Here is a 115,343-nt window from a genome sequence, read left to right as displayed (position 1 = left end):
TCACGCCCTCCAGGTCGGGAACGACCTCGCGCAACGTGTCCAGCGACAGGGCACCCTCACGCAGCAACCGGGGGCGGCCGGCGGTCAGATCGACGATCGAGGACGGCGCGGTCGAGGGGCACGTGCCGCCGTCCAGGTACACCGACACCGAGTCGCCGAGCTGGGCCTCGGCCTCGTCGACCGTGGTCGCCGCCGGATTGCCGGACCGGTTCGCGCTGCTGACCGCCATCGGTCCGGTCTCGATGAGCAACTCGATCGCGACGGGATGCAGCGGCATGCGCACCGTGACCGTGCCGCGCGTATCGCCCAGGTCCCACATCAGCGACGGCTGGTGGAACGCGACGATGGTGAGCGCACCCGGCCAGAACGCGTCGACCAGTTCCCAGCCCACCTCGGGAAAGCCGGTGACCAGCCCGTGCAGCGTGTTCGGCGAGCCGACGAGCACGGGCGAGGGCATGTTGCGGCCGCGGCCCTTGGCGTCCAACAACGCGTGCACCGCGTGCGGGGTGAACGCGTCCGCGCCGATGCCGTACAGGGTGTCCGTCGGCAGCACGACCAGGTCGCCGCGCTTGATCGCCCCGGTCGCCTCACGCAGCCCGAGCCCACGGTCCATCGCGTCGGAGCAGTCGTAGCGTCGGCTCATCGGGCACTTACCTCCTGAAGCGGTACGGGCGGTACGGGCGATACAGGCACTGCGGGCAGTACGGGCGGTGCGGACGACACAGGCGGTGCGGATGGTGCGGATGGTGCGGGTGCTGCGAGTGTGCGGGGCGCGCGGTTCACGCGCCTTCCTTGCGTGCGGTGGTGAAGCGCGGGCGATTGGTCAGGTCGCGGTGATCGGCCGCGTCCACCCAACCGGCTTCCTCGTTGAAGATCCACGGCACCGCGCCGCCCTGGGTGTCGGCGTGCTCGACCACCACCAGACCACCGGGGCGCAGCAGTCGGTAGGCGGTCTTGGACAGGATCCGGATGAAGTCGAGCCCGTCCGGCCCGGAGAACAGCGCCAGTTCGGGGTCGTGGTCGCGGGCCTCGGGCGCCATCTCGTCCCGCTCGTCCAGCGGGACGTAGGGCGGATTGCTGATCACCAGATCGACCGTGCCGTCCAGCTCCGGCAGCGCGGCGAGCGCGTCGCCCCGGTGCAGGACCACCCGTGAGCCGCTCGCGTTGCGCGCGGCGTAGCGGTACGCGTCCGGGTCCAGCTCGACCGCGTGCACGACCGAGCGCGGCACCTCCTGGGCGACGGCGAGCGCGATCGCGCCGGAGCCGGTGCACAGGTCGACCACCAGCGGTTCGGCCACGTCCATCGCGCGCAGCGCGTCTATCGCCCAGCCGACCACCACCTCGGTCTCCGGGCGAGGCACGAACACCCCCGGGCCCACCTGGAGTTCGAGGTATCGGAAGAACGCGCGCCCGGTGATGTGCTGCAACGGCTCACGGGCCTCCCGGCGCGCGATGGCCTCCCAGAACCGCGCGTCGAAGTCGCCGTCGGCGACGGTGTGCAGGGCGCCACGCTTGACGCCGTGCACGAACGCCGCGAGTTCCTCGGCATCGAAGCGCGGAGAGGGAACGCCCGCGTCGGCCAGTCGCAGGGTGGCCTGGGCCACCTCGGCGAGCAGCAGATTCATCTCGTCTCCGTTATTGGTGGGCGAGCCGGGCGGCCATGTCGGCGTCCACACACGCCTGGATGACCGGATCGAGATCGCCGTCGAGCACCTGGTCCAGGTTGTACGCCTTGTAGCCCACGCGGTGGTCGGAAATCCGGTTTTCCGCGAAGTTGTACGTCCGGATGCGCTCGGAGCGGTCCACCGTGCGGACCTGGCTGCGACGCACGTCGGAGGCCTCCTTGTCGGCCTCCTCCTGGGCCGCGGCGAGCATCCTGGCGCGCAGGATGCGCATCGCCGACTCCTTGTTCTGGAGCTGGCTCTTCTCGTTCTGGCAGGAGACCACGATTCCGGTCGGCAGGTGCGTGATGCGCACCGCGGAGTCGGTGGTGTTGACCGACTGGCCGCCGGGGCCGGACGAGCGGTACACGTCGATGCGCAGGTCATTGGCGTTGATCTCGACCTCGACGTCCTCCGCCTCGGGCAGCACCAGGACGCCGGCCGCGGAGGTGTGGATGCGGCCCTGCGACTCGGTGGCGGGCACCCGCTGGACACGGTGCACGCCGCCCTCGAACTTCAGCCGGGCGTAGACGCCCTCGCCGGGCGCGGGGTTGCCCTTGGTCTTGACCGCGACCTGGACGTCCTTGTAGCCGCCGAGATCGGACTCGTTGGATTCGAGGATCTCGGTCTTCCAGCCGGCCCGCTCGGCATAGCGCAGGTACATCCGCAGCAGGTCGCCGGCGAACAGGGCCGATTCCTCGCCGCCCTCGCCCGCCTTGACCTCCAGGATCACGTCCTTGTCGTCGGCCGGGTCGCGCGGCACGAGCAACCGGCGCAGCTTCTCCGCGCACTCCTCGCGGCGCTGCTCGGCCTCCTCCGCCTCGGCGGCGAAGTCCGGGTCCTCGGCGACCAGTTCGTGTGCGGCCCCGACGTCGTCGGCGGCACTGGACCACTGCCGGTAGGCGTCCACGATCGGCCCCAGTTCGGCGTAGCGCCGCCCGAGATTGCGCGCGCGCGTCTGGTCCGTGTGCACGGCCGGATCGGCGAGCTGTCGCTCCAGGTCGGCGTGCTCGGCGAGCAGGTCGTCCATCGCCTCGAACACTGGGGGGCTCCTCTGGGGTATGGCCGCGAACTCGGCGGGATCGGTAACGCGGTGGCGGGATCGGCGGGACGCCGGATGGGAGGACAAACGAACGGCGCCGGAGGGGCGGGACGGACCTTGGACAAGGCCCACCGCTCCTCCGGCGCCGCAGGGTCGCTACTTGTTGCCGGCCACCGGCTGCTTGCCGAAGCGCTTCTCGAAGCGCGCCACACGGCCACCCGTGTCGAGGATCTTCTGCTTGCCCGTGTAGAACGGGTGACACTGCGAACAGACCTCGACGCGGATCTGGCCGCTGGTCGCGGTGCTGTGCGTGGTGAACGTCGAGCCACAGCCACAAGTGACGGTGGTCTCCACGTACTCGGGGTGGATGTCGGGCTTCACAGGAGTCTCCTTGGGTTCGGGAGGGCGCCGGGTCGTACGCCCGAGTGGGCGTCACGTGAACCGGGGCCGACAGAGCAGTCTGCCAGGAGGGGGCGACCGGACCCAAATCAGGGTCTGTACCGCCCAACCACGACCGAGGTCGTGACATTCCCTCCCGGCCGACGCCGTGCCTTGTCGTTGCGTGTTGCGTTGTGTGTACGACCGACCCGAGGATCCGCTCCTCGGCATCGGCGTCGTCTTCCGGCCGTGCCGGTCCGGGGGCGACCCCCGGACCCCACGTCCGACCCCGACCAGTCGTTCGGCATCGGCGTCGTCTTCCGGCTGTGCTGATCCGGGGGCGACCCCCGGACCCCACGTCCGACCCCGACTAGTCGTTCGGCATCGGCGTCGTCTTCTGGATCTGCATCAGGAACTCGCCGTTGCTCTTGGTCTTCTTCATCTTGTCCAGAAGCAGCTCGATGGCCTGCTGCTGGTCGAGGGCGTGCAGCACCCGCCGCAGCTTCCAGACGACCGCCAGTTCGTCCGAGGCCATCAGGATCTCTTCCTTGCGGGTGCTGGACGCGTCCACGTCCACCGCCGGGAAGATCCGCTTGTCGGCGAGCTTGCGGTCGAGCTTGAGCTCCATGTTGCCGGTGCCCTTGAACTCCTCGAAGATCACCTCGTCCATCCGCGAGCCGGTCTCGACGAGCGCGGTGGCGAGGATGGTCAGCGAGCCGCCGTTCTCGATGTTGCGCGCCGCGCCGAAGAACTTCTTCGGCGGGTACAGCGCGGTCGAGTCGACACCACCGGACAGGATGCGGCCGGAGGCGGGCGCCGCGAGGTTGTACGCGCGGCCCAGGCGGGTGATCGAGTCGAGCAGCACGACCACGTCGTGGCCCAGCTCGACCAGGCGCTTGGCGCGCTCGATGGCCAGCTCGGCGACGATCGTGTGGTCCTCGGCGGGCCGGTCGAAGGTCGAGGAGATGACCTCGCCCTTGACCGAGCGCTGCATGTCGGTGACCTCTTCGGGGCGCTCGTCCACGAGCACGACCATCAGGTGGCACTCGGGGTTGTTCACGGTGATCGCGTTGGCGATCGCCTGGAGCACCATCGTCTTGCCCGCCTTGGGCGGCGCGACGATCAGGCCACGCTGGCCCTTGCCGATCGGCGACACGAGGTCGATGATCCGCGTGGTCAGCGCGCTGGAGTCGGTCTCCAGGCGGAGCCGGTCCTGCGGGTACAGCGGAGTCAGCTTGTTGAAGTCGGAGCGCTGCCGCGCCTGTTCCGGCTCCATGCCGTTGACCGTGTCCAGGCGCACGAGCGCGTTGAACTTCTCCCGACGCTCGCCGTCGCGCGGCTGACGCACCGCGCCGACGATGGCGTCACCCTTGCGCAGGCCGTTCTTGCGGACCTGGGCGAGCGAGACGTACACGTCGTTGGAGCCGGGCAGGTAGCCCGAGGTCCGCACGAAGGCGTAGTTGTCGAGGATGTCCAGGATGCCCGCAACGGGGACCAGGACGTCGTCGTCGGCCAGCACGGGCTCGTTGGTCTCGAAGCCCTCGCGGCCACCGCGGCGACGGTTGCGGTCGCGGTAACGGCCACGGCGCCGACGGCCGCCACCCTCGAAGTCGTCGTCCGGACCCATCGGGTCGTTGTCCTGCTGCTGCTGTTGTTGCTGCTGCTTGCCGCGCTCACCGCCGCGGTCGGCCCGCTCGGCGCGGTCGTTGCCGCGCTCGCCGCGGTCGCCGCGCTCGTTGTTGTTGCGGTCGCCGCGCTCGGCCCGCTCGCCGCGCTCCGGGCGCTCGGCGCGCTCGGTGCGCTCGCCGCCGCGCTCGTTGTTGCGCTCGCCGCGGTCGCGCCGGTTCTGGCCACGCTCGCGACGCTCGCGACGGCCTTCCCGCTCGCCGCCTTCGCGCTGCTCGCCCTGGTCGTCGCCGGTGCGCTCGGCGCGCTCGGCGCGCTCGCCGCGACGGCGCGTCGGGGCCTCGACGACCTCGGCCGCCGGCTCGCCCTGCTCGCGCCGGGTGCGGCCGTTGGTGGGCGCCTCGGCGGCTGCCTGCTCCGGAATCTCGATCTGCGGTGCCTCGACCGCGACCCGCGTCCGGGCGGCCCGGCGGGCCCGGGTGGGCGCCTCCGCGACCGGCGCCTCGGCGGGCGCCTCGGCGACCTCGGCGGGCGCCGCGCCGTTGTCCGCGGCGGCAGCGGCGGCCTTGGCCCTGGTCGCCCGGGCCGGCTTCGTGGCGGCGGCAGCGGGAGCGGCGTCCGATCCACCCTGCTTTGCCTGGATGGCCTCGATCAGCTGGCTCTTGCGCATGCGGCCGGTGCCGCTGATGCCCAGCCCGGTGGCGACCTGCTGCAGCTCCGCCAGCACCATGCCGTTGAGGCCGGTGCCCGTCGAGCGGCGGCGCCGCGTGGCGGGAGCGGGGGCGTCCGCGGTGGCAACCGCGTCACCCGAGGCGGACGCGGCCTGCGGCGTTGCGTCCATGAGTTCGGTGGTGTCGCTCACGAAGGGTCCTTCCCTGGAGCGGGCGTCGGCCTTGAGGGGGCTCGGCGACCGGTTGTGCTGTCCGTCCCGCTTCCAGTGCGGTCCGGTGCGGTGGTCCGCCGGATGGCGGGAATCGTCGAAAATGTGCCCAGTACTGCGAGGATCGGGCTCATGTATGCCTGTGGGGGCTCGTATTCCTGTAGGGGCTCGATTTCCTGTGAAGGAACAGCCCTCGGGTCCCCGGGATGAGCTCGACGCGGCGCGGTGGTTCCGCCGGTCTGTATCGGGGAGCCACGTTCGTCACGAAGGACAGGCAGGAGGGGAGACTCCCAAAGGATCGTGGCCACAGAGCACCGAACGCGCCCAACCCTATGCGGGCGGGGGATCTGGTGCGGTGATGACGCTAACACTACCGGACCCAAGAGACATTCCCCCACCCCATCGCTCCCCCGGCGCAGCCCTTTTTTTCCTGCGGTAGTGCAGTGGAGTGAACCAATCCACCACCGTCGCCGACCACTCGCCCGGCCGCACCGGGTCCGCGGTCGGGCCGGCTCCCGCCTACCGGGCGTACTGCCAACGAACGGCGAGTACGCAGGTCACGCCAGTGGCATGACGCTTGCTCCGGCCCCGTCCACGTGCAATTGCCGAACCACCCAATCGGGCCCGGCGCTGCCGATCGCCTCGTCCACGCGGTCGTGCGTGACCAGGGCGAGCACGGTCGGCCCCGCGCCGGAGACGACCGCGGCCATCCCCTGTGCGCGCAGCTTGTCGATCAATTCGGCGCTCGCGGGCATCGCGGGCGCACGGTAGGTCTGGTGCAGCCGGTCCTCGGTCGCGGCGAACAGCAGGTCCGGACGCGAGGTCAACGCGGTGACCAGCAGGCCGGCGCGCCCCGCGTTCGCCGAGGCGTCGCGATGCGTCACCTTGGCCGGCAGCAGGCCGCGGGCGACCTCGGTGGACAGCGGAACGGAGGGTACGAACACGACGGGAGATATACCCCGGTCGGGGGTCGATCGCACCGCCCGAGGGCCGTCCTCGTCGGTCCAGGCGATCGTGAAGCCGCCGAGCAGACACGCGGCGACGTTGTCCGGGTGGCCTTCGAGCTCGGTCGCCAGGGCCAGGGTGGCGTCGTCGTCGAGACGGTCCGCGCCGCCTATCGTCAGCGCCCGGGCCGCGATCACGCCGGCACAGATGGCCGCGGCGGACGAGCCCAGTCCGCGCCCGTGCGGGATGCGATTGGCGCACACGACGTCCAGGCCGGGCGGTCGGCCGCCCATCGCCTCGAACGCGGCGTAGGCCGCGCGCACGACCAGGTGGTTCTCGTCCCGGGACAGGTCGTCGGCGCCCTCACCTGCGATGTCGATCGACAAGCCCTCGTCCGCGACCCGGACGGCGACGTCGTCGTACAGTCCGAGCGCGAGTCCGAACGCGTCGAACCCGGGACCCAGGTTGGCGCTCGTGGCCGGGATGCGAACCCGGACGGGGGCGGCACGGAATGCGGGGCCGGCCATACGCGTGGACACTCCTCCTCGTGGAGTTCCGGGCACCTTCACGGGACGGTCCGAACCGGTGGCGCGTTCGGGAAATCGCGGGTGCTGCGGAACGGCAGGAACAGACGCGAGACTCGGGCGGCATGTGCCGCGGAACGAGTGCAAGGTCGCGTCCGGTGATCAGCCTACCGAAGGTGCGTTCCCTCGCGGGACACCGTAACCACCGCGTCGTGGGATTGGTACCGGAAATGGGATCGAAAGGGGGCGGAAGCCGTTGTCGACGGGGATCGTCGGCCGCCCCGGTCGGTTCCGGGCGCTTTCCACCCCGGTTGCGGGGTCTGCTTTCCCGGGTCGGGTCTGCTTTGCCCGGGCGGGGTCGCTTTCCCCTTCCCCGGCGGGATGTGGCTTTCCGGGGCGGGGCGGCTCCCCTGGGGGCGACTTTCCCTGGTCGGGACGGCTTTCCCCGGCATAGGAAGCTTTCCCCCGATGGCGGCCGACATTCCGGAGTGGGCTCGGCTTTCCCGGCCGGAGTGGCGATTTTCCCGGCGGGGCCGGCCGGCTTGCGCCCCGGGTGCCGCGACGCGGGGTTTCTTCCGGGTCGCGGCGCGGGTCGGCGGCGCGGGTCGCCCTCGGCGGGTGCCGGGAGCGGTGGTCCGAGCCGCCGACGCGTGCTGCGGGTGGTGTGCCGCGGGTCAGCCGAGGCCCAGCTGGGCGGCGGCGGCGGACGCGTCGATCGGGACGACGACCGGCTTGGGCGCGCCGGCCACCGCCCAGTCGGGGTCCTTGAGGCCGTTGCCGGTGACCGTGCAGACGATCCGCTGGCCGGGATCGACGCGACCCTGTTCGGCCGCCTGGAGCAATCCGGCCACACTCGCGGCGGACGCCGGCTCCACGAAGACGCCCTCCTGCGCGGCCAGCAGCCGATACGCCGAGAGGATCTGACGGTCGGTCACCGATTCGATGTGACCCCCCGATTCGTCCCGCGCGGCGATCGCGAAGTCCCACGAGGCGGGGTTGCCGATCCGGATCGCGGTGGCGATCGTCTGCGGCGAGAGCACCGGCGCGCCGTTGACCAGCGGCGCCGAACCGGCCGCCTGATAGCCCCACATGCGCGGCCGGCGGCCGGCCAGGCCATCGGCGGCGTACTCGTTGTAGCCCTTCCAGTACGCGGTGATGTTGCCCGCGTTGCCCACCGGAAGCACGTGGATGTCGGGCGCGTCGCCGAGCATGTCGACGATCTCGAAGGCGGCGGTCTTCTGGCCCTCGATGCGGACCGGGTTGACCGAGTTCACCAGCGCGACCGGATACTTTTCGGCCAGATCGCGGGCGAGCGTGAGGCAGTCGTCGAAGTTGCCGTCGACCTGGAGGATGCGCGCGCCGTGCACGAGCGCCTGGCCCATCTTGCCCAGCGCGATCTTGCCCTGCGGGACCAGTACGGCGCAGACCATCCCGGCGCGCACCGCATACGCGGCGGCGGAGGCCGAGGTGTTGCCGGTGGATGCGCAGATGACCGCCTGCGCGCCCTCCTCCTTGGCCTTGGAGATCGCCATCGTCATGCCGCGGTCCTTGAAGGACCCGGTCGGATTGGCGCCCTCGACCTTCAGGTGAACCTCACATCCCGTGCGCTCGGAGAGCACCTGGGCGGGGACCAACGGCGTACCACCCTCACGCAGGGTGACCACGGGTGTGTTCGCCGAGACCGGCAGACGGTCGCGGTATTCCTCGATGACCCCGCGCCACTGAGTGGTGCGGACGCCTTCCTTGAGCGCGCTCACGGTCCCTCTACTCCCCTTCGACCCGCATGATGCCGGCGATGTCACGGACGATGTCCATACCGCGCAGATCGGCGACGGTCGCCGCGAGCGCGGCGTCGGTGGCGGTATGGGTGACGATCACGAGTGTGGCATCCCCGTCCCGGCCCTGCTGACGGACCGTGTCGATGGACACGTCGTGCTGGGCGAACACCGCGGCCACCTGGGACAGCACGCCGGCCCGGTCGGCCACGTCCAGGCTGAGGTGGTAGCGGGTGCGGGCGATGCCCACCGGCTGCGGGGTCAGCTGGGCGTAGGCCGATTCACCGGGCCCGGTGGCGCCGGAGAGCTTGTTGCGGCAGACCGCGACCAGGTCGCCGAGCACCGCGCTCGCGGTCGGCGCGCCACCCGCTCCGGGGCCGTAGAACATCAGCTGCCCGGCCGCCTCGGATTCGACGAAGACCGCGTTGTACGCCTCGCGTACCGACGCCAGCGGGTGCGTACGCGGGATCATCGCCGGGTGCACGCGGGCACTGACGCTCTGCCCGTCGGCACCGCGCTCGCAGATCGCCAGCAGCTTGACCACGCAGTCCATCGCCTTGGCACTGGCCACGTCGGCGGCGCTGACCTCGGTGATGCCCTCGCGGTACACGTCGGCGGCGGTCACCCGGGTGTGGAACGCCAGACCGGCCAGGATCGCGGCCTTGGCGGCGGCGTCGAAGCCCTCGATGTCGGCGGTGGGGTCGGCCTCGGCATAGCCCAGCGCGGTCGCCTCGTCGAGCGCCTCGGCAAAGCCGGCACCGGTCGAGTCCATCCGGTCCAGGATGAAGTTGGTGGTGCCGTTGACGATGCCCAGGACCCGCTCCACCTTGTCCCCGGCGAGCGACTCGCGCAGCGGACGCAGCAGCGGGATCGCGCCGGCGACGGCGGCCTCGTAGTAGAGGTCCACGCCGTGTTTCGCGGCGGCGGCATGCAGCGTGGAGCCGTCCTCGGCCAGCAGCGCCTTGTTGGCGGAGACCACCGAGGCGCCGTGCTCCATCGCGGACAACATCAGGCCGCGGGCGGGCTCGATGCCGCCGATCACCTCGATCACCACGTCGATGTCGTCGCGTTTGACCAGTTCCACCGCGTCGGTGGTGATCAGCGCGGGGTCGATGCCCGCGCGCTCGCGCCCGGCGCGGCGTACGGCCACTCCGGCGAGCTCGATCGGGGCCCCGATTCGGGCGGCGAGGTCGGTCGCGTGCGTCGTCATGATGCGGGCCACTTCGGAGCCGACCACACCACAACCGAGCAGCGCCACCTTCAGCGGCTGCGTACGCATCATCCGACCTCACTTCTCGAAGACAAAGGTTGTCCGAGTCTGCCGTCCGGGGGATTTCCGGAGACAGGCAGTGCCGACAAGTGTCGCTCGGATCATTGGCCGAACCGGGGCCGGTCCAGGATCCGAGACGACAATTCTTGCGGCCTCACATGCGGGCAACGGGATTTTCTCCCGAGCCCGGGGGCCGCCACGCGGCGACCCCCGATCGTTCCATTGTTCTTGTTTCGTTGTTCTCGTTTTTCTGCGGTCGTCCGGACCGTGCCGGGGGTGTCCGGCCGGGGCCGGGTTTCCGGCGGGTGCCGGGTGGTACCCGGCCGGGCCTGCGCATTGCATCCTGCCGTTGTCGGCGATCCGCTGCCGCGGGGTTTGCCCAGCCGGTCGGGTTTTGCCCGGCCGATCGGGTCTTGCTCGGCCGGCCCGGTCTTGCCCGGCCGGCCCGGTCTTGCTCGGCCGGTCGGGTCTTGCTCGGCCGGTCGGGTCTTGCTCGGCCGGTCGGGTCTTGCTCGGCCGATCAGGTTTTGCTCAGCCGATGTCGAGGCGGAGCAGGTCCTCTTCGGTTTCGCGCCGCACGATGACGCGTGCGGCGCCGTCGTGGACCGCGATCACCGGCGGGCGGGTCACGTGGTTGTAGTTGCTCGCCATCGAACGGCAGTAGGCGCCGGTGGCGGGCACCGCGAGCAGGTCGCCGGGAGCCAGGTCGGCGGGCAGGTAGGCGTCCTTGACGATGATGTCGCCGGATTCGCAGTGCCGGCCCACCACGCGGGAGAGCATCGGCGCCGCGTCGCTCGCACGTGAGACGAGCGTCACGCTGTACTCGGCGTCGTAGAGCGAGGTGCGGATGTTGTCCGACATCCCGCCGTCGACGCTGACGTAGGTGCGCAGGCCCTCCAGCGGCTTGATCGTGCCCACCTCGTACAGCGTGAAGGTGCCCGGCCCGGCGATCGCGCGGCCGGGTTCGACCGACAGGCGGGGTGCCGCCAGGCCGGCGGCGGCGCACTCGCGGCGCACGATGTCCAGCAGCGAGGCGGCGATCACCGCGGGCGACTGCGGGTCGTCGGCGGAGGTGTAGGCGATGCCCAGACCGCCGCCGAGGTCGATCTCGGGCAGTTCGACGCCGTGCTCGTCGCGGACCGCGACCAGCAGGCCGACCACCCGGCGTGCGGCCACCTCGAAGCCCGCCGTGTCGAAGATCTGCGAGCCGATGTGCGAGTGCAGGCCGATCAGTTCGAGCGATTCGAGCTTGCGGATCCGACGGACCGCCTCGGCCGCCTGGCCGTCGGCCAGCGAGAAGCCGAACTTCTGGTCCTCGTGCGCGGTGGCGATGAACTCGTGGGTGTGCGCCTCGACCCCGACGGTGATCCGGACCAGCACCTTCTGGGTGACGCCGCGTCGGTCGGCCAGGAAGGCGAGCCGGCTGATCTCCTCGAACGAGTCGACCACGATCCGGCCGACGCCGACCTCCAGCGCGCGCTCCAGTTCGGCGGCGGACTTGTTGTTGCCGTGGAAGGCGATCCGGGCCGGGTCCATGCCCGCGGACAGCGCGACCGCAAGCTCGCCGGCCGTACACACGTCCAGGTTCAGCCCCTCCTCGGCGATCCAGCGCACCAGCGCGCGGCACAGGAAGGCCTTGCCCGCGTAGAACACGTCGGCGCCCTCGAACGCCTCGCGCCAGGCACGGCAGCGGGCCCGGAAGTCCGCCTCGTCGAGGATGTAGGCGGGGGTGCCGAACTCGCGGGCGAGTTCGCGTACGTCCAGGCCGGCGATGGTGACCACACCGTCGGCGCCGCGCTCGGCGCCCGCGGGCCAGATCTTCGGGTCGAGCAGGGTCAGGTCCTCGGGCGCGATCGGCGGCGCGCCGTCGGGCAGGACGTCCGCGTGGCGGGGACCGGCGGGGTGGGCGGAGCGGCTCATGTCGTGGTGCTCCCCGTGGGGTGAGGGCGTCGGTGTGGGGTGGGTCGCGTGCGGGGTGGTGGACCGCTCGCGGGGGTGGGCGCCGGCGGGGTGGCGCCCGGTGGGTGGCCGGTGGCCGGGGGTTGTCGGCTGGTGTCCTGTGGCCTGTGTCCCGGGGGCCGGAACGACCGAAGGCCGGGCATGTGCCCGGCCTTCGGCCTGTCGCCTGCGTTGTGACGGTCCGTCACATGCGCTCGGGGGCGGACACCCCGAGCAGGGCGAGGCCGTTGGCCACCACGGTTTTCGTGGCTTCGGCCAACCACATTCGGGCGTGCGTCAGGTCGGTGACCTCTTCCTCGCCCTTGGGCAGGATCTGACAGTGGTCGTAGAAGCGGTGGTACGTGCCGGCCAACTGCTCCAGGTAACGCGCGACGTGGTGCGGCTCGCGCATCTCGCCGGCCTTGGCCACCACGCGCGGGAACTCGCCGAGCATGCCGAGCAGGTCGGACTCCCACTCGGTGGACAGCAGCTCGGGCTTGAACTCGCCCTTGACGATGCCGCGTTCGGCCGCCTTGCGCTCGACGGCGGACATCCGCGCATGCGCGTACTGAACGTAGAACACGGGGTTCTCGTTCTTGTGCGACGTGAGGATGTCGATGTCCAGCGTGATGGTGGAGTCGGTGGACGAGCGCGCCAGCGAGTACCGCGCGGCGTCGACGCCGATCCACTCGACGACGTCGTCGATGGTGATGATGTTGCCCGCGCGCTTGGACATCCGGACCTCTTCGCCGGCACGCATCATCTTCACGAACTGGCCGACGATGATCTCGATGTTGCGCTCGGGGTCGTCGCCCGCACACGCCGCGATCGCCTTGAGCCGCCCGACGTAGCCGTGGTGGTCGGCGCCGAGCATGTAGACGGCGACCTCGTTGCCGCGGTCGCGCTTGTTCAGGTAGTACGCGGCATCCGAGGCGAAATAGGTCTTCTCGCCGTCGGACTTGACCAGGACCCGGTCCTTGTCGTCCCCGTAGTCCGTAGTGCGCAGCCAGATCGCGCCGTTGTCGTCGTAGACGTGGCCCTGCTCGCGCAGCCGCTCGATCGCCTTCTCCACCGCGCCGGACTCGTGCAGCGTGGTCTCGGAGAACCACACGTCGAAGTGCGCGCCGAAGTTCTCCATCGAGCGCTGGATCTCGGCGACCATCAGCTTGAGCCCGGTGGCCCGGAAGACCTTCTCCTGCTCGGCGTCGGCCAGGCTGGAGACGTCGGGGTGCTCGGCGACGATGTCGGCGGCGATGTCGTTGATGTACGCGCCGACGTAGCCGTCCTCGGGGACGGGCCGACCGTTGGCCGCCGCCATCAGCGACTTGCCGAACTTGTCGATCTGCACGCCGGCGTCGTTGATGTAGTACTCGGTGGTCACATCGGCACCGGACGCACGCAGGATCCGCCCGAGCGAGTCGCCGACGGCGGCCCACCGCACGCCGCCGATGTGGATCGGCCCGGTCGGGTTCGCCGAGACGAACTCCAGGTTGATCTTCAGCCCGTCGAACGCGTTGTTGCTGCCGTACTCGGCGCCGGCCTCGACGATGGTGCGGGCCAACTCGCCCTGGGTGGCCGTGTCGAAGGTGATGTTCAGGAAGCCCGGACCGGCGATGTCGACCTTGGCCACGCCGGGCGCCTGCGCGATCCGCGCGGCCAGCAACTCGGCGATCTCCCGCGGCGGTCGCTTGGCCGGCTTCGCGAGCTGCAACGCGATGTTCGTCGCGTAGTCCCCGTGCTCGCGGTTCTTGGGTCGCTCCACCGTCGTGCTCTCGGGCACGGCAACGGCGAGCTCGCCCGCCTCGACGGCGGCACGAACCGCGGACAACACTGACTGCGAAAGCTCTGCGGGGGTCACGGGGACAAGCGTAGGCGACCCGCCGCCCAACCCGCCCGGCGGGCGGGGTAGGTCATTCGAGTGAGACTCCCGAGGAGGGTCCGGGCAGGAGGACCCGGTGAGTCGGTCGCGGGGTGGGCCGCGGGCGCGGCGCGGGTGGGCCGCGGGCGCGGCCGCGATGTACCGGCGCGGGATCGGTCGAAGGATCAGACAGGGGTCGACCGAAGGATCACCGGCGCGGAATCGGCTGAGAGATCCGGCCCAGCCATCCGGCGCGGGGTCGGCCTAACCATCCGGCGCGGGCTCGGCCGAGGGATCCGGCGCGGGGTCGGCCGCGAGCTCGGCCGAGAGGTCCAGCGCCGAATCCGTCGAGAGATCCGGCAGGGGATCGGCCGACAACGGCTCCGGCGACAACGCACGCACGAGCCGAATGAGCTGCTCCGGATGAAACGGCTTGGTCAAATACCCGTCGACCCCGACCGCCCGCGCCCGGGAGAAGTCCTCATCCTGCGCACAGGCACTGATCATCAATATCTTCAACTCACTGGTCCGCGGATCCGCCCGCAACCGAGCAGCGGTCCCGATCCCATCCAGATGCGGCATCACCACATCAAGCGTGACCAAGTCCGGCCGCACCTCGTGCACGAGCCGCAAACACTCCTCACCATCACACGCGGTACTGACCACGAACCCCTCCAGCCGCAGATTGACCGCGATCAGCTGCCGAATCACCTCATCGTCATCCACGACAAGCACCCGCGCCGCCTCACCACCAATCCCGCCCACGCCAGTGAGGTTAGGCCCCCCACACCCACCTGGGGGCCCGATCCGCACATCTCATCCACACCTCCCCCACGCCCCCTCCCCACCCCACCCATCAACCCCTTCGCAACCCACTCCCCAGAGCTGGTAATGTTCACATCACCCGAGCCCCTGTAGCTCAGGGGATAGAGCAACGGCCTCCGGAGCCGTGTGCGCAGGTTCGAATCCTGCCAGGGGCACACAGCGTCACCAGGATCAGCAGCCACGAAGCCACGTGAGCTGCTGTTTTTGTTTTCGGCCTCTTTCCTTCCGTCGCCGTGTGTCAGATCGCACAAGTGAATGCAGGTGTATGACGGGCCCCGCGTAGCGGGGGTGTAGTGACTCGGCGGACGTTTCCGCAGGTCACAGTGCGTACTTGCCGTATGTGCGGCGTGGCTGAAGGCCCCGGAGTGGTCCGAGGCGTCCTGTCGCCCGACAGTCGTTCAGGTCTCACTACCGAGGCCGTCCGCGATACGTGGTCGATCAAGTCGCTTTGCCAGTCGACGAACTCGGCATGAATCTTGCGCAGGACATCCACCGATGTGTTTGGGCCGGTTCGGCAACGTGCGTAGCCGGCAATTCGGAAGAGTTCGGCGAGGGCTACGTACACGCGTACCGCAGGTCGGCATGCCGAGCTGCCAGGGCCTCCGCTCCACCCGTTCCGCTCACCGGTCAGGTCGGCAGCACGCGCAGCTCTCATAGCACTATTGCGCCTATTGGCTCCATCGGCTAGAGTCCTGCCATGCCCAATATCCCCCTCGATGAGGACAACTACGGCAAGATCGTCTTCGCCGCCCGAATGATGAACTGCTCGCCGACCGAGGTCGTGCGACGGCTCATCGAGGAATGGAGCCAGGGAATAACCCCCTCTGATGCGCCATCAGCACCGGTTGCACCTCCATCGTCGGGCACCACCCTGCCCGTACACGCCGTGTATCAGGGGGTGCGCGTCGAAGGCATCTTCGACCCGGGCACGCGCACTCTCAGGATTACCGCGGGTCCGGGTGCGGGGACTTCGCACAGTGCGCCAAGTGCCGCCGCCGGAGCCGTACTAAAGATCGTCAAGCCCGAGCGCAACCCCAACACCAACGGCTGGCGGTTCTGGCGACTCGATTCGAACGGGGCGGAGCTCCAAAGTATTCGTCACTCGGCGGCCCCGTAGGCCTGCCGTCACCCGTACGAACGGAAGGGGCATCTCTGATGACACCCGCCTTCGCTACTTCGTCCACATATCTACTCATCCTCAACGCTAAAAAGCCGCTCGGCTGGGTCGTGTCCCGGCAGCGCATGGCGTTCCCGACGGGGCGCGTGCGGGCCGCGCGCGCTCTTGAAACGGGCGACGAATTGTTGATCTACGCGACCAGTGGCTGCTTCCGGAACCCGAACCGTGGTGAAGGACTGGTCATGGGCCACGCAACGATCACCAGCAAGGTCGAAGCCATGGAGACCCCGGTCTCATTCGGCGATCGCACCTTCCACGAGGGCTGTTCGTTGCGCATGCACGGCCTGACGAGCTATCGCGAAGGTGTGAGACTACGCGATCTGGTCCCCAACCTCGACGTGTTCCCCAACAAGGATGCCTGGGGCGGCCGGCTGCGTCGCCCGTTCCTGGAGATGCCCCGGAAAGATGCCGACCTCATCCGGCGCGAACTCCAGCCGATGCTCAAGCCGTATCAGGTGGCTCTTCCGCTCTACTTGGCAGCTACGGCATAGGAGTTGTACTGCAACGTACCCAACCGGTACGGCCGTGCCGAGCGCAACGAACCGGGGCGCCCTCACGCAGAGGGCGCCCCGCCGGGCATTCAGGCGAAGGCCAGGGGCCCGACGGCTCGGTGTTCTCGGAGTCGAGCGCGGCCAGGTCCGACCCAGGTCCGACAACGCCCCGAGGATCCGGCCGCGTTGGCACATCGTCGGCTCAGCGGATGCCCAATGAGGCGAGGAAGCGGCTTGGCTCCGCATGCCACATGATGGCCAACGCGTCTCGGGCGCGGGTGGCCGCGACGAAAAGGAGCGAGCGGGCGCGTTGGAGTTCCCGATGGTGGCGGGATGGGTCGGTGGCGGCCCAGGCGTCGACGGACGAGCGCGGGACCAAACCCTCGGTGACGCCGGCGATGATTATCCGGCGGTATTCCAGACCCTTGAAGCGATACATCGTGCCGATGTGGACACCCTCTCGGCCTCGGGGGCCATCGCGCGTAATCTCAGTCGCGGCGATGCCCCTTTCAGCGAGACGCTGGGCGACTTCGGCGGCCATGACATTGGTCGGTACGCAGATGGCGACATCCTCGCGGGGGACATCGTCCCAGGCGCGCACCCGGTCGACGATCGCTTCGCGCTCTTGGTCCCAGGTGGTCGCTCCGTGCAACGTGGGGCGCTCGCCATGCAGGATCGAGCGGTAGCCCTCGATAGTGTCGGAACCGCCGTCGAGGTCGTCGTAGTGGGTGCCGTCCAGCAGGCCCAGCGCGGATGCGAGGATCTCCCGCGTCGTGCGGTAGCTGAGGGTCAACCGCGCGGAGCGGCCGCGGATGTTGACACCGAGACTGCCCAGGGTGACCTGGTTGTCGTAGATCCGCTGATGGGTGTCTCCGACAAGAAACATGTCATCGGGCGCGACCGGCACCATCGCGCGCAGCAGCTTCCAGTGGGCCGGGCTGAGATCTTGGGCCTCGTCGACGACAACATGTCGGTATCGGTAGCGCAGCCACGCACCGGAGCCCGATTCGGCATGGATATTCCCGGGCCCGCCGCTCATCTCACGCTGTTGTTGTCGGGAGTCGATCTTGGTCTTGCGGGCGATCTCCAGCCGAGCGGCCCGTTCCGCGACTTGGCGGTGGGTCTCCATGCCTCCTAGGTCCAGTCTCTGAGTGAAACGCTCCGCAAGCTGCCAAACCGCTGCGCGCTCCGCGCGGGTGAGGCTGCGCCCCCGGCCCGAGCGTCGTACCCGGAAATAGTCGGAGCGAGCGTTGACGGCCTGGCCCAGGATGACCTGGTTCCACTCGTCACTGAGGAATTCGGCCGACCATCGGCTGTCACCGGTTTCTGCGAGCAACTGCCGCCATTCGTCCAGGGCCTTGTTGTCGTCGATGCGCCGTTTGGCACCGCCGGGATCGGCTTCACGCACCACACGAGTCGCCAACTGATCGATATGGACGATGTCGACGCGTGCCACAGTCTGCGGGCCGCCGAGCGAGAGTAGGCGCCCTCGAAGGTCGGCGGCCAGGTTCTTGTTGAATGTGGTGAGCAGGATGGGCTTGGTGTGTCCGGGACCCAACCCGTCAACCAAGTGCTTGACGCGGTGCAGTGCCACGATCGTCTTGCCGGTCCCGGGTCCTCCGCCGACACGGGCGGGCCCGGAGTACTTGCGGCGGACGAGCTTTTCCTGTGTCGGGTGCAAAAAATTCTTCCACCGACCGAAGTCGCCTTCTTCCAGGATGCTTTGCAACGCCTCGTCATCAGTGAGGACGACGGCCTGAGTGCGATCGGCGGCCGCCTGCCAGTCGTCGGTGTCCACCCGCTCGCCGGGCATGACGGGATCGGTGACCTGGCTCATCACCTCATCGAACGACGCACCGTCGTACAGACGTAGCAACACCTCCCCGGTGTGTCGGGGGGCATATTCGACTAGACCAAGGAGTTCCTCCTCCGTCTCCAGTTTCAAGACGATCGGGATCAGCGGTTCGGCAACCCCCAACGCCGCGAGTTGTTCGGCGTCACAACCACGGAAATGCCGCAGCGGCGCCGCTGCAGGCGGATGGGTCTCATCGTCCGGCGAGGACACCTGCGTACCCGCCTTCGGGTGCGCCAACGCCCGGCGCAGCACGCTGTCCTGGACTGCCTGGAGGTCGATGTAGTCGATGCTTCCGGTGACCTGATTGATGCCGTACGCGAGCCGATCCAGACGCTCGTACACGTGGCTGCGATGCCTGACAGCCACCAACAGCCATTCGTCGGCACCGAGTTTGACCAGTAGCGCTCGATACTCTCGGTTGACCCGGGCCGACCACAGCCGGTCGTCACCCTTGAGCGGTTGCAGATGCAGGCTGCCCGAGTTCGGGTTGCGACGAAAGTCGCGCTGGAACGTGTACACCGCGCCGATGACGGCCCGGTCGAGCTTGGCGATTTCCGAGTCGGCCTTGTCGAGCAGGCGCAGCGTGGTGGTCCCGGCGGTCATCGGTGGCGCTCCTCGCCCTTGCCCGGACCCTCGTCTTTGCCCGGGTCCTCGTTCGTTCCGATCGTGCTCGTCGCTTGGTGCGCGAGCAGCGTCCGTAGCTCATCCGGGTCCCACCGTTTCGCGGTGCGGACTTGCCAGCCTGCCGCGATGTACGCGTGGTCCCGGTCCCGTGCGTCGTCGTCCGCCGTGCCGTCAGGGTACGTCCGATGCGACAGGACGACAGCGACCCGTCGGTCCGGCCAAGCCAACTCCGCAGGCCACTTGGCATCGCCGAGTTCGAACCCGGCGACTGGTGCGGGAACTCCGGACTTCGCGAGTGCCTTGGCCAGTTCCGGCAGCCCCGGATCCTCTTCCAGATACTCCAGCACCTCGTCCCAGCCAGAGTCACGGAGGCCGACCGCTTCGGCGCCACCGACCTCGGCGTCCGCGGTCGTGCCGGCCCGGCCGGGTTCGGCGTCGTCTCGTTGCCCCCGGACCTTGGAACTCAGCCAACCGATCCCGCCGCCGACCGCCAGTTCGGCGGCCTCGAACTCGGACAGCGCGCTCGCTGCGAGTTGGACCCCGTCCCCGGCTCCCTCGTTGAGGAATTGAAGCAGGTTGGTCCAGTACAACCAGGCCTGCCAACGCCGGTGGTGGGCCGGGTCGTCGCGCACCGTCACCGGGCTGTCGTCAAGCACGGTGAGCGCGGTCCACGCGGCCGCCTGCTGCCCGCTGGTCAGGTCGAGCGCGATAACCAGACGACAGCCGTTGAGGTCCGCGGTTTCCATGACCTGCACGGCGCCCCGGCCCTTTGCCAGTTTCGCGCCGGAAAGCGCTTCGGCGATCCGCTCCGCCACCGCCGGTCCCTCGGCCAGTGCCCTGCTGGTGGCGGGTACGGCAGCGAATCCCGCGAGCGCGCTCTGAGCGCGCCGCAGCCACACATGTGGGTCGGGGCTGGTCAGATAGGCAAGCAGCGTCACGATCGGGTTGGCCCAGACGTACCTGGGTAGATCGCGGCTGTCTGCCTGGTTCAGCCGGCGGTGGATGTCGAGGGCTGTCCGCTGCGCGGCGTTTTGATAGGGCAACCAGACCGGGTCGGGCGATGGCGGCCGGTCACGCTCCGTCCAGGCTTTGACATCGTCCCACGTGAGTTGGAACACCTGCCACCCTTCGGCGCGCAGCCGAGTGCGCTTGGCCGCGTCCACCGCGAGGCGATTGTGCTCGCTACTCGCGTGGTACTGATATCCGTCCAGATACACGGCTACTCGCAGCTCTGCGGCGTCCAGGCGGCGGAAGACGAGGTCGGGCCGTGTATAGCCCAGTCCCACCTGAGTCTCCACTTGCCACCGGGTCACCGTGCCGTCGGCGGCGCTGAGTCGCAATTCGATACTGCGTGCGCCATCCGGTGTCTGCGCGGTGCGAGCACTGGCGTCGATCTCCTCGCGCCCGGCCCACTCCAGCAGCCCCTTCAGGAATCGAGCCTCCAACTCACTCTCGACCTGATGGCCCAGCGCAATCTCATGGGTGGACTGGGCTCGTTCCACCTGCCAGCCTTCGCCGTCTACGCCGAGCAGCTCACCGATGATGTCGGTGGCCTGGTCACGCGAGACCAACTCGTATTCGCTGTCGGCGACATGGCGAAGGAGGCAGCGATGACAGGCGCGTCGTCCTTCGTCCACACACGGACAGCGTTCGATGATCCGCCGAGCCCGAGTGAGTACTTCGTATAGGCCGCCGGGATCGGCGAGGCGGTGCAGATAGCCGGTCCCGCCGGGAAGGGTGTCGTAGACGACCAGGAAGTGTCGACGAACCTCGGCCCCGCCTTCCGGGTCGGGCATGGACGAGGAAGTGATCTCCAGATGATCCGGGTCGCCGCCGTAGCTCTGGGCGATACCCGCCAGCAGTGCGGCTTTCAGTGAGGCGAGCCGTTCTTCCGTGTAGGCGGTGACCGCCGGAACCAGGATCCGCAGTGCCTCGGTGCACAGTTCGTGGGCCAACAGAACGTGCGTGGCCGCCTCGTGACCGACTCCGCGCACAGGGGGTTGCGAGCGGACACGACACCACGGGCGATGGTAGTTCTCGACCCTGCCCGGTTCGGAGTCCTCGGAGGGGCGCGAGCGCGGTCCGCCGTCCGGGTCGGCGAAACCGCACGCGTCGCAGACCCAGAACGGGTTGAGCCGCACTCGATGACCGGCAAAGGCTTCCTCCGCCGAACCGTCCCGGCGAGCGGCTCCGACGTTGATGTGCCGAATCATCGCGCGGCGGGTGAAGTCCCAACCGAAGGTCGCCTGTTGGTGTCGCCACGCCTCCTCGATGTCGGCGTGCGCGATATCGACGGCGGGAACCGTGGTGTAGACACGGCGCTCGCGTTCGTCCCGCTCGTCGCGCACCCGGGCGTCATCACGGTCGTCGCGGGCGAAGACGCGCCTTGGCACGTGTACACGATGCAGGCAACCTATGTCACCGATCGCGCTCTTGTGACAGCGAGGGCACCCGGAAGTGTCTTGTTCCGCGTTGTCCGTTCGGGCGTAGCCACAATCCGGACAGACTCGCCACCAGGTCCAGGAAGGCCGTTTCGCGCTGCCGAGGTCCAGTCCGGTGATCTTGTGTTTGTAGCCCTGCACGTAGTAGTGCGCACCGGGTGCGAAGTCCACCAATGCGAATCGTGCGGAACGGTCGTAGCGAAGTACCCTGCTGTGGAACGTCTTCCCACCGGCGTGGTCCTCCCGCCAGGTCAGCGTGGCCTCCAACTCGGTCGTGGAGTCGGTCAGACTGTAGTTGGGCAACAGTCCCAATTCCACGAGCGCGCCCTGTGCGGTCGTGCGACCGATGTGGCCGGCTCGGGCCGCCACCGCACCACGTTCGGCGCGCAATTCACGCTTTCGCCGGTTGTCTTCGGGGTCCCCGTCGACCAACAACGCCACGGCGTCGTCGATGGCCTTCACCCGGCCTTGCAGTTCGTTGCGACGCTCCTCCCAGACCCGCCGCGCCTTGTCGAGCGCTTCGGACAGACCCGACACGGCGTAATCGCGCAGTGCTTCCGCCGCTTCAGGGCGCACGCCTACGCCGGTGGACGCCTCGTACGGGGGAAACAGATGCAGGAACGCGTCCACATGTCGCCGACCGTGCGCCATCGCGGCCTCGGTGAAGTCGGACAGCCAGCCCGACGAGCCGAACAGGGCCGTCGCCATGCGCGGCAGGGGCAGCACGGCCGCTCCGTCCTCATCGGGCGTGGACAACTTGCCCGCCGCCGCGTTGTCGAGGAGATACGCCACGTATTGGCGTCGGAGAATCTCCACGGCGGACAGGAAACAACCCGGTGGCCGAATGTCGCCGTCGATCATCTGCCGTGGGTCCGCCAGGTAGTACCGGTCGCGTGATCCTCGATCGACCATCGTCAGCAGGTAGGCGTTACCGGTCTGCCGTCCGGCACGCCCGGCCCGTTGGATGTAGTTGGCCGGCCCCTTGGGCAAGGACGCGAGCACCACTGCGGACAGGTCGCCGATGTCGATACCCAGTTCGAGAGTCGGCGTACAGGAGAGAACCTGCGGATTGGCGTAGTGCACCCGGACACCGTCTCGGAACGCTTTCTCCACGGCCTCGCGCTGGGCACGGGTAAGCGTTCCGGTGTGCTCGGCGGTGTTGACGGTGAAGACCCCGGCGTTTCGATACATCCGCCGATAGAAGTCGGTGACATAGTCGCGTTCGCGTACCGCCCGTTCGGGCGCCGCGTCGGCGGCGTACAGGGTCCCGGTACACCGGTATCGCGGGCAGGGCGAGCCGTGCCAGTCGTCGACCCGATCGGGGGGCACGGTCTGTTGCCAGGAACAGACGGTGCACCGGACGCCTGCCTGGGCCACGTGGCCGTCATGGAGCGCGCGGACGTGGATGTGCCCCGGTTGCAGACCATAGATCCGAGTCGCGCCGTCCTTGGCGGTACGCGCGGACAGTACGCCCGTCGCCGCGAGGGCGGGCAAGAGTCGGCTCAGGAAATCGATGGCGACGTCCCGGTGCACACCAAGGCAGCGCACGGTCCAGTCCTGATACCAGCCGGAGCGGGCGGTCAGCACATCGAAATCCAGGCTGTCGCGCTTGGGGCCGCCCAGCAAGAACGCGGGCGCGGACACTCCTCGGGGGAATGCGGGCATTCCTTCCTTGCGTCCACCCCAGATCAACCATCTGCGCACCCCCGCCTGGTCCAACCAGGGGTCGAGCCATTCGTGGCGGATCGCTCCTCGGATCCGCAGCCGCTCCAGCAGGCCGCGTATGAAGGCGAGTTGCCGGTTCGAGTCAGGCACCGAACCGTCGGGCAGCGCAATCTCGCCGGGGGTGGAGCGCAGAAGGTCGGAAACGAGCACACCGACGGCCTGTTCGTCCACGATCGGCACCTCCGCGGCGATTGTCCGCGTCAGTTCCAGCGTGCGGCCCTGCCGGGAGCGCAACCCGAACTCCATGATCGTCGCAAAGGACAACCGACGGGCGATGAGCTCCCAGGTCGCTCTGGAACCCTGGCTGCGTCCGGTCAGCAGGATGTCGACGCCGCGCATCACGTGCAGATCCGGTGGAATGACGGCAGCTCGCACGGCGTGGCTGTCGACCACGTCTTCGATGAGATCGGCGGCCAAGTCGTTCAGGGCAACGCGGTTGTCCGCCGCGGCGATCCGCCTGGCCAAAAGAGCGCGCAGCGAGAACGTGTAGGCGCGGCTGGCCACATATCCGGCCCGGTGTGCGGCGTCCTGCACCGAGTCGTTGAACAGCAGCGTCTTGTTCTCGTTGAGATCGGGATCCAGTTCACCGCCGGTGAACAATTGCGTAATGGACGCCGCGGCCAACGCCGCCAGGCCGGTACCCAGATAGCGGATGGCGTTGAAGGCGCGGCAGGCCGGGCATTGGTCCCGCTCGGCGGACCGGTCATTGGCGAGGTCGGTGACCACGAACGCGGCGTCGCGAAGAGCCTTGGCGGCCGATGCGCCGGTTTCATCCCGGGCCGGCTCGAAATCCTGCTCCGGGGACAGCGGTCGCAGCCGACCCATCGCACCGTCGAGCACCATGACGGACGGCCCACCCCGCTGGCCTGGTTTCCCGAAGGCGGCCTCGCGGGCTTCCGCGACGGTGGCCGCCATCATGTTGCGCACTCGCCGCTTGTCTCGGCCCACCGAGGCGTGGCGGATCGTGCGCGCGTTCATCTCGAGCCCGACCGGGTCCGTCTCCGGGGACAGGGCCGCCCAGCCGGAACGCCCGCACTCACGGCAGAAGACGGCGGGCAGGAAGACCTGGGCCGGCGGGGGGGCGCTGTCGTCCGCAGGCGTTGCCTCCGCCGGTCGTTCGCTTTGTGCCAAGACCATGGTCGGCGCCGCGACCTCACGCAGTAGGCGCCCATCGCCGCGTACGCGCTCGTCGTCCCACATGAATTCGGCGCGAGCGGGTGTGATGCCACGCAGCACCCGGGATACGGAGCGCACCCAGTGGTGCACCTCGATCGACAGCAGAGGCCGTTTGGGATCGTCGGGATCGCGAGCGTGCGAGAGCAGCGCGATGAAGCGGGCGAGCGCCTGGGCTGCGACGCCGGGGTTCTGCTGTACGGCCAGCCCCCAGTGGTAGGCGTGGCGTGGCAGCACATCCAGGATCTCGGCGGTGGTGCGAGGTCTGCCGTCGAGGATTTCCAAAACCGCAGCGGTCAACCGGTGTCGGCGCAGTTGTCGGCCCAATTCCGCCGGGGAAAGCCCTGATCGGCCGGTGAACGCGGCAGCGAGCCCATCTACCGCGGTCTCGTCGAGCGTGGGGTCGCCCGCGCCGATCACCTCCTGCGGGCTGGGAAAGGGAAGCGAGAAGTCGACGTCTCCGGCGAACTCGGCGACGTTTTGCCGGTCTTCACGCACCACCGAGTCCGGCGGAAACGACACCCCGAAAACCTGCCCCGCCACGTCGAGCATGGCGGCGAGGCTCTCCTCCGTAGCCCCGTCGCCTGCCCCGAGGGTGGCCGAGGTCGCGATCGGGCAGATCGACCCCAGCGGCCGACCCGGCTCGGCCACGCCCGTCATCGCACCGAATCGGCGCAAGAGCATGGCCACGTCGGTGCCCTGCGCACCGTCGTAGGTGTGGAACTCGTCGAGGACCACGTACGCGACGTTCCCGTCCTGCCAGAGCGTCTGGTCTTCAGGCCGCTGCACGAGCAGGTCGAGCATCTTGTAGTTGGTCAGCAGGATGTCGGGACGCTGCCTGCGGATCGCCGCCCTGTCCGCCAGGATCTTCGGCGCGCGTTGGGTGAATTCCCGAGACGGTGTGTCACCGATATAGAGCCCGGCGGTGACCGCGGACAGGCGCGGATCGCGGTCCAGCCAATCGTTGATGCGATTGGCCTGGTCGGTGGCGAGTGCGTTCATGGGGTAGAGGAGGACGGCCTTGATTCCGGTGTGCCCGCGTTCACGGGCACGTCGGCAGTGATCGAGGATGGGGACCAGGAAGGATTCGGTCTTTCCGGATCCGGTGCCGGTGGTCACCAAGGTCGGTTCGGCGGGCCCGTCGAGCGTGCTCAGGCGCCGCCAAGCCGACTCCTGGTGCCGGTGGGGACGGAAATCCTTTGGCCACCACTGGAGATGGTGTTGCCAATCCTCCGAGGAGGCGGACCGGTAGGGCGTCCGGATGCGCAGATACGGCCCGCGAAAGATGCCGTCGTCGGGATCGGTGAGGAACGATTCCAGAGCACGCCTGGTGCCCTCGTCCGCGAGTGCGTACGTCGTCGCCAGGTACTCGCTGAGGCTGTTCTGTACCTGTTCGGCGGCCAGCGTCGGTCGCACGCGGTCCTCCTTCGATCCTTTCGGCGCGATCCGCCCACCTGCGGATCCACTCCGAGTCGGGTCGCCCCCGTAGTCGGCCACGACCTGCGGGTCACCGTATCCGGAACGAGTGGTTCACGGGTGATCAGCGGGCGCGCACACGCGTCTCCGGGAGGATCTTGTAGTCGATGTAGGCGATCCGAATCGCCGCTGTCCCCGGGAGCATGCGGAAGTGGATGCGGCCCTGGTTCTGAGCGAACCGGGCGTGTATGTCGAACAGGGTGCTGTGGCCGTCGAGATCGGTGAAGTAGCACAGGCGTTTGCGTACCTCGTGCTCCGGCGTGACCTTCGATCGCCATCGGGGGCCTTGCGGTTCGCGGGCCGGATTCCATTCGCCGACCGCCGACTGCAACTCCTCCAAGCGCTCTCGAACGTCCCGGACCCAAACGGCTCGGAGGTCACAGAGATCGTGTTCGACACGTGGCAGGAACTGCAGGTTCGGGTAGAGACCGGCCCGCTGCTCCCACATGTCGCGCCCGGTACGAACGCCCCTTTGGCAGTCCTCGCGAATCCAAACCCGATGCACATCCACGTGACGTTCCGCGGAAAGATGGCGAACTTCGACCTCATCGGTGCAGGACACGATCTGGTCGTCGGTTCCCTCGATTGCCTGTTCACGTCGCAGCCGCACGCCTGACGTGTCCCAACATTCCTTGACCGGCAAGCTGATCGCCATCGCGTCCATGAGGTGGGCTGCGGCCAGACCCCGCACGACGATGCCTTGATGTTGGTACTCGACGTCGAGGAAGTCCTCGCCCGCCGGATATAGCGAACTCGTAGGCATTCGGTTCTTGATCGCAAGCAACCGGCGCCACAGGTCCCGATTTCTGGAGTGGTTGCCGATCCACTTCCCTACCGGGTACCCCTCCGCGATCAAAAGCTCCTTCAGAGGCGCATCGGTCACCAGCGCCGTACCCGCCCGGTCCAACTTGGCCACGGCATGGGCGGCGAGGGCGAAATCCGTCATGGCCGTTTCTGCGCGCGGCTGGCCGCAAGCCGTTCCACAGGAGTGCTCGTTCACGAATAAGAGCGGCACATCTCCCCCAATATGATGATTCTCGCCTGGTTCTACTGAGCGAGAGCCGGTCAGATGAGTTGGTCGAGCGCGTTCTCCCACTCGTCGAAGAAGCCCTCCGGCCACTGGTCGAGCAGCCCGTCCGCACCGACGTTCGGGCTGATCACCTCCACTCCCAAACCGGATTCGCCGCCTCGGAAGTAGTGCAGGGCGACGTCGGTGCTATCGATAATCTGGTTCTTGACCGCAAGCCGAACCCCGTTGAGCACGTGATCGCTGTGTGTCTCGACGACGAGTTGCGCACCGTGCGCGCCTGCCGCAGCGGCCAAAAGTGCCATTTGCGTCTGGCCCTTGGGGTGCAGATGCGCTTCGGGGTTCTCCAGCAGAACCAGGCTGCCGGGTCGGGCAGTCAGGCACGCGACCACAATCGGCAGCGCGTGGGTCAGGCCGAACCCGACGTTGGTCGGACGTCGTCGCAGGGTGGAGTTGACCCCGCTGGTCCCCCCGAACGCGTAGGACAGGTTCACCGTGTCGGTGCCCTCGATGGCGATGGCACGTACGTTGACTCCAGGGCACAACTCCTGCATCCAGGCGTCGACTTGCTCGACGAGTCGATGCCCGGAGGCGTTCCGGTGACGCAAGCCCTTGGGCACCGAGTAATCGGCATGGTGGCGCAGGTAGTTCACCGCGTGCTCGCCGTGAATGCCCAAAAAGCCGCGCTTGATCGCGACCTGGTGCGAGCGTGGATAGCCCACCGCAGGCACGATGCGATCGGCGCGCAGGTACTGGAATCCCGCACGGAAGTATTCCGGGATCGACGCCGCGTCGCCGCTCGGTGCGTCGGCTCCTTCGGTGGTGCCCGGCAACTCGACGGCAGTCAGCGGCAACAGGTCCTGGTCCTGGTGGTAGGCCACGGTCCAGGAGTAGCGAAGGTGTGCGTCGACTATGGCCAGCGTGACCTGAGCCTCACCGAGGAAGTCCTCGGTCAGGACATCCTGTCCTGTGCCGAGTTCGACCAATTCGCCGTTGAGTAGAAATCCCTCCGCCGCAGCGAGTTCGGGCCTGCCGTCGGCAAGGTCAGTCGCGTGGTCCAACTGCCCTGCGGTGTAGGACTGGTGCAGGAGGGCGAGCGCCTGAAGCACACTGCTCTTGCCGGTGGAGTTCAGGCCCGTGAGCAACGTCAACGGGCGAAACGCGATCTCCGCATGTTGAAACGCCTTGAAATTGGTGAGTTCTAACTGCTCAATCACGGTCCAAAACCCCCACGAAGAGTTGTCGCATCGCCGCGAACCGTAACCGTACCTTCTTGGGGTCGCCGGTCGCGACGGAGATCGATCGTTCGAAGTCCCAGTCGTCCATCAGTGTGAAGAAGCCATCCATGACCTTGTCCGCCCGGTCCACCAACCGCTCACGCTCGACGTCCTCGAGGTCCGCCAGGTTGACCGCGATGGTCTCGAACAGCGCCTTATTGATGGGCGACTTGCGCGTCTGGTCGCGCCGACACTTGCGGAACGCATGCACGTCGAAGATCTGCTCGGCGCACACCATCGCGGCGCGGAAGTCCCTTGCCTGACGGGCCCGCTCCTGGTCACTCAAGCCGTTGACCCGATGCATGGAGTTGGCCAGGAACTGATCGAAGTCCTGCTGGCGATAGTCGTCGGGAGGAGCCAGGCGGTACGCCAGAAAGCGCAGCACCATCTCCCGATCCGCCATCCGTTCGTTGGCCACGCTGTAGCCGGTGGCCGCACCGAACGCCGGTGATTCGGCCAGGTCGGCGAGCATGGCTCGGGCCGGACCCGGGATCATGGCGTGCCGAATCTCCTGGCGAGTAAGCGGCAGACCGCCGGTGTTGATCCGGGAGAACACGTTGAACTTCACGGCTTCGGGTGTGCCGCGCTGAATGACGTGCACGACCATCTGCGCCTCCCGCAATCGGATGCGCAGTCGCCCACTCAGTTCCTCGTAGGCGAAGCCATGGAACTCATCCAGGTAGTCGAGCCCTCGTAGCTTCAATCTGGACATACCAACCAAATCCGGATCCATGAAACGGGCGATGGCGGTCAGGCGTTGAATGCCGTCGACCACCGACCACTCGTTGTTATCCTGCTCGGCCACGTAGAAGGAGGAGACCGGAATGCGCAGGAGTAGGGACTCGATCAGCCTGCTCTGCTGCACATCGGTCCAGATCCCCGCGCGTCGCTGGAAGTCCGGCGCCAGGTCGATCATGTCCTCACGCAATCGCGACAGCAGGAGATCGACAGTCGGATTGAGCGTATAGATCTTCATCGAGTCGGGGTCGAAGGGTGCGGCGGTCAGCGACTCGTCGTCGGCGAGTTGCTCGACTTCGACACCGGCCGGAACCCCGTCCGTCGACATCTCCTCGCGCAGGTCTTGCAGCCACAGATCGGGCTGCTCGACGGGCCCCGGCTGGTATCGCCGGTATCCGGTGGGCCGTTCGTGTGTGCCCCGCCGCGAAGCGCTGTCCTCTTGACTCGCCATGTCCCCTCGCCCTCGTCCTTCGTGCGTGGGCTGCGTACCCCTGCTCACGGGCAGTCACACTATCGACGAGGCGAGGTAGCCGGACGGCGACAGGCGAGGTGGTGCCGGAGCGAGGTCGCCACGGGAGCGTGACCCGATATCAGTCGCCATGCTCCGGATTCATGAGACGTCTCTCGATGTCCCGGCGCCTTTCCCGAGCCCGAACGTCGTCATAGCGGGCGAGCAGGCGCACGGCCTCGGACCAGCATCGACGAGACTGATCGGGGTCCTCCTCGCACAGGCTCATGCCGAGCCCGTCCAGGGCCAGAGCCTCGTTCCAGGCGTCTGCGATGGCCCGGTGGGCCGCTGCGGCTCGGCGATGGAAGTCGGCTGCTTCCGCTACACGATCGAGTCGCCGATACGCGTCCCCCGCGCCCTGCCAGCCGAGTGCCTCACGACTGTGGTCGCCCAATCGGCGGTGAAGGTTCGCAGACCGGTGATAGGAGACCAGCGCGTCGCCGGGCCGACCGAGAGCAACCTGCGCGTTGCCCAGGGCGAGGAGCCACCAGCCCTCCAAAACATGGCTCCGTAGGTCCAGGGCCAACTGCACCGCCTCTTGAGCAGCGCACAGTGCCTCTTCCGGCTCTCCACAATCGAGCCGAACCGCGCTGAGCAGCGATAGTGCGTTGCCGATACTGCGCTGGTCTCCGCGCCGGCGGTGTACTGGTAGAACGCGTCCGAGATCGGCGTCGGCCTCCGTCAATCGGCCTGCCTGGTAGCGCGCCAAGGCCCGGTTGGTGATGGCGACGGTCTGCCAGTGCTCCTCACCCAACTCCGCGAAGACCTCCGCGGCTCGCCCCAACCGCGCCTCGGCGAGATCGAAGTCCCTGGTCCGCAAATGCACCAAGCCGAGCGCGTTGAGGGATGTGGCCTCGCCCTCCCGGTCACGCAGTTCCTGTCGGATCGCCAGCGCGTCGGCGTGGCAGTCCAGGCCCTCCGTCAATCGATTGATCTTGGTGTATCCGAACCCGAGATCCTCCAGGAGGCTCGCCTCCGCGCGTCGATCACCGAGCCGACGGGCTGCGGCCAACCCGATCCGTCCCATGGTCAGCCAGTCCGCGGTGAGCGACGACGGGGCTTTGGCGTACCAAAGTACGGCGGGCAACTGCCATGTATGGCGGTCGAGTCCGGCCTTCTCGGCAGCCCGAACCACGGGGGCGAAGTTGGCCTGCTCACGCTCGGCCCAGTCCACGGCCTGGTCGTAGTCCGCGAATGACAACGGTGCGACGTCGGCGTCCGGCGGGTCCAACGGGATGTGGTCCTCGGTGGGCCTGAGCCAGGTCTGGGCGGCATCCGCAGTGTGCAGGTACCAGTCGAGGATGCGCCGAAGCACCGCCAAGCAAACCTCGGGGGTCTCTTCCTGCTGTGCTTGGTCGTGGGCGTAAGCACGCAACAGATCGTGGAACTCGAATCGGTCCGGCGCGGTTTGCTCCAACAGATGTGCACCGACCAGCACATCGAGCAACTGGCGCGAACGCCGAATACTCGTTCCCGAGAGCGCGGAGACCACACCGATCCCGAAATCGGGTCCCGGGTGTAGCCCCAGCAACCGAAACAAGCGAGCGGCAGCAGGCGAAAGCGCCTGGTACGACCAGGTGAACACGGCCCGCACAGCCTCCGCCTCCTCCTCGTCTCCAGTAGTCAGGGCATCCCACAACGCGGATTCGTCGCGCAGATCGGCGATCAACTCGTCCAACGGCATATGCGGACGGTCGGCCGCACGTTCGGCGGCGATCCGCAGCGCGAGCGGCAGGTACGCGCACAATCGGGCCAGCTCGGCGAGTTCGGCCGCGTCGTCGGTGCGTCGACCGGCGGTCACGCCGCGAAGCAGGGCTACGGCTTCGGGCTGGGCCAAGGTGTCGAGGGTCAGGCGGTACGCGCCGTCACGGATGGCGAGCCCGGAGAGTCGTCCGCGAGTGGTGACCAGCGTCAAACACCGGGCGGTGCCCGGCAACAACGGCCGCACCTGGGCAATGGTGGCGACGTTGTCCAAGACGACGAGCATCCTTCGCTGGGCCAGCAAAGACCGGTACAGCGCGGCGGCCGCCTCCAGGTCGGTGGGCATCACGGCGACCGGCACCCCCAGTGCAGCCAGAAAGCGCGGTAGCAGTTCCGCCGCGGTGACCGGCTCTCCCGGATCGTAGCCCCGCAAATTTGCGTACAACTGCCCGTCGGGGAAGAGCTGTTGCACATGATGAGCCCACCTGAGTACCAGCGAGGTCTTGCCCACCCCGGCGGTCCCGGCGATCACACACAAGGGAGTCGGGAAGGTTTCGTCCTCGCCGGGCAACCTCGCGTCGAGAAGCCGAATCTCTTCGAGACGGTTGACGAAATCGCGTCCATATCCCGGCAGTTGGCGCGGCATCGGTGAGCCACCACCCAATGCCTCACCACCGCGACCGTGGAAGTGGATGCCTCCACTGACCTGCCGGGCCTGCACCACATCACGTGATGACCCCGACAGCTCGGAGTGCGTCCCGCCGGAGTTCTCGACGTTGTCGGCAGGGTCGATCGCCTAGCCCCTCTTCTGCTGTGGCTCGGGTAGGTTCGCCACGCATCGATCGACGTAGGCAGCGACGCTCTCGCCGGTTTCGTAGAGCCCGGCGATGAACGACTCCCAGGTCTCCACGAGCGCGGGATCGACAAAGCGAACCGCTCCGTCCAGAACCCCTTCGTCGGTGTAAAGGACCTCGTAGAGAACTCGGCCACCCAGGGAGACGATCTCGGGCAACAGGCCGGACTCCTCCAGAGGTCCCACGTGCTCGGCGCCAACCACCCGGATCGGCATGCCACACTCGCTTTGCACCCGAAGAGCGCTCAACTCCCACCGCATGTACGGCGTCAGTGGCTCCTCGACGACGCGCACCCGATGAAAGACGCTGCCCCGTTGCCGATCCTCGCGGGCGACGCTCGACCAGTGCTCACGCCTCGCGCCGACCAAGCGCAACCACTCGCGCCGGTCGCCCCGACGAAACGCTTCCCAGCTGGGCGAGTCCTGCTCCACGAAGTGTTGCCGCCGCTCGAACTTCCAGCCGGGTCGACCGACGATCTCCTCGTCGCGCCGCCGGAAGTCGTGCCGGTAGCCAGCCGTATCGAGTCGTTCACCGCGGGCGTGTTCGAGGACAAGTGCATCGAGATCAAGCATCGGAAATATCCGGCTTCGCCGCACGGAGCGTGCTTCCGGGAATGACGACCAGTCGCTCTCCACGGGAGATCGACGCACTCGCCGGGAGACGCGACTCGTACTCCGCCGTGAGGTCGCGGCCGATTACAGCTATGTCGCCGTTGTCCAATTCCCAGATGTCCGGGCACCCGTCCTTGTCCTCGGTGGTGCCCAGTTCCTCGGCCGACTTTCCCAATCGGCGGGTGAACGACGCCGACGGATCGGCCTCCCACACACGAACCATGTGTCTGCCTCCACACGTCGGCGATCGGGCCTTCGTCGCTACCGAGCGTACGGAGGTGATCAACCCACTGCAAGGCTCCCGCGTGGCGTGGTGGTCTTCCTGTGGTCTTCGATCGACGGAAGACGGTCCGTTCGATTCCGCATGGGCGAGTTCGGCCCGCCATTGCCGAGGGTCAAGGCGGGCCGGACCGGGCACATGGGGCGACCGGACGCTTGTGAGCCGATACGGAAACTCTGCACGCGTGTCGTGTCAGCGCAGCGCCCAGGAATCACCTTCCGGACTGTCGAGCCATGCGCGTTGTTCCGCCTGGCTGATGGACAGTCCGATCCGTGCGGGCTCCGGTCGTTGGCAGCCGACCCACCATTCCCGCGCGCGCTCCACTTCGTCCCACAGAGAACGCGGGCCGGCTTGGACGATGTCCGGCGCGGTCTTCTCGCCGAACGACGCGACGGCAACCGACCGGTCTCGGGTCGAGTAGAGCCAGATCGACACCGAACCGTCCTCGCCGTGCGCTGAGTTCTGGATGCAGTCCGGTACTCGCAGGCCGACCACGAATGCCCCGTCTCCCGTGATCACCTCCTTGGCCTCGGCCGGCTCCAAGTCGCTGTCGGTCTCGCGTGCCCCCTCATCCCAACCCTTCGGGACGTATGCGGCATGTCCAGGGAAGTCGAGTCGCTGAGCACGCATCTTCATGAACGACAGTTCGACACCGAACCGACCGAAAGCCGTTCCGTCCGCGCCCACGTCAAGTGTCAGCAGTCGGTCGTGCGGCGTGTAATCCGTCCCCCAGGGCATGACGATTCGACCTCCCGGCGCGGTCTGGCCGATCCATCCGTAGGAGATCCGTCGGATGCCACAGGTGACGTGGATACCGGTGTACGGAGCACCGTCGGGCCAACCTTCGAAGCCATCCGCACAGATGACTTCGACGTTGCGGATACATGCGCTCTTCAGGTTCTCCCGCGCCGTCTCGGCCAACTTCTCATCGACTTCGACCGTGAACACGTAGCCCGAAGGGCCTACGGCTTCGGCAATTCGCGCGGCCGTGTAGCCCGTGCCGGTCCCGATGTCGAGGTAGGTACCGCCTGCGTGAGCGTCCGCCCGAAGAGCCCTGAGCATCGTTGTAACGGCCTTCGGCATGGACGCCGAAGACGATGCCACCGCACCCGGCTCCGACCCCGCGTGAGCCCCGTCGTCCCATTGCGTGACGAGTGGCACGTCCGCGGAAACGAGCGCCTCCCATCTGTCCGGGTCCGTGGACCGGTCGACGGCCAAGCCGTAGGTCTCCCACTCGAACGGCCAGATCACATCGGGAATGAAGGCCCGACGATCGACGCCGGTCACGGCTTCTTGTGCTTCGGGTCGTTCGCGGGCGGCTGCTGCCGGTCCGGGCTCGGGGCGGGAGTGGGCGGCGGGTCCTGCCGCGGCGTCTTGTCCTTGTGCTTCTGTTCGGCCATTTCGTCCTCCTTGTTGATGTCGCTGTCGGACCGGGCGTTCCGGTGGCTCGTTTTCAGGCTGCGACCCCGGCCGGCCGTCGGGGAGCCTTGGGCGCTGGGTCCATGTCGCGTGAAGCGAGGCGTTGTAGTCCCACCTGTTGCACGGCTCCCGCGCAATGCGGTGGTCTCCCCGTGACCTTCGAACGACCAGATGGGGCCGCTTCGAAGTCGTATGTCGAACCGACACGAACCTCGGCGGTTCCGTCGCGCCTGGCCAAGGGTGGGAAAGGGATGTCGAGTTCGGCCCGCACTGTGGACCCGTCGGGGCCGCTTGCGGGGATCGTCATCCGATCGGCGAGGGCCGAGACGATGGCCAGGCCGCGGCCGTCTTCGGCCTCGTCCGGGGGTGGTGTGGGGGTGGTGAGATCGGGGGGTGAGAAGGCTGGTCCGAAGGTAGGCGTGTCCCGTGGCGTGGGGCTGGGGCCGCTGTCGGTGATTTCGACACAGAGCGTTGCGGCAACCTCGCCCGGGAGTTGGCGAAGGGTCAGCAGCAGCACGAAGGAGCCCCGACCGTCCATCCCGGCGTGCATGACCGCGTTGGCGGCCAGTTCGGCGACGATCAGGGTGACGGAATCGGACAGTTCCGAGCCGTACGCGATGCCCCACGCTTCGAGTTGTTGGGTCGCGAACCGGCGAGCGAGTCGCGCACCACGCGGTGTGGCGCTGAGCCGCTGGGTGAAGACGTGGTGGGTGGACCGGAGTTGATCCTGTGGATCGGTTGACATGTCGCCCACCTTGGTGCTTCTTCTCGGGGCCGGGCCAGCTCACGAACCCGTACGCATGGTTAGCGTACGGGTACACAAAGTGGACACTACGGGCCGCCTACCGCAATTCTGAGAGGGTTTGTGGAGATCATCCGGAGCGAGCGGGCATTGCCCCGACTCGGCGGGGCGCGCGGAGGTGGCCTGGATGGTGGGGACAACGGTCTCGGGATGTGGTGGCAGCAACGGCGAGCCGGAAGGTTCGGACAGCCTCAAGGCGTTCGGTGCGGCCGTCAAGACCTTTCGAGATCGGGCAGGGTTGACGCAGGAGCAGTTGGCGCCGTTGGTCAACTACTCGGTGCCGACGGTGGCTTCGATCGAACAGGGGAGGCGGTTTCCGCGCGCGGACTTCATCGACCGGGCCGAGGAGGCACTGGACGCCTTCGGCGTGTTGCGGGCGATGGCGGGGCACTTGGCCCGACGACCGGGGCTGGCGAGCTGGTTCCGGCAGTGGGCGACGATCGAGGAGTCGGCGATCAGCCTGTGCACGTACGAATGCCGACTGGTTCCGGGGCTCTTGCAAACCGAGGAGTACGCGCGGGCCGCGTTCCACGGCAGCCTGCCACCGTTGAGCGACCAACAAATCGAACTCCAAGTCGCCGAGCGGCTTGGCCGACAACAGTTGCTGACGCAGAAGCCCAACACAGCCTTCAGCTTCATCATCGAACAGGCCGTCGTGGAGCGTTGTACAGGCGGACGAGGAGTCACCAGCGGTCTCATCACCCATCTTCTGGAAACAGGCGAACTTCGCAACGTAGAGCTGCAAGTCATGCCCCGCGAACGAGCCCGGCACGCGGGTCTGGACGGCCCACTTCAACTGGCCGAGTGCACGGACAATCGATGGCTCGGCTATGCCGAAGGTCAGCGTGGCTCGAATCTGTTCACCAACCCGAAGGACATCAGCGTTCTGATGCAACGCTATGCCATGATGCGCTCACAGGCTCTGCATGCCGATGACTCCCTGAGCCTGCTTGAGCGAATGCGAGGCGACCTATGAGCGGGCCCGAGCTTGCCTGGTTCAAGAGCAGCCACAGCGGAACAGAAGGGGATAGCTGCGTCGAAATCGCTTTCTCCTGGCGCAAGTCGAGCTATAGCGGGACAGAAGGAGACGACTGCGTCGAGGTGGGTGCCGGGCCCGGTGCCGTCCACGTCCGGGATTCCAAAGACAAGGAAAGCCCGCAGATCACGTTCGGAGCCACCATGTGGTCAACCTTCCTTCAAGGCACAAGCCGGAACTGACTCCTAGCCAGGATCGCGCCCCACAGCGACAAGCTCCGCGTGGGACGCGGCCTGCGGCGTGGTTCGCTTACGGGCCGACCGGCGGCATCCACTCCCCACGGTCGATGGCCTCCTGGAGCCGCGCGGCGAAGTGCACGTGCGCGGCCCGCATCTCCGCCTCACGGTCGGCCATGAAGAACGGCTTCTCGTAGCCCTCAGGCGGTGCTGGGCGCTCGCCCTTGTCGAAGGCCACGAACTGCTCGTAGTGCTCCTTGGTCTGACCGAAGCCGTAAGTGTTGTGATTCCCGGCAATCTTGCGACCATTGGCATCGAACCAGGTCTTGGCTTCGTAGTCACCCAACACCGGGTATCGAGACGTGTAGATGGCAACAAGCTGATCGGCGGTCATCCCGAGCCACACCGCCACGATCGCGTCCAACTCGACCAAGGCCGCACGGCGTTCCCGCTCGGTACGCAGGGGGGTGTCGTACCGCCAATCCGGCGCGAGATTCGCGCCTAGCGGCGCCAAACCTGGCCACTTGTTAGCCCACTTTTCGGATCCTACCCACAGCGAATCAAACAGCTCGGCCCATAGGGGTGCATACGCCTCGGTAAGACAGTTGAGCCGCAGGGTACGCAGGAGAAGCGGGCTTGCCAGAGGGTGGTCCGGATCGACAGCAGGCATCTTATGTGCTTCTGCGACACGCAGATGTGCACGGCCAGTGATTCGAAGCAAGTAATCTAGAGGCAATGCCGCCCAGAAACCTGCGCTGAGAGACGTGACACGATTGTCAACTAGCGCCATGGAGTTCACGGCATCGACGTGTGCTGGACCCGGCGAAATAAGTGCCGCAAACAAGCTACGCTCAGTATCAAAGGGAATCATCACGCGCCATGCGAGTCGATAGAATTCCGTATAGCGGCGAGCAGTCATCGATGCCGCCAACACCCCGGCACTATTCGCTTGAGCTTCGCTAATTGATCGCTTCGCCGACTCCTTTTGATACAGCGTGTGCGGCTCGGCAAACATCGAGCGATGCAGCCAGAGGTCTTGCATCTCGACATAGCGCTCTACAGGGCATGAATCCGCACGTCGATAGTTTACGCGCGGAATGGCATCAGCAGGAAGGGACCTAGCATCCCATGCCGACCAGTCTCGATTCGTCCGGCAAGGAATATTAGGCTGCTTATTGAACGGCGTAGCCACAGCAAAGTGTGGACCTTGCAAGATCACATCATCGAGGAGCGCAGGTTGGGTGCCGGACCACATAATTGTCCCGTCTCGCTTGGAATTCGTCTCGTTGTATCCTTGGGTGATTTTCGGGGACTGGCTTTCGAGACGATTGACTACGGCCGCCAAAGCCGCGATCGCTCCCTGCTCATCCGTCGTCACGGGATAGAGCAAGGCGGCTTGCGCGTCCCCCACTCCAGACGTCCCGGAAACCCGATTCCACTGCCGCAGCAAGGCTTCGTCGACCTGCACCAAGCGAGAACGATGTGGACGGATTTCCCACTCTCCTTGATGTTTGATACCAGGCCTGGCCCCTGTGCCGTCATGCCCAAATGAATCCGTGAGAGTGTTTGGATGAAACAGCCAACTCACATGTGTAAATTCGACAGACTTTTCACTCCCGTAGATATTGACGCCGAATTGTCGCGTACCTTCAACATCTTCAAAAATCTGTAGTCGATTCGAGAAATGTGCATGTATCCGCAGCCGCCGGTAGGCGGCCTCCCGGAGGCTCCCATCTCTCACTCCTCCGAAATGTGTGCCCGGATGAATCAAACCCACCAGACCGAAGTTTCCAAGGTTCTTCCAAGCGCGACACATGAAAGCACGATAATAGTCGGGGCGAGTTCCCGTGAGCAACGGATACACCACCGGCGAACTCAGAAATGAACTAATACCGATCGTTTTGGTCAATTCTCCGATATATTCAAGAAGATCGGCACGATTTCTGAGAGCACCCGCTTTACGGTCTGCCCAGCCTGCGGTACCGGGCTTCTCACTTAGCTTGAACCAGGGCTCTATTTCCGCCAGTACTGCTGACTCTTCCCACTCTGGTCGAACCCATGGCGGGTTCCCTACCTGAAGATCAAACCCCCCGTTCTTACTCGTAAAGATTTGCGCAAAATTCAATTCCCAGTGGAAGAATCCATGGCCGTCCTCAGCCTGAATCTCCCGCCCAGTAGACCCCGCAATGTCCTCGACCGTGTCAAGCCACGGAAAACGTGATTTCAACTGAAGCGGGCCGTCCATACCCATGGCACCCGTAAGCGAGTTCTCGTGATCCGATAGATCCGCGAGTGAGTCGAAGGTCGTCACGAGCATGTCGTCCGACACGTCCACCGTGCCGAGTGCGGCCTCAAGAAAGTCGATCCAGTCATCGAGGTCCGCCAGGGCGATCCGCTTGCGACGCTGGTCCACAATCCGAGCCTTGCGGGTGCCGGTAGACCGCTGCGGCGCGGGCCGAGATGCCTTGACCGTCGACTCCGACTCCTCACCATCGAGACCCGGGAACAGAGCGGCGGTCTCCCACCGCTGCTCATCAAGGACCAACTCGGGGAACTCCACCGGGGCCGCCGGAGCCGTTGCGACCTCCGCCTCCTCCGCCATCTCATCCAGTTCCTCCGCCTTGTCCAGCGGCCAGAACCACAGCGCGCACCACGCGTCCATGACCTTTTTCAGCCGCCAGTACGGAGTCCCAGGCGCCGTCAGGTCCGCCAGCACCTTCTCCTTACCGACGACCGACTTCGGCGGCCGAAGCCAATCCGCCCCCCACACGTCGACCTCGCGAGCGATCTCCCGCTCCGAGATCCGCAGCCGCTCGACCACCAGGTTCCACAGATACTCGGTCCGCCGCGCGACCCCCTGCAGCCGGGCGACCTGGCTCTCCCGTTGCCCTCGCTTCTTTTTGGCCGAAGGCGCCTTGTGCACCGCCTTGCGCCAATCACCCAGCCGCTTGGCCGCCTCGGGCGCAAGCGCCTTCGCCTCCTTCTCCCCCGCAACCGCGCCCCACCCGATCGCCGGCAACAAGAAGTGGTGCACCGCCCCCTCCGGCAACGCGCCGTCGCGGAACGGCAGTTCCCTCGGCCCAAGGGTGTCCTTCCCCACCAACCACCGCCCCTTGGGCAGCGCGTCCGCCTCGTACACCCGCCGCCCGGCTCCGATCAGCGAGTTCCCGCGCCGCAGGTGCAGCCCGAACCACGGCGCCTGCATCCCCGGGTGCATGGTGTTGAGCCACAGCGACACCTCGGCCAGTTCCACAGCCGTGGCGTTGAGGTCGACGCCGTAGGCGTTGTGCAGCGCGATGTACGCCTTGGCCTTCTGGAGCTCGATCGCCCGCCGCTCGGGGTCGATGCGCACCCCGCGCTCGGCCTCCCGTCGACGCAGATACTCGGCCGCGACCTGATTGACCGCCTCGTTGAGGAACGCGCCCGATCCCAGGGCCGGTTCGCAGATCGTCCACTCCAGCAGCTCGCGCGCGGGCGTGGTGGTGCCGTCCTGGTCCAGGCGGTGCTTGAGGGCCAGTTCGACCGTGACCTGAGTCAAGGACTCAGGGGTGTAGTACGACGCCGACGTTTGCCGGTCGCGTCCCGAGAGGCGGTAGACGAAGGTGCCCTTCGGATGCGGCACCCGTTCCTCACTGCCGGTGACCTCGTGGGGGCGCTTGACGAAGACCTCATCCGGATAGTCCGCGACCTTGGACGCCGGAATCATCCAGCTCCCGCCGGAGGCATCGCCGCCCTTGGCAACCTCGTACAGGTCCTCGGTGGCGATGAAGCCCGTGTAGGACATCAACCCTTCGTAGACCGCGCCGAGTTGGTTGATGCCGAGCTTGGCGTACGAGATGAAGCCGCCGCGCTCACGGCCCTTGCCTCGGGTGAGCATCAGCCGGCGCAGTACCTTGTGCAGAGTCTCGTTGCGCAGCCTGGTGTCCAGAAATCTCGGCGCGGCTTCCGGATCCTCCGAGTCGTACAACGGGTTTTCGAAACCGCGACCGATCGTCTTGATCGCGTCCGGCTCGAACAGCTTGGAACGCAGCGGCTCGAACCGTAGCCCTACGTCCGCGCTTCGGGCAGCCCGTCGAGCCCGCTCGGCCTCCCGCAGCCGTTCCGTGTGTTCGGCCGACGTGATCGTGCCGTCGGCGAACAGCCGTGCCGCCTCGGCTTCGGCCTCCGCGGCCCTGCGGTCGGCCGCGTCGGCCTCCCGATCCTCAGGCACGCTCCCGTGGGGCCGGTGGCCCCTGTCGACCATGCGAAACAGCAGGTCCAGGGACTCGTACAGGTGCACGCCGCAGCGAGATCGCTCCCCCACCATGTCGCGAACGACCAGGTCACCCATCCGTTGGAGACCGTAACCCTGCCCGTACTCGGGGTAGTCGGCGGGAAGGATACCCAGCTCGGGCCGCGACTCGGCGTAGAGCAGGAACAGCACTCGATACAGGTAACGCAGCGATTCGCGGGTGAGCTGCTTGGCGAGCGCGGCCGGGTCTTCGACGAGTTCGGGCTGCACACCCTGTTCCCGCATCCGGGTGAGCACCTCGTTGGCGATCAGTTCGACGGAGGCACGCAGGCCCTCGCGCAGCTCGGTGGAGACACCGACCGCGTGCTTGCTCGATCGGTCGACGAGGTCCGCGAGCGGTGCCGCGGCACCGTCTTCGGGCACACGCAGCGCGTCGGCACCGAACAAAGCGGCAATCGTGTCGAGTTCGCCGCCGTGTCGATCGTCCTTGCGGTCCAGCGCGGTGTCCAGGCAGACGGCGAGGTATCGCCCCTCGGCCCAGGCGAGACGGTCGGCGAGCACCATCACACCGCCTACGAGCAGCAGCACATAGCGCGGTGGTTCCTCGCTCTCGAACAGGAACCGGACGAGGGCTTTTCCGTCGATCAGTTCCTCGCCCGCGTCGAGCCGCAGGGGTCGCAACAATCGGCCCGCGCCGTCCGGATCGAGGGCTGCGTCGGGTTCGGTGGTCCAGCCGCAGCAAACAGCGACCACGCCGGCCTCGGCGTGTGCCACCTCGACGGTGTGCTCGCGTCCGGCACGGTGGACGGTGACGGTCTGTTCGTGGGCATCGGCATACCCGAGGGCCCGCAGCGTGCTCAGGTGCAGTTCGGTGACTCGCTTGGACCAGTCGCCGGAGGGCGGCGCGGCGAGTTCGGCGCCTTTGGCCTCCTGGGTTTCCCGGTCCGCTTCGGCGAAGTACGCGCGGCTGTCGAAGTACGGCCCGTGCAGGGCACGCAGGCTCTGCCTGGGAGTACGCCTGCGAGCCGGGACCGCTGCCGGGTCGTCGCCTCGGTCGGTGGCCTCGGCTATGGCGGCCTCGTGGGCACGCTTCTCCTCGGCCTCGAACGCGGCCCACCGGGCCAACAACCCGTCTTTGGCCTTGAGGTCCTTGGGCAACACGTCGGCCAGGTAGTGCGCCGAGAAGTAGTCGCCTCGGTTGACCAGGGAGTCGTAGGTCATCTCAGTCGTCCGCCTTGTCGATCACGGCCAGTACCCGGAGCAGCGGCCTGCCCGTGGTGCGCAGTTCCTTGACGAGTCTCTGCTGTTCGAGCACCGTCTCCCCGACCACTTCCGCCCCACGAACCGACATTCCGGGAAGAATCTGCTCGTGCCATCCGGCCAAACGACTCTCATAGGCCGCCAGCGGCGCACTGATCGCCTCGTCCCATTCCGCCCTGCGCTTTTCGAGTTGCTCGGCGGCGAACGCGACGGCATCCGGTACCAGTGCCTGTAGCCCGGCCAGATCGCGCGGCTCGGAGGTCCGCGCCAGATCCGGACCCACCCGGGCCTGTTCCAGCACCTCGGGCATCTCGACCAGTTCCGGTGCGGCCGGCAGGCCCTTGACGGCCATCCAGGCCACCACCGTGGGGCGGCCGCGCGCATTGGAGTACAGGCCCTGAATCAAAAAGGCCGGGCCGTCGATATGCGGAGAGGTGATCACCGGGGCTTCCTGGCGACCGAACCTGACCAGGACCTTGTCCGTCAGCCACTCGACGAACGGGTGGATGTCGGTCAAGAAGGAGACCGTCGGCCAGATCGTGGAGCTGCTGTCCCGGGCCTCGGTGAGCTTGCGGTCCGCCAAGCCCCGATCGAAGGTGAGCAGCATGCGCTCGGCGATGCCCTGTTCCTTGAGGTAGGACGGCGGCAACGCCTTGAGTCGGTGCAGCAAGTCGGGTGCCTTGAGCGGGGACAGCGACAGGTAGGCGCCCCCCACGCGGTCGTCACCTCGGCTCAATGCCAACGCGTCCTCGGCGCAGTCGTCGAAGACCTCGGCAAGCGCCGCGTCCACGAACGGCGCGGTTTCACCGCCGAACAGGCTGGGGACAACGGCCCGAAGCGGTGGGTCCTGCTGGGTACTCGTGTCGGCCCCGCCGAACAGATCGGTCAGCAGGTCCTCGGTTCCGGAGGTGTCATCCAAGAACTGCTCGACGGTCCGGCCTTCGACCAGCTCCCGCACCAGCCGACGCTCCTCCTCGTCCGGCCGATAGATTCCGGTCACCGCCTCGGCGGTGCCGTTGAGGCGGTACGCCTCCTCCTCGCGCCGGAGCAACTTCTCGGCAACGGTGCGGTCGTCCTTGGCCCCGGCCTGTCCGGAAGTGAGGATCATTGCCCGAAATTCGGGTGATCGGTGCTGTCCATATCGATCGATGCGGCCGTTGCGCTGTTCGATGCGGATGAGGGACCACGGGATGTCGTAGTGGATCAGCTGGTTGCAGTGGCGATGCAGGTTGACGCCTTCGGATGCGACGTCGGTGGTGAACAGGAGTCGAACCGGATCATCGGCCAGGCCGAACGCCTCGACGCACTTCTGCTGTTCGTCATCGCTGAGGCCGCCGTGCATGAGCCGGACGGCCCCACGGGCGGCCTTGTCCTTGCTCGTGTCCTTGGCGCCCGCATCCAACGGGAACCCGAGCCTCGGTGGAACCACGTTCGCGAGCCAGGTGATGGTGGGCACACGTTCGGAGAAGATCACCACCCGCTCCGCGCTGCCCGGGCCGACTCCGATGGCTTTCAACTGAGCCACGAGCTGGTCGAGTTTGGCCGAATCGCCGAGTGTGGTGCCGTCACCGATCCCGTCCGTGAGTTCGCGCAGCCGGAGCAGGGCCTTGTGCTCGTCGTTCCCGTTCAGGGCGGATCCCCCGCCGTTCGCCTTGCCCGGCGCGGCCTTCTCCAGCGTTTCGACGCGGCGCTTGATCGTCTGCGCGAGGGCGACATGCGAAGACAGGAACGACTTGAGCAGGTTGTAGGCGAACAGCGGATCGGCCGCGACCGACCGAGGTTCCTGATCCGCCGTACCGAACTCCGTGCTGCCGCTCGCTTGCGGAAGCCAATACGTGGTCAGCTCGGCGAAGATCGACTCCTCGACGGCCGTGGCCGAACAGTACAGGGAGTGGGTGGGGCCACGGTCCGCCCACGCGTCACCCATCTCGTTGCGGACCTCCGGGCTGACCTTGGTGCGACGGATGAACAGGTGCCCGAGATCGCGCTCCGGATCGTAGACGTCCGGATCGGCGATGGCGGCCGGGTCGAGCAGGCTGATCAGATCGGCGAACGATCGCTTGTCACCGTTGTGCGGCGTGGCGCTCGCGAGCAGCAGGGCGTCGGTGCGTGGGGCGAGGGTCTCGGCCAGGGCCCGCCGCTGGCTGCCGCGGTTGATCAAGTTGTGCGACTCGTCGATCACAACCGCGTCCCACTGAATGCGTTCGAGGTGGTGGCGGTACTGGCCGATGTTCTTGAGCGTGTCGACCGAGATGATCACGCGCTTGTAGTGCGTGAAGGGGTTGCGCCCTGCCGGGATCTCCCGCTGGACGCGCTGGATGCCCAGTGAGTCCAGCCGCACGAGCGGAATCGCGAATCGGGTCCACAATTCGTGTTGGAACTGCTCCAGGACGTGTTGCGGAGTGACCACGAGGATGCGCTCGCCGCGACCCCGTCGGATCAGCTCGGCCAGGGTCAGGCCGATCTCCAGGGTCTTGCCGAGCCCGACGACATCGGCGATCAAAACGCGCGGGCGCAGGTTGCGCATCGAAAGCGCGAGTTCGGCGGGCCGCTGCTGGTAGGGGAGGGGATCCATCAGGAAGCGGTCCGCGAGGGCGAGGCCCCGCTCGGACTGGGGCAGGGGTGTCTTGCGCAGCACCGCTTCCAGGAAGAGGCGGCTGCGCCGAAAGTACGGGGAGGAGTCGACGACCAGGTGGGTCTTGTCGGGCTCCAGCAACTCGATGTCGACGTCGATGCCGGAGAAGAAAACGGCTTCCTGATCCCGAACGAATTCCGAGACACCGATGGCCTCGATCCGGTCACCGTCGTAGGTCGTGCCGGTCGTGTTCTTGACCAACCATTCCTCGTCCCGAACCAGGATCTGCGCTCCCGGCGGGAACCGCGTCTCGTGTTGGCCTGCCACCGGTCGTACCTCCATCAAGCCGTGTTTCCCGTGCCGACTTCGGCAAAGTCTTCCGATCAAAATCGCGCGTCAGGAGCGTACGCGGCGCGCATGCGTTCGGCGATCGCCAAGGGGACCGGAAGGCGTGGACCAGACGCCCCCCAGGGCTGTTCGGCGGGATCATGGCCCGCTCGAACCGGTGCCCGACGCTCAGAGGTGACGCCGGCGTCGACGATTGCCGCCTCCGCTTGCGGACCTGTTCCCAGCTCCGACCTCCCCTGGGCGGCGGGATCCAAGAGCCCGGGCACATACTCGACCTCAGGAGGCGACGTGGTCTCCACTCCGAGATCGGGAAGCACCGGAAGGTCCGACGCCGTGCAGTCGGCGAGACGACGCTTGCCCTGCCCTGCCGTGAGTCCGTGGCCGTGCACGACGGCCACAAGCATCCTCGTGACCTCGTCGAGGGTCGGCCGCGCTGACGGGTCACGTTTCAGCATGGCCTTGATCGGATCCATCAGTTCCGAAGACAAGCCCGACAGATCGGGGGCAGTCGCAGGATCCTCGATCTTGAGCGCCGTGGCCTGCCACGTGGTTCCGGTGTACGGATAGTGCCCGGTGGCGGCGTACAGCAGGACCGCACCCAAGGCATACACGTCGGCGGCCCAATTCAACTGCTGCTCGCCACGGGCCTGCTCCGGTGGCATGCACGTGATGGAGCCGACGACGAACCCGGTGGCCGTGAACGCGCTGCGGCGCTCGGCCAGCACCGCGAGACCGAAGTCGATGACTTTGGGTCCGTACTCGGCCAACAAGATGTTCGGCGGCTTGAGGTCACGATGCAATAGCCCGGCCTCGTGAACCGTGCCGATGCCCTCGGCCAACAGCGCCCCCAGACTCGCGGACTCCGCAACTGGAAGAGGGCCGTGTCGTTCGACGTGGGTGCGCAGATCGTGTCCGTGCACATACTCGACCACCAACCACGGCTGCTCCGCATGCGCGTCGGCGGCGACAAATGCGGCGACTCCCGGCCCGTAAACGGTCTTGAGGTTGTCCACTTCATGGATGAACCGGGCCCTGGCATCTTCGTCCAAAACGGAAGGCTTGATTACTTTGACGGCCACATGCCGTCCTGCCGCCGACTCGCCGAGGTAGACCCGCCCCATGCCGCCCGCGCCGATCCTGGCCAGGAGGGTGTACCCGTCGATCGACAACGGATCCCCAGGTTGAAGCGGTTCCACCGACGTCACCCCGTCACGTCCAGTACCTCTGCGCATGACAGTCTAGGCGCGCGATGAGGTGCACCGATTCCGTTCGCACCACCGGCGCCGCAGCCGCTGCGTACCTTGGCGGGCTGGGCTCGTCACTGGGAAGAGCAGCGAGCTTGTCATGGTCCCGGTCTCGTACCGGTTCAGATGAGGCCACGTCGGGTGAGTTCGGCGGTCAGGTTTCGTTTGCGGTGGTGTTCGGTGCGGAGTTTGGTGAAGTGCTCTTGCCACTCGGGCTCGTGGCCGGTGGCTCGGGAGACGTCTCGGGCGCGGGCGAGGAGGTCGGCGGCGCGGGCGTAGGCGTCGTTGCCCATTGTTTTGATGAGGGCTGCGGCTTCTCGGACGTAGATGGCCAGGGCTTCGGTGGGGCGGGTGGTTTGGCAGGCTTCGGCGAGGCGCAGCCAGTGGTCGCGGTTGGCGCCGAAGGTTTCGGCTGCCTTCCATGCCTGGTCGAAGTGCTCGTCGGCGAGCAGGACGTCGATCAGGACTCGGGCCGCCCAAGTGCCGGTGGGCCTTTCGCCGGCTGCGGCGCGTAGTAGTCGCAGGGTCTCGGCGCGGTAGTGGTCGAGTTCGCCGATCGCCCGGGCGGCTTCGAGGACTTGGCTGTGGAGCGCGACGCTCGGCTGGTGGCGGAATTGCTCCCAGCGGATCTTCAGGGTGTCCGCGTCCCGGCCTGCGGCGCTGTAGCGCTGCGTCAGGTAGTCGGCGAGCCTGGGCTCGTTCGGGTGTTCGGTGAAGCCGCGTTCGGCCCAGTCGAGGGCCTCGGCCTCGCGGTCGGCGGCGGCGAGGACCTGGGCTATGCGGAGGTAGGCGTAGCCGTGGGTGAGGTCGTCGGCGAGTGCCTCGACCTGCGCGTCCGTGTCTTTTCGTACTTTGGCCAGGTCTTCCCGGAGATGCCGGATCAACCACCTGTGCTCGTCGTGCCTGCCGGCGCGGTCTTCCTGGATGGCGCGCAGCCTGGCGGCGTAGTGCGTGATCCCGGTTTCCCCGAGCGGCTCGGTGTAGTCCCGGATCGCCAGTTCCGGCCAATTGTGGTTCGCGAGTTGGAAGTTGATCAGCCACTCGGCCAGTTCGGCGGGGTCGGGTGAGGCGGCCGCGCACGCTTCGGCGTGCAGTTCCACCAGGGCTTCGCCCTCCTCGGTGATGCCACCGTCGGAGTCGTCGATCTCGTCGAGGGCCGTGCCGATCAGGCTCAAAGCGCGGGCGGAGAGGTCGATGACGGCGACGTGATGGGCGCCCTCGTACAGCTCCCGCAGCGTCTCGGCGATGTCGGCGACGGCCTCGGCGTAGGCGTAGGCGCCGCGCCGGTCCAGGTAGCCGTAGGTGCGGAGCGCGCGGCCCAGGTGCTCGCGGATCGACGTGATGTCCGGGCCGGCGCCGCCGTCGGTGCGGGCCGCGCGCAGGGTGAGCCGCCGGCGCAGGTCGGGGTCGCTGCGGGCCGCCTCGTCGAGGAGGTCGACGAGTTCGTGGGGATCGAGCGAGGCCAGGTAGGCGCGGAGGTCGAACGTGGTGGCCTGCGCCGCCTCGACCGGGTGAGCCGTGGCGGAGCGGAGGAAGACGAGGCCGACGGCGACGCAGTGCTTGCAGAAGTAGCCCTGTTCGCCGTACGGGCAATCGCAGTCGCCGGTGAGGCCGTCCGCTCCGTATTCGAGAACCACCGCGTAGGTGTCGTTTCCGTATACGACGGCCGTGACGTAGCCCGGATCCTCCTCGGTGAGGTTCGCGACTGCGTCGAGGTAACCCTCTCCACGGCTGTACGACTTGTCTCCGGCGGCGTCGAGGAGGTCCTGTTCGGTGAACGGTGGTGGTACCGGCATGACTTCCATCAAACCGCAAGTTCCCGAGCCGCACGTCCCGGTGCCGGAAATGCTGTTCTCCTACTTGTCGGGAGTACCGGAGAGGTGGCGCAGGGAGCTCAGGAGGCTTGCGTATTCGGGGACCTCGGCGAAGAAGGCTGCGTCGGCCGCCTCGACGTCGTGCATGGCTCGCTTCGCGAGTGTGCTGCCGGGTTCGGTGATGCGAAGGAGCTTGGCCCTGGTGTCGGTCGGGTCGGTCTCCCGGGTCAGGTAGCCCTTGGCTTCGAGGCGGCGCAGGACTTGGCTGACGGTTTTGACATCCATGCCGGCGTGCGTGGCCAGGGCGAGTTGGTTGGGGTGGGCGCCCTGGGTGTCGAGCCAGTGCAGGCTCGCCAGAAGTACGAATTGAGGGTGGGTCAGGTCGAGGGGGGTCAGGGTCGCGGCCATGGCACGTTGCCAGCGCAGGGTGGTGTGCCAGAGCAGGAAGCCGGGGCTGTCTTCAGGGCTCAGGGGCATTTCGGGCGCCGCCTTCGACGTGCGTAGGAGATGGAGAGGACGCAGGGACGACGGGGCGTAGGGACTGGAGGAATTGGCAGGAGCAGAGGGACGAGAGGAGATGGTCGAGGTAGACGCCGTCCAGGATGACCCGCGTCCGACGGCCTGCGGCCTGCGGCAGGCGTTCGTCGGCTGCTCCGGATCGATCCGGCCGATCCGGTCCGATCCGGCCCGGACCGATCCGGTGCCGGTCGGCTCGATCCGGTTCGGTTCCATTGGGTTCAGTCCGGTTTGCTTCGTACGGTCCGACCAAATCTCGCCCCGCGTAGATTATCTGTACACAGATTGTCTTCACAAGGATCATGCCCCCATGGGTGTGGGGTGGACGTCCTCTCCTCCGCAGAGGGCGCCCACCCCACGAGTCGGGAGCCGGCCGGGTCTACCCGGCGGGCCTTACAGCCCCTGCGCCGCGTATACGGCCACGCCCTCCACGTACGTCCCCAGTACTCCCGTCTCGCCGATCTCCGTCGCCGGGCCCGCGTACGGGTCGCGGTCGAGGACCACCACGTCGGCGAGCTTGCCGGGCTCGATGGTGCCCGTGTCGTGGTCGCGGTGGTTCACGTACGCCGTGCCCACCGTGTAGGCGGCCAGGGCCGCCGTGAGGTCGATGCGCTGCTCGGGGAGGAAGACGGTGTCGGACGGGTCCGCGAAGGACGGCAGTACGCGGTTGACCGCCGTGTGGATGCCCCACATCGGATCCGGTGCGCTCACCGGCCAGTCGCTGCCCGCCGCCAGCGTGGCGCCGGAGCGGAGCAGGTCACCGAACGGGTATTGCCACGCGGCGCGTTCGTCGCCCAGGAACGGGATGGTGAGTTCGTCCATCTGGGCCTCGTGGGCGGCCCACAGGGGTTGCAGGTTGGCGGTCACGCCCAGTGCGGCGAAGCGCGGTACGTCGTCGGGGTGGATCACCTGGAGATGCGCGATGTGGTGCCGGTGGTCGCCGCGGCCGTTCGTCGCGAGTGCCTGGGCGAAGCCGTTCAGCGCCTCGCGGGCGGCCCGGTCGCCGACCGCGTGCACGTGTACCTGGAAGCCGTGCGCGTCCAGCAGCGTGACGTGCTCGCGCAGCGCGATCGGGTCGACGAAGCTCAGGCCGCTGTTGCCGGTGTGGCAGCCGCAACCGTCGAAGTAGGGCTCGTTCAGGGCGGCGGTGAAGTTCTCCGCGACGCCGTCCTGCATGATCTTCACGCTGGTCGCCGCGAAGCGCCCGACCGACGAGGACGCCCGCAGGTCGAGCAGTCGTTCCAACTGCTCGGCGCCGTGGTCGCGTTCCCACCACAGCGCGCCCACGACCCGGGCGGTGAGCTGCCCCGAACGGGCCGCCGTGAGGTAGGACTCCAACGGGTCCAGCCCCGGGTGGGCCGAGCCGACCATCGCGTCCTGCCAGGACGTCACACCGACCGAGTGCATGCGCGCCTGGCCGGCGAGCAGCGCACGCAGGGCGTCCGCCGCGTCCAGGCCCGGTACGAGGTCGCCGACCAGGGCGGTCGCGCCCTCGTGCAGGGTGCCCTGCGGGGTGCCGTCGGCCTCGCGCTCGATCCGCCCGTCGGCCGGGTCCGGGGTGTCCCGGGTGACGCCGGCGAGTTCGAGGGCGCGCGTGTTGACCCACGCGCCGTGGCCGTCCGCGTTGATCAGGAACGCCGGGCGGTCCGGCACGATCGCGTCGAGTTGGTGCCGGCTCGGCGTACCACCCGCGAACGCCTCCATGCTCCAGCCGCCGCCGCTGATCCACGCCTCTTCGGACCGGTCGGCCGCGTACGTGCGGATCAGCGCGAACGTCGCCTCGGCGTCCCGCGCTTCGGAGAGGTCGCAGCGGATCAGCGTCATCCCCGCCAGGGCGGGATGGACGTGCGAGTCCTGGAAGCCGGGCACCAATGCCCGTCCGGCCAGGTCGATCACGTCGGTACGCGGGCCGATCAGGTCGCGTACGTCCGGGTCGTGCCCGACGACCACGATCCGCCCGTCACGCACGGCAACCGCCGTGGCCCGGCGACGAGCGGCGTCGATCGTGTGGACCGGCCCACCTCGGAAAACGACATCGGCAGGGGTGGACATGAGACTCCTTGCGCAGACGACGGGAAGGGAAGCAACGGGCGAAGGCGGTGGATGGGGCTGCGAACGGGAAGCGGACGACCGGCGCCAAAGGCACCCGAAGGAAGCCAAAAGGCGCCCAAGAACACCCAAGGACCAAGGACGCCCAAGAACACCCGAGGACCAAGGACGCCCGCGGAAGCCCGCGGAAGCCGACGCAGAGGTCACGGGGGCACCGAGATGCCCGGGCTCACCGCCCGCCGCCGAAGCTGTGTGGAGTATCGACGCGGGAACGTTCCCGCACAAGCACATGCGGGAACGGTTTTCCGAAGGTCACCGCTCGATGGACCGCACGTGACTGGCAACTCGGCAGCCGGCAGCATGTGGTGACATGACCACCTCACCTCGCGGCGGGGGCCGGCGTCCCGCCTCCGTGCCCCGGGTCCGACTCGTCGACGTGGCGCGCGAGGCGGGGCTGTCCAAGACCACCGTCTCGGCCGCCCTGAACGGCACCGGCCGGCTGTCCGACGCGGTCCGGCTGCACGCGCAGGAGACCGCGCGCCGACTCGGCTACCGGCCCAACGCGACCGCGCGACTGCTGCGGGCGGGGCACGCCCGGCTGATCGGATACGCGGTGCGCGAGTACGTGGACACGCCGTGGTCGTACATGGAATCGCCCTACTTCGCCCAGCTCACCAGCGCCACCGCGCAGGCCGCGCTCGCCCACGGATACGCGCTGGTCCTGCTGCCCACCCACTCGGCCAGGGACGAGTGGGCGGACCTGCCGCTGGACGCGGCCGTGGTGGCCGACCCGCTCGCGGACGACCCGTTGGTCGAGGACTTCCTGGCGGCCCGCATCCCGGTCGTCTCCGACCGGCGGCTGGAGGGCATGACCGGTGCGCACTGGGTGGACATCGACCACGTGGCCGCCGTACGCGGCGTGCTCGATCATCTGGCCGCGGGCGGCGCACGGCGGATCGGCCTGGTGGCCGCGCACTCCACCTCGCTGTTCTACGAGGAAGCCCTGACGACGTATCACGCATGGTGTCTGGAACGGGGATTCGCTCCCCTCGTGGAACTGACCGCACGTCCCGGCAACCAGGCCACCCGCGCCGTGGTCGATCACATGCTGGCGCGACCCGATCGCCCGGACGCGCTCTTCGTGCTCACCGAGGTGAGCCCGCCGCTGATCCTGGATACCGTCCGTGCCCACGGCCTGAGCGTCCCGGAGGACCTGCTGATCGTGTGCGTCAGCGACGACCCGACCGCCGCCCAGACCGACCCGCCGATCACCACCCTGAGCCTGAACCCGGCCGAAATCGCCTCCGTGGGAGTCGAGTTGCTGCTCAAAGCATTGGAATCCGGCGACCCCACCCCCACCGGCCGGCTCGTACCGACCCACCTGGAGATCCGAGGCACCTCACGCCGAAACGGCTGACCCGTCCAGACGCCCCGGACCGCGCGGAGCGACACCGACCGGCGGCGCAACACCGTCCGGCGGCGGCCCGACTCACCCCATCAGAGCCGCGAGATCGATGTCGATCGGGAAGGGCACCGCAACCTGCAACCGGGTCCGATCGATGTCGTCGAGGCGGACGGTCATCTCCTCGTCGACGCCGATGTCGACCGGTGCCTGCGCGGCCAGTGCCGATGTCGGGTTGCGCTTGACCCGGGAATGGAAGATCCGTTGCGGCGCCATCCTGAAGATCAGGGCCCCATCGATGAGTTCCACGTGACGCGGCGCCTCCGGCGGCAACCTGTCCATGTCGTCGGCGGTCCAACGGGTGCCGTTCGGCGGATGCATCCAGGCGGGTAGTGCCGACATGCTTCCTCATCTCCTCGGCGCGTTCCGCCTGTTCGACCCGTTCAGTCGGCTCTGTCCGTTCAGCCGGTTCGATCCGTTCAGTCGGCTCTGTCCGTTCAGCCTGTTCGACCCGTTCAGCCGGTTCGACCCGTTCAGCCGGTTCGACCCGTTCAGCCGGTTCGATCCGTTCAGCCGGTTCCGCACGGTACCCGCGAGGCTTTCGACTCGACGGCTGTCGAAACACCCACCCGAGATCATGATTCGATGGTTTCCGGATCATCGACCTCGCCCCACCGCGCCTGACCACCCCTCAGGCATCGTTCGTCCGACCCGGAGGAATCGCCGTGATCGAGTCGACCCCGACTCCCACCGCCGAGCCGACCGTCGTGCAGCCGGCCGTCGAACAGTCGCCCGCAGTACCACCGGCCGCCGTACAGGGGCGCAGCCCCCGCACCGGAGCGCCGGTCGGGGATCCCGTGGCCAGCAGCACCGAGGCCGATGTCGATCGCGTCGTCGCCGCCGCCCGGGCCGCCGCACCGGGGTGGGCCGGGTGTTCGGGTCCCGAGCGGGCCGAGGTGCTGGAGGCCGTCGCCGATGCGCTCGACGCCGCGCGTGCCGAGTTGGTCGCCGTCGCGGACGCGGAGACCGCGCTGGGCGAGGTGCGGCTCACCGGCGAGGTCGCCCGTACGTCCGGCCAACTGCGGATGTTCGCCGACCTGCTCCGGGACGGCGCACACGTGGGCGCGGTGCTCAGCCCGGCCGATCCGGCGCTCGGCCGGCCCGATGTGCGGCGGATGTTGCACCCGATCGGTGTGGTCGCGGTGTTCGCCGCGAGCAACTTCCCGTTCGCCTTCTCCGTCGCCGGTGGCGACACCGCGTCCGCGTGGGCGGCCGGGTGTCCGGTCGTGGTCAAGGCACACGAGGCGCATCCGGCCACGTCGCTCGCGGTGGCCCGGGTGGTGCGTACCGCGTTGACCGCCGCCGGCGCGTCCGAGGACCTGCTCGGCCTGGTCGTCGGCCGCGCCGCGGGCGGCCCGCTGGTCACCCACCCCGGGATCGCCGCCGTCGGCTTCACCGGCTCGCTCGCGGGCGGGCGGGCCCTGTTCGACCTCGCTGCCGGCCGCCCCGACCCGATCCCGTTCTTCGGCGAACTGGGCAGCGTCAACCCGGTCGTGGTACTGCCCGGCGCGGCGGCCGAACGCGCCGAGGAACTGGCCGCCGGCTACCTCGGCTCACTCACCCTCGGCACCGGCCAGTTCTGTACCAACCCGGGGCTGCTGTTCGTGCCGGAGGCCACCGAGCTCCCGGACGCCATTGCCACGCACGCCCGCACCGCGACCGGCGGCCCGATGTTGTCCGAACGCATCCGAGACGCGTACGAGGACGGCACGTCGGCGCACGCGGGACGCGAGCTCGCCCGGGGCACCGCCGCCGAGGGGGCCTGGTCGGTGGCACCGGTGGTGTGGCATGTCGACCTCGCCGAATTCGTCGCGCACGCGGCCGAGCTGACCGAGGAGACCTTCGGTCCGGCCGGCCTGGTGGTCACCTACGCCGACGAGGACGCCCTGCTCGCCGCACTCGACCGGCTCCCGGGCAGCCTCACCGGCTCGGTACACACGGTCGTGGCCGACCACCCGCTCGCCGCCCGGGTCGGCGCCGCCCTGCGTCCGCGCGTCGGCCGGCTCATCCACAACGGCTGGCCCACCGGCGTCGCGGTGTGCTGGGCGATGCATCACGGCGGCCCGTGGCCCGCCACCACCGCCCCGGGCCACACCTCGGTCGGCGGCACCGCCCTGGAACGCTGGTTGGTGCCGACCGCGTACCAGGACTGGCCGGACGCGCTGCTCCCCGCGGAACTGCGGGACGCCAACCCGCTGGGCATTCCGCGCCGCACCCAGCCGTAGGCAACCCGCGCCGCGCCCGCACCCGACCAGGCCCGAACCACACCCACAGCCGTCCCGAGCGATCCCGCGCCGCGTCCACGCCCCGCCGTAAGCAATCCGCGCCCGCATCCCACCCGAGCCAGGCCCGCACCGCGCCCACACCCACACCCGTCCCGAGCGATCCCGCGCCGCGTCCGCCCCCGCCCCGAGCGGCACCGCACCGCCCCCGCGCCCCGTCCCGGGCAGCCCCGCGCCGCCCCGCGTCCCACCCCCACCCCCGGCACAGAGCGACCCCGCCGCCCTCAACGACCCCAGGACCCCCACTCGGCCTGGCCCCCATCACACCGCCGAGCGCCCGAGATACCACCCAGCCGGTTTCCGGGAGCTCCCCGGAAGCCGCCCGCGCCCGGCCGCGCAGCGTTATGGTCAGGTCCTTCGGGGTTGTCCACAACCGTGCCGCGCACGGTCGCTCCGCGTTGTCCACAGACCGGCTTCGGGTGTCGCCGGCAGCTCTTAGACTGCTCGGATGACAGCGCTCGACGACGGTCCCCAGATCAGCGAAGCGCTGCAGGTTCTGCATCGCGTCTTCGGTTACGACTCGTTTCGCGGGAGCCAGCAGGAGATCATCGACCATGTGATCGAGGGCGGCGACGCACTCGTCCTGATGCCCACCGGCGGCGGCAAGTCGCTCTGCTACCAGATCCCCGCGCTGGTGCGAAAAGGCGTCGGCGTGGTCATCTCCCCGCTGATCGCGCTCATGCAGGACCAGGTGGACGCCCTCACCGCGCTGGGCGTGCGCGCCGGGTTCCTCAACTCGACGCAGAACCCCGACGAGCGGCGGATGGTCGAGTCGGAGTTCCTGGCCGGCGAGTTGGATCTGCTCTACCTGGCACCGGAGCGGCTGAAGGTCGACGCGACCCTGCGACTCCTGGACCGGGGCATCGTCTCGCTGTTCGCGATCGACGAGGCACACTGCGTGGCGCAGTGGGGTCACGACTTCCGGCCCGACTACCTCACCCTCTCCCAGTTGCACGAGCGCTGGCCGGACGTGCCGCGCGTCGCGCTCACCGCGACCGCGACCGAGGCCACCCACGCCGAGATCGCCTCCCGGCTGAACCTGCAACAGGCCCGGCACTTCGTGGCCAGCTTCGACCGGCCCAACATCCAGTACCGGATCGTGCACAAGGACAAGCCGCAGAAGCAGCTGCTCGACCTGCTGCGTGCCGAACACGCCGGCGACGCGGGCATCGTCTACTGCCTGTCCCGGGCCTCGGTGGAGAAGACCGCCGCGTTCCTGGTCGACAACGGCATCGACGCGCTGCCGTACCACGCGGGCCTGGACTCGCGCGTGCGCGCGGCCAACCAGTCCCGCTTCCTGCGCGAGGACGGCATGGTGATGGTCGCCACCATCGCGTTCGGGATGGGTATCGACAAGCCCGACGTGCGCTTCGTCGCGCATCTGGACCTGCCCAAGTCGGTCGAGGGTTACTACCAGGAGACCGGCCGCGCCGGGCGCGACGGGTTGCCGTCCACCGCGTGGCTCGCGTACGGGCTCCAGGACGTGGTGCAGCAGCGCAAGATGATCGACGGCTCGGAGGGGGACCAGGCCCACCGCCGCCGACTGGGCACGCACCTCGACGCGATGTTGGCGCTGTGCGAGACGGTCGAGTGTCGACGCGTACGCCTGCTCGCCTACTTCGGCCAGGAGAGCACCGCGTGCGGCAACTGCGACACGTGCCTGTCGCCGCCGGCCTCCTGGGACGGCACGATCGCGGCCCAGAAGGTGTTGTCGACCGTGTGGCGGCTCAAGCACGAGCGGCGCGGGCAGAAGTTCGGCGCGGGTCAGATCGTGGACATCCTGCTGGGCGCCAAGACGGCCAAGGTCATCCAGTTCGACCACGACACGCTCCGCGTGTTCGGGATCGGCACCGAGCTGGGTCGGACCGAATGGATGAGCGTGGTGCGGCAGTTGCTGGCCATGAAGCTGATCGCCGTAGAGCCCTCGTTCAACGCGCTCGTGCTCACCGAGGCGAGCGAGGAGGTACTCGGCCGACGACGCGAGGTGATGCTGCGCCGTGAGCCGGAGCGGCCGGCGCGCGCGGCCAAGGCCGACCGGGCCGCCAAGGCCGGCAAGGGCAAGGCCGCGCCGATCGAGCTGCCCGCGGCGGCTGCGCCGATCTTCGAGGCGTTGCGCGCGTGGCGCGCGGCGACCGCGAAGGAGCAGGGCGTGCCGGCGTACGTGATCTTCCACGACGCGACGCTGCGCGAGATCGCCACCACCGGGCCCGGCACCCTGGCCGAACTCGGCACGATCAGTGGCATCGGCGAGAACAAACTGGCCAAGTACGGCCAGTCGATCCTGGACACGCTGGCCGGCTCGACGCCCGGCGGCCCCGCCACGCCCGCGCCCGCGCAGGCGCCCGGAGCGACCCGTACCCCGGCGCCGCCCACCTCGGCACCCGCCGCCGAGCTCACCCGCGAGCCGGTGCCCGAACTCATCCGCGAACCCCTGCCGGACTACCAGCCCGATTACCAGAACGACTACGAACCCGACTTCGAACCGGAGCCGGAGTTCTACCCGGAGTTCGAGCCGGACCCGGACTACCGAGGCTGACTGTCGAGCCGCACGGGCCGGGGCACGGGACGCGGGCACAGGCCCGCCCAGGTCCCGGGCCCGGCCCGGTCCAAGTCCCAGCCCTGAATGGTCACGGCCACCGAACGCAGAAGTGACCGGCCCCGAGGAGACGATCCCCGGACCCGGCCACCCGTGCCGCCCGTCGCTCAGCCCTTGTCGGCCGAACCGCCGCCCTGCTCCGTGTCCAACTGGTCCAACTCGGCCAGGAAGCGCTCGATCACATCGCTGTCGGCCACCAGCGGGCCCACCGGCTCGCCGAGCACCTTGCCCGCCAGCTCCGTCGCGATCAGGCCCAGTTCCGCGTGCAGCGACGCGCTCGCCAGGGCGAGGTCCGCGTCCAGCCGCTCGTGGCCGGACGTGACGAGCTCGTCCTTGATCCGCTGTCCCTCCGCACGCGCCTCGGCCATCAGCCGGGCCCCCTCCTCGGCCGCCTGCTGCCGAACCAGCGCGGCTTCCTTGCGCGTCTCGTTCATCTGCGCCCGCAGCTCGGCCAGCGCCGCTTCACTCTCCGCCTGGAGGTCCGTCGCCCGGTCGAAACCGCCTTCGAGCGCGTCGTGCCGCTCGGCGATCGTGCGAGCGATGCGCGGCAACAACACCTTCGCGAACACCGCCAAGACCACCAGGAAGGTGATGAATCCAAAGATCAGTTCGGCGATATCCGGCTTGAGAGGTCCCATGGCTCGAAATCCTCGAACACACGCGAGCACAAATCAAGTTCCGATCACCCTTCGCGAGCACCCGCCGTGACCGCCGGACTCCGCTGCGCACCCCTCGACGCCCGCGCGGCCGATCCCGCGACCCGCATGCCCGCCCGGCCTGCCCGACCCTTCACGCCCGCCCGGCCGGGAATTCGAGCAACACGATCGGATCTCCCGTCGGCTGTGCGGAGCCACCCGCCGGCTCCACCGTGAGCCCGACTCCCGATGCCCGCTCGATCGCCGACGCCAGCAACGCCATACCCGGCCGAATCACCCCGATCGAACGCATGTGGCCGTTGTCGTCGTACCAGCCCTGGTACACCCGTGCGTTCGACAACGAGGGCAAACCGGTCGTCAACAGCACGGTCCGGTCCAGCGCGCGGGACACGATGACCTTCGCCGTTCCGCCCCCGGTCACCGGTGCCGACGCCTGGACCGCGTCCGGCGCGGTGATCACCGCCTCGACCCCGGCACTGCGCTCGCGCTGTGCATCCGCTGCCCGCTCGGCCCTGCGGGCGTCCTGGTACTGGTCGATCGCGACTCCGCCGAGCGCGCCGATCACGGCCAGGCACGCCGCCGCCACGAACACCGTGACCCGCCGGGTCCGGCGCCGCCCGATGCCGACGACCGGCTCCGGGGCGGGCAGTTCGGGAGGTAGCTGTCGCACCGTCGAAATGCCGTCGAGTACCCGTCGGCGCAGTTCCGCCGACGGTGTCGCGCCGACCGACGAGGCCAGCCGAGCGGCGGTCTCGCGGAACTCCCCGACCTCCTGCGTGCAGGCCGGACATACCGCCAAGTGGCTCTCGAATTCCCGCTGTTCGTCCTCGTCGAGGGCGTGCACGGAATACGCCCCCGTCAGCGTGTGCAGGTCGGCGGGGGTCATGTGCCCACTCCCAGGCAGTCGCGCAGGCGGATCAGGCCGTCCCGCAGGCGGGTCTTGATCGTGCCCAACGGCACGTCCAGGAGGCCGGCCACCTCACGGTGGGTGCAGCCCCGGTAGTAGGCCAGGGTCACCGACTGGCGCTGCAACTCGGTCAGGGTGCGCAGACAGCGCCTTACCTGCTCGCGTTCGAGCCGGGACTCGACCGCCTCGGTCACCTCGTCGTACTCGGTCGTGTGCTCGCGTGCGGCGGTGCGGTGTTCGCGGTCGGTGGCCGCTTGGGCCGAGCGCACCCGGTCGACCGCGCGCCGGTGGGCCATGGTCAGGATCCAGGCCATCGCGCTGCCCTTGTCCGGGCGGAAGCGAGCGGCGGTACGCCACACGTCGAGCAGCACCTCCTGCGCCACCTCCTCGGATTGCGCGGGATCGCGGACCACCCGACGTGCGACGCCGAGCACCGCGCCGATCACCGCGTCGTAGACGAACGCGAACGCCTCCTGGTCCCCCTTTGCCACACTCGCGAGCCGATCCTCCAGGGACGGCCCGCGCTCATCCGACGAGGCGATGTGCACGACGGTCCTCACCCGCGCTCACCGGACATCCCCGGGCCACGCACGACCGCGATACCGGAACCGGAACCGATACCGCCGTCGGCACCGCGGCCCTCGGGCCCGGGGCCGTCCGCGAACTCGTACCCGCCTCGTCGGCCGTGTCCGTACCGATCGTCCATGTCCCGCTCCCACTCGAGCCCGATCCCGCAAAGGTCACCGCGGTGCACCCGCACCGCCGACTCGTCCGAATCCGGGTTCGTCTCCGCCACCGTCACCGTCTCCGTCCGAACCGCCCCACACAGGCGTCCGACCCGTATTCGGCGCCGAACGCCGAACGGATTGGCACGAGCAGGGGACAAGTTCCGATCACCGCACCGGCGATCGAGTCGGCGCACGACCCGTTCGGGTGAACGAGCAATCCGAACCATCGTCGGCTGCGAATGGCCCGACATGAAGGGAATCGGAACTCGCCGATGGATACGGGCCGGATCGGCCGCGTTGAGCGGACTGCTGTCCGCAGGCGCGGCACTGGCCGTCGCCGAACTCGGCGCGGCGTTCGTCCGGCCCGAGGCGGGTCCCCTTCCCGCCGTCGGGGGAGCGGTCGTCGACCGCACTCCCCCTGCGGTGAAGGACTGGGCCGTCCGGGAGTTCGGCACCGACGACAAACCGATGCTGCTGGCCGGGATCCTGGTGATCCTCACCCTGATCGCACTGGGCCTGGGCATGTCGGCGCTGCGGCTGCGGCGCACCGCGACGGCGGGGGTCGGTGCGTTCGGCCTGCTCGGCGCCTTCGTGGCCCACCAGCGGCCCGGCGCCGGACTCGAGGACGTCCTGCCGTCGCTGCTCGGCGCCGCCGCCGGTGCCGGCGTGTTGTGGTGGCTGACCGGGTCGATGGCCGCGACGCACGCGGAGGCGGATCGGGCGTTCGACCGCCGAACCTTCCTGATCGGCGCCGGCGCGGTCGCCGTGGGATCCGTGCTGACCGGTACCGCCGGTCGAGTCGTCGGCAACGGGAAGCGGGCCTCGATCGCCGCCTTTCGCAACCGGATCAGGCTGCCGGTTCCCGCCGAACCGGCCCCGCCGCTCCCGGCCGGCGTCGATCTGCACCTGCCCGGACTGTCCTCGTTCGCCACCTCCAACGCCGACTTCTACCGGGTGGACACCGCCCTCGTGGTGCCGCACATCGACGTCCGGAACTGGTCGTTGCGCATCCACGGCAAGGGCGTCCGCACGCCGTTGACGTTCTCCTACGACGACCTGCTGCGCCGCCCCCTGATCGAGCGCGACCTCACCCTGACCTGCGTGTCGAACGAGGTCGGCGGCCCCTATGTCGGCACCGCGCGGTGGCTGGGTGTACGCCTGGCCGACCTGCTCCGCGAGGCGGGCGTCCGACCGCCGTCCCGGGGTGGCCCCGCCGACCAACTCGTCTCCCGATCCACCGACGGAATGACCATCGGCACACCGGTCGAGGTCGCCATGGACGGGCGCGACGCGCTGCTCGCCGTCGGCATGAACGGCGAACCGTTGCCGTTCGAACACGGCTATCCGGCCCGGATGGTGGTGCCCGGACTGTACGGCTACGTGTCCGCGTGCAAGTGGCTCACGGACCTCGAACTGACCACGTTCGCCGACTACGACGCCTACTGGGTCAAGCGCACCTGGTCGCGGGAGGCGCCGATCAAGACCCAGTCGCGGATCGACACCCCCAAGCCTTTCGCACGCCTGCGGATCGGCACGCCGGTGCCGATCGCGGGCGTCGCATGGGCCCAGCACCGGGGCGTGTCGGGCGTCGAGGTCGCCGTGGACGGCGGCCCGTGGCAACCGGCCCGCCCGGCCGACGTGCCGAGCTCTGACACCTGGCGCCAGTGGGTGTGGGAGTGGACGCCGACCACCCCCGGCACGCACCGGATCGAGGTCCGCGCCACGGACTCCACCGGTGCGGTCCAGACCGACAAGCGGGTCGGCACGGTGCCCGACGGCGCCACCGGCCGGCACTCGGTGGTGGTCACCGTCACCTGATCCGACCATCGATTTCCCTTACCGCCGAACCCTTTTCCTCGAAAGGAAGTCTCCTCGTGAAGACCGTCCGCCTGCTCCCCCGTGCCATCGCCACCATCGCCACCGTGGCCGCACTCGCGATCCCGCTTGCCGCGTGCGGCAGCGACGACAAGGACGACTCGGCCGAGAAGGGCGAGACCACCGCACCGGCGGCCGCTCCCTCCTCGGCCGCCGGCACCGTAGGACCGGCGGGCTCGGCCTCCGTGCCGTTCGGCAGCGCGTGTTCCGCCGTGCCCGCCACCGGCGCGGGCAGCTTCGCCGGCATGGCCCAGGACCCGGTCGCCACGGCCGCTTCGCACAACCCGGCACTGTCCACACTGGTGACGGCCGTCCAGGCCGCCGGTCTGGTGGACACCCTCAACACCGCGCAGAACATCACCGTGTTCGCGCCGACCAACGACGCGTTCGCGAAGATCCCGAAGGAGACTCTGGACAAGCTGCTGGCCGACAAGGCCATGCTGACCGAGGTCCTGACCTACCACGTGGTGGGTCGGCGACTCACGCCCGCCGAACTCGACAACGGCTCGTTCGAGACGCTGGCGAAGCAGCCGCTCACGACCAGGGGGTCAGCGCAGATGTACACCGTCGACAACACCTCGAAGGTGGTCTGCGGCAATGTCCCCACCGGCAACGCGACCGTGTACATCGTCGACACCGTGCTGATGCCGCCGGCTTCCTGACCGACGGCACGCCCGACCCGACCGATCCACCCGTCGGAACACCCGACCGACCCGCAGGCCTGCACCGACCGACGGACGGGTCGTGTCCCCGCGCGTGGGGACACGACCCGTCCGCGGGTGTGCCGAGCGCCGCCGGACCTCTCCCTCCCAGGCCCGCCGGTGCCGGCCGCCGTGCGCCGGTCGAGACCGCCCCCATCGGTCGGCCACGCTCGACCCGGCGCACCGAGTACGTCCCCACCCACCACGTCACCGAGGCCGGCGAACCTCACCGTCGAAGCTGAAGCCCCTGTCCAGCCCCCCGCGCCGGACAGTCGTCTTCCGCACCCGAGGCGGAGTCGCCACATGGTCGGTGCCCGTGGCGGGTGGACGTTGATATCCGGGCACGTACACCCATGCGGTCTCGTCGACCTCCTTGGCCAGCACGTGCACCTCCCCGTACGCCGAACTCTCCAGGCCGCCGCGCTCCGGGGCGACGACCGCCTCGTGCCAGGACCGGGACACGATCAGCGCGAGACACGCGCGCTCGGCCGCCGCCAGCACGTCGCGCAGCGGGTCGGCGTTGACCAGCCGACACGCCGTGTTGATCGCACTGCCCGACCAGCCCCGGGTGTCCTGCACCACGTCACCCGCGTGCAGCGACACCCGCAGCCGGATCCGTGCCTCGTCGCTCGCGTGCCGATCGTGGTTGCGCAGTCCGGCGTGCAGTCGATCGATGAACAGATCGGTCAGGTCTTCCTTGGGCACGTTCGCCGGGATCAGCAGGATCGCCCCGTCGCCGCGGTCCTCGACCGCACACGCGTCCCAGGCGATGCCCGCCGATTCGAGTGCGGAGTGCAGCAGTTCGTACAACCGCCCGCGCACCCACTCCTGCGTGACGTCCGAACGTCGGCCGAATCGCTCGACGTCGAGCACCAGGATCGACACGTATCGCGACTTGGCTCCCACGAAATCCCCCTACCGCACCGCGCGCTTGCGCGCCCTCGCTCCCTGCCCCTCAAGGAGTACTCCGGCGGCGGCCGGTTGTACGCGTCAGATGACACACAACGCGTTATCCGTCGGCCCATTCCCGCAGAGCCGGCGGATCGGGCACGACGATGCTGCCGCGCCGGGTCTGCACCAACCCCGACTCGTGCAGGACCCGCAACGCGCGGACCACGGATTCCCGGGAGATGCCGATCGCGTCACCGAGTTCCTGCTGCGTGGTGCGGATCACGTACGGCCCCTCGGCACTGCCCAGTGTGCGATCGGCCAGCGCCCGGGCCACCCGACGCCCGGTCGCCAGTGCGCCGTACTCGACGCGCCACCGGTCCGACTCGCGGATCCGCGACACCGTGCGGATCAGCACCGCGTACACCAGCGGCGCGTTCGTATTGAGCAACTCGCGAAACCGGGACAGCGGGACCAGTACGGCCACCACCGGCCCCAGGGCAACCACGGTCGCGGACCGGCCGCGCCCGTCGATACAGGCCAGTTCGCCGACCAACTCGCCGGGTCCCCGAACCGCGATGGTGACCGCCGAGCCGTCCGAGGTCGCCCGCTCGATCTTGACCTGCCCGTGCTCGATCAACACCACGTGGCGCGGGTGGTCGCCCTCCATGAACAGCGCGTCGCCCCGGTCGTAGCCCAGCCGCCGGCCGGACCTGCGCAGGACGTCCCGAAGTTGCTGGGGCAGCGCCCTGTCGTCCTCGGCCACTCCCGCTCCTCCGTCGCCCGTGCCGCCAGAGCTTAATCAGGCGAATTCCGATTCGGCAGGCGTTCGCGGATCCCGCCGACGGACCCCGCCCCCGGCCGCACGACGACCGCCAACCCGAGCGCGTGACGCTCGACCACCCGCCATCCGACCCAAACACCCCACCCGACCCACCCCCGCAGGCGTGGATCGCCCGCATCCCGGGGAGACATAGGACTCGCGCACGAAAGCCGGACACGGCGGCGCGGGAGGTCCGACGAGCCGGCCACGACACGCGGCCGGCCGCCGGCGGCGCAATCAAGTCGAACGAACGGTGGCACCATGGACGCACGGATGCTCTACGCCCAGGTCGTGCAGGACCTGACCGCAGGATCGACGAACCGGTTCGTGGACCGTGCCGAGGCCGGCCCGGTGGAGCCGGACGCGCTGCGTCGGATCGCCGGGGAGGAATACCGGATCATCCTGAGCGATCGGCGCTCGTTCGCCCTGCTCGCGTCCCGATTCCCGGATTCGGCCCAGTTGTTCCTGGCGCTGGCCAGTGGTGAGGGCCAGGCGTTGCAGTTGTTGATGCCGTACGCGGAGGCGATCGGGATGAGCGCCGCCGACCTGCTCGGCTACGCCCCGAACGCCGCCGCGCAGGGCTACCCGCATCACCTGGCCTGGCTGGCCCTGTACGGCTCGCGTGCCGAGGTCTCGCTGGCGTTGTTGGCCAACTTCGGCTTCTGGGGCGGGTATTGCGAGCGCTTCGCGCGGGCGCTGCGTACCCACCACGAGTTGACCGAGGACCAGGTCGCGTTCTTCACCTTCTTCGCGTCGTTGCCGCCGGGCTTCGAGGACGCGGCCCTGACGCTGTTGCAGACCGGGTTGGACGCGGGCGACGACCAGGAGGGCGCCAAGACCGCCGCCCGCCTGATGCAGAGCTACGAACTGGCTTTCTGGGACGCCCTCCCGACGCCGTGACGGCACGGGACGCCCTCCCGACGCCGGGACCGCACGGCACGCCTCGCGAGGCCGGGACCGCCCGGGGCGCCCGCCCGCGCCCCGCACCCGCACCCGCACCCGCACCCAAGCGCCACCCACGCCCCGGCTCCGCGACCCGTCCTACTTCGACTCGGTGAGCCCCGCCCCGGCCGCACCCTCGGAGAGCACCGCATCGACCACCGTCGAGCGCGCGGTCTCCAGCAGCGCCCGGGTGTCGGCGGGGGTGGCCGGGTCGGCCAACGCCTTGTTCACGTCCAGGATCCGAAACGGCGGGCCCGGGTGCGAGTACAGCGGGCGGAACCGCGCGTCGGTCACGCTCCACTTCCCCGCCGCATCCCGGGAGAACGTGAACAGCCCGGCGGAGCTGTAGTTTCCGCGCGGCTTGTCCGGGAAGTTGGCCAACTCGTCGCCCATGCCGTAGATCACCCAGGTGCCGTTGACCTTCTCGTAGGCCTGTGGCACGTGGTTGTGCGTGCCGATGATCAGGTCGACGTCCTTGACGCCGTTGTTCGTCGAGGCGGTCAACTCCTTTGCCAGTGCCCGCTGTTGGGCGTCCGGCTCGCGCTGCCACTCGGTGCCCCAGTGCACGCTGAGCAGGACCAGTTCGGCGCCGGCGGCGCGGGCGGCCCGGGCCTGCGCGATCATCCGGTCCTTGTCGATCACGTTGACCGACCACGGCTTGCCCTCCGGCAGCGGGATGCCGTTGGTGTCGTAGGTCCAGGACAGGTGCGCGACCTTGACGCCCTTGACGTCCAGGATCGTCGGCGCCGCCTCCTGCTCGGTGCGTGCGCTGCCCGCATGCCGCACGCCCGCCGCGTCCAGCGTGTCCAGCGTGCGCTGCAGGCCGGTGAAGCCGCCGTCGAGCGTGTGGTTGGACGCGGTCGAGCAGCCGTCGTAGCCGGTGTCCGCGAGCGTACGGGCGATCTGCGGCGGCGCGGCGAAGATCGGGTACCCGGTGAACGGCCCCTCGGGCGGGGCGTACGGCGTCTCCATGTGGCACAGCGCCAGATCGGCCTTCTGCACCAGCGGCACCACGTCCGCGAAGATCTTGTGGAAGTCGTTTCCCGAACCGCCGGAGCCGCTCGCGCCACCCGGGGCGCCGGCCGCGTCGCGCTCGGACTGGGCGATGATCGTCGGATAGGCGAGCACATCCCCCGTGGTGGTCAGGGTGAGGGTGGTCGGCCCATTCCCGGACGCCGCGGGGGCGGGTGCGGATGCGGTGGGCACCGAGGCCGCCGAATCCCCGTGCGGGGTGTCCCGGCTCCGATCCGACTCCCAGACCAGGGTGATCAGACCGGCCAGCAGGCCGATCGCCACCAGCGCGATGGCAAAACCGTATTTCTTGCGTGACGTGTCCATGGCCCCGTGTTCCCCCCACCCCGGCACCGCAGCCGAAGAGCCGCCGTTTGGCGGAACCCTCCCAGCGCACCCGGGTTCGCGGAACCCCGAACGCGCCCGGCTCGGCACCCGTCGTCGCGCGGCGCCGCCCGATCCGGGGACTCATTCGCGACTCGGCCGCCGGCCTGCGCACGGGTCACCCACGACTCACCCGTCCGGGCGGTCTCGGGCACGTTTCGGCGGCGCATGGCACGGGGGGAGCCATGCGCCGCCGGGCCGGGTCCGTGCGGCCGGCCGCACCCCGGTGGGGTGTGCGGCTAGCCGCACGCCTCCAGATACTTGTGCAGGATCAGCTTCGCCACCGAGGTGTGCGCGCCGATCGGCTCGGCCGCCGTACAGCCGGCCTGTGCCGCGACCTCCGCGATCCGGCCGGTCTCGACGTCGGGACCGAGCACGTGCGGCGCGAGTGCTATCGAGGCCGCGCCCATCTCGCGCAGCCGCTCGGCCGCGGCGAGCACCGTCTTCGGATCGCCCAGGTCGGCGGTCATCACCGGCAGCGCGAGGCGGGCGGCGAGCAGCACACCGGTCACCTCGGCCGCGGCGACGGCCTCCGGGCCACCGTCGGTGACCAGCACGATCCCCTCGGCGGCGGTGGCGACACTGAACAGGCGCGCCCGGTCGGCGCGGGCCAGGCCGGCCTCGGAGAGCCGCTCGTGCAGCACCTCGGCGAGCAGCGGGTGCGGACCGAGCACGCCGCAGCGCAGGAAATCGCCCTCCGCGCCGGCGAGCACCGCCTCGATTTGGGCCGCGGACTCGGCATGGGGACCGAGCAGAAGCGGGACGACGACCGCCGACGGCGCGCCGCGCAACACGGCGGCGAGGTCGGTCTCGCCCTCCTCTGTCACCAGCGGCCTGATGTCCAGGCCGGGCAGATCCGCGCCGGCCAGCAACGCGACCTCGCTCACCAGGGCGAGCAGGTCGGCGTTCGCGGGACCGGGCACGGCAAGAATCAACGGTTTGGCGGCCTCCGGGAGTTCATGGGAATCGGGCCGACGGTGCCGTCCGCCCTGACGGGGTTGCGGCACCCGGGTGGGCAGACCTGGAGTGCGGGCGGGCAGCGGGGACGCTGCGTCCGAGGAGGAGCTCATGGGACCGAATTTTATGGAATCCGGCCAAAGCCTTCACAGCGGGACGACAAGAGCAACAGGACTGTTACGGCCATGATCGGCGGCAGCGTCGGCAGGACGGCTCAGATCCGGGTCGCCAACTGCGGATAGTCCAGCACCAATCCCTCGTGATCCACGAGCAGATCGCTGCGGAAGTCACCGGATTCGTAGCGTACCCGAGCCCCGTCGGGCTCCACCCCCAGGTGCGTGTACGTCTGCCAGGACGGCTCCACCACCAGCTCCGGCACGGCCACGAAGGCCATCAGGAAGCGGTGCCGGCCGGCCTCCTCGTGCAGCCCGTGCCGCAGGATCGGCATCGTGTTGGTGAGCGGACACAGGCCCAGGTCGCAGTCGAGTGCGTCGGCCAGATCCGGCCGCGGCACACCGTCCACGGTCCAGCCGTCGGCGGTGCGCCGCAGATCCAGCCGCCTGGTCTCGCCCGCACCCTGCGCGACCACGCGCAACCGTGTGGTCACGTAGTCCTGGGCGGTCTCCAACTCGTAGGTGAGTCGATAGGACCGAGGCGTCGTGCCCAGGGCCTCGCCACGCGCGGAGAGCCGCGACTGCCCCAACTCGACCCACGAGGTCTCCTGCCCGCCGCTCTCGGTCACCTGCCACGTCAGTACGCGCTCATCCGTCACGTGTGCATCGGTACCCCGAATCGGCCCTCCACACCAACGCTTTTCCGGCCGCCACGCGCCCCCGCGCAATCGTTCGGGCCGGCCGGGCTCAGCCGGCCGCGGCGGCCGCGGTCGCGAACAACTCGGGCAGCGTCCCGACGAACGAGGGGGCCATCCGGGCGGCGACCACCCGCGCCTCCAGGCCCTCCCCCAGGTGTTCGCGAATGTACTCGGACATCCGCAGTCGCTGCTCCGCCGCCGACTGCGGGTCGGGCGCGTACCGCTGGATCCGGTCGTAGAGCTCCAGCGCTTCCCCGGCGGGCGTGGTGCCGGTGAACACCTTCTCCGCCAGTCCCGGGATCCTCCCCCATTCGGTGCGCAGTCGACGCACCTCTTTCGTGTAGACCGGGTCGTGCGGAAACGTTCGGTACCACCCGTCGGTCGCGGGCCACTGCCCGCGCAACATCTCGCCGTCCTCGGCCGCCTCGGCGATCGGGGTCGGGCACTGCGGGAACGCGGTCAAAAAGCGTGCGCTCGCCCCGGGCAGCGGCTCCTGCGCGTGTGCGGCCACGAGAGTGTCCCAGCCGGCCCGCGGGTCCCAGGGCGCGGCGACCCGGAAGCCCTGAGGCACGCGCGGATGCTCGGACCGAGGTGCCCGCCGGCCGAGTTCGCGCTCGTACTCGGCCCGCATCCGCGCGTGTCCCGCGTCGCCGGCCGCGAACATCGTGCGCAGCTTGGCCGCCGAGGCATCGCGCAGCGGCAGATCGGCGACCAGGAGTTCCGCCTGCGCCACACCGTGCCGATCCCACAGGGCGAGCAACGCGCCGAGCAGGACCGCCCGATGCAGCGGCACCACGAAGGGCTCGTACTGCTTGCGTTGGTAGGCGTTGTGGAACCGCGGGCGCAGCGCCTCGACGCCGCCGTGCTCCCACGTCTCGACGCACTCGGCGACGCTCACGCTCATGTGTCGCACCCGCAGCAGCGCGGCGCGCACCAACGCCGGATCGCCGGACCACACGGCGGGGCGCCGGTAGCGGGCGTTGTCCGAGCGGATCACCCGCTCGATCGTGGCCGGGTCGAGCGGGACCTCGCCCGCGGCGGCCATGATCCGGTTCCGCTCCCGGTCGCCGGCCCGAGGATTGGCGTAGACGACCGCGTTCAGCGCCGGGTCGCCCAGGTCGATCAGCGCGTCGTACCCCTCGGGACGCAGGTGCTCGGCCGCGGCCAGTGCCCGGCGCTGCGTCGGCGTCGCGCGGCGCACCGCGTCGGCGACGAGCGGCGCGGGCAGTCGGGCGCCGAAGTGCACCAGGTCGATCACGGTGCGGGGGCGCAGGTGCGGGACGAGGGCGCTCAGGTGCTCCGGGTGGGCCAGCAGGAGCAGTTGCCGCCATTCGGTGGTCACCGTGCGCGGGGGCGTCGGGATCGCCTCGGTGCCGCCCTCGCCGGCGGCGGCCGCCTCGACGAGTTCGGTCACGGTGCCCTGGTGGTCGGGCAGCAGCGTCAGCAGCCGCGACCAGGCGCGCGGGTCGGCGCCGAGCCGCGCGTCCAGCAACGCGCTCACCTCGGTGATCGGGCGCAGGTAGGAGAAACCGTCGCTCGCGCCGCAATGCCGGAGGAAGCGCAGTACGGCGACGGCGGGTCCGGCCTCGGCGAGGAGTTCGGTGGTCGCCCGGACGTTTCGGGTCCGTGCCGCGATCTTGACCAGGTCGGCGCCGGTGCCGTATCGGATCGCCGAGGTGATCAGCGCGACCGGGAGGCCGCGTGCCTCGCCCAGGTGCGGTGCGTACGAGCCGCGCACCCGGGCGAACACCTCGCCCTTGGCGTTGTCCAGCGCGGCGAGCAGCGCGAACGCGGAGCCATACTGCATGTCGGGAAGCCCTCTCGGGAGTCGGGCCCGTTCGGGCCGACGATGGGAAGTGGGGTCGGTCAGCCGCGCACGGCGGCAGCCGCGGTGTCGACCAGTTGGGCCAGGCTGCCCTCGAACTCGGGGAGCAGGCGCAGCGCGACCACGGCGAACGCCACCCGGTCCGCCGGGGTGACCCGGCGTTCGATCAACTCGCGCAGTCGGGCGTGGAGTTCGTGCGTAGCGCGGCCGTCGGGGGCGATCGTGTCGCGCAGCGCGAGCAGTTCGCAGGCCGAAGCCGCACGCGGGCCGGTCAGCAGCTCGCCGATCGGCGTCCGCCCGGCCGCCACGTCGGCGGCCGTCGCGCGTTCGGGTGCGGCGAGTCCCCGGCCCGTCCTGGGGTCGCTCCAGCCGATCGGCACGGGCCAGCGTCCGCCGGTCGGCGCCCACCCGGCCTCGCGCCGCAGTTCGGCCGGGCAGCCGTCCTGCTTGGCCAGCAGCGCCAACGCCGGGTCGGAGAACCGCTTGCGGCGGTGCGCCCGGGTGATCTCGGCCCAGTCCACGGAGGTGGTCTCCAGCATCGGCCAGCCGAACCGCGGCAGGTCGGCTCGCAGGCGCCGAACCAGTCGGCGGGTGCCGCCGGCGGCGTCGATCTCGGCACGCAGTCGAGCGATCCCGGCGGGCGAGGAGAGCAGTTCGCGATAGCGCCGCGCCTCCGACGCGGCCACGGGCACCTCGTCGAGCAGGTCGAGCGCGGCCCGGGGGCCGGCGCGATCACACAGACGCACCAGGGCGATCATGAACAGCAGGCGATAGCGCGGGGCTCGGAACGGCCGGGCTTGCGACCCGGCCGGCATCGCCACCTGGTGTCGGGCGTGCGGGCGCAGTCCCTCGATGCCCCTGTCCTGCCAGATCGCCAGGCTCTCGGCGAGCGTGATCGTCATCGTGCGCCGCTTGAGCATCGCCGCGCGCACCAGGAGCGGATCGCCGGACCACAGCGCGGGCAGCCGGGTCGGGATCGACCAGTTGTCGCACAGCCGCTCCACCAGGGTCGGGTGCAGCGGCCTCGAGGAGGCCATGATGCGGGCCCGAATCGCCTCGCCGGTATGCGGATTGAGGTAGACCAGCGCGTTCAGGGCGGGGTCGTCGAGGCCGATCAGCGCGGCGCCCACCTCGGGCAGCGCCCGCCTGGCCCGAGCCAGCGAGCGGCGCTGCGCGGGTGTCGCCCGGGCGATCGTGTCGGCGAGCACGGCGGGCGGCACCTCGACGCCGAAGCGGACCAGGTCGCGCACGATGTGCGGACGCAGCGCGGGCAACAGCCGCGCGATCGAATCCGCCGGTGCGAGCAGCGCCAACTGCCGGAACTCCGTGCGCAACTCGGCGGGTATCGACAGGATTTCGGCGGGTCCGGTCGGCCCCGAGTGGTCATCTCCCGCGCCCGCGGCCTCGATCGCCGCGTGCAGCGGCCCCTCGTGGGTCGGCAACAAAGCAAGCAGTCGGCCCCAGGCCGCGGCCGAGCCGCCGAGGTGACGATCCATCAACTCCCGGACGCCACGCGTCGCCTCGGTATACGCGCGGGGGTTCTTGGGGCCGAGTGCGCGCAGGGCGCGCAACATCCGCAGTGCGGGCCCGGTGTACAGCTCGGCGATCGCACCGCGCGGCAGGCCCAGGTTGCCCGCGATCGCGAACAGCGCGGCGGCGTCGTCCAGATGGAGCGCGGTGCGCACCACGGCGGGCGGCAGGGTCTCGGTGTCGCGCAGGGCCGCCGGCATCTCGTTCCGGATCCGTGCGAAGATCACTCCGTCGGCATCGTTCATTTCGGCCAGCAGCGCGATCATGGCGGTCTTCGACACTCGTGCACCCTCCGTGGCGTCCTCACCGGGAAGCTACGGGGTCAGGCCGACAACCACTCGGCCGAGGTGCACCCACGCACCCCACTCGCGGGTGCACCTCTCGGTCGACTCAGCCGCTCGTCGTCGCGCACTGCCCGCGGTCGGCGAAGGCCGGTCCCGAGGCCGACGGGCGGATGTCGAAGTCGAAGATCTCCGTCGGCACGTACAGCGTGGCGCACGCGTTGGGGATGTCCACCACGCCGGAGAATCGGCCCTCGATCGGCGCCGCCCCCAGGATCAGGTAGGCCTGCTCGGGCGTGTAGCCGAACCTGGTCAGGTAGGTGATCGCGTTCAGGCATGCCCGCCGATAGGCCAGGGTCGAGTCCAGGTAGCGCTGTTCGCCGTCCTCGGTGACCGAGAATCCGGTGAAGGTCAGGTACTCCGAGTACTGCGGTGCGGACCGCCCGGGCATAAAGATCGGGTTCGTGGTGACGCCGTACGTCTGCATCCCGCCCTTGAGCACGTCCACCCGCAGGTCGATGAACCCGCCCATCTCGATCGCGCCGCAGAAGGTGATCTCCCCGTCGCCCTGGCAGAAGTGCAGGTCGCCCACCGACAGCTTGGCGCCGTCCACGAACACCGGGTAGAAGATCCGCGAACCGGCGGTCAGGTTCTTGATGTCCTGGTTGCCGCCGTTCTCGCGCGGCGGCGCGGTTCGCGCGGCCTCGCGGGCGGCGGCCGCGGCCTGGGCGGCATCCATCGAGCCCAGCACCGCCGCGATCGGCTCGGGCGGCAGCGCCAGCGGCGGCACCCGGTCCGGATCGGTCGCGCGCAGCGCCCCCTCGCGGGCGTTCCACTCGGCGAGCAGCCGCGCGGACGGGGCGGTGCCCATCAGGCCGGGGTGGATCATGCCGGTCAGCTCGACCCCGGGAATGTGCCGGGAGGTGGCCCGCTGTCCGTGGAAGTCCCACACCGCCTTGTACGCACCGGGGAAGTGATCGGTGAGGAAGCCGCCGCCGTTCTCCCTCGCGAACAGGCCGGTGTAGCCCCACCCTTGGCCGGCCACCGGGCCGGTCACCGGAAAGGTGTCGTCCTGCGGACAGGCGCCGACGTCGAGGATGTCCACGATCAGCAGGTCGCCCGGCCGAGCGCCCTCCACCCCGATCGGCCCACTCAGCTGATGCACCATCGTCAGATCCGCGTCGCGCACGTCGTCGGCGCTGTCGTTGTTGCCGATCGTGCCGTCGAACCACTCGCGGCACTCGATCCGGAACTCGGCACCGGGCTTGACCACGGTCACCGGGGGTACGTCCGGGTGCCACCGGTTGTGGCCGAGCGCCTTCTGCTCCCGGAACGGGCGGGACTGGTCGACACCGAACACGACCTCGGGCATGTGACTCCTCGAAGACTGGGCGGAAGGACGGCCGTTGACGATGCGTCAGGGCCGGGGCAGACGCGCGTGTCGGGGGTCGCCCGAGCCGCGCACACCCGGTCGGGGCGGCGGCCCCGAGGTCACGGCGGGCGCGTGCGCCGAGCGCTCCTCGGCGGCGGCCGTGCGCATGCCGACGCCGCTGTTGCCGAGCCGGGGTGCGGTCCACACCCGTCGGCCGGGCGCCGCGCAGCCGGGGCATCGCTCGTCCGGGCCGGCCTCGCCGAGCGGGCGGACCAGCTCGAAGTCGCCGCAGTCGGCACATCGGTACACGTAGGTCGCCACGGCCGCTCCCTCGCCTGATCACCGGGTGTGCCTGGAAGCACAACACAGCACCGGGCAAAAGAAAACGGCCGACACGCGGGTTGGAATGACGCATGGTCAATTCACGAGCTCCGTGGTTCCATCGCGCTGTCGATCACCACCTTCGGAGGTCTCGTGAGCAAACGTGTTGCCCTCGTCGTGGGTGCGGCCGACCTCGGCGAGGCCGTCGCGCACCGGCTCGTCCGGGACGGTTGCGAACTGATCCTGTGCGATCCGCACGACCCCGACCCGGCCGCCGGCCGCATCGCCGAGGCCGAGGAACCGGCCGGTGCAGGCGTGGTGACCCTGTGTGCCCCGCTCGACGACCCGGACGACTTCCGCACCGCCCTCGGCACGACGCTGCGCGACGCCGGTCACGACGCGGTGGATGTGCTCGTGTACACCCTGGTGGCCGCCGAGGCGTTCACACCGCGTCCGCTGGCCACGCTGACCGGCGCCGAGTGGCAGCGGCTCGCCGAGGATCCGATCCGGCACGGCCTGACGGTGCTTCAGGCCGCCCACGAGGTGCTGGCGCCGCGTCGGGGCCGGTTCGTGCTGGTCGTGCCCGCGGTCGCGCTCGAAGGTGCCGCCGAGTTGGTCCCGCTGGCCACCGCCGCCGAGACGCTGCGCGCGCTGGCCAAGTCGGCGGCCCGGCGCTGGGCGGCCGACGGGATCACCGTCAACATCGTCACCCCGGACGTATTCGCCTACGGCGCCGAACACCTGCGCGGCACCGACGTGGACCGCGGCGAGGCGGTCCTGCCCGGGGCCGGCACCGTGCCGGACGTGGTGGACGCGATATCGCTGCTGCTCGCACCGGCGGCGGCCCGAATGACCGGGACCACCCTGATCGTCGACGGAGGAGCGCTGATGACGCCATGACCGAGAACGCGGCAGCGGGCACCGAAGACACCACGACCGCGCATGTCGCCCTGGTGACGGGCGCGGCCGCCGGCCTCGGCAAGGGCATCGCCCTGGCTCTGGCGGCGGCCGGTTCCACCGTCGTGGTGACCGCCCGCCGACACGCGGCCGGCGCCGAGGTGGTCGAGGAGATCACCGCGCGCGGCGGCGCCGGATGGGCGACCGAGTGCGATGTCACCTCGGCGGAGTCGGTACGCGCCGCGATCGAGGCGACCGTGGCCAGGTTCGGCCGACTGGACGCGGTGGTGCACAACGCGACCTCGCGTCGCTCCAGCGAACCGGTGGACTTCGAGCGGGCCGGACCGCGGTTGTGGCGCGAACACGCGGACGTCTCACTGACCGGCTCGTTCACGGTGGCCCACGCGGCCTACCCGCACCTGCGCGAGACCCGGGGAGCGTTGCTGCTGCTGACCTCGCCCGCCGGCATGCGGGGCAGCGCCAACCTGTCCTTCTACGCGGGCGTCAAGGGCGCCCAGCGCGGCTTCGTCAAGGCCCTGGCCCGCGAATGGGGCGCGAGCGGGGTACGGGTCAACGGACTCGCACCCCTGGCCGTCACCCCCGCGTTGGCAGCCGCCTTCGAGGCCGACCCGACCATGGAGTCCCGGATCGCGGACAAGGTCCCGATGCACCGAGTCGGCGACCCGGAAACCGACATCGGCGCCCCCGCCACGTTCTTGTGCACCGCCGGCTCCCGCTACATCACCGGCCAAACCCTGATCGTCAACGGCGGCCGCGACACCTTCCTGTAAACCGGACGACACCACGCCGGCCCGGCCCGCCGGCGCCCCCGGCCGGGCCGCCCCGGCGCCCCACCTCGTTCGGCGCGTCCTCGCCCGCACGTCACATCTGGGATCCGGCTCGATCATCTCCTGTTTACCCGGGCCCCCGATCTGTCAGTGTTGCCCCGGACGGCGTCCTTGGCCTTGCGGGGGTGGGGGAACGATGGTCGAAGCGGAGTTGTCCGGTGGGTCGGCTCACACCGCGTTGTTGCGGCGGGCGGCTCGGGTGTTGCCGGCACGGTTGCCGGAGTTGACGGATCGGCTCGTGGCGGAGCTCCAAGCGCTCGAACCCGCCTATCTGGACGGCGGCGTGCCGCCGGACGAGCTCTGGCAGAGTGCGCACGAGGCGTTGCGCGTCGGGGTGGGAGCACTCGCGGTGTGGCCCCGCGAGCTGGAGGGCAGCCGGTGGGCCTCCGGTCGGCTTGCCCGGCGGCGGGCCGAGCAAGGCGTGCCGCTGGAGGCCCTGTTGCACGCCTACCGACTCGGCGGAGTGCTCCTGTGGCAGACCCTGGTCGAGGTCGCTGCGGAGCAGGAGCCGGACGAGGTGCGGCTGTTGGTGCACGTGGCCACCGACGTGTGGAACTTCGTCGACGGGCATGCCGCGGCGATCGCCGATGCGTATCGGCGGGTCGAGGCGGAGCTGACGAATCGTCATGACGAACGGGTGCACGCCCTGTTGGACACGCTCTTGGACGGCCGGGCGCCGGCGGCCGACCTGGCCGCCGCGGCAGCGGTGCTCGACCTGCCCGAGCGGGGCCGCTATGCCGTGGTCGCGTTGCGCCATCCCCTGCCCGGCACAGGGGTGCACGACGCGCCCAGGCGGGCGGCGCCGGACGGCGTGCGGGTGGTGTGGCGGGCCCGCATGGAGGGGGAGTTCGCGGTCGTACTGCTCGGTACGGCGGGGTTGGACGAGGTTGCCGAAACGTTCGGCCCGGCGGCCGGGTCCCGGGCCGGCATCAGTGCGATCGTCGACGGGCTCGCCGCACTCGGCCGGGCGCGGCGGCTCGCCGAGATCGCCTTGCGAACGTGTACCGCCGACGGCGAATGCGCCCGACTGGACGAGCGGTTGCCCGCCGCGCTGGTCGCCTCGCAGCCCGATCTGGCGCACGATCTCGCGGCGCGCGTGCTCGGGCCGATCCTGGCGCTCGACCCGGTGGACCGCGATCTCCTGCTCGGCACGCTCGGCGCGTGGCTCGACTCCGGGGGCTCGGCGGTGCGCGCGGGCCGGCGCCTCTTCTGCCACCGCAACACCGTGCTCAACCGCTTGCGCCGCCTGGAACAACTGACCGGCCGCGAACTCGGCCTCCCCCGCGACCTCGTCGAACTCGCCCTGGCCCTGGACGCACACCGCCTGCGCACCTGATCCGCCCCGCTGCCCGCACCCGCCGCCCCGGCTCGCGCCCGAACCCCACCGACCCCTCCTGTGCCGCTGCACAGCGGCTCACGCACCGCGTTGGTCGGATGCCCCGATGTGGTCCGGGGATCTGGACTCCGGTCGCACCCCGTGCTGTGATCGCGGTCACTCCAACAGCGGGGAGGGGTGCGGTGGAATCGGGAGCGCTCCTCGTGGCGGGGCTCGAAGTCGTCTACGGGCGGTCGGTTCGGGCCCTGCGAGGTATTTCGCTCGATGTCCCGGCGAACGGCGTGGTGGCGGTCCTCGGGGCGAACGGAGCCGGCAAGAGCACGTTGCTCCGGGCCGTGTCCGGCACGCTGTCCCTGCATCGGGGCGCGGTCACCGCCGGCACGATCCACTACGGCGGCACCCGACTCGCGGGTCGCGATCCGGCCCTGATCGTCCGGGCGGGCGTGGTCCAGGTCCCGGAGGGACGGCGGGTGTTCGCCAATCTCTCGGTGGACGAGAACCTCCAGGCCGGCGCGCTGAGTACGCGTGGGCTGCGGCAGGGCAAGCACGGCACGGCGAAGGCCCGGGCCAACCGCGACCGGGTCTTCGAACTCTTCCCGGTCCTGGCCGAACGGCGTACCCAGCGGGCCGGGCTGTTGTCCGGCGGCGAACAGCAAATGCTGGCGATCGGAAGGGCGTTGATGGCCGCACCGCGGCTGCTGCTGCTCGACGAACCGTCGTTGGGCCTGGCGCCGATGATGGTGGGCCGGATCGCCGGCGTGATCCGGGAGATCGCCGCACAGGGCGTGGCCGTGCTGCTCGTCGAGCAGAACGTGACGGTCGCGCTCGACCTCGCCGACAAGGCCTATGTGCTCGACGTCGGCGAGGTGCGACTCGCCGGTTCCTCGGCCGACCTCGCGCGCACCGACGAGGTACGACGGTTGTACCTCGGCGAGGAGGAGGCGGCCGGCGCGGACGCCGCTGCCACGCCGGCCATGCCGGCCCCGCGCAAGCCGCTCCGGAGGTGGGTGGAATGACCGTCGGCCCGACCGAGACCGCCGAGGTGCGGGAGTTCGACGTACCCGAACTGACCGTACGCGCGGTCACCGTGCGCTTCGCCGGCCTGGTCGCGCTGGACGCGGTCGGCTTCACCGTCGCGCCGGGCTCGATCCACGCGGTGATCGGTCCGAACGGCGCGGGCAAGTCGACCTGCTTCAACGTACTTTCCGGTGTGTACCGAGCCGATCGCGGCACGGTGCACCTGGGCGAGCACGAACTCACCCGGCTGCCGCCGCATCGCATCGCCGCGCTCGGCCTGGCCCGTACCTTCCAGAACATCGTGCTCACCCGGGGCACGGTCGCGGACAACCTGCTGCTGGGTCGGCATGTGCTGACCACCTCCGGGTTCGCGGCCACCGCGCTGCACCTGCCCCGGGTGGTCCGCGAGCAGCGCCGGCATCGCGAACGGGCACGGGAGATCGCCGAGTTCATGCACCTCGGGCACGTCTTCGACGCTCCCGTGGGGCTGTTGCCGTACGGCATGCGCAAACGGGTCGAGATGGCCCGCGCGTTGTGCATGGAACCCAAGGTGCTGCTGCTCGACGAGCCGGTCGCCGGGATGAACGCCGAGGAACGGGCCGAGACCTCGGATGCGATCGCCTCGATCCGCGACTCGCTGGGCATCTCGATCGTGCTGGTCGAGCACGACATGGGCCTGGTGATGCGGATCGCGGACGAGGTGACGGTGCTGGACTTCGGCCGCCGGATCGCGAGCGGTGTGCCGGCCGACATCCAGCGCGACCCGGCGGTGATCCGGGCCTACCTCGGGACCGGCGAGGACTCGGACGCGGACTCCGCCGAGAACCCGGACGGCCCCGCCCGCCGGCCCGACCCGGCCGACCCGACCACAGCGCCCGCCACCGACACCACCACCCGCCCCCACCAGCCCGATCCGGCGGCCACCGACCGAGAGGTCCCGACATGACCAAGCTCGCCGAGATCATCCTCAACGGCCTTGCCCTCGGATCCGTATACGCCCTGATCGCGCTGGGCTTCGTGGTCATCTTCAAGGCGTCCGGAGTGATCAACTTCGCGCACGCGTCCCTGCTGCTGCTCGGCGGATTCACCGTCGCCAAGCTGCACGACGACCTCGGCTTCGCGCTCGCGCTGCTCGCCGCGGTGCTGGTGACGGCCGCCGTGGCGGGCCTGGTCGAGGTGTTGTTCATCCGCGGCCTGGGGCGCACCGAGGTACACACCCTGACCATCCTCACCATCGGCGTGGACATCCTGCTCACCACCGAACTCACCCGCCGCATCGGGTCCGACGTCCTGAGCCTGGGAGATCCGTGGAAGGCCGGCGTGCGGGACTGGGGCGGTGTGCACATCGCCGACGCGCGGATCGCGTGCATCGTGGTGGCGGTGCTGCTGATCGGCGCGTTCTTCGCGGCGTTCCGGTTCACCGCCTGGGGCCTGTCGATGCGCGCCGCGGCCGAGGACCGGGAGGCCGCCGCGCTGATGGGCATCCGGCTGGGCCGGATCCAGTTCACCGCGTGGTGCGTCGCGGGTGCCCTGGCCGCCGTCGCGGCGGTGTTCCTGGCCGCGTTCCCCTCCGCCGGCCTGGATCGCTCCACCGGACAGATCGCGCTCGCCGCGTTCCCGGCGGCGATCCTGGGCGGGATGGACTCGGCCGCCGGCGCGCTGCTCGGCAGCCTCGTGGTGGGGCTGACCGCGGCGCTGATGGCGGGCTACCAGAGCGACATGACCTGGCTCGGCGCCAACCTCGGCGATGTCGCCCCCTACGTCGTGATGTTGCTGGTGCTCATCTGGCGGCCGACCGGCCTGCTCGGCTCGAAGGAGCGTGCTCGTGTCTGACCGCGTGTCCTCGACGGTGCCCAGGCCCGCACAGACACCACCCGCGCGGCACGCCTCTCCCGCGCTGCCGGGAGTGCGCAGGTGGGCCGCGCCCGGGGCGGTGACGGCGGTGGTACTGGTCCTGTTGGCGCTGCCGTTCTACGTGACCGCGTTCTGGTTGCAGACCGGCCTGTTCGCGATGGCCGCCGCGATCGGCGCGATCGGGCTGAACCTGCTGTCCGGTACCACCGGCCAACTCTCGCTCGGACACGCGTTCTTCCTCGCATGCGGCGCCTACGGCTACGTGTGGTTCGCGGGCGACTCCGGCAAGGTCGGCGTGCAGCAGCTGAGCGGACCGGGCCTGCCGCCGCTGCTCGCGCTGGTGCTCGCGGTGCTGCTGACCGGCATCGTGGGCGGCCTGTTCAGCCCGATCTCCGGCCGGCTGCGCGGAATGTACCTCGGCGTGGCCACGCTGGCCCTGGTGTTCATCGGGCACCACGTCATGCTCAACGCGAAGTCGGTGACCGGCGGCTTCAACGGACGCTCGGTCACCCCGATGGAGTTCGGCGGCTTCACGCTCACCGACGGCGACCCGGACGGCCTCGAAGTGCTCGGCATCCCGTTCGGACAACTGGAGCGGCTGTGGTACTTCGCGCTGGTGCTGGTCCTGGTCGCCGCGCTGACCGCGCGCAACCTGCTGCGCGGACGTCCCGGCCGGGCGCTCGGCGCGGTGCGCGACAGCGAGATCGCCGCCTCCGTCATGGGCGTTCCGGTGGCCCGCTACCGCTCGGCGGCGTTCGTGGTGTCGTCGATGTACGCGGGTCTGGCGGGCGCGCTGATCGCGATGATCTTCAACCGCGTGGTGCCGGACTACTTCGGGCTCGCGCTGTCCATCGACTACCTCGCGATGATCGTGATCGGCGGTCTCGGCTCGGTCACCGGCGCCGTGGTGGGCGCGGTGTTCGTGACGATGTTGCCGCAGGTGCTGAGCAAGTACGCCGACACGCTGCCGCTGGTGGTGGCGCCGGGCAGCCCGGATTCCGGGGTGGGACCCGGCGAGGCCGCGCGCTATCTGTACGGCGCGGCGATCGTGCTCGTCCTGCTGTTCGCGCCCGGCGGGCTGGTGGGCCTGCTGCGCGGTCGGCCCGGCGGCACTCCCACCGGGGGCCGCACCGAACGACTCGGACGTACCAAGGGCTCCATCCGTACCGGCTCGAAGGGGTAACACAGTGAGGCTCCGGAATGGCGTGCGTGTGGGGGCGGCGCTCGCGGCGCTCGTGCTGGCCGCGACGGCGTGCAGTACCAAGGGTGACGACGACAAGAAGGACAAGCAGTCCGGTGGGGTCAAGACCGGACCCGGGATCACCGACACCACCATCACGCTCGGCGCGCTGACCGACCTGTCCGGTCCGTACGCGCCGCTGGGCAAGAGCATCGTCAACGCACAGCAGCTGTACGTGGACGAGATCAACGCGCAGGGCGGAATCTGCGGGCGCAAGCTCGCCATCACGGTGCGCGATCACGGCTACGACGTACAGAAGGCGGTGGCCGCCTACACCGAGATCAAGGGCGGCGTCGCGGGCTTCCCGCAGGTGATCGGCTCGGCCGTGGTCACCGCGTTGCAGGACAGTCTGAAACAGGATCAGATCCTGACCTTCCCGCAGGCGTGGGCCGCGACGCTGCTCAATCGGCGCGAGATCCAGATCGTCGGGACCACGTACGACATCGACATGATCAACGCGATGGACTTCCTGGGCCAGGCCGCCCAGCTCAAGTCCGGGGACAAGGTCGGGCACGTCTACTTCGAGGGCGAGTACGGCGAGAACGCCCTGGCCGGTGCGAAGTTCGCGGCCGGCAAGCTCGGCGTGCAGATCGTCGAGCAGAAGATCAAGGCGACCGACACCGATCTGACCGCGCAGATCGCCGCGATGCGCGGTGCCGGCGTCAAGGCGATCCTGATCAGCGCCGGGCCGACCCAGACCGCGACCCTGGTCGGCTTCGGTGCGGTGGCGGGCCTTCGGGTGCCGGTGCTCACCAGCGCGCCGGGCTTCCACCCCCAGGTGATGGCCAGCACCGCGGCGGGTGCGCTGGAACAACTCCTGTACGTGGTCAGTGCGGCGCCCGCGATCGGCGCCGACATGCCGGCGGTGAAGAAGCTGGCCGCGGACTACAAGGCCAAGTACCCGGACGGGACGCTCGATCAAGGGGTGATCTCCGGGTACAACTCGATGAAGATCTTCGGTGAGGACCTCAAGGCGGCGTGCGTCGACAAGGACCTGTCGCACGCCGGGATCATCGCCGCGCACCGGAAGCAGAAGCAGATGGACACCGGACTCGGCGCGCCGCAGGACTTCTCCGACCCGACCAAGCCGGCGTCCTACAAGTCGTACATCCTCAAGCCGAGCAAGACCGCACCCGGCAACCTGGTGGTGGCCAAGGACGCCTTCGAGGTGCCGTCGACGCACGAGTACAAGCTGCCTGCGGCGGGTTAGCCGCCTGGGTCGGGCGGGTCGGGGGTGATGCGCCGTCGCCGTGCGGTGGGTCGGAGGTGCCGGGGCCGCGGGCCGTCCGCCGGCCGGGCCCGAGGGCCCGGATCTTCGGGGTGCCGGCCCCGAGGGCCCGGGTCCTCGGGGTGCCGGCGCTCCGGCGGCCGGGGCCCGAGACCCGGAGCCCGGAGCCCGAGGCCCGGGGCCCCGGGTCTCGAGGCACCCGGGGCGGCCCCGGCCTCAGGGCTCGTGGGTGCCGCGGCCGAATCGGCGGCCGGAGGACGGGGCGGGTGGGATCGGGCCGGGCCGGAAGGTCAGGGTGATCCGGGCGCCCGGGTGGCCGGTGGCGTCGGCCGTCAGTGATGCGCCGGTGAGGGTGTGCAGGCGCGCGGTGCCGGTGGTGGCGTGTGCGGCGATGCTCGGGCGGGCCCGGACCGCCGCCAGCGGGCCGTCGGGGCCGGTCATCCGGCTGGTCGGGCCCCCGGGGTGGTGCAGTTTCACCACCCCGGGGCCCAGCACCAGGTATTGCAGGTCGTGCACCAGCACCCGGCACGCGACCACCGACGCGGCCGGGGTGGCGTCGTGCGCGAGGTCGCAGCGGGCCCCGTGCAGCGCGGCGGTCTCGGCGATGGTGTCGGCCAGACAGTCGGCTATCCCCCGGTCCGGCCGGTCGGTCAACCGGGCCAGCAGGTGCACGCCCAGTCGACGCAGGAACCAGTCCATGCCGTGCCCACACCCACCCACCGGCACGGTCGACGCGGCGGCCACCACCACGGCGGCCTCGGGCGTGGTGAGCGCGAACGCGCGCTCTCCGGAATCGTTTCGCGGGTCGACGACGACCACCTCGGCATGCACGAAGATCAGTGTTGAGGACGAAGGGCCGTCCGGACAGGGGTACGGCGCCGATTGGCTCGAACGTGTGGCAGGCGCACCGGCACCCCGACCCGGCGGCTCCGCCCGCCTCTCCCCGCCGGCCGGCCGATGTGCGCACCGGGGTTGCAACCGTCGTGAGCCGGCGACGAAGTCGCCCGACAGGCGGCCCCGTACGCTGACGCCCATGACCGACGTGGAGAGCCGACGCAGGATCAACGAGGCGATCAGCTCGATCCGCAGACTGATGAGCAGTCGCCGGCTGGACGCCCTGCACGTCGAGCGCTCCGGCGTGCCGCTCAGCCTGGTCGCGATCGGCGTGCTGCATCGCATCATCGACTTCGGCCCGATCCGACCGACCGAGTTGGCCGAGCGCGCCGACATCCAACCGGCCGCGCTGAGTAGGCAGATCCGGATCCTGGAGGAGGGTGGCTACACGATCCGGGTCACCGCCCCCGACGACGGCCGGGTGGCGCTGCTGGAGGCCACCGAGCACGGGCGCGAGGCCTACCGGCTGTTCGTGGCGGCCAACGACGCGATGCTGGCCCGCCAGTTGGCCGGCTGGACGGCCGCGGAACTCACCGATCTGGCCGACCGGATGCAGCGCCTGGTCGCGGATCTGCGCGGGCCGCTCGACGCGGAGTGACGGCCGGGCGGGCCGACTCGGGACGACCCGGGTCGGATCGGCCCCCTTCGTGTCGGTCCTGTTCGCGTCGGCCAGACAGCCCGGGGCGGGCGGGCCGGTGGCTCGGGGTTCCGTGGCCCGGCGCGGCGGCGGTCTCGGTCGCCCGGTGGGCCGCGCGGTGCGTCCGCCCGGGAAGATGATTGACCTTGTTAATTAACCGGGTTAACGTCCGGCCATGGCATGGGACTTCAGCACCGACCCGGACGTCGCGGCCGAACTCGACTGGATCCGCCGGCTCGTGGTCGACGAGATCGAACCGCTCGACCTGGTCCGAACCCGGATGAGCGCGGACAACTGGCGGGCCGTCACCGAGCCGCTCAAGCAGGCGGTCAAGGACCGCGGCCTGTGGGCCGCGCACCTGGATCCGGCGCTGGGCGGCGGCGGTTTCGGCCAGCTACGACTGGCCCTGATGCACGAGATCCTCGGCCGGACCCCCTCCGCACCGGCGATCTTCGGCAACCAGGCGCCGGACTCGGGCAACAGCGAACTGCTCGCGGTGGGCGCGAGCGAGGCCCAGAAGGAGCGCTGGTTGTGGCCGCTCCTGGCGGGCCGGCTGACCAGTTCGTTCTCGCTGACCGAGCCGCATACGGCCGGCTCCGACCCGACCGGCATCCGGACCCGGGCGGTGCGGGACGGCGACGACTGGGTGCTCGACGGGCACAAGTGGTTCGCCTCCAACGCACGTCGGGCGGACTTCGTCCTGGTCTTCGCGGTCACCGAACCCGAGGCCGAACCGCACCGCCGGGCCTCGATGTTCGTGGTCGAACGGGACACCCCGGGGATGCGGATCGTGCGGGACGTACACACCATGCACCACCCCTACGACGGCGCCGCGACGGCGAACCTGGGCGGCCACGCGGAGATCCGCTTCGAGGGCTGCCGAGTGCCGGGGACCCACCTGATCGGCGCCCCCGGCGATGCGTTCACGCTCGCCCAGAAGCGGCTCAACGGCGGCCGGATCCACCACACGATGCGCTGGATCGGCCAGTGCCGCCGGGCCTTCGACATGCTCTGCGAACGGGCCCTGTCCCGGCGCTCGCACGGCCGGTTGCTGGCCGAGCACCAACTCGTCCAGCAGATGGTGACCAAGTCCACGATCGAGATCGAGGCGCTGCGCCTGATGACCCTCAAGGCCGCCTGGACCTGGGACCACGAGGGCCCCAAGGCGGCCCGGCAGGCGGTCTCCGAGGTCAAGTACTGGGGTGCGCAGGTGCTGCACGACGTGGTGGACCGGGCGATCCAGGTGCACGGTGCGCTGGGTTACTCGACCGACCTGCCGCTGGAGGAGATGTACCGGCTCGCGCGCAACTTCCGGTTGTCCGACGGAGCGGACGAGGTGCACGTCGCGCAGGTCGCCAAGCTCGCGCTGCGCGGCCACACCGCGGTCGAGGGGTGGCCGAGCGAGCACATCCCGACCCGGCGCGCGGTCGCGGAGCAGCGCTACGCGACCTGGCTGGACCTGCCGTGACGGCGGGGCCGACGGCGCCGGGCCGGACGTCGTCGGGCGGGGCGACACCCGGCTCGACAACCCTGGACGCGGCGCAACTGCGCGCATTCACCGCGTGGTCGGTGGCGCACGGCGTGCTGGCGCCCGGGGTCGAGCCGCGGATCGAGCCGCTGGCGGGCGGATCGTCCAATCCCACATACCGGGTCCGGGGCGGCGGCGCCGACCTGGTGCTGCGCACGCCACCGGCGCGCGGCGGACTGCCCACCGCGCACGACATGGACCGCGAATACCGGTTCCAGGCCGCGTTGGCGGGCAGCGCGGTGCCGGTCGCACCGATGGTCGCGCTGTGTTCGGACCCGGCGGTGATCGGTACGCCGTTCTATCTGATGGCTCGGCTGGACGGGGTCGTGCATGCCCGGGCCGATGCGGTGCGGGAGTTGCCCGCGTCCACCGCCGCGGCGGCCGGGCGCGCGCTGGCTCGGACCCTGGCCGTGCTGCACGCGGTGGACCCGGGCGCGGTGGGCCTGGCCGAGTACGCCCGGCCGGAGCCGTACCCGGTACGCCAGTTGCGCCGCTGGCGGCGGCAATGGGCGGCGTCCGGCGCGGATCCGGTGCCCGCGATCGACGAGGTGCTGGCCGCCCTGTCCGCCCGGACGCCGACGGCGGGTCCGCAGCGGATCGTGCACGGCGACTACAACCTGGCGAACGTGATGTACGAACGGGCCCGTCCCGACCGGGTGCTGGCGGTGCTCGACTGGGAGATGGCCACGCTCGGGCCGCCGGAGGCGGATCTCGGCCAGTTGCTGGCGTATTGGGGGCCGGCGGGCCGGTTGTTGTTCGCCGAGCGGGGCGGGCATCTGCCGGACGCCAACCCGGGGTTGCCCACGGCACCCGAACTGGTCGCCGAATACCGCGCCGCAACCGCCGAATCGGCCACCGGGTGGGCCCTCGATCGGGCCGCCGGTCGGGCCGCCGAGCTGAGCATCCGTCACATCCCGTTCTGGGAAGCGTTCGCGGTGATCAAGCTGGCGATCGTCTGTGCGGGTGCACTGCGTCGCGGGACGAATGCGTCGGGTGCGCGTCGAGCACGGATCGTGGCCCTGGTATCCGGTTTGGCAGACATTGCCCGGGACACGCTGGAGGAGTGAGGTTCCGCCTGGAACGAACCCCGAATATCGGGGCAAATGCCTCTATGGTTGTGCGGAGAAAGGTAAAATTCTCAAGAACTTCACTCCGGATACGCATGAGTAGCCGGTTGAGGGGCCAAGATTGCAGGTGTTCGCCAGGGAGCGTGGCGAACACTTCGAGACGAGGCGGGCCCGGCCGGGGCGGGCCCGCGTCGTCCCTTCCCGGGCCGCCGGGGCGTGTGTGCGCCGCCCTCGATCGATCGGCCCGACGACCTCGCCGGCACGACTGCCGACCGCCTCCGATGTGCTCGCCCGGCGGCCGACCCCGCTCCCGACCCGGGCCCGATCAGTACGCCATGGCTCGTACCCGATCCAGGTCGTCCAGGATGCGATCCAGGTCCCCGGGGGCGGACACGTAGGCGGACACCGCGCGTTGGAACGCGCTGCGCATCGTGGTCGGCATCAGGTCGGACGCATCGAAGCGGATCTCGGGCGCACCGGCCAACTCGGCGCCCAGGGCCTGGGTCACCTCGTCCCGGTAGGCCGTCGACGACACGTTGCGATCCGGGGACAGCGCGGTGCCCGACCGGACCCAACGTTGCTGCGCCCGCGTACTGATGAGGTAATCGAGCAGGTCCCGGGCGGCCGGGGTCGCATGGAACATCGCCGCGACATCACCCGCCACCTCGCGTGGGGACGGGGTGCCGAAACCGGGGAAGGCGAACGTGTCGTAGTCGCGCCGGGTGCCGGGCGGCGTCCGGGCCGCGTAGTTGCCGGACACGAACGAGCCCTGGTGGTCGAACACACAGCCGCCGCGCGGGTCCAGCAGCTCGGCCGACTTGTCGAACCCGGTCAGCAGCGTGCCGATCGACCCGCCCGGGACGGTGTCCGGGGTGGTCGACAACTCGCCCCAGGCCTGCCACGCGGCCCGGATCTCCTTGGACTGCCAGGACAGTCGGCCACCCGTCCAGGCGTCGTAGATGTCCGAACCCGAGCGGGCCAGCACGAGATCCTCGATCCAGTCGGTGCCCGGCCAGCCGGACGTGGTGCTGGAGGCCAGTCCCATGCACCACGGGGTGATCCCGGCGGCCCGCAACTTGGCGGTGGTGGCCTGGAGTTGCGTCCACGTGGTCGGCTCCGGATCGCCTACCCGGGCAAGTTTGGCCGGGTTGAACCAAATGGTGCTCTTGAGCGCCGCCTTCAGCACGACCGCCAACTGCCGCCCGTTCACCCGGCCCGGCGCCAACCACTCCGGCGCGTATCCCGGGTGAAGCCCGTCCAGCGGCGCGAGCTTGTTCGTCTTGGCGTAGTGCAACAGGTCGCCGGGCGAACTGAGCACCGCGATCTCCGGTGGATCACCCTCGTCCACCAGACCGGCCAACACCGCCGCGACATCACGAGTGCCCTTGAAGCGCACGTCGATCCCGGTGTCCTCCTCGAACGGCGCCACCACGTCCTCGAACACCTCCTGTTCGTTGCCCTCCCAGGTGCCCAGCACATCCACCACCCGGTCCGACCCACCGGTCGAACACGCCACCGGAAGACACCCCGCGCCGACCAGGAGCAGAGCGCCGAACACAGACCTCAACCTGCCGCGCCCGGTCAGGGGTGACCTGCGCGACGGCCTGCCGGGCCTGGTCGCGGCGGACTCCCGTGTCGGCCTGCCGGATTCGGTCACCGAAGCCTCCCGTATTCGAAGCGGCGGATCAGCAGACCCGCGAGGGTCAGTACGAGCACGGCCACGCACGTCACCGGACCACCGAGGGTGAGCCCGCCGTCGTCGGCGGCCTCCGCCAGCGCCGCGTCGCCCGCCCGGCGAACCACGATCAGCGCGTCGGTCAACGCCGTCTGCGCGTCGTCGGCCGCGCCGGACATGCGATCGGAATCCCGACCGGTCAGCAGCTCGGTCCCGGGCCCGCCGTCCCGGGTGCCACCCGGCGGAGCCTGGGCCCTGACCCCCTCCGCGGCGGTACGCAGCGCGGTCACCGCGGTCAGCGCCCGAGCACCCGCCTCGCGCAGGGCCCACGAGCGGTCCTCGGCCAGGGCAGTGGCGATCAGGCCGCCGAACCGGGGATCCGCTCCGCCCCGCAGGACGTCGATCTCCGCCGCCGACGGAAGCGGGTCGACCAGATCCCGAAGCGTGAGGCCGGCCTTGACGTCGGTCGCGCGCCGGACGCCACCGGAGGCGATGTCCAGGGCCGCGGTGCCGACCACCTCGTGCACGGCGGTCCGGGCCTGCCACAGCGCGGACTGCTCGACGACCCGCCGCCCGGCGCCCTCGGCCAGCCGGTCGTGCGTGCTCTGCGCGTGCAGCACGGTCCAGGCGATCAGCGCGGCCAACGCGGCGGTGGCGAGCAACAGCGGCGGGCTGGTCCGACGGCGGAAGCGACGACGCAGATAGGCATGCGCGAACAGCACGAGCAACAGCGCCACGAACGCGGTCGCGCCGAACGGGACCGCCACGTACGTGCCCACCCACCACGTGGAGCGGGCCGCACGAATGTCCGCCAGATCCTCCCGGCGCTGCTCGTACAGGTTGGTCACGATCGAGCGCCGCAGATCGGAGGCGTAGAACACGTTGGCCAGGGACAGCGGACCGTCGCCACCGGTCTGGGCCAGGCCGACCATGATCGTGTACTCGACCATGAGCGCGTTGACGCCGGTGAGCCGGGCCCGGGCGGCGGAGTCGCCGCGGTGCAGATCGGCGGCCAGGGTGAGGAACTGGTTCGCCCGCTTGACCGCGTCCTGATAGTCCTGACCCGGTCCGGTCAACGAGAACGCGCCGGACACCAGGCTCGTGGCGGTGGCCCGATCGGCCTCGGTCAACGCGGCAGCGGCCTGATCGAGCGCGAGCACACCCGGGATCCGCCGGTCCTTCAACTCGGCCGCGGTCGCCTCGGAACGGTCGGCGATCAACACCGACAGGGTGAACACGGGAACCAGGGTCAGGACCACCAGCAACGCCAACGCCACCAACCGCCCCGGCGTGGACGAGGGCAACCGCGGCCGAGCCCTCACCCGCCGACGCACCCCCACCCCGCCGACGGACCGAGCCGACGACGCAATGGCTCCGGCCGCTCCCGCCGTACTTGCGGCCGACCGTGCTGCACTTCCGGACATCGGTGCTGTGGTGCGTGACATGGAACGGGCGCCCCCTCGTTCCGCTCGGCAACCCGGCCAGGCTAAACGCGTGACCGACCGGTTACCACACGGTGTTCTCCCTTGTGGAGACAGCCACCGACATGCTAAGTACGCAACCCTTCGGGCGACTTGGGGCAATTCGCGGCTCAGCTGCGCGACCGGGATCGCGGGGGTGGCGGTCGGGGTCACCGGAGTCGCGGGCACGGTGAAGCGGGCGCACCGGAGTCGGAGACGCCGGACGCGCCGAACCGCAGCCCAACTCGGCGACCCGAGGGAAGCCCGATTCCCCACCGCAGCCACCCACCCAACGGCGGTTCACCACACCGGGGGCCGCCGGGCCGGAGCAGGCCCCCTCGAAGCCCCTGAAACCCCAACCTCCACACCAAACGCCACGGGTGGAGCGGGTGGGCACACAACCCAAGCCACCCACCTCGCAACCACAGCCGCCGAACCCGAACCGACCGAACCCATCAGGGCCATGCGGCCACGAACATCTCAGCGGTGCCAAGCGAAGCGGGGGGCGCGCCGTTCCGTGAAGGCGGCCAGGCCCTCTCGGACGTCGGCCGAGGTGCGGGATTCGGTCTCCCATTCGGCACGCCACGTTGCGAGGCGGGCGGGTTCGGGGGTGATCGAGGGATCCGTGATCAGCAGGTCCTTCGCGGCCCGGATGGTCAACTGCGAGCGGGACGCGATCGTGTCGGCGAAGGCGTAGACCCGCGCGTCGGCCTCGGTCGGATCGAACACGTCGTCCACCAGGCCCACCCGCAACGCGTGTGCCGCGTCGATCAGTTCGGCCGAGAACAGCAGGTACTTGGCCGTCGACACACCCACCAGCGCGGCCAGCCGTGCGGTGGATCCCGCGTCGTAGACGATCCCGAGCTTGGCCGGCGTCACTCCGAACCGCGCCGTCGTGTCCGCGAAGCGCAGATCGCACGCCGCCGCCAGCTGACACCCGCCGCCCACGCACGGCCCCTGCACATACGCGATCGTCGGCTTGCCGAACGTCGCCAACGCCCGCTCCGCAGCCGAGTTCAGCGCGTGATAGGCGTCCGCCGCCTCGGCCGTCGCGTAGTGCCCCCGCAACTCGCGGATGTCCGCGCCCGCCGAGAACACGCCGCCACTACCGGTCAGCACCAACACGCTCACGGCGCGATCGGCTTCCAGCGCCGCCAGGATCCCCGGCAAGGCCCCCCACATCGCGGCGGTCAGCGCCCCACGAGCCTGCGGTCGATCGATGCGCAGCGTCGCGACCCCACCCTCGACCTCGACCACAAGACCGTCGACCCCGGTATCCATCCCGCCGCCCTCTCGCTCACCGACCCACGTCCCGGGCCACGCTACGTGCCACCCCGCCCCCGTCCGTCCCCGCACCCCTACCTCCCCGCTCCCACCCCCGCCCCCTCGTCCCCCGGATCCAGCGGCGGCCCCGCCACATCGCAGCCCATCCGTACGCACGGCTTGGCGCACTCGACCCCCGTCTCGGCGGGTGTGAGGGCCTTGGCCGAGATGCTGAACCAGGCCACCGCGGAGCCCGTGACCAGCAGCCCCGCGCAGATCCACAGCGCGCGGTCGAAGCCCGTGTCGACCACGCCCGGGTCCCGGTAGCCGTCGCCCGACAGGCCGACCAGTGCCGGGAGTCCGGCGACGGTGAGCAGGCCCGCCGCGCGGGCCGCCGCGTTGTTCACGCCGCTGGCGATGCCGGCCCGGCCGACGTCCACCGAGGCCAGCACGGTCGCCGTCAGCGGAGCGACCAGGACGGCCAGGCCCAGCCCGAAGATCAGTACACCGGGCAGCACGTCGGTCGCATAGGAGGAAGGGGAGGCGTCGGAGCCGATCCCCAGCAGCGTCAGCAGCCCGCCCGCGCACACCAGGGGGCCCGCGGTCAGTTGCAGGCGCGGGCCGATCCGCCGGGCCAGGTCGCCCGACCTGGCCGAAAGCAACAGCATGACCATGGTGATCGGAAGCAGTGCCAGGCCGGCCTGCTGCGCCGAGTAGCCCGCCACCGTCTGCAGTTCGAGCACCAGCAGCAGCATGAACGCACCCAGTGCGCCGTAGACGAACAGCGTCACGATGTTGACCGAGGTGAACAGCCGGACCCGGAAGATGTCCAGCGGCAACATCGGTTCGCGCGAGCGCTTCTCCACGAATACGAACGCCACGCCCGCCGCAACTCCGGCCGCGCCCGCGATCACGGCCGGCACGGGGCTGGTCTGCGCCTCCACCAGGCCCCAGGTCACGCCCGCGAGCGCCAGCGCGGCCAGCGCCGCGCCGCTCACGTCGAAGCGGCCCCGGGGCTGCGGGTCGAACGTCTCCGGAACGGTGCGCAGCGCGACCACGATGGTCACCGCCGCGAGCGGCAGGTTGATCAGGAAGACCCAGCGCCAACTGACCGCGTCCACGAGCCAACCGCCCAGGAACGGGCCGATCGCACTCGCCACGCCGCCCAGGCCGGACCACGTGCCCACCGCGCGGGCTCGGTCGTCGGCGTGGAACGTGGCCTGGATGATCGCCAGCGAGCCGGGGGTGAGCAGCGCGCCGCCGATGCCCTGGAGCGCCCGGGCGGCGATCAGCGTCTGCACGTTGGGGGCGATCCCGCACAGCAGCGAGGCCACCGCGAACCAGGCCACGCCGATCACGAACACCCGGCGCCGCCCGTACCGGTCCCCGAGCGCGCCACCGAGCAGGATCAGTCCGGCCAGCGTGAGGGTGTAAGCGTTGACGGTCCACTGCAATGCCGCGAGCGACGTGTCGAAGGAGCGCCCGATACTGGGCAGCGCCACGTTGACGACGGTCGAGTCGAGCATGGCCATGCCGGAGCCGAGCACGGTGGCCAGCAGCACCCACCGGCCGGCCGGGGTCTTGGCGCGAATGCCCCCGGAGGGGAAGGAGACGGGCATTCGTGCATCATGCCCGGCCGGAGCGCCTGAAATTCGATCCTGATCGTTCGGACGCACACCGAGGTTCGATCACCCACCACAGGACGAATCGACCCGGGCCGCCATTTCGCTCCCTCGCCCCCGATCCGGCAGACCCTGCCCGGCCATCCGCCCGTTCGTGGCAGCCGCCTGGGCCTAGCGGGCTATCCGCGGCGCCGGGATCGGCCGGATCAACCCCCGTTGCAGATTCCGGTCGGGTCCGGGCAGTACCGCCAGCGCGAAGATCATCAGCAGCACCGCCACCACGGCGTCCATCCAGTAGTGGTTCGCGGTCACCACGACCACCATCAGGGTTATCGCCGGATGCAGCCAGACCGCCCAACTCGCCACCCGCCGACCCGTGCCGGCCGCGTGCCACACCGAGGCGATCCCGAGTGCGACCACCACCGCCCAGCCCACGTGCAACGACGGCATCGCGGCGAACTGGTTCGCGATCTTGGCGCCCGCACCGGAGTACGGCGAGTCGCCCGCGTCCATGCCCGTGTCGGTGAAGCCCGGCATCTTCCGCGGCGGTGCCAGCGGAACCAGGATGTGGATGATCAACGCGGCGCCGGTCATCATCGCCAGGATGTTGCGGACCCACTTGTAGTGGTCGCGGTGGCGGATCCACAACCACAGCAGGAACCCGACGGTGGCCGGGAAGTGCACATAGGCGTAGTACTTGTTGCAGAAGGTCACGGCCGCGTGCGACTGCATGAACCAGTCCTGGATCGCCGCCTCGTCCGGCAGCCGCAGGTCTTTCTGCATGGTCAGCAGTTGCTTGGCGTTGGAGAACGCGGTGGAGGTCTCGCCCGAGGCCAGACCACGCCCGAGCTTGTACACCCCGAACAGCAGCGCGACCAGGACCAGCTCGCGTGCCGCGTCCTTGAAGGTGCGCATCCGGCGGGCCTTGACCGCCGCCGGATCCGACTCGGCCGTCGGCCGCCCGGCCGGCTCGCCGGCCTTCGTCACCGAAGCCGCCTGCGTGGTCGGCGACGCCTGGTCGCGCCGATCGACCTCGTGGGAGGGACCCTCCGTGACGTTGCGCCGCACCACGCCCCCATGCTGTCGGTTGAATCGGTCGTGCCGTCGGTATCGGTCGTACCGTCGACCGATGCCGTCGGATCGGTCGCCACCCGGGTCGTGGACCACTCCCCGATCGCGCATCCCGGATCACGGAGTGCGGTGTACGGCGGCAACGCTTCAGCCAGGGTAGACGGATCAGGTTAGACCGATCCTCCCCCTGAGGTACCAATCGGGGCCGGCTCGCATGGGGTACCCGAGTCCCATATCGCTCCCCCGGACGTCGTGGTCACCCGCCCCGCACACCCGCAGCCGCCGCCTCCCCCGAACCTGCCGGCCACCCCGCCCCAAGCCCTCGGCCGCCCCCGAACCCCCCGACCGCCACCTGCGCTCCGGGCAAGCTCGGCAAGTCCCCCACAAGGCCCGCCGACGATACGTAGGCTGCGGGTATGACCGACCCGACGGGGGAAAAGCGGCTCGTACTCGTGGTCGAGGACGAGCCCATGATCGCCGACGCGGTGGCGGCCCGGCTGCGGGCGGAGGGCTTCGGCGCGCTCATCGCGTCCGACGGCCCCGCGGCGCTGACCGCGGCCACGACCACCCGACCCGACCTGGTCGTCCTCGACGTGATGCTGCCCGGCCTGGACGGCCTGGAGGTGTGCCGGCGGCTTCAGGCGATGCACCCGGGCCTGCCGGTGATCATGCTGACCGCGCGCGACGACGAGACCGATCTGCTGGTCGGTCTGGCCGTGGGCGCCGACGACTACATGACCAAGCCGTTCTCGATGCGCGAGTTGGTCGCCCGGGTGCACGTGCTGTTGCGCCGGATGGAGCGGGCCGAGGCGGCCGCCCGGGCCGTCTCCCCCGAAGCCGCGCTGAACCTGGGCCGGTTGCGGATCGACCGTACCCAGCGCCGGGTCCGGCTCGGGGTGGACGAGGTGCACCTGACCCCGACCGAGTTCGACCTGCTGGTGTGCCTGGCGTCCCGCCCGCGCGCCGTGCTCTCGCGCGAGCACTTGCTCGCCGAGGTGTGGGACTGGGTCGACGCCTCCGGCACTCGTACCGTGGACAGCCACGTCAAGGCACTGCGCCGCAAACTCGGCGCCGAGTGGATCCGGACCGTGCACGGCGTGGGCTACGCGTTGGAGGCGCCATCCTGAACCTCGCCGACCCCCGCCCCGCGCGGCTGCGGCGCCTGCGGCTGAGCCGCGGCAACCTGCGGCCGCTCGATCGGCTGCGCTCGATCAAGGCCAAGCTCGGCGTGCTCGTGATCGCGTCCGTGTTCGTCTCGACGCTGCTGATCATCCTGGGGCTGCGGGCCGAGGTCCGGTTCCGGTACATGCTCGTGTTCACCTCGCTGGCGTGCCTGGCGGTCACCCTGGTGCTCGCACACGGGATGACCTCGCCGCTGCGCGAGATGACCGCCGCCGCGCAGGCGATGGCCCGCGGCGACTACTCGCGCCGGGTACGCGCCACCTCGCGCGACGAGGTGGGCCGCCTCGCCGGCGCGTTCAACCGGATGGCCGCCGACCTGGAGGCGGTGGACCGACATCGCCGCGAACTGGTCGCCAACGTCTCGCACGAACTGCGCACGCCCATCTCCGCACTGCACGCGGTGCTCGAGAATCTCGTGGACGGCGTGCAGGAACCCGATCCCGACACGCTGGAGCTGGCGCTCAATCAGACCGCGCGACTGGGTCGACTCGTGTCACAACTTCTCGACCTTTCCCGGTTGGATTCGGGGGCCGTGCCGCTCCAGGCGCGCGAGTTCGCGGTGCGCCCGTTCCTGACCGCGCTCACCGCGGAGAACGGAGCGCTGAGCAGCGACGTCAGGTTCCGGGTCGACGTGCAGCCGGCCGATCTCACCGCACTGGCCGACCCCGAACGGCTGCATCAGGTTGTTACCAATCTGGTGGCCAATGCCTGCCGACACAGCCCCTTCGGTGGCACCGTGAGTCTGCACGCACGACGCGACGAGGGCCCGGGCAGTCTGCGCCTGGAAGTTCAGGACGAAGGGCCCGGGATCCCGTACGGCGAGCGCGGTCGGGTCTTCGAGCGGTTCACCCGTGGCGGCGGAAGTTCGTCCACCGACGGGGGAACCGGACTGGGCCTCGCGATCGCCCGCTGGGCCGTGGATCTGCATGGGGGTGATATTTCCGTAGCCGAATCGAGCCATGGGTGCCGTATCCGAGTGCTCCTACCCGGTGACCCGACGTAACCGGGTGATCGGTCACTTACTGCACGGGACGATCCCGACATGACGTTCCGTGACCACCAATACGGCGGGAAGCAACAAACGCGACTAAACGGTCAACCGTTTGTGATCTACGCGACGCGGAGGCCGAGGGGCCTGCGCGACACTGGTCAAAGGGCGTAGCCTTGTTTCCCGCTGTCCACCACCCCAGGAAGCGGAAGAGGGCGGTTGCCGCCGTGTCGTCACAGTCCCCTAGCAACCCGATGGCCAGCTTCGGCCCCAACGAGTGGCTCGTCGACGAGATTTACCAGCAATATTTGCAAGATCCCAACTCGGTGGATCGTGCTTGGTGGGACTTCTTCGCCGATTACAAGCCCAGCGAGCCGTCGACGCCGTCGACGTCCGCCGGCCCAGCCACCGTGGCAAGCCCGAGCGGCCCCACACCAGTGAGCAGTACCACGAACAACTCTGGAAGCATCCCCGCGCCGAGCCCGGCGCAACCCCCCGTGACGACGGCAATGCCGTCGAGCGCAGTGGGGACGACGACTCCGGCCCCGGCCCCGAGCCACCCGATAATGACGACCGGCGTACAGGACGCGGCCCCTTCGCCGACTCCGCTCCCGGCCGACACTCCGGCTCCGGTCCAAGCCGCGCCTGCCAAGGCCGCCACACCTGCGACGCCCGCACAGGCACCCGCCGCCAAGGCACCCGCCGCGCCCGCGAAGAAGCAGCCCGCCGCATCCCCCGAGGCCGTCCAGCTCAAGGGCCCGGCGGCACGTGTCGCGATCAACATGGATTCGTCGCTCGCGATTCCCACCGCGACCAGCGTGCGGGCCGTTCCGGCCAAGCTGCTGATCGACAACCGGATCGTGATCAACAACCACCTCAAGCGCGCTCGCGGTGGCAAGGTCTCGTTCACCCACCTCATCGGCTACGCGCTCGTCCAGGCGGCCAAGTCGATGCCGTCGATGAACCACTCCTACGAGGAGCGCGAGGGCAAGCCGTTCCTGGTCAAGCCCGCGAACGTCAACCTCGGCCTCGCGATCGACCTGACGAAGGCCAACGGTGACCGCCAGCTCGTGGTGGCGGCCATCAAGAAGGCCGACGAGATGGACTTCTTCGCCTTCTGGCAGGCCTACGAGGACATCGTCCGGCGAGCCCGCTCGAACAAGCTCACGGTGGACGACTTCGCCGGAGTGACGATCTCGCTGACCAACCCGGGCGGCATCGGCACCGTGCACTCGGTGCCGCGCCTGATGCCCGGTCAGGGCACGATCGTCGGCGTGGGTGCGATGGACTACCCGGCGGAGTTCGCGGGGGCGTCCGCGGACACCCTGTCCCGTCTCGCGGTCAGCAAGACGCTCACGCTGACCAGCACGTACGACCACCGCATCATCCAGGGCGCCCAGTCGGGCGAGTTCCTGCGCCGGATGAACCAGCTGCTGCTCGGTGAAGACTGCTTCTTCGAGGAGATCTTCCGTTCGCTGCGCATCCCGTACGAGCCCGTGCGCTGGGTGCAGGACATCTCCGCGACACACGAGGACGACGTCAACAAGACGGCACGTGTGCAGGAGCTCATCCACTCCTACCGGGTCCGCGGTCACCTGATGGCCGACACCGACCCGCTGGAGTACAAGCAGCGCCGGCACCCGGACCTCGACGTGGTCGAGCACGGGCTGACGCTGTGGGACCTCGAGCGCGAGTTCGCCGTCGGCGGCTTCGCCGGCCAGGCGCTGATGACCCTGCGCGACGTGCTCGGCGTGCTGCGGGACACCTACTGCCGCACCGTCGGCATCGAGTACATGCACATCCAGGACCCGGACCAGCGCCGCTGGATCCAGGAGCGGGTCGAGGTGCCGCACGCCAAGCCGGACCGCGAGGACCAGCTGCGCATCCTGCGCCGGCTGAACGCGGCCGAGGCGTTCGAGACCTTCCTGGCCACCAAGTACGTCGGCCAGAAGCGCTTCTCGCTGGAAGGCGGCGAGACCACCATCCCGCTGCTCGACGCGATCATCTCGGCCGCGGCCGAGGACGGTCTCGACGAGGTCGCGATCGGCATGGCGCACCGCGGCCGGCTGAACGTGCTGACCAACATCGTCGGCAAGTCCTACGCGCAGGTCTTCCGCGAGTTCGAGGGCAACATCGACCCCAAGTCGATGCACGGCTCGGGCGACGTGAAGTACCACCTCGGCGCCGAGGGCACGTTCTCCTCCGAGGACGGCGCGCAGGTCAAGGTCTCCCTGGTGGCGAACCCCTCGCACCTGGAAGCGGTCGACCCGGTCCTGGAAGGCGTCGTGCGCGCCAAGCAGGACATCATCGACATGGAGGGCGCCGACTTCCCGGTGCTGCCCCTGCTGCTGCACGGCGACGCCGCGTTCGCGGGCCAGGGCGTGGTCGCCGAGACGCTCAACATGTCGCAGCTGCGCGGCTACCGCACCGGCGGCACGATCCATGTGGTGATCAACAACCAGGTGGGCTTCACCGCCTCCCCGGCCGCGTCCCGCTCGTCCATCTACGCGACCGACGTCGCGCGGATGATCGAGGCGCCGATCTTCCACGTCAACGGCGACGACCCCGAGCAGTGCGTGCGGATCGCGCAGCTCGCGTTCGAATACCGGCAGACGTTCCACAAGGACGTGGTGATCGACCTCATCTGCTACCGGCGCCGGGGTCACAACGAGGCCGACAACCCGTCCTTCACGCAGCCGCTGATGTACGACCTGATCGACAAGAAGCGCTCGGTGCGCAAGCTCTACACCGAGGCCCTGATCGGTCGTGGCGACATCACCGTCGAAGAGGCCGAGCAGGCGCTCAAGGACTACCAGGACCAGCTGGAGAAGGTCTTCTCCGAGGTCCGACAGGCCACCGCCCCGCAGGCCCCGCAGGCGACCCCGGCCGCACCCGCGGCGGACATCGCGTTCCCGCGGATCGACCCGACCGGCATCGCGCACGAGACGGTCAAGCGGATCGTCGAGTCGCAGGTCTCGCTGCCCGAGGACTTCGCCGTGCACCCGCGCCTGCAGCCGCAGTTGCAGCGCCGTGCGGCGATGGTCGAGGACGGCACGATCGACTGGGCGATGGGCGAGACGCTCGCGTTCGGCTCGCTCCTGATGGAGGGTCGCCCGGTGCGGCTCGCCGGTCAGGACAGCCGACGCGGCACCTTCGGCCAGCGGCACTCGGTCCTGGTGGACCGCACGTCCGGCGCCGAGTACACCCCGCTCGCGCACCTGTCCGACGACCAGGCCAAGTTCACCGTGTACGACTCGCTGCTCAGCGAGTTCGCCGCGATGGGCTTCGAGTACGGCTACTCGCTGGCCCGGCCGCAGTCGCTGGTGTTGTGGGAGGCGCAGTTCGGCGACTTCGCCAACGGCGCGCAGTCGATCATGGACGAGTTCATCTCCTCCGCCGAGCAGAAGTGGCACCAGCACTCCGGTGTGGTCCTGCTGCTTCCGCACGGCTACGAGGGCCAGGGCCCGGACCACTCGTCCGCACGCATCGAGCGTTACCTGCAGATGTGCGCGCAGAACAACATGACGGTGGCCGCGCCGACCCTGCCCAGCAACTACTTCCACCTGTTGCGCTGGCAGGCGCTCAACCCGCACCACAAGCCGCTGGTGGTGTTCACCCCGAAGTCGATGCTGCGCCTGAAGGCCGCCGCGTCGAAGATCGAGGAGTTCACCAGCGGGCAGTTCCGGCCGGTGATCGGGGACACCACGGTGGACCCGAGCAAGGTCAAGCGGGTGGTCATGTCCTCCGGCAAGTTCCACTACGACCTGGCCGCCGGGCGGGCCAAGTCGGGCCGCGACGACGTCGCCCTGGTGCGCGTGGAGCGGCTCTACCCGCTGCCCGTGGCCGAGCTCAAGGCCGAGCTGGAGCGGTACGGTCTGGACCGCTACGGCAAGGACCTGGAGCTGGTCTGGGCCCAGGAGGAGCCGACCAACCAGGGCGCGTGGCCGTTCATCGCGCTCAACCTGGTCGAGTACGGCCTGCCGGCCCCGCGCCGGATCGCCCGTCCGTCGTCCTCGTCGCCCGCGGTCGGTTCGGCCAAGCGGCACGAGGCCGAGCAGCAGGGTCTGGTCGAGGAAGCGATGAGCTGATCCACGGCTTTCGCCGAACCACCGACTCCGCCCCGGCCCGCGTACGATGCGCGCCGGGGCGGAGTCGCGTGCACCCGGGTGCCGCGCACCCTCACACACACCGGAGTCGGAGAGCATGTATTTCACGGACCGTGGCATCGAGGAGCTGGAGAAGCGACGCGGCGAGGAGGAGGTGTCCCTGGCCTGGCTCGCCGAACAGCTGCGCACGTTCGTGGACCTGAACCCCGAGTTCGAGACCCCGGTCGAACGGCTCGCGACCTGGCTCGCCCGGCTGGACGACGACGAGGACGACGAATAGCCGATCCCGGGCGCGGGCCGACCCCCGGCCCGCGCGGCTCTCCCGGGCCCGTGCGGCGGGGCCGGGCGCGGTTCAGGCGTCGCCGGAGCGTCGCAGTGTGCGGGTGTGCCACAGAGCCCAGCAGAGGCCGTACAGCACCAGCCCGACCGCCAGGCCGCGGCCGAATCCGGTCGCCGCGTCGAAGCCGAGCACCTCGAAGGCCGGCACTCGCCCGTCCGGGAACGGAAGCAGCGCCCGGGCCGCGCCGAGCGCGCCGACCAGCACCAGCGCGCCCAGCACCGCCCAGCGCCCCGCGACGGGCATCCGCAGGCCGGTGATCGGCCGCACCGGCAGCCGGCCTGTCCAGCGCCACGTCCACACCGCGCCCACGGTCAGCCCGACCACGGTGCTGACGTGTTGGAGCAGCACATAGCCCGGCCGCAGGCCGAAGAACTCCCGGCGCAGCTCGGGCAGTACGTGGGCGACGCCCGGGTCGTCGTGGTGCGTCCAGGCGTCCCAGCCGATGTGCGTGAGGCCGCCCAGGACGGCCGAGACCACGAACCAGACGCAGACCGAGACGCTCTCCCGCAGGAACGGCCGGCCGGCCCGCGCGGCCGCGTACAGCCGGCCCGGCAGGCGTGGTCGCAGTGGCTCCTCCAGCGCGCCGCGGATCCGGTCCGGGAGCAGCACCAGCAACGGTCTCGCGAGCAGGTGGAAGGCCAGCACGAGCAGCACGGTGAGCGCGACGTTCAGGCCCAGGACACCCGGCCAGAGTTCGTGGGTGGCCTGCCGGTCGGCGCGCGTCGGCAGGAAGTCCAGGCGCACGAACAGGATCACGTCCGGCGCCATCGCGCCGAAGGCCAGCGCGGACGCGATCAACGGGCCGTGCCGGCCCGCCCCGTCCCCGGCCGTGGTGCCGGTACGGGTGGCGCCCTGTAGCGGCAGCACCGCCACGATGTGGCTGAGCGTGAATGGCATGCGTGGTGCCCCCGGTGGTGGTGCCGTCGGCCCGCGTGCCCGCTCGCGCGCACGCGCGTCACGGGCACGACGCGCGGATGAGCGAAGTCCCTCGGCTTCGAGAAACGTCGAAACCAGACCCGATGGTTCCCTTGACGTTCGGCAGACGCGATATATCGTGAATGACAGAGCTTCGCGATATATCGCGTTCGACACTCCGACCCGAAGGGGAGGGTCCATGTCCCAATGGACGATCGACGCACCACGAGACCTCACACTCGACTCCGTGCGCGTGCTCCGCGTGCGCACGATCGGCGGACTGGTCGACGTGGTGGGCACGGACGGGCCGCCGCGCCTGGAGGTGCACGCCGTCGAGGGGCCGCCGCTCCAGGTGACCCACGACGAGGTGAGCGGCGAACTGGTCGTCTCCTATCCGGACCTGACCGGCAAGCACCTGAAGAGCTGGTTCCAGAACGCCCGACGCCGGGCCGACTTCAAGACCTTCATGGCGGACGGCCGCGCGCTCGGCCGGCGGCACGCCGAGGTCTCGCTGGCCGTGCCGTGGGACTGCACGGTGGAGATCGTCGTGGTGTCCGCACACGCGACCGTCTCCGGCATGCACGGTGACACCGCCGTGCGCAGCATCGGCGGCGACGTGACCCTGGTCGGTCTGACCGGCACGGTCGATGCGAACACCGTCTACGGCTCGGTGGACGCCGAGTCGATGGCCGGCGACCTCGGCGTGGTCACCGTGGCCGGCTCGCTCACCGTGATCGAAGGCACCGGCGGCCGGGTCCGGGCCAACTCGGTGTCCGGCCCGATGACCCTGGACCTGGACGCGGTCGGCCGCAGCCACGTGCAACTGAGCACCGTGTCCGGCGATCTGACGGTACGGCTGCCGCACGAGGGCGACATGCACGTGGACGTGCGCAGCGCGACCGGCTCGGTCGACTCGGTGTTCGACGAGCTGACCACGAGCGCCAAATTCGGCACCAGCCACGTGAGCGGCAAGCTGGGCGAGGGCTCGGGGCGGCTTCGGATCAACTCGATCGCGGGCGACGTGACGCTGCTGCGTCGCGCCCCGGAGGGAAAGGTGATCGCATGACCCCGGTCTTCGGTCACGGCCGCCTGCGGCTGTACCTGCTCAAGCTGCTCGACGAGAGCCCCCGACACGGCTACGAGGTCATCCGGCTGCTCCAGGACCGCTTCCTGGGCCTGTACGCCCCCTCGGCGGGCACGGTCTACCCGCGCCTGACCAAGCTCGAACAGGAGGGTCTGGTCGAGCACGACGTCGAGGGCGGCCGGAAGGTCTACCGGATCACCGCCGCCGGGCGGGCCGAACTGGCGGCGCGGCAGGAGGAATTGGCCCAGTTGGAGGCGCAGATCCGGGAATCGGTCTACGAGCGGGCCCGGGAGATCCGGGACGAGGTGCGCAGCTCGGCGCAGAACCTGCGGGAGGAACTGGGCCGTGCCGCCCGCGAGGTGCGCAAGGCGCCGCGCGCCTCGACCGGGGAGCGCCCGGAGCCCGAGGGCAAGCGGCGGCCGGCGGGCGAGGGTTGGGAGCCGATCTTCTCGCAGAAGATGGCCGACCTCGCCGAGGGCCTGGCGCACAACCTGGTCGACCTGGCCGGCAAGCCCGGTCTGCACGACCTGGAGCGCGAGCTGCGGCGCCGGTTCGGCGGCGCCGACCCCGAGCCCCCCACGGCCCGCGACCGGGCAACCGACGCCTGGGCCAAGGAAACCGACCGAACCGGCCGCGCCGGCGACTCCTTCGACCTGGACGCCATCCTCGACACGGTCCGCACCGAGGTAGCCCCCCTGGCCCGCCGAGCCGGCATCACCCCCGACCAATTCGACCGAGCCCGCCACATCATCGTCACAGCCCTGAACGACCTCCGAGAGGTCTTCACCGAAGACCCCCCGAGCTGACCCACCCCCTCGAGCGCCGGCCGCCCAGTGAAACCACCCAGCCCGGTCGGCGCTCGAGGCCAAGCCCCACCGGCGCATGAGGCGAACCAGCCCGGCCGGCGCTCGAGGCCAAGTAGCCCGGCCGGCGCATGAGGCCAAATCAGCCCCGCCGGCGCTCGAGGCGAACCAGCCCGGCCGAGCGCATGAGGCCAGGCAAACCAGCCCGGCCAAGCGCATGAGGCCAAACCCGCTAACCCCGAAGGTGCAGCTCCGCCAACCCCAGGCGCCCAAGCCCAAGCTGCCGCGTCGACACCGACTCGACCCGCCCACTCCGCCCCACCGCCGACTTCGGATACACCGGCGGCAACACCACCGCATCGCGAGCGACAATCTCCCCCGCCACCCGCGTGAGCGTCGCCCGCCGAGCCGTATCCGCCGTCCCCCGAACCTGCTCGACCAGCCGATCCAGCTCCGGATTCGCGTATCCCGTGTTGTCCGCGCTCGTCGACACCGCCGGAGACAACACCGCGAGCCCGGTCCGCCCGACCGCATACGCCGACCCGCGCAGATCGACGAGCGCCACGTCGAAGTCCCCGGTCCGGCGCCGCGCCGCCCATGTCGCCGGGTCCACGTTCTCGACCGTGACGGTGAACCCGACCCGATTCCACCCCTCGGCCAACACCCGTGCCACATCCCGCACTTCCCCGGCGTCCCCGGCCACCGCAAGCAGCGTGAACCGCACACCGGCAGGCACCGGCGCCTCGCCGAACATCGCGGTCACCCGCTCCGGCTCCACCGTCGGCCCCGCGGTCGCACTCGGGCTCGGCTTGGGGGACGTGGTCGGCGAAACCCCCCGACCGTACGGGGTGTACTCCGGGTCCCACCCCTCGTTGCCCGGCCCCAGCGGCCCCTGCCCGATCACCGCGTCGCCCCGGTACACGTCCTGCGATACCCGGGTCCGGTCCATCCCGTACGCCAGCGCCCGCCGCACCGCGACGTTGTCGAACGGCGGCCGGCGCAGGTTCGGCAGCACCACCAGGTCCGCGGGCCCGCTCGCGGTCTGCACGTACGTGTCGTCGCCCTTGCGCAACCGGCGCACCTGGTCGGGCGTGGGCCGCGGGTACACCGCCACCCGGTGCGCCTTCAGCTCGGCCGGCCCGTCCGCGACGGCACGGAACTCGATGCCCTCCAGCGGCACGGCCTTGCCCCGATGGTCCGGATCGCGCCGCAGCACGACCGTTCCCCCGTCCGCCCTCGCGAGCCGGAACGGCCCGGTCCCGACCAGGGCCCGCGGATCACCCAGCGTCGCCCGATGCGGGATCGGCAGGCAGGCCAGGACGGCCCGCAACGCGCCGAACGGCCTGGGCAGCCCGATCCGTACCGTCTGCGCGTCCGGCGCCTCGATCGTGCCGAGCCGACCCGCCAGCCACGGCGCCCAGTCGCCGGCCGTCGCCGGATCGCCGACCCGGCGCAGGCAGTCCACCACGTGCTCCGCGGTGAACGGGTCCCCACCGTGGAAGCGCACTCCCGCGCGCAGCCGGATCGTCCAGCTCAGCCCGTCCGGCGCGATCTGCGGATCGGCCCCGGCCAGCACCGGCCCGATCGTGGTGTCGTCCCGGTAGGTGTACAGCGCCTCGACCACGGGATCCGCGATCCACCGCACCGGCTCGGCCGTGGAGTGCACGGGGTTGAGCACGTCCGGCAGGCGCGGCAGCCCCACGGCGAGCGTGCCGCCGGTGCGCAGTCCGTTGCCGGAGCACGCGGTGAGCAGGCCGGCGGAGGCCACGACCACGCCCGTACCGGCCCCGAGGGCGAGTACGCGGCGACGGGACAACGGCATCCGGCGGTCCTTCCGAGACGACCCGGGCGATGCCGGACCGACGTGTGGCGATCAGGCGGTGAGGACGATCTTGCCGAACAGGTCGCCCTCGGCCAACCGGCGGAAGCCCTCGCGCGCCTCGGTCAGCGGCAGCACGGTGTCGATCACCGGCCGCACCCCGCCGTTCGCGCACAGCCGCAGGAGACCGGCGAGCTCGTCCTTGTCGCCCATCGTGGAGCCGACCACACGCAGTTCCTGGAAGAAGATCCGGGTCAGTTCGGCAGCCTTGGGACGGTCGCCCGAGGTGGCGCCGGAGATCACCACGGTGCCGCCGGGCTTGAGGCTCTTGACCGAGTGCGACCAGGTCGCGGCGCCGACGGTCTCCATCACCGCGTCCACCCGCTCGGGCAGTCGCGCGCCGGAGGCGAAGACCGCGTCGGCGCCGAGTTCGATCGCGCGGGCGCCCTTGGCCTCGTCCCGACTGGTCACCCACATCCGGTATCCGGCCGCCTTGCCGAGCACCACCAGCGCGGTGGCCACCCCGCCGCCGGCGCCCTGCACCAGCACCGTGCCGCCCGGGCGCACGCCGGAGTTGGTGAACAACATCCGGTAGGCGGTCAGCCAGGCGGTGGGCAGGCAGCAGGCCTGCTCGAAGGACAGCTCGGCGGGCTTGGGCAGCAGGTTCCAGCGCGGTACCGCGACCTTCTCGGCGAACGTGCCGTCGTAGCGTTCGGTCAGGATCGACCGGGGCTCGTCGGTGCCCAGGCCGCCGATCACCGAGTGCACGACGACCTCGTTGCCGTCCTCGTCGATCCCAGCCGCATCGCAGCCCAGGATCATCGGCAGGCGTTCCTGGGTGATGCCCACGCCCTTGAGGGTCCACAGGTCGTGGTGGTTGAGCGACGCGGCCTTGACGGTCACGGTCGTCCAGCCCGGCGGCAGGCCGCCGTCGTGCCCGGGCTCGGGGCGTTCCCCCAGGCGGAGGCCGGTCAGCGGGTCCTGGGCATCGATGCTCACGGCGGTGACGGCAAACATGGAAGGAACCCTAGCGCCGTGCCGAACGCGGCCGGGCAGGGCGCCGGTGACGACGTGTGCGGCGCGCCCGAACGGGCGCGCCGCACACGTCCACGGGTCGCCGTGGATACGCATCGATCGTCGAACGGTCGGCGAGGAGCCGTCGGATGATCGCCGATCCACGGGCCGCGGCTCAGATGCGTGCGACGCCGTCCCGGCGCGCGGCCTCGGCCACGGCCTTGGTCACCGCCGGCGCCACCCGCTCGTCGAACGGCGAGGGGATCACCTTGTCCGGCGAGAGTTCGTCGGCGACGACCGCGGCCAGCGCCTCGGCGGCAGCCACCTTCATCCCCTCGGTGATGCGCTTGGCGCGCACCGACAGGGCACCGGCGAACACGCCCGGGAAGGCGAGCACGTTGTTGATCTGGTTCGGATAGTCGCTGCGCCCGGTGGCCACCACGGCCGCGTACTTGTGCGCGAGATCCGGGTCGATCTCCGGGTTCGGGTTGGCCATCGCGAAGATGATCGCCTCGGGCGCCATGGTCGCCACGACCTCCTCGGGCACCTTGCCCGCGGACACCCCGAGGAAGACGTCGGCGCCCTTCATGGCCTCTTCGATGCCGCCCTTGAGCTTGGCCCGGTTGGTCAGCTCGGCGATCATCCGCTTGATCGGCGTGAGGTCGTCCCGACCCTCGTGCACGATGCCCCGGCTGTCCACGACGCACAGGTCGCCGATGCCCGCCTCGATCAGGATCTTGGCGATCGCGATGCCGGCCGCGCCCGCGCCGGAGATGACCGCGCGCAGGTCGGCGAGCCGACGACCGGTCACCGTCGCCGCGTTGCGCAGCGCGGCCAGCGCGACGATCGCGGTGCCGTGCTGGTCGTCGTGGAAGACCGGGATGTCCAGCCGCTCCTGGAGCCGGCGCTCCACCTCGAAGCAGCGCGGGGCGCTGATGTCCTCCAGGTTGATGCCGCCGAAGGAGGGCGCGAGCCGGGCGATGGTGTCCACCAGCTCGTCCACGTCGGTGCAGGAGAGCGCGAGCGGCACGGCGTCGATGCCGGCGAACTCCTTGAACAGGATCGCCTTGCCCTCCATCACCGGCAGGGACGCGGCGGGCCCGATGTCGCCCAGGCCGAGCACGGCGGTCCCGTCGGTGATCACCGCGACCGTGTTGGACACCCACGTGTAGTCGTGGACGAGTTCCGGGTTCTCGGCGATGGCCGTGCACACCCGGGCCACGCCGGGCGTGTAGGCGAGGGACAGGTCGTCCCGATTGCGCACCGGGACGGTCGAGCGAACTTCCATTTTCCCGCCCCGGTGCAGGGCGAAGACCGGATCGAGTTCGTCCGTCGCCGTGCTGTCCGTCGGGATGATCTCCGCTGCCACAGTGACCCCTTTGTCGACATTGTCAGTAGAAGTGCAGCTCTCGAAGCGCGATCGCAGGCTGCATGCCTCAGCGACATCGGCGCTTCGTGCAGCGCACATGATCCGGCTGAGGTTACGGGGGTCACCCGTGACGCCGATTTTGGCACACCCCCCGAATGGGGGTTCGCCGGGGCGATGAACCGATTACCACCTTTTTGTGATGGCGCGTCAGACCCCTTCTCGCAACTGGCCCAGACGCTAGCGCCACGCGCAGTAGGCTGACAGTAACCGCCGCCACATCCGGCGCCTCGGACCCGTGCAGAAACGGGCGCGAAGGCATCCGGAAAGCATCCCGCCCGAGGTCGGGCCGGCACGCGCGACCGAAGGGCAGTCGTTGGATCTCTCCTCCTACGCCGAGCACGCGGTCCACCTGGTCAACACCGAGCAACCGGCGCGCGGCGAGGACCAGTTGCGCTCACCCGAGGACGTGCTGGCGCTGATCGCACCCGTTCGGCGCATCCCGCCCCGGGTGACGGATGCCGACGTGACCCGGCTGCGCTCGGTGCGCACCCGCCTGCGGGCGGTCTTCACGGACGCCGCGGCGGGCCGCGAGGGGGACGCCGTCGCCACCCTCAACGGCCTGCTCGCCGAATTCCCCGTGCACCCGCGGCTGACCGGCCACGACGCGAGCCCGTGGCATCTGCATCTGGCGGGCGACGCGGTGGGCGCGGCGGAGGGCTTCGCGGCGATAGCCGGCATGGGCCTGGCCGTCCAGCTGACCGCACACGGCATCGACCGGCTGGGCGTGTGCCAGGCGCCGCCGTGCCGGAACGTCTTCCTGGACCTGTCCACAAATCGCTCCCGCCGGCACTGCTCGGATCGGTGCACCTCGCGCACCAATGTGGCGCTGTATCGGGCCCGACGCCGGGCCCGCGACCCGCAGCCGGAGCGACATACCTGACATTTGCGGGTTGGCGAGCGGCGGACTGTGGCACATGTACATCGACGGCGTGATCTCGAAGTGCGAAATTACCAAAGTCGGGTACACTACGTACTCGTCAAATCACATATCGTGACGTACCGTTCGAGTAGGCAGCCGCCTCGTTCGTTCCCGCACCCGTTCCCGCATCGGTGACGACAGTTGTCGGCCGGCGCGGTAGCGTCGCTGGGGTTCCCCCCGACATCGGTGGTGACCGCCCGGCGGCGGCCACCCACAGCAGCACCTTGGAGGTGAGGGTGTCCCAGCGATCCGCATACACGGCGGACGAAGCCGGCACCGGACAGCGTGACTTCGTCGAGGTCCGACTGCCTGCCGAAGGTGCCTATCTCTCCGTCCTGCGCACCGCGACGGCGGGCCTCGCGGCCCGCCTCGACTTCACCCTGGACGAGATCGAAGACCTGCGCATCGCGGTCGACGAGGCGTGCGCGATGCTGCTCGACCAGGCGGTGGCCGGCGGAGTCCTCTCCTGCGTGTTCAACCTGGTGGGCGACGCGTTGCACGTGACCGTGTCCGCGCCGACCACGGACGGCCGAACACCCGCGCGCGACACGTTCGCCTGGACCGTCCTGTCGGCTCTGGCCGGCGAGGTGGACGCGACGGTGAGCGAGGACAAGGTGGTCAGCATCAGCCTGCACAAGAAGCGCGGTGGCGGGCCGGAGCAGACGTGAGCAGTGGTGTTGAAGGCGCGGCCAACGAACCGCAGCCGAGCGCGGCCTCACCCGACGAGGCCGCCGGGCGCGGCCGAGGGGAGGGTGAGGGCATGGTGAGCGACGCGAGCATGACGATGGACGGTGGCATCGAGGCGGCCGGACCGGACGGACCGGCACAACCTGCCGGATCCGCCGGGCCCACGGGGCCGGCGGTGCCGAACCGGCGACGCGCCGGTTCCGAACGCCACGCCCACGACCGGGAGATCGCGCGCGGCCTGTTCGCGCAGCTCGCGGTGCTCGAATCGGATCCGCCCGCGCGGGCCGCGGTGCGCGATCGGCTGGTGGAGATGCATCTGCCGCTGGTCGAGCACCTCGCCCGCCGGTTCCGCAACCGCGGCGAGCCGTTGGACGACCTGATCCAGGTCGCCACCATCGGCCTGATCAAGTCGGTGGACCGGTTCGACTCGGATCGTGGGGTCGAGTTCTCGACCTACGCGACGCCGACCATCGTCGGCGAGATCAAGCGGCACTTCCGGGACAAGGGCTGGGCGGTACGGGTGCCGCGCCGGCTCCAGGAGCTGCGCCTCGCGCTGACCTCGGCCACCGCCGAGCTCTCCCAGCGCAACGGCCGCTCCCCCACCGTGGCCGAGCTCGCCGTGCAATTGGGGATCTCCGAGGAGGAAGTGCTCGAAGGGCTCGAATCGGCCAACGCCTACAGCACACTCTCGCTGGACGTACCGGACACCGACGACGACTCCCCGGCCGTCGCCGACACACTGGGCGCCGAGGACGACGCCCTCGAAGGCGTCGAATACCGCGAATCGCTCAAGCCGCTCCTGGAGCAGCTGCCGCCGCGGGAGAAGAAGATCCTGCTGTTGCGCTTCTTCGGCAACATGACGCAGTCCCAGATCGCGCAGGAGGTCGGCATCTCGCAGATGCACGTCTCGCGACTGCTCGCGCGCACCCTCGCGCAGCTGCGCGAGCGGCTGCTCGTCGAGGAGTGACACCGAGGCCGCGACGGCGGCCCCGGACCGATCTCGGTCCGGGGCCGCCGTCGTTCCGATGCGTGCCGGGGCGCCGCCGGATCCGCGGGCTGCGGCCGGCTCAGGCCCGGTGGGCCTGGTGGGCCTGGTGGCGCGCTTCGAGCGCGTTGTACATGCCGGGTGTCGCGAGGGCGGCGATGGTACCCACGCCCACGATCATGGTCAGGATGCCGATCACCAGCTGATCGGCCTTGATCAGGTACCACCCCATGCCGACCACAATCAGGTTGGCGGTGATCGCCGGCGATCGGCTCCAGCGCCGGCCGCGGAGCATGCCCACGAACGCGGCGACTATCCCGGCGGCCAGGATCAGCAGGTAGATGCCGATCGCGACCCCCTCGGAGGCGTTGCTCGGATGGCCGAACTCGCTGCGGAAGGTCAGGTAGAGGGAGTATCCGAGGAGTGCGAACGCCTCGACACCGACCACCGCGGTGCAGATGCGCCAGGTGAGAGGGAGGGCCCCGGCGGGGCCCGACTGGTCCTGGGCGGAAGGGCTCTCGGTCACCCCACGACTGTAACCGGGGCCCGCGTCCCGGCGACCCACGGGAGCCCTACCCGCCGGTAGATACGCTGGTGTACATGCGCGCCCTTCTCGTCGTGAACCCCAAGGCCACGACCACCAGCGAGCGAACCAGGGACGTCCTGGCCCACGCGCTCGCCGGCGACCTCAAGCTCGACGTGATCGGCACCGAGCACCGCGGCCATGCGAGCGAACTGGCCCGACAGGCCGCGGACGACGGCATCGACCTGGTGATCGCCCTGGGCGGCGACGGCACGGTCAACGAGGTGGCCAACGGCCTGCTGGCATCCGGCCCGGCGCCGTCGCTGCCGGCGATGGCCGTGGTCCCGGGCGGCAGCACCAACGTGTTCGCGCGCTCGCTCGGCATGCCCAACGACCCGGTCGAGGCGACCGGCCTCCTGCTGGAGGCGCTGCGCGCGGGTCGCAGCCGGGAGATCGGCCTGGGCCTGGCCGACGAGCGCTGGTTCCTGTTCTGCGCCGGCCTCGGCTTCGACGCGGAGGTGGTCGGCAGGGTGGAGGAGCGTCGGGCCGACGGCCGGCGCGCGACGCCCGGGCTGTACGTACGCTCGGCGCTGCGCCGCTTCTACGGCGGGCGGGCCGAGCGCAGGCACGGGCCGCTGACGCTGGAGGTGCCCGGCGCGGAGCCGATCGAGGGAATCCGCCTGGGGATAGTGCAGAACACGGTGCCGTGGACGTTTTTGCGCAACCGGCCGGTGAATCCGTGCCCACAAGCGTCATATGACACCGGATTGGACCTCTTCGCGCTCACTCGGATGTCAACACTGCCCACATTGCGCCATCTGGCCCGGATGCTGGGCTCCACGGGTAATGCTCCACATGGGCGTCACGTCGTGTCCCTGCACGACTGCGATGCGTTCACTCTTCGGGCTGAAGAACCTGTTTCTCTTCAGGTCGATGGGGACCATCTGGGAGAACATCGGAGTGTGACCTTCCGGGGGGTTCCCCGTGCACTGCGTGTGATTGTGTGAGTGGAAGGGCCTTTTGGCCTTTCACTCGAACGCAAATACCGGGTTCACCCCTTCGATGTAGTGGTGTGACCTAGTCGACACCGATGATTTAAAAAATCCTGGCCCAAGGGGGTTGTATCGGCGGCCGAGGTTTGTAAGGCTCTACGAGGCGGCAGGGACGTGGCCGAAAGGTCATCTTCACCGCCCGAATCCACTGCCAAACCTGGGGACCGACTCCGTCGGCCCCTTGCTTGTCGGGGGGTTCGTGAAAGCGTTCACATTCACAAGCCACAGCGGGGCCGGAAGCCCCCGCTGACCCACGAGGAGTTGGACCGCATGGACTGGCGCCACGTTGCTGCCTGCCGTGACGAAGACCCGGAGCTGTTCTTCCCGATCGGCAACACCGGTCCCGCTCTGCTTCAGATCGAGGAGGCGAAGGCGGTCTGCCGCCGTTGCCCCGTGATGGAGCAGTGCCTGGGCTGGGCTCTCGAGTCCGGTCAGGACGCGGGTGTGTGGGGCGGTCTGAGCGAGGACGAGCGTCGCGCTCTCAAGCGCCGCGCCGCCCGCAACCGCGCACGCGCCTCCGCCTGATCAGTACGACAGGCTGAACACTCCGGGGACTTGATCACCGGAAACACCAAAGCATTGCCAGCAGTTGCCCCGCCAGGGTCCGGTCGGACCAGGGCGGGGCAACTGCTTTCGGTGGTACGGACGTTTCCCGGCGCCGGGGAATTCGTCGGCCGGCCGAATGCGGACGGGCTCAGCGGCGCTGCCGGATTTGCAGGTCCAACGTGACGATCGTGCCACCGGCCGGATTGGGCACCATGTCGAAACGGCCCGCGAGTTCGCTGCCGACCAGGGTGCGGACGATCTGTAGACCGAGGTTGCCGGAGACCTGCGGATCGAAATCCGCCGGCAACCCGATCCCGTCGTCGGTGACGGTGATCAGCAGGCGCTCCGCGCGCCGTTCCGCGTGCACCTCCAGGGTGCCGATGCGGTCGGTGTAGCCGGGATCCTCGAACGCGTGCTCCAGGGCGTTCTGCAACAACTCGGTCAGCACCATCGCCAGCGGCGTCGCGGTCTCGGCGATCAGTTCGCCGAAGTTCCCGTGCCGGGCGGTGCGAACCCGCACCGAGGACGCGGCGACCTCGGTGACCATGGACAACACCCGGTCGGCGATCTCGTCGAAGTCCACCCGCTCGTCCAGCGTCTGGGACAACGTCTCGTGCACGATCGCGATCGAGCCGACCCGGCGCACCGCCTCCTCCAGCGCGGCCCGGGCCTGCGGCGCGTCCATCCGCCGGGCCTGCAGGCGCAGCAGCGCGGCCACCGTCTGCAGGTTGTTCTTCACCCGGTGGTGGATCTCCCGGATGGTGGCGTCCTTGGTGATCAGCTCGCGCTCGCGCCGACGCAGCTCGGTCACGTCGCGCAGGAGCATGATCGCGCCGATCCGCTGCCCGCGCGGCTTGAGCGGGATCGCGCGCAGCTGCACCACCGCGGCGGGTGTCTCCACCTCGGTCTCGCGCGGGGCCCAGCCGCTGGCGACCGCGGAGATGGCCTCGTCCACCGGGCCCTCGTGCGGCGCGAGTTCGGCGGTGATCCGGCCGAGGTGGCAGCCGACCAGGTCGGTGGTCAGGCCGAGCCGGTGGTAGGCGGAGAGTGCGTTCGGGCTGGCGTACTGCACGATGCCGTCCGCGTCGAGGCGGATCAGGCCGTCGCCCACGCGCGGGGACGCGTCCATGTCGAGCAGTTCACCGGCGTGCGGAAACGTCCCTGCGGCGATCATCTGCGCGAGGTCCGCGGCGCTCTGGAGGTAGGTCAGTTCCAGCCGGCTGGGCGTGCGCGCGGTGAGCAGGTTGGTGTTGCGCGCGATGACGCCGATCACCCGGCCCTCCCGGGAGACCGGGATCGCCTCGACCCGCACCGGCACGTCGTCGCGCCACTCCGGGTCGCCCTCGCGCACGATCCGGCCCTCGTCCAGCGCGGCGTCGAGCATCGGCCGCCGCCCGCGCGGGACGAAGTCGCCGACCAGGTCGTCCTGATGCGAGGTGGCGCCGGTGTTCGGTCGCATCTGCGCGACCGCGACGTACTGCCCGTCGCTGGTGGGCACCCACAACACCAGGTCGGCGAAGGACAGGTCCGCGAGCAGCTGCCACTCGGACACGAGCAGGTGCAGCCACTCCAGGTCGGCGGTGGGCAGCGCGCCGTGGCGGCGGACGAGATCGTTCATGGAGGGCACACGCGCAGCGTACTTTCCGTCGGGCCTGCGATCCTGGCCACCCCACGTCGCCGCACCTGTGAGGTATCGATGTCCACCGAATCGCCCACGCCCCGGCAGCCGCTCGGCGGCGGCGGTCACCCGCTCGACTGGCTGGACATCCGCGCCAAGGACCGGGTCGAGGCGGGTCTGCGCCGCCGGCTGCGGCCGCGCGAGGCGACGGCGAGCGGATTGGATCTGGCCGGAAACGACTACCTGGGCCTGTCCCGCGACGAACGGGTGGTCGAGGCGACGGTGCGGGCGGTGCGCACGTGGGGCGGCGGGGCGACCGGGTCGCGGCTGGTGACCGGGTCCACCGTGCTGCACGCCGAGTTGGAGGCGGAGCTCGCGGACCACATGGGCGCCGAGGCGGCGCTGGTGTTCTCCTCCGGGTACCTGGCCAACCTCGGGGTGATCGCCGGGTTGGTCGGCAAGGGCGGCCTGGTCGTCTCGGACGCGATCAACCACGCGTCGATCGTGGACGCGTGCCGGCTCTCCCGGGCCCGGGTGGCGATCACCGGGCACCGGGACGTGCCGGCGGTGGCCCGGGTACTGGCGGAACGGGCCGAGGAACGCGCCCTGGTGGTCGTGGACGCGGTTTTCTCGGTGGACGGGGACATCGCACCCCTCGCCGAGCTTGCGGCCGTCACACGGCGATATGGCGCCGTCCTGCTCGTGGACGAGGCGCACGGGCTCGGCGTGGTGGGCCCGGGCGGCCGGGGCGCGGTACACGCGGCCGGGCTCGCGGGGGCCGACGACGTGGTGCTGACCGCGACGCTGTCCAAGGCGCTGGGCTCACAGGGCGGCGCGGTGCTCGGGCCCGCCCGGGTGATCGAGCACCTGGTCGACGCGGCACGGCCGTTCATCTTCGACACCGGGCTGGCGCCGGCGTGCGTGGCGGCGGCGCTGGCGGCGCTGCGGATCCTGCGCGCGCAGCCGGGATTGGCCGACGCGGTACGGGCGAACGCACGCGCGCTCTCGACGGGCGCCCGGGAGGCGGGTCTGCGGGTGACCGAGCCCGAGGGCGCGGTGGCCTCCGTGCTCATCGGCGAGGCGCAACTCGCCTTCGACACCGCGGCGCGCTGCGCCGAGGCCGGCGTCCTGGTGGGCTGCTTCCGACCGCCGTCCGTCCCGGACGGCATCTCCCGACTGCGCCTCGCCGCGCGCGCGGACCTGACGCCGGCCGACGTGTCGCGCGCGGTGGCGGCGCTGCGGTCGGCCACGTCGTGAGCGACGCGGTACGCCGGATCGGGGGCAACGCGGTCGCCGTCTCGCGGGCGCGGTGATCGGCACCTCGTGAGGCACCGCCGGCCTGCCACTGCATGAGTACAGCGGTTCGCCACCCCATGACCCGATAACCGCCCATATACGTGGCATGTCCCTCGACATTGGTCTAGACAACTAGGATTGGTCTGAACCAAAATGGGCGACGGCCTCCCGGCCCGCACCGGGAGGCCGCCGAACGTTCGGCCGCGTAGCGGTCCCGCAGGGAAGGAAGGGCACGCGTGGCCGGCATTGGGGCACCTCGCGTGCTTGTGGACGGGACGCTCGTCGGCCCCGCCGAGGTGGGTGTGGAGCAGGGTCGGATCACCGGCGTGACCGAGGGCCCCGGCGGCCCCGACGCCATCCGACTGCCGCACGGCGTGCTCACTCCGGGTCTGATCGACATCCAGCTCAACGGCGCGTTCGGACACGACTTCGTGGCCGCCGACTCGACCGCGTGGCGCGAGGTCGCCGCGAAGCTCCCGTCGACCGGGGTCACCGCGTTCTGCCCGACCTTCATCACCGGCGACCTGGACACGCTCACCGCGGCGCTCGTGCGGGCCGCCGAACTGCGCGCCAAGTTCGCCCTGGAGCCGATCTCGCGCGACCTGGGAGTGCACCTGGAGGGGCCGTTCCTGTCCCCGGCCCGGGTCGGCACCCACCCGCCGCAGTACCTGCGCGAGCCCACCCCCGAACTGGTCGACCGCCTGCTCCTGGACGACACCGTCCGCGAGGCGCTGACCATGATCACCCTGGCGCCCGAACTTCCCGGTGCGCTCGAGGCCATTCGACGCATCGTCGCCACGGGGATCCGAGTCTCGGCCGGACACACGGACGCGACCGCCGCCGAGATGTCCGCCGCCGCGGACGCGGGCGCGACCATGGTCACCCACCTGTTCAACGCACAACGCGGCCTGGGTCACCGCGAACCGGGCGTGGTCGGCGCGGCACTGAGCGACCCGCGGCTGACCCCCGGCCTGATCGCGGACCTGCACCACGTGGTGGGCCCGGTCTGCTCGCTGGTCCTGCGCGTGGCCGGCGAGCGCACCGCGCTGGTCACCGACGCGATGGCCGCCGCGGGCATGCCGCCGGGCCGCTACCGCCTCGGCGACATCGACGTGACCCTGGTCGAGGGCGACGTCCCGCGCAACCCCGACGGCACGATCGCCGGCTCCGCGCTGACCCTGGACCTCGCCGTCCGCAACCTGATCGCCCTGGGCAACCCCCCGGCCCGCGTCCTCACCTGCGCCACCCGAGTCCCCGCCGACGCCCTCGGCCGCACCGACCTGGGCCGCCTCGCCCCGGGCGCCGCCGCCGACCTGGTCTGGTGGAGCGACGACTGGCGGGTCCTCAAGACCTGGGTCGGCGGCGTGGTGGCGTACGAAGCGGACATCTGACCGCTCCCGCGACACCCCTCGCCGACAACCCACCGGCGTGGACCGTCCCTCCCAGGGCAGCCGCAGGACATGAACAAGACCGCCAAAGCGCTGCCCTATCGCCCGCTCGGCCTCCTCGCCGGCATCGGCGCGGGCCTGCTCGCCGGGAAGCTCGTCGACCGGGCATGGACGACCCTCACCGGCCGGGACAACCCACCCGACGCCTGGGAACGCGACCAGGGCTGGCCGGAAATCCTCCTCGCCGCCGCCATCGAGGGCGCCGTCTTCGCCATCACCCGCACCGCGGTCCAACGAGCGAGCGCCCTCGGCATCGAACACGCCACGGGATCCTGGCCGAGGTCGTAACCCACGGCGTTGGGGGGGGCCCCCCCCCCCCCCCCCCGGGGCCCCCGCCCCCCCCCCCCCCCCCCCCCCCCCCCCCCCCCCCCCCGCCGGCCCCCCCCCCCCCCCCCCCCCCCCCCCCCCCCCCCCCCCCCCCCCCCCCCCCCCCCCCCCCCCCCCCACACC

87 protein-coding genes and 1 tRNA gene (1 of these 88 running past the window's edge) are annotated in these 115,343 nt (G+C 69.9%); 36 read left to right on the top strand and 52 right to left on the bottom strand.

Annotated elements, in window-relative coordinates; genetic code table 11:
* The 11 genes from ACFZBU_RS00440 to ACFZBU_RS00390 form a co-directional block, all read right to left on the bottom strand.
* Positions 1-643 carry the 5' portion of an L-threonylcarbamoyladenylate synthase gene (locus tag ACFZBU_RS00440; RefSeq protein ID WP_391581226.1) on the bottom strand. Its footprint begins 5 nt before the window's first position, so only the first 643 of its 648 coding nucleotides appear in the window; its start codon is at positions 641-643; its stop codon lies beyond the left edge, outside the window.
* A 136-nt stretch (positions 644-779) separates the two neighbouring features.
* Entirely contained in the window at positions 780-1,625 is an 846-nt protein-coding gene (gene prmC / locus ACFZBU_RS00435) for a peptide chain release factor N(5)-glutamine methyltransferase (protein WP_391581225.1), read from the bottom strand.
* A 10-nt stretch (positions 1,626-1,635) separates the two neighbouring features.
* The gene (gene prfA, locus ACFZBU_RS00430) at positions 1,636-2,691 is read right to left on the bottom strand and encodes a peptide chain release factor 1 (protein ID WP_391581773.1); all 1,056 of its coding nucleotides are present in this window, start codon (positions 2,689-2,691) and stop codon (positions 1,636-1,638) included.
* Between the two features lie 168 nt (positions 2,692-2,859).
* A complete protein-coding gene (gene rpmE / locus ACFZBU_RS00425; protein WP_355543038.1) occupies positions 2,860-3,084 on the bottom strand; it encodes a 50S ribosomal protein L31 in 225 nt (74 codons plus the stop codon).
* Between the two features lie 367 nt (positions 3,085-3,451).
* Entirely contained in the window at positions 3,452-5,569 is a 2,118-nt protein-coding gene (rho, locus tag ACFZBU_RS00420) for a transcription termination factor Rho (RefSeq protein ID WP_391581224.1), read from the bottom strand.
* Between the two features lie 575 nt (positions 5,570-6,144).
* A complete protein-coding gene (gene thrB / locus ACFZBU_RS00415) occupies positions 6,145-7,059 on the bottom strand; it encodes a homoserine kinase (protein ID WP_391581223.1) in 915 nt (304 codons plus the stop codon).
* 671 nt (positions 7,060-7,730) lie between these two features.
* Entirely contained in the window at positions 7,731-8,813 is a 1,083-nt protein-coding gene (gene thrC, locus ACFZBU_RS00410; RefSeq protein ID WP_391581222.1) for a threonine synthase, read from the bottom strand.
* Positions 8,814-8,820: 7 nt separating this feature from the next.
* Positions 8,821-10,110 (bottom strand): homoserine dehydrogenase, encoded by a 1,290-nt coding sequence (locus ACFZBU_RS00405; protein WP_391581772.1) that lies wholly within the window; start codon positions 10,108-10,110, stop codon positions 8,821-8,823.
* 522 nt (positions 10,111-10,632) lie between these two features.
* Entirely contained in the window at positions 10,633-12,021 is a 1,389-nt protein-coding gene (gene lysA, locus ACFZBU_RS00400) for a diaminopimelate decarboxylase (RefSeq protein WP_391581221.1), read from the bottom strand.
* Between the two features lie 223 nt (positions 12,022-12,244).
* Positions 12,245-13,897 (bottom strand): arginine--tRNA ligase, encoded by a 1,653-nt coding sequence (gene argS / locus ACFZBU_RS00395; RefSeq protein ID WP_391581220.1) that lies wholly within the window; start codon positions 13,895-13,897, stop codon positions 12,245-12,247.
* A 264-nt stretch (positions 13,898-14,161) separates the two neighbouring features.
* A complete protein-coding gene (locus ACFZBU_RS00390) occupies positions 14,162-14,662 on the bottom strand; it encodes a response regulator transcription factor (RefSeq protein WP_391581219.1) in 501 nt (166 codons plus the stop codon).
* Between the two features lie 143 nt (positions 14,663-14,805).
* Between ACFZBU_RS00390 and ACFZBU_RS00385 the strand changes: the two genes are divergently transcribed.
* The 3 genes from ACFZBU_RS00385 to ACFZBU_RS00375 all read left to right on the top strand — a co-directional run bounded on the left by ACFZBU_RS00385 (position 14,806) and on the right by ACFZBU_RS00375 (position 16,390).
* Positions 14,806-14,877, top strand: a tRNA-Arg gene (locus ACFZBU_RS00385).
* Positions 14,878-15,419: 542 nt separating this feature from the next.
* A complete protein-coding gene (locus ACFZBU_RS00380) occupies positions 15,420-15,839 on the top strand; it encodes a hypothetical protein (RefSeq protein ID WP_391581218.1) in 420 nt (139 codons plus the stop codon).
* 38 nt (positions 15,840-15,877) lie between these two features.
* Complete coding sequence (locus ACFZBU_RS00375; protein ID WP_391581217.1) at positions 15,878-16,390, top strand: hypothetical protein; 513 nt, start codon at positions 15,878-15,880, stop codon at positions 16,388-16,390.
* Positions 16,391-16,592: 202 nt separating this feature from the next.
* On the opposite strand, the gene ACFZBU_RS00370 is transcribed toward ACFZBU_RS00375, so the two are convergent.
* From ACFZBU_RS00370 to ACFZBU_RS00325, 10 genes are all read right to left on the bottom strand, one after another.
* Positions 16,593-18,848, bottom strand: coding sequence for a UvrD-helicase domain-containing protein (locus ACFZBU_RS00370; RefSeq protein ID WP_391581216.1), 2,256 nt, complete (start codon positions 18,846-18,848; stop codon positions 16,593-16,595).
* Positions 18,845-25,624 carry a DEAD/DEAH box helicase gene (locus ACFZBU_RS00365; RefSeq protein ID WP_391581215.1) on the bottom strand — a complete coding sequence of 2,260 codons (6,780 nt, stop codon included), beginning with the start codon at positions 25,622-25,624 and terminating at the stop codon, positions 18,845-18,847. Before ACFZBU_RS00365 ends, ACFZBU_RS00370 begins: the two co-directional genes overlap by 4 nt.
* 124 nt (positions 25,625-25,748) lie before the next feature.
* Positions 25,749-26,684: a hypothetical protein gene (locus ACFZBU_RS00360; protein WP_391581214.1), complete on the bottom strand. Its 936-nt coding sequence runs from the start codon at positions 26,682-26,684 to the stop codon at positions 25,749-25,751.
* A 65-nt stretch (positions 26,685-26,749) separates the two neighbouring features.
* Entirely contained in the window at positions 26,750-27,928 is a 1,179-nt protein-coding gene (locus ACFZBU_RS00355; protein ID WP_391581213.1) for a DUF3696 domain-containing protein, read from the bottom strand.
* Entirely contained in the window at positions 27,921-29,177 is a 1,257-nt protein-coding gene (locus tag ACFZBU_RS00350; protein WP_391581212.1) for a DUF262 domain-containing protein, read from the bottom strand. Before ACFZBU_RS00350 ends, ACFZBU_RS00355 begins: the two co-directional genes overlap by 8 nt.
* Positions 29,178-29,316: 139 nt before the next feature.
* Positions 29,317-31,581 (bottom strand): ATP-binding protein, encoded by a 2,265-nt coding sequence (locus ACFZBU_RS00345; RefSeq protein WP_391581211.1) that lies wholly within the window; start codon positions 31,579-31,581, stop codon positions 29,317-29,319.
* A gap of 150 nt (positions 31,582-31,731) precedes the next feature.
* A complete protein-coding gene (locus tag ACFZBU_RS00340; protein WP_391581210.1) occupies positions 31,732-32,361 on the bottom strand; it encodes a DUF6879 family protein in 630 nt (209 codons plus the stop codon).
* Positions 32,354-32,623: a hypothetical protein gene (locus ACFZBU_RS00335; protein ID WP_391581209.1), complete on the bottom strand. Its 270-nt coding sequence runs from the start codon at positions 32,621-32,623 to the stop codon at positions 32,354-32,356. Before ACFZBU_RS00335 ends, ACFZBU_RS00340 begins: the two co-directional genes overlap by 8 nt.
* 249 nt (positions 32,624-32,872) lie before the next feature.
* A complete protein-coding gene (locus tag ACFZBU_RS00330) occupies positions 32,873-33,967 on the bottom strand; it encodes a methyltransferase domain-containing protein (RefSeq protein WP_391581208.1) in 1,095 nt (364 codons plus the stop codon).
* Positions 33,968-34,133: 166 nt separating this feature from the next.
* Entirely contained in the window at positions 34,134-34,844 is a 711-nt protein-coding gene (locus tag ACFZBU_RS00325; protein WP_391581207.1) for an ATP-binding protein, read from the bottom strand.
* A 184-nt stretch (positions 34,845-35,028) separates the two neighbouring features.
* Between ACFZBU_RS00325 and ACFZBU_RS00320 the strand changes: the two genes are divergently transcribed.
* Both ACFZBU_RS00320 and ACFZBU_RS00315 read left to right on the top strand, forming a co-directional pair.
* On the top strand, positions 35,029-35,877 hold the full coding sequence (locus tag ACFZBU_RS00320) for a Scr1 family TA system antitoxin-like transcriptional regulator (protein WP_391581206.1): 849 nt from the start codon (positions 35,029-35,031) through the stop codon (positions 35,875-35,877).
* Positions 35,874-36,119, top strand: coding sequence for a DUF397 domain-containing protein (locus ACFZBU_RS00315; RefSeq protein ID WP_391581205.1), 246 nt, complete (start codon positions 35,874-35,876; stop codon positions 36,117-36,119). The genes ACFZBU_RS00320 and ACFZBU_RS00315 overlap by 4 nt, the downstream gene beginning before the upstream one ends.
* Before the next feature lie 67 nt (positions 36,120-36,186).
* On the opposite strand, the gene ACFZBU_RS00310 is transcribed toward ACFZBU_RS00315, so the two are convergent.
* From ACFZBU_RS00310 to ACFZBU_RS00285, 6 genes are all read right to left on the bottom strand, one after another.
* Entirely contained in the window at positions 36,187-41,565 is a 5,379-nt protein-coding gene (locus ACFZBU_RS00310; RefSeq protein ID WP_391581204.1) for a class I SAM-dependent DNA methyltransferase, read from the bottom strand.
* Position 41,566: 1 nt separating this feature from the next.
* On the bottom strand, positions 41,567-44,521 hold the full coding sequence (locus tag ACFZBU_RS00305) for an SNF2-related protein (RefSeq protein WP_391581203.1): 2,955 nt from the start codon (positions 44,519-44,521) through the stop codon (positions 41,567-41,569).
* Positions 44,522-44,562: 41 nt separating this feature from the next.
* Entirely contained in the window at positions 44,563-45,723 is a 1,161-nt protein-coding gene (locus ACFZBU_RS00300) for a serine/threonine-protein kinase (RefSeq protein WP_391581202.1), read from the bottom strand.
* Positions 45,724-45,893: 170 nt separating this feature from the next.
* Positions 45,894-47,567: an SWIM zinc finger domain-containing protein gene (locus ACFZBU_RS00295; protein ID WP_391581201.1), complete on the bottom strand. Its 1,674-nt coding sequence runs from the start codon at positions 47,565-47,567 to the stop codon at positions 45,894-45,896.
* Positions 47,568-47,627: 60 nt separating this feature from the next.
* Positions 47,628-48,062: a MarR family winged helix-turn-helix transcriptional regulator gene (locus tag ACFZBU_RS00290; protein WP_391581200.1), complete on the bottom strand. Its 435-nt coding sequence runs from the start codon at positions 48,060-48,062 to the stop codon at positions 47,628-47,630.
* A 432-nt stretch (positions 48,063-48,494) separates the two neighbouring features.
* Positions 48,495-50,153 carry an amidohydrolase gene (locus ACFZBU_RS00285; protein WP_391581199.1) on the bottom strand — a complete coding sequence of 553 codons (1,659 nt, stop codon included), beginning with the start codon at positions 50,151-50,153 and terminating at the stop codon, positions 48,495-48,497.
* A gap of 367 nt (positions 50,154-50,520) precedes the next feature.
* Between ACFZBU_RS00285 and ACFZBU_RS00280 the strand changes: the two genes are divergently transcribed.
* Complete coding sequence (locus ACFZBU_RS00280) at positions 50,521-51,567, top strand: LacI family DNA-binding transcriptional regulator (protein WP_391581198.1); 1,047 nt, start codon at positions 50,521-50,523, stop codon at positions 51,565-51,567.
* Positions 51,568-51,639: 72 nt separating this feature from the next.
* Here the strand turns inward: ACFZBU_RS00280 and ACFZBU_RS00275 are convergent, their stop codons facing one another.
* Positions 51,640-51,954 (bottom strand): hypothetical protein, encoded by a 315-nt coding sequence (locus ACFZBU_RS00275; protein WP_391581197.1) that lies wholly within the window; start codon positions 51,952-51,954, stop codon positions 51,640-51,642.
* A gap of 323 nt (positions 51,955-52,277) precedes the next feature.
* Here ACFZBU_RS00275 and ACFZBU_RS00270 point away from each other — a divergent pair, with 323 nt between their 5' ends.
* Positions 52,278-53,837 (top strand): aldehyde dehydrogenase (NADP(+)), encoded by a 1,560-nt coding sequence (locus tag ACFZBU_RS00270; protein WP_391581196.1) that lies wholly within the window; start codon positions 52,278-52,280, stop codon positions 53,835-53,837.
* Positions 53,838-54,342: 505 nt separating this feature from the next.
* A complete protein-coding gene (gene recQ / locus ACFZBU_RS00265) occupies positions 54,343-56,430 on the top strand; it encodes a DNA helicase RecQ (RefSeq protein WP_391581195.1) in 2,088 nt (695 codons plus the stop codon).
* Between the two features lie 167 nt (positions 56,431-56,597).
* Here the strand turns inward: recQ and ACFZBU_RS00260 are convergent, their stop codons facing one another.
* The 3 genes from ACFZBU_RS00260 to ACFZBU_RS00250 all read right to left on the bottom strand — a co-directional run bounded on the left by ACFZBU_RS00260 (position 56,598) and on the right by ACFZBU_RS00250 (position 58,613).
* Positions 56,598-57,128, bottom strand: coding sequence for a hypothetical protein (locus tag ACFZBU_RS00260; RefSeq protein WP_391581194.1), 531 nt, complete (start codon positions 57,126-57,128; stop codon positions 56,598-56,600).
* Positions 57,129-57,279: 151 nt separating this feature from the next.
* Positions 57,280-58,032: an anti-sigma factor domain-containing protein gene (locus tag ACFZBU_RS00255; RefSeq protein ID WP_391581193.1), complete on the bottom strand. Its 753-nt coding sequence runs from the start codon at positions 58,030-58,032 to the stop codon at positions 57,280-57,282.
* Positions 58,029-58,613 (bottom strand): sigma-70 family RNA polymerase sigma factor, encoded by a 585-nt coding sequence (locus ACFZBU_RS00250; RefSeq protein WP_391581192.1) that lies wholly within the window; start codon positions 58,611-58,613, stop codon positions 58,029-58,031. Before ACFZBU_RS00250 ends, ACFZBU_RS00255 begins: the two co-directional genes overlap by 4 nt.
* Before the next feature lie 417 nt (positions 58,614-59,030).
* Here ACFZBU_RS00250 and ACFZBU_RS00245 point away from each other — a divergent pair, with 417 nt between their 5' ends.
* Positions 59,031-60,599 (top strand): molybdopterin-dependent oxidoreductase, encoded by a 1,569-nt coding sequence (locus ACFZBU_RS00245; protein WP_391581191.1) that lies wholly within the window; start codon positions 59,031-59,033, stop codon positions 60,597-60,599.
* Positions 60,600-60,655: 56 nt separating this feature from the next.
* Positions 60,656-61,318: a fasciclin domain-containing protein gene (locus tag ACFZBU_RS00240; protein ID WP_391581190.1), complete on the top strand. Its 663-nt coding sequence runs from the start codon at positions 60,656-60,658 to the stop codon at positions 61,316-61,318.
* A 246-nt stretch (positions 61,319-61,564) separates the two neighbouring features.
* On the opposite strand, the gene ACFZBU_RS00235 is transcribed toward ACFZBU_RS00240, so the two are convergent.
* Both ACFZBU_RS00235 and ACFZBU_RS00230 read right to left on the bottom strand, forming a co-directional pair.
* Complete coding sequence (locus ACFZBU_RS00235; protein ID WP_391581189.1) at positions 61,565-62,263, bottom strand: hypothetical protein; 699 nt, start codon at positions 62,261-62,263, stop codon at positions 61,565-61,567.
* 103 nt (positions 62,264-62,366) lie between these two features.
* Positions 62,367-63,011: a Crp/Fnr family transcriptional regulator gene (locus ACFZBU_RS00230; RefSeq protein ID WP_391581188.1), complete on the bottom strand. Its 645-nt coding sequence runs from the start codon at positions 63,009-63,011 to the stop codon at positions 62,367-62,369.
* A gap of 318 nt (positions 63,012-63,329) precedes the next feature.
* On the opposite strand from ACFZBU_RS00230, the gene ACFZBU_RS00225 reads away from it, so the two are divergent.
* Entirely contained in the window at positions 63,330-63,968 is a 639-nt protein-coding gene (locus ACFZBU_RS00225) for a transcriptional regulator (protein WP_391581187.1), read from the top strand.
* A gap of 141 nt (positions 63,969-64,109) precedes the next feature.
* Here the strand turns inward: ACFZBU_RS00225 and ACFZBU_RS00220 are convergent, their stop codons facing one another.
* From ACFZBU_RS00220 to ACFZBU_RS00190, 7 genes are all read right to left on the bottom strand, one after another.
* The gene (locus ACFZBU_RS00220) at positions 64,110-65,348 is read right to left on the bottom strand and encodes a CapA family protein (RefSeq protein WP_391581186.1); all 1,239 of its coding nucleotides are present in this window, start codon (positions 65,346-65,348) and stop codon (positions 64,110-64,112) included.
* A gap of 296 nt (positions 65,349-65,644) precedes the next feature.
* The gene (locus ACFZBU_RS00215; protein ID WP_391581185.1) at positions 65,645-66,475 is read right to left on the bottom strand and encodes a sirohydrochlorin chelatase; all 831 of its coding nucleotides are present in this window, start codon (positions 66,473-66,475) and stop codon (positions 65,645-65,647) included.
* A 101-nt stretch (positions 66,476-66,576) separates the two neighbouring features.
* Positions 66,577-67,134 (bottom strand): putative glycolipid-binding domain-containing protein, encoded by a 558-nt coding sequence (locus ACFZBU_RS00210; RefSeq protein WP_391581184.1) that lies wholly within the window; start codon positions 67,132-67,134, stop codon positions 66,577-66,579.
* Positions 67,135-67,222: 88 nt separating this feature from the next.
* Positions 67,223-68,980 carry a hypothetical protein gene (locus ACFZBU_RS00205; protein ID WP_391581183.1) on the bottom strand — a complete coding sequence of 586 codons (1,758 nt, stop codon included), beginning with the start codon at positions 68,978-68,980 and terminating at the stop codon, positions 67,223-67,225.
* A 59-nt stretch (positions 68,981-69,039) separates the two neighbouring features.
* Positions 69,040-70,809: a hypothetical protein gene (locus tag ACFZBU_RS00200; RefSeq protein ID WP_391581182.1), complete on the bottom strand. Its 1,770-nt coding sequence runs from the start codon at positions 70,807-70,809 to the stop codon at positions 69,040-69,042.
* A 109-nt stretch (positions 70,810-70,918) separates the two neighbouring features.
* Entirely contained in the window at positions 70,919-72,181 is a 1,263-nt protein-coding gene (fmdA, locus tag ACFZBU_RS00195; protein ID WP_391581181.1) for a formamidase, read from the bottom strand.
* A gap of 45 nt (positions 72,182-72,226) precedes the next feature.
* Entirely contained in the window at positions 72,227-72,502 is a 276-nt protein-coding gene (locus tag ACFZBU_RS00190; RefSeq protein ID WP_391581180.1) for an FmdB family zinc ribbon protein, read from the bottom strand.
* A gap of 153 nt (positions 72,503-72,655) precedes the next feature.
* On the opposite strand from ACFZBU_RS00190, the gene ACFZBU_RS00185 reads away from it, so the two are divergent.
* The 8 genes from ACFZBU_RS00185 to ACFZBU_RS00150 all read left to right on the top strand — a co-directional run bounded on the left by ACFZBU_RS00185 (position 72,656) and on the right by ACFZBU_RS00150 (position 80,904).
* On the top strand, positions 72,656-73,402 hold the full coding sequence (locus ACFZBU_RS00185) for an SDR family NAD(P)-dependent oxidoreductase (protein ID WP_391581179.1): 747 nt from the start codon (positions 72,656-72,658) through the stop codon (positions 73,400-73,402).
* Entirely contained in the window at positions 73,399-74,190 is a 792-nt protein-coding gene (locus tag ACFZBU_RS00180) for an SDR family NAD(P)-dependent oxidoreductase (RefSeq protein ID WP_391581178.1), read from the top strand. The genes ACFZBU_RS00185 and ACFZBU_RS00180 overlap by 4 nt, the downstream gene beginning before the upstream one ends.
* Before the next feature lie 193 nt (positions 74,191-74,383).
* Positions 74,384-75,583 carry a PucR family transcriptional regulator gene (locus tag ACFZBU_RS00175; RefSeq protein ID WP_391581177.1) on the top strand — a complete coding sequence of 400 codons (1,200 nt, stop codon included), beginning with the start codon at positions 74,384-74,386 and terminating at the stop codon, positions 75,581-75,583.
* Positions 75,584-75,765: 182 nt separating this feature from the next.
* Positions 75,766-76,599 carry an ABC transporter ATP-binding protein gene (locus ACFZBU_RS00170; RefSeq protein ID WP_391581176.1) on the top strand — a complete coding sequence of 278 codons (834 nt, stop codon included), beginning with the start codon at positions 75,766-75,768 and terminating at the stop codon, positions 76,597-76,599.
* The gene (locus ACFZBU_RS00165; RefSeq protein WP_391581175.1) at positions 76,596-77,546 is read left to right on the top strand and encodes an ABC transporter ATP-binding protein; all 951 of its coding nucleotides are present in this window, start codon (positions 76,596-76,598) and stop codon (positions 77,544-77,546) included. The genes ACFZBU_RS00170 and ACFZBU_RS00165 overlap by 4 nt, the downstream gene beginning before the upstream one ends.
* Entirely contained in the window at positions 77,543-78,433 is an 891-nt protein-coding gene (locus ACFZBU_RS00160; RefSeq protein ID WP_391581174.1) for a branched-chain amino acid ABC transporter permease, read from the top strand. The genes ACFZBU_RS00165 and ACFZBU_RS00160 overlap by 4 nt, the downstream gene beginning before the upstream one ends.
* The gene (locus ACFZBU_RS00155; protein WP_391581173.1) at positions 78,426-79,637 is read left to right on the top strand and encodes a branched-chain amino acid ABC transporter permease; all 1,212 of its coding nucleotides are present in this window, start codon (positions 78,426-78,428) and stop codon (positions 79,635-79,637) included. The genes ACFZBU_RS00160 and ACFZBU_RS00155 overlap by 8 nt, the downstream gene beginning before the upstream one ends.
* Positions 79,638-79,659: 22 nt before the next feature.
* Entirely contained in the window at positions 79,660-80,904 is a 1,245-nt protein-coding gene (locus ACFZBU_RS00150) for an ABC transporter substrate-binding protein (protein WP_391581172.1), read from the top strand.
* Between the two features lie 234 nt (positions 80,905-81,138).
* On the opposite strand, the gene ACFZBU_RS00145 is transcribed toward ACFZBU_RS00150, so the two are convergent.
* Positions 81,139-81,753, bottom strand: a complete 615-nt coding sequence (locus ACFZBU_RS00145; RefSeq protein ID WP_391581171.1) for a hypothetical protein — start codon at positions 81,751-81,753, stop codon at positions 81,139-81,141.
* Positions 81,754-81,955: 202 nt separating this feature from the next.
* On the opposite strand from ACFZBU_RS00145, the gene ACFZBU_RS00140 reads away from it, so the two are divergent.
* From ACFZBU_RS00140 to ACFZBU_RS00130, 3 genes are all read left to right on the top strand, one after another.
* Positions 81,956-82,414, top strand: coding sequence for a MarR family winged helix-turn-helix transcriptional regulator (locus ACFZBU_RS00140; protein ID WP_391581170.1), 459 nt, complete (start codon positions 81,956-81,958; stop codon positions 82,412-82,414).
* Between the two features lie 214 nt (positions 82,415-82,628).
* The gene (locus tag ACFZBU_RS00135; RefSeq protein WP_391581169.1) at positions 82,629-83,921 is read left to right on the top strand and encodes an acyl-CoA dehydrogenase family protein; all 1,293 of its coding nucleotides are present in this window, start codon (positions 82,629-82,631) and stop codon (positions 83,919-83,921) included.
* The gene (locus ACFZBU_RS00130) at positions 83,918-85,048 is read left to right on the top strand and encodes a phosphotransferase family protein (protein ID WP_391581168.1); all 1,131 of its coding nucleotides are present in this window, start codon (positions 83,918-83,920) and stop codon (positions 85,046-85,048) included. Before ACFZBU_RS00135 ends, ACFZBU_RS00130 begins: the two co-directional genes overlap by 4 nt.
* A gap of 325 nt (positions 85,049-85,373) precedes the next feature.
* Here ACFZBU_RS00130 and ACFZBU_RS00125 read toward each other — a convergent pair whose 3' ends face one another.
* From ACFZBU_RS00125 to ACFZBU_RS00105, 5 genes are all read right to left on the bottom strand, one after another.
* Positions 85,374-86,606 carry an ABC transporter substrate-binding protein gene (locus tag ACFZBU_RS00125; protein WP_391581167.1) on the bottom strand — a complete coding sequence of 411 codons (1,233 nt, stop codon included), beginning with the start codon at positions 86,604-86,606 and terminating at the stop codon, positions 85,374-85,376.
* A gap of 95 nt (positions 86,607-86,701) precedes the next feature.
* The gene (locus tag ACFZBU_RS00120) at positions 86,702-88,045 is read right to left on the bottom strand and encodes a hypothetical protein (RefSeq protein WP_391581166.1); all 1,344 of its coding nucleotides are present in this window, start codon (positions 88,043-88,045) and stop codon (positions 86,702-86,704) included.
* A gap of 618 nt (positions 88,046-88,663) precedes the next feature.
* Entirely contained in the window at positions 88,664-89,464 is an 801-nt protein-coding gene (locus ACFZBU_RS00115; RefSeq protein ID WP_391581165.1) for an enoyl-CoA hydratase/isomerase family protein, read from the bottom strand.
* 77 nt (positions 89,465-89,541) lie between these two features.
* Positions 89,542-91,065, bottom strand: a complete 1,524-nt coding sequence (locus tag ACFZBU_RS00110) for an MFS transporter (protein WP_391581164.1) — start codon at positions 91,063-91,065, stop codon at positions 89,542-89,544.
* A 174-nt stretch (positions 91,066-91,239) separates the two neighbouring features.
* Positions 91,240-92,139, bottom strand: coding sequence for a phosphatase PAP2 family protein (locus tag ACFZBU_RS00105; RefSeq protein WP_391581163.1), 900 nt, complete (start codon positions 92,137-92,139; stop codon positions 91,240-91,242).
* A gap of 416 nt (positions 92,140-92,555) precedes the next feature.
* On the opposite strand from ACFZBU_RS00105, the gene ACFZBU_RS00100 reads away from it, so the two are divergent.
* From ACFZBU_RS00100 to ACFZBU_RS00085, 4 genes are all read left to right on the top strand, one after another.
* Entirely contained in the window at positions 92,556-93,266 is a 711-nt protein-coding gene (locus tag ACFZBU_RS00100) for a response regulator transcription factor (RefSeq protein ID WP_391581162.1), read from the top strand.
* Positions 93,215-94,324 carry an ATP-binding protein gene (locus ACFZBU_RS00095; protein ID WP_391581161.1) on the top strand — a complete coding sequence of 370 codons (1,110 nt, stop codon included), beginning with the start codon at positions 93,215-93,217 and terminating at the stop codon, positions 94,322-94,324. The genes ACFZBU_RS00100 and ACFZBU_RS00095 overlap by 52 nt, the downstream gene beginning before the upstream one ends.
* A gap of 239 nt (positions 94,325-94,563) precedes the next feature.
* On the top strand, positions 94,564-98,397 hold the full coding sequence (locus tag ACFZBU_RS00090) for a multifunctional oxoglutarate decarboxylase/oxoglutarate dehydrogenase thiamine pyrophosphate-binding subunit/dihydrolipoyllysine-residue succinyltransferase subunit (protein ID WP_391581160.1): 3,834 nt from the start codon (positions 94,564-94,566) through the stop codon (positions 98,395-98,397).
* A gap of 115 nt (positions 98,398-98,512) precedes the next feature.
* Entirely contained in the window at positions 98,513-98,695 is a 183-nt protein-coding gene (locus ACFZBU_RS00085) for a DUF6104 family protein (RefSeq protein WP_020557400.1), read from the top strand.
* Positions 98,696-98,767: 72 nt separating this feature from the next.
* Here the strand turns inward: ACFZBU_RS00085 and ACFZBU_RS00080 are convergent, their stop codons facing one another.
* Positions 98,768-99,652 (bottom strand): DUF4184 family protein, encoded by an 885-nt coding sequence (locus ACFZBU_RS00080; protein WP_391581159.1) that lies wholly within the window; start codon positions 99,650-99,652, stop codon positions 98,768-98,770.
* A gap of 217 nt (positions 99,653-99,869) precedes the next feature.
* On the opposite strand from ACFZBU_RS00080, the gene ACFZBU_RS00075 reads away from it, so the two are divergent.
* Both ACFZBU_RS00075 and ACFZBU_RS00070 read left to right on the top strand, forming a co-directional pair.
* Complete coding sequence (locus ACFZBU_RS00075; RefSeq protein ID WP_391581158.1) at positions 99,870-100,736, top strand: DUF4097 domain-containing protein; 867 nt, start codon at positions 99,870-99,872, stop codon at positions 100,734-100,736.
* Entirely contained in the window at positions 100,733-101,560 is an 828-nt protein-coding gene (locus tag ACFZBU_RS00070; RefSeq protein WP_391581157.1) for a PadR family transcriptional regulator, read from the top strand. Before ACFZBU_RS00075 ends, ACFZBU_RS00070 begins: the two co-directional genes overlap by 4 nt.
* 229 nt (positions 101,561-101,789) lie before the next feature.
* Here ACFZBU_RS00070 and ACFZBU_RS00065 read toward each other — a convergent pair whose 3' ends face one another.
* From ACFZBU_RS00065 to ACFZBU_RS00055, 3 genes are all read right to left on the bottom strand, one after another.
* Positions 101,790-103,379, bottom strand: a complete 1,590-nt coding sequence (locus ACFZBU_RS00065; protein WP_391581156.1) for an ABC transporter substrate-binding protein — start codon at positions 103,377-103,379, stop codon at positions 101,790-101,792.
* Between the two features lie 51 nt (positions 103,380-103,430).
* Positions 103,431-104,393, bottom strand: a complete 963-nt coding sequence (locus ACFZBU_RS00060) for a zinc-binding dehydrogenase (protein WP_391581155.1) — start codon at positions 104,391-104,393, stop codon at positions 103,431-103,433.
* A gap of 172 nt (positions 104,394-104,565) precedes the next feature.
* Positions 104,566-105,759 (bottom strand): NADP-dependent malic enzyme, encoded by a 1,194-nt coding sequence (locus tag ACFZBU_RS00055; RefSeq protein WP_391581154.1) that lies wholly within the window; start codon positions 105,757-105,759, stop codon positions 104,566-104,568.
* Positions 105,760-106,132: 373 nt separating this feature from the next.
* On the opposite strand from ACFZBU_RS00055, the gene ACFZBU_RS00050 reads away from it, so the two are divergent.
* The 3 genes from ACFZBU_RS00050 to ACFZBU_RS00040 all read left to right on the top strand — a co-directional run bounded on the left by ACFZBU_RS00050 (position 106,133) and on the right by ACFZBU_RS00040 (position 108,392).
* Positions 106,133-106,699 (top strand): CGNR zinc finger domain-containing protein, encoded by a 567-nt coding sequence (locus ACFZBU_RS00050; RefSeq protein WP_391581153.1) that lies wholly within the window; start codon positions 106,133-106,135, stop codon positions 106,697-106,699.
* A 263-nt stretch (positions 106,700-106,962) separates the two neighbouring features.
* Complete coding sequence (locus ACFZBU_RS00045; RefSeq protein WP_391581152.1) at positions 106,963-107,406, top strand: anti-sigma regulatory factor; 444 nt, start codon at positions 106,963-106,965, stop codon at positions 107,404-107,406.
* Positions 107,403-108,392: an RNA polymerase sigma factor SigF gene (locus ACFZBU_RS00040; RefSeq protein ID WP_391581151.1), complete on the top strand. Its 990-nt coding sequence runs from the start codon at positions 107,403-107,405 to the stop codon at positions 108,390-108,392. Before ACFZBU_RS00045 ends, ACFZBU_RS00040 begins: the two co-directional genes overlap by 4 nt.
* Before the next feature lie 100 nt (positions 108,393-108,492).
* Here ACFZBU_RS00040 and ACFZBU_RS00035 read toward each other — a convergent pair whose 3' ends face one another.
* The gene (locus ACFZBU_RS00035; RefSeq protein WP_391581150.1) at positions 108,493-108,936 is read right to left on the bottom strand and encodes a hypothetical protein; all 444 of its coding nucleotides are present in this window, start codon (positions 108,934-108,936) and stop codon (positions 108,493-108,495) included.
* A gap of 74 nt (positions 108,937-109,010) precedes the next feature.
* Here ACFZBU_RS00035 and ACFZBU_RS00030 point away from each other — a divergent pair, with 74 nt between their 5' ends.
* Together ACFZBU_RS00030 and ACFZBU_RS00025 are read left to right on the top strand one after the other, a co-directional pair.
* A complete protein-coding gene (locus ACFZBU_RS00030; protein WP_391581149.1) occupies positions 109,011-109,940 on the top strand; it encodes a diacylglycerol/lipid kinase family protein in 930 nt (309 codons plus the stop codon).
* Positions 109,941-110,255: 315 nt separating this feature from the next.
* Positions 110,256-110,510, top strand: a complete 255-nt coding sequence (locus tag ACFZBU_RS00025) for a WhiB family transcriptional regulator (protein WP_020557388.1) — start codon at positions 110,256-110,258, stop codon at positions 110,508-110,510.
* Between the two features lie 169 nt (positions 110,511-110,679).
* Here ACFZBU_RS00025 and ACFZBU_RS00020 read toward each other — a convergent pair whose 3' ends face one another.
* On the bottom strand, positions 110,680-112,149 hold the full coding sequence (locus tag ACFZBU_RS00020) for a sensor histidine kinase (protein WP_391581148.1): 1,470 nt from the start codon (positions 112,147-112,149) through the stop codon (positions 110,680-110,682).
* Positions 112,150-112,227: 78 nt separating this feature from the next.
* Here ACFZBU_RS00020 and ACFZBU_RS00015 point away from each other — a divergent pair, with 78 nt between their 5' ends.
* From ACFZBU_RS00015 to ACFZBU_RS00005, 3 genes are all read left to right on the top strand, one after another.
* Entirely contained in the window at positions 112,228-113,406 is a 1,179-nt protein-coding gene (locus tag ACFZBU_RS00015; RefSeq protein ID WP_391581147.1) for an 8-amino-7-oxononanoate synthase, read from the top strand.
* A 275-nt stretch (positions 113,407-113,681) separates the two neighbouring features.
* The gene (nagA, locus tag ACFZBU_RS00010) at positions 113,682-114,836 is read left to right on the top strand and encodes an N-acetylglucosamine-6-phosphate deacetylase (RefSeq protein WP_391581146.1); all 1,155 of its coding nucleotides are present in this window, start codon (positions 113,682-113,684) and stop codon (positions 114,834-114,836) included.
* 69 nt (positions 114,837-114,905) lie between these two features.
* Positions 114,906-115,181, top strand: coding sequence for a DUF4235 domain-containing protein (locus tag ACFZBU_RS00005; protein ID WP_391581145.1), 276 nt, complete (start codon positions 114,906-114,908; stop codon positions 115,179-115,181).
* Positions 115,182-115,343 lie beyond the last annotated feature (162 nt).

This window comes from Embleya sp. NPDC008237, assembly GCF_042956465.1.
Classification (GTDB): Bacteria; Actinomycetota; Actinomycetes; order Streptomycetales; family Streptomycetaceae; genus Embleya.
Note: the sequence above shows the minus strand (reverse complement) of the source record. Positions and strands in the feature narration are given on the sequence as shown.

Bases quoted from the DNA above. Each gene is read 5' to 3' on its own strand.
- prmC (WP_391581225.1), bottom strand. From the start codon at position 1,625: ATGAATCTGCTGCTCGCCGAGGTGGCCCAGGCCACCCTGCGACTGGCC.
- prfA (WP_391581773.1), bottom strand. From the start codon at position 2,691: ATGGACGACCTGCTCGCCGAGCACGCCGACCTGGAGCGACAGCTCGCC.
- thrB (WP_391581223.1), bottom strand. From the start codon at position 7,059: ATGGCCGGCCCCGCATTCCGTGCCGCCCCCGTCCGGGTTCGCATCCCG.
- ACFZBU_RS00405 (WP_391581772.1), bottom strand. From the start codon at position 10,110: ATGCGTACGCAGCCGCTGAAGGTGGCGCTGCTCGGTTGTGGTGTGGTC.
- lysA (WP_391581221.1), bottom strand. From the start codon at position 12,021: ATGAGCCGCTCCGCCCACCCCGCCGGTCCCCGCCACGCGGACGTCCTG.
- ACFZBU_RS00380 (WP_391581218.1), top strand. From the start codon at position 15,420: ATGCCCAATATCCCCCTCGATGAGGACAACTACGGCAAGATCGTCTTC.
- ACFZBU_RS00375 (WP_391581217.1), top strand. From the start codon at position 15,878: ATGACACCCGCCTTCGCTACTTCGTCCACATATCTACTCATCCTCAAC.
- ACFZBU_RS00370 (WP_391581216.1), bottom strand. From the start codon at position 18,848: ATGACCGCCGGGACCACCACGCTGCGCCTGCTCGACAAGGCCGACTCG.
- ACFZBU_RS00350 (WP_391581212.1), bottom strand. From the start codon at position 29,177: ATGGCGAGTCAAGAGGACAGCGCTTCGCGGCGGGGCACACACGAACGG.
- ACFZBU_RS00345 (WP_391581211.1), bottom strand. From the start codon at position 31,581: ATGCCGCGCCAACTGCCGGGATATGGACGCGATTTCGTCAACCGTCTC.
- ACFZBU_RS00340 (WP_391581210.1), bottom strand. From the start codon at position 32,361: ATGCTTGATCTCGATGCACTTGTCCTCGAACACGCCCGCGGTGAACGA.
- ACFZBU_RS00335 (WP_391581209.1), bottom strand. From the start codon at position 32,623: ATGGTTCGTGTGTGGGAGGCCGATCCGTCGGCGTCGTTCACCCGCCGA.
- ACFZBU_RS00325 (WP_391581207.1), bottom strand. From the start codon at position 34,844: ATGTCAACCGATCCACAGGATCAACTCCGGTCCACCCACCACGTCTTC.
- ACFZBU_RS00320 (WP_391581206.1), top strand. From the start codon at position 35,029: ATGGTGGGGACAACGGTCTCGGGATGTGGTGGCAGCAACGGCGAGCCG.
- ACFZBU_RS00315 (WP_391581205.1), top strand. From the start codon at position 35,874: ATGAGCGGGCCCGAGCTTGCCTGGTTCAAGAGCAGCCACAGCGGAACA.
- ACFZBU_RS00310 (WP_391581204.1), bottom strand. From the start codon at position 41,565: ATGACCTACGACTCCCTGGTCAACCGAGGCGACTACTTCTCGGCGCAC.
- ACFZBU_RS00305 (WP_391581203.1), bottom strand. From the start codon at position 44,521: ATGGAGGTACGACCGGTGGCAGGCCAACACGAGACGCGGTTCCCGCCG.
- ACFZBU_RS00295 (WP_391581201.1), bottom strand. From the start codon at position 47,567: ATGCCGGTACCACCACCGTTCACCGAACAGGACCTCCTCGACGCCGCC.
- ACFZBU_RS00290 (WP_391581200.1), bottom strand. From the start codon at position 48,062: ATGCCCCTGAGCCCTGAAGACAGCCCCGGCTTCCTGCTCTGGCACACC.
- ACFZBU_RS00285 (WP_391581199.1), bottom strand. From the start codon at position 50,153: ATGTCCACCCCTGCCGATGTCGTTTTCCGAGGTGGGCCGGTCCACACG.
- ACFZBU_RS00280 (WP_391581198.1), top strand. From the start codon at position 50,521: ATGACCACCTCACCTCGCGGCGGGGGCCGGCGTCCCGCCTCCGTGCCC.
- ACFZBU_RS00275 (WP_391581197.1), bottom strand. From the start codon at position 51,954: ATGTCGGCACTACCCGCCTGGATGCATCCGCCGAACGGCACCCGTTGG.
- recQ (WP_391581195.1), top strand. From the start codon at position 54,343: ATGACAGCGCTCGACGACGGTCCCCAGATCAGCGAAGCGCTGCAGGTT.
- ACFZBU_RS00260 (WP_391581194.1), bottom strand. From the start codon at position 57,128: ATGGGACCTCTCAAGCCGGATATCGCCGAACTGATCTTTGGATTCATC.
- ACFZBU_RS00255 (WP_391581193.1), bottom strand. From the start codon at position 58,032: ATGACCCCCGCCGACCTGCACACGCTGACGGGGGCGTATTCCGTGCAC.
- ACFZBU_RS00245 (WP_391581191.1), top strand. From the start codon at position 59,031: ATGAAGGGAATCGGAACTCGCCGATGGATACGGGCCGGATCGGCCGCG.
- ACFZBU_RS00225 (WP_391581187.1), top strand. From the start codon at position 63,330: ATGGACGCACGGATGCTCTACGCCCAGGTCGTGCAGGACCTGACCGCA.
- ACFZBU_RS00220 (WP_391581186.1), bottom strand. From the start codon at position 65,348: ATGGACACGTCACGCAAGAAATACGGTTTTGCCATCGCGCTGGTGGCG.
- ACFZBU_RS00215 (WP_391581185.1), bottom strand. From the start codon at position 66,475: ATGAGCTCCTCCTCGGACGCAGCGTCCCCGCTGCCCGCCCGCACTCCA.
- ACFZBU_RS00205 (WP_391581183.1), bottom strand. From the start codon at position 68,980: ATGCAGTATGGCTCCGCGTTCGCGCTGCTCGCCGCGCTGGACAACGCC.
- fmdA (WP_391581181.1), bottom strand. From the start codon at position 72,181: ATGCCCGAGGTCGTGTTCGGTGTCGACCAGTCCCGCCCGTTCCGGGAG.
- ACFZBU_RS00180 (WP_391581178.1), top strand. From the start codon at position 73,399: ATGACCGAGAACGCGGCAGCGGGCACCGAAGACACCACGACCGCGCAT.
- ACFZBU_RS00175 (WP_391581177.1), top strand. From the start codon at position 74,384: ATGGTCGAAGCGGAGTTGTCCGGTGGGTCGGCTCACACCGCGTTGTTG.
- ACFZBU_RS00165 (WP_391581175.1), top strand. From the start codon at position 76,596: ATGACCGTCGGCCCGACCGAGACCGCCGAGGTGCGGGAGTTCGACGTA.
- ACFZBU_RS00160 (WP_391581174.1), top strand. From the start codon at position 77,543: ATGACCAAGCTCGCCGAGATCATCCTCAACGGCCTTGCCCTCGGATCC.
- ACFZBU_RS00140 (WP_391581170.1), top strand. From the start codon at position 81,956: ATGACCGACGTGGAGAGCCGACGCAGGATCAACGAGGCGATCAGCTCG.
- ACFZBU_RS00135 (WP_391581169.1), top strand. From the start codon at position 82,629: ATGGCATGGGACTTCAGCACCGACCCGGACGTCGCGGCCGAACTCGAC.
- ACFZBU_RS00115 (WP_391581165.1), bottom strand. From the start codon at position 89,464: ATGGATACCGGGGTCGACGGTCTTGTGGTCGAGGTCGAGGGTGGGGTC.
- ACFZBU_RS00110 (WP_391581164.1), bottom strand. From the start codon at position 91,065: ATGCCCGTCTCCTTCCCCTCCGGGGGCATTCGCGCCAAGACCCCGGCC.
- ACFZBU_RS00100 (WP_391581162.1), top strand. From the start codon at position 92,556: ATGACCGACCCGACGGGGGAAAAGCGGCTCGTACTCGTGGTCGAGGAC.
- ACFZBU_RS00090 (WP_391581160.1), top strand. From the start codon at position 94,564: ATGGCCAGCTTCGGCCCCAACGAGTGGCTCGTCGACGAGATTTACCAG.
- ACFZBU_RS00085 (WP_020557400.1), top strand. From the start codon at position 98,513: ATGTATTTCACGGACCGTGGCATCGAGGAGCTGGAGAAGCGACGCGGC.
- ACFZBU_RS00080 (WP_391581159.1), bottom strand. From the start codon at position 99,652: ATGCCATTCACGCTCAGCCACATCGTGGCGGTGCTGCCGCTACAGGGC.
- ACFZBU_RS00075 (WP_391581158.1), top strand. From the start codon at position 99,870: ATGTCCCAATGGACGATCGACGCACCACGAGACCTCACACTCGACTCC.
- ACFZBU_RS00070 (WP_391581157.1), top strand. From the start codon at position 100,733: ATGACCCCGGTCTTCGGTCACGGCCGCCTGCGGCTGTACCTGCTCAAG.
- ACFZBU_RS00065 (WP_391581156.1), bottom strand. From the start codon at position 103,379: ATGCCGTTGTCCCGTCGCCGCGTACTCGCCCTCGGGGCCGGTACGGGC.
- ACFZBU_RS00060 (WP_391581155.1), bottom strand. From the start codon at position 104,393: ATGTTTGCCGTCACCGCCGTGAGCATCGATGCCCAGGACCCGCTGACC.
- ACFZBU_RS00030 (WP_391581149.1), top strand. From the start codon at position 109,011: ATGCGCGCCCTTCTCGTCGTGAACCCCAAGGCCACGACCACCAGCGAG.
- ACFZBU_RS00025 (WP_020557388.1), top strand. From the start codon at position 110,256: ATGGACTGGCGCCACGTTGCTGCCTGCCGTGACGAAGACCCGGAGCTG.
- ACFZBU_RS00020 (WP_391581148.1), bottom strand. From the start codon at position 112,149: ATGAACGATCTCGTCCGCCGCCACGGCGCGCTGCCCACCGCCGACCTG.
- ACFZBU_RS00015 (WP_391581147.1), top strand. From the start codon at position 112,228: ATGTCCACCGAATCGCCCACGCCCCGGCAGCCGCTCGGCGGCGGCGGT.
- ACFZBU_RS00005 (WP_391581145.1), top strand. From the start codon at position 114,906: ATGAACAAGACCGCCAAAGCGCTGCCCTATCGCCCGCTCGGCCTCCTC.